This window comes from Methanobrevibacter thaueri (assembly GCF_003111625.1).
GTDB classification, from domain to species: domain Archaea; phylum Methanobacteriota; class Methanobacteria; order Methanobacteriales; family Methanobacteriaceae; genus Methanocatella; species Methanocatella thaueri.
On record NZ_MZGS01000026.1, the window covers coordinates 1 to 113,340 of the forward strand.

Consider the following 113,340-nt stretch of genomic DNA (forward strand, 5'->3'; position numbering starts at 1 on the left):
TCCCGGTCCTAAGGGTAGGTTATCCACGTGTTACTGAGCCGTACGCCACGAATCTAAATTCGTTCGACTTGCATGGCTTAATCGAATCCCAATAGCAGTAACATCTGCCAGGATCAAACAGAATTGATGCACATAACAGATACTTTTGAAGTATACTAAAAAAATATAGACGAGTAATTAATACATTTAAAATTTGATACGAAAGTTTCTATAATCAAATTTCACCACATCTACAAAACTTACATCATACCTAAAAAACTTAGGTACTCACAAAGCACATTCATGATATTAATAATTTAATTAATACAATAAACATGATAATTTATAGCTACATGCGGAAAAGCAACCATCATTGTAAAGATTGTATTAAACAATAATACTTAGGTCATCGCCATAAAACACATAGCACATCTTATAGAGACAGAACTTCCATTAACAAAGTCAATTGAAAAACATTGCAATTACTACTAAAAAATAATATAAGTAAATTTAAAATCTTAAATTTAAACACTACAATTAATTAAAAGTTTATTATTAAAAATAAATCATAAAAATAGAAAATAAAAATAACTTTTTTTCAAAAATAATTTGAGATGATAAAAACTATTTCAGTATTACAAAAAATAATTTTTTTAATACCTATCATTTTATCACGCTTGCGGAGATCCAAAAACATAGATTATATTTAAAACTTTCTATCTAATTCAAATAATAATTGCTTTATATATAAGATAACAAAAGATATTATTGGTGATAAAATATGAAGTTCGGTATAGAATTCGTACCACAAATACCATTAAATGAGTTAGTAGACTTAGTAAAATTAGCAGAAGACGTTGGTTTTGAATACGCATGGATCACAGACCACTACAACAATAAAAACGTATACGAAACCTTAGCATTAATTGCATCTGCAACTGAAACCATTAAAATGGGTCCTGGTGTAACCAACCCATACGTAAGAAGCCCAGCAATTTCAGCTTCCGCTATTGCAACCATTGACGAAATTTCAGAAGGAAGAGCAACCTTCGGTATCGGTCCTGGTGACAAAGCAACTTTCGACGCTTTAGGAATCGCATGGGAAAAACCTGTATCCACTATTAAAGCAGCAATCGCTGACATTAACACCTTATTATCAGGTGGAAAAACCGAAGGTGGAGCAGCATTAGGTGGAGCAAAAGCTGTTCAAGAACACATCCCTATTTACATGGGTGCTCAAGGACCTAAAATGTTAGAAACCGCTGGAGAAATCGCAGATGGTGTATTAATCAACGCTTCCAACCCTAAAGATTACGAAGCTGCTATGCCTATGATTAAAAAAGGTATCGAAGCAGCTGGTGGAGACAAAGCATTTGACGTAGGTGCATACACTGCAACTTCCATTGGTGCTGACTCTGACGCAGCTAAAAACGCAGCTAAAATTGTAGTTGCATTTATTGCAGCAGGTTCCCCACCTCCAGTTATCGAAAGACACGGATTACCTGAAGGATTCAACGAACAAATGGGTGCATTCTTAGCTAAAGGTGACTTCGGTGGAGCTATTGGTGCTGTAACCGATGAAGCTTTAGACGCATTCTCCGTATGTGGTACTCCTGATGAGTTCATTCCTAAGATTGAAGGCTTAGCTGAAATGGGTGTAACTCAATACGTAGCAGGATCCCCTGTCGGAAAAGACGTAGCAGAATCCATCAAATTATTAGGAGACGTAATCGCAAGTTTCTAAACTTGCTTACTTTTTCTTTTTTTATTTTTTTAGACCATTATACACAACTTAACAACATACTATTTTTAACATAATTTTTAATTATAACTTCCATATAATAATATTATAATGGAAATTGAAAAATTAACAAAGGAAATTAGACAAAGAGCTTTTGAGCGAAAAGAACCTAAAACCCCAGAACAGGTTGGGGCAAGTTGGTATAATGATGATTTAACTTATGATGGCGTTGCAAAAACACTGTTCATGATTCTGCCCACACCAGGCTGTGCTTGGGCTCTTGGAGACAGCGGCGGATGCACAATGTGCAGCTATGTGTCCGACTGTACCCTTGAACCAATCGACACCGATACCATCCTAAGGATATTTCATGACCACCTCTCAAGACACCCAATAGCTGAGGAGGATAAAATTTCCGTAAAACTATTCGCTTCCGGAAGTTTTTTAAACCCATATGAGCTTCCGAAAGAAGCCCGTGACGAAATATTGAAAACACTGATCGGTTTGGGTAACGTTACAGAAATCATAGTCGAGTCAAGACCGGAATATGTGAAGGAGGAATATCTTGATGAAATCTTTGAGATTATCGGAGACACACTGTTTGAAGTGAGCATAGGCCTTGAAACATCCAACGACTATACCCGTTTGAACAAGATCAACAAGGGTTTCACACGAGACGACTTTGAAAACGCCGTCAAGCTGATGCAGGACCTCAAGGAAAGCAAGGGTTATAACATAAAATCAAAGGCATACATATTCGTAAAGCCTATCCTTGTATCTGAAGACCAGGCAATAGAGGAAGCGATTGAAACCGCAAGATACTGCGATTCTATCGGAGTCAACAGGTTGTCATTCTGTCCTGCAACAATTCATAGCGGAACAGTCATTGAGAGATTCTGGAGAAAAGGAGCATATCAGCCGCCATGGATCTGGTCATGCATAGAAATCATAAACACCGTGCGTGATGAGCTTGACATACCTGCACTCCTAGACACTTCAGGTTTCGGTTCAAGGCGTGGTCCATACAACTGTAAAAAATGCAATAAGGACCTCAAGCACATGATCATAGCAAATAACCTGACACAAACAAAAATCGACTATGAATGTGAGTGCAAAAACGAATGGCTGGCCGAAGTGGAGAATTGTGATATGAACTCATCAACCGTTGAGATTAAACATATCCCATTATATTAATATACCTAATGACATTATATATTTAGTAGGAGGAAAATATGAAAAGTAAATTTATCAGTTTACTAGCCATACTTCTTGGGTTAATAATCATCGTGTTTCCGGTGATGGGAGTTGTTGGAATAGCTGACCTGATAAGCATGTCAGTATTATTGGTATCCATTTATTTGCTCGTAGTGGGCGTGGCTATAATAGATTACAATAAAACCGGAGCAATACTCGATTTGGTATTGGGTATAATCCTATTATTGTTGAGTATCTGCTTAATATTCGATCCGATATTGCTTGGATTTTTAACCGAAATCACATTATACCTTGCTGGAATAATGCTGATTGTTGTCGGGCTTGTTTCATTAATCAACAACCGCCAGTCCAGATACGGATTTTACATCGGAATCGCCGGTGTGGTGCTTGGTTTACTCTACATTATAATCGGAACATACGTTACAGACCCAATAATTCTCGGAACATTAATCGGAATATGGTTAGTAGTTAGTGGTGTTTTAAAATTGATGGATGGTTAAAGCAACTGTCCACTAAATTTCTTTTTTTGGTGTTTATTTTGATAGGAATTAGCGCAGATTTCGACCCTGTCCATAAGGGTCATGAAAAATTAATCGAGGAAGCCTGCAAGTTGGCTGACAGTGAAGGCAAAAAGGTTGTTGTCTACTTAAACAAGGGTTTCAGTGCAAATCACGCCCCTTTTTTCGTTGACTTTGATGCCCGCCGTGAGATGGCATTGGCGTTGGGTGCAGATGAGGTCAGGTCATTTGAAGGTCTCCATCATAGACTGGTGCTGTCCTACAGCGTTCCCATAAGGCTTAAGCAGATGATTGACGATGGAGTGACAGACTACATCACCTCCGCCAGCATTTCCCTGGATGAAATCAAGGCAAAGGCCCAGAAATTCATTGACGAGGGCAATTTTGTTGGAATGCCCAAAAGCTACACCAACCGTAACGAGATACGATGGTATGCAATAAATGAATTTTTAGGCTCAAAGCTCAATTATCATGTTGTGAAGGAATTCAACAAGGACAAGTATTCCGGCAGACTGATCAGGCAATCAATCATCGACAACGGAATGGTAATCGCCGACGAGGTTCGAAAGCTGCTTCCTGAATCAACAGTTGAAATTCTCCAGCGTGAAATCGACGCCGGAAGAACCCCCGGTGAGCGCAACTGGCAGGACATCTACAAGAGAATGAACACCTATTCAAGGGGAAACCTCGAAAAGATAGCTTATCTTAACGGAAATACAATAAATGAAATCATTAAAAGAAGGGTTTATCGTGACCCCGAGTCCATCTGGGCAGTGTTTAGAAGGTCCGATTACGGTCCAGTAATGACCAGGCTTGCCATCAGCGCTATTGAAATGGAAGTTAGCAAAAAAGAGGTCATGGACCTGATGAAGAGCTATGAGGCCGAAGGCGTGATTCCAGATAACCAAAAGGTGCAGCGTGTAATTGACAGGGCATGGTATGTTGCATGTGAAGGCGAGAAGGGCATTAGCGCACGTGATGCCAACAACAGGTTCAGAAGCGAGAACATTGAGGTGGAAAAACCTCCAATGACCATCGAAGCAGGGCTTAACCTGACCCGATTCGAGACAAAAATCACCAAGGAAGGCCTGGACACTGATTTATATGTCGACAAGAACGGTAAAATCTCCGTTCAGTTCAAAAGCGAGGGCAAAAAAATCAAAACAAACCTTAGGTTGCCTGCACGTGACGTGACCTATTTGCGCTACATAATGGATTCACATTTCATTCCGGTTAGCGGAAGCATAAAAAAAGCCAAAAAGGGATTCAAGGTTAAAGTGGTTATCGGTTGAGTTTTTCAAAGGCAGCCCTAACCATATCCAATTCATCATCATCAAAATATTCAAGGATTTCCTGCAATTCTTCAGATTTTCTTTTTTTGGAATTAATGGTGTTATTTATTCTTGAGGCGGATTTTTCACGGAAGTCATTCCCTTCAGTCAGTTCCAACACATCAAAGAATTCCTCTTCAAGGCCATGTTTTCTGGCAAGGCAGGATGACTCAATCAACACGGCAGACAATGTTTTTGTATATGTGCTTCTAAGCAGTTTCAAAAGGCTTGCATCGCCTATCCTGTCGCTGAGGATTTTGGTTTCTATGTAATCATTTAAGAATGCCAATTCATTTGCATCTTCACCAGAGAGATATAGTACAGGATTTTGCGAATCTATCTTTCCGATTATTGCTCCGTCAACAAGTTGGTTCACATGTTCATTGATTTGAAGTGTTGTGTCGGGAGAGACATTGTTCAAGTCAAGATAGACGCCCTTTGCATATTTTCCATATTCCTTTGCAACGCTCAAGGCGGTTTTAGGCGAATTTGCAGATATCAGAAGGTCGGATTTTCCAGCAACTTCCTTAAATGAATCCAGAACTTCAACGTTTGACCGCTCAATTCTTTCGATGGTTTTTTGGGATCTGTTTTCTTTTGAAGTCACAATGGCAATGTCGTCTGATTGGATTAATTTTGCCAGATTTTGTGAAACCTTTCCAAATCCTATAAATCCAATTATCACAGCATCACCAGTTATTTTTTAAATAAAAGCATGTCGTGCAGGTTTGCACCAATATGTCTTGATATTGTATTGCATTTTGCACATAACAGGAAATAAACCTCTTTTGATGACAGGTCTATTTCAGATAATCCCTCATAATTGCCCATTCCCTTGGATATGACGAATTCGTGGTCGTTGAAGATTTCTCTGAACTCATCTGAAATCTCGCTGTCAACATAGCCAACAGTTCCGCAGCCTATGTCCACGATTTCGCCGAACTCATCAAGTCCCGCATCAAGCGCTTCCTTTCTGGTCGCATCATTCAATATAGGCACTGATTTCACGGCAATTGTGATGTTTACGTCATATTCCTTGATCTTTTCAAGGAGCAGCTTGTCAAATACTATCTCTCCTGTATTGTCGACGAGATAGAGCACCTTGTCATGTTTTCTTAGGGACTCTTCAAACTCCTCTATGTCCTTGACAGTCAGTTCCTTCTTGAGGGATTCCTTGATAACGCTTTCAATGTCATCGTCCAGTGTGAACGCCCCAAAGTCCAATATGTTTCCTATGATGGCAATCTTGACATAGTTTTCAAGGCTGTCATCGTCATTCAGTATCCTCTTGACGTCGGGAATGTATTTCAGCGCTATCTCATTTCCTTCAATTTTTTCCTTATAATAAGGGTCCCTGCAGCCGGTCTTTTCTATAATCATCCTGTGCATTGCGGAACCTGTTCCGTTTGAGTTGGTGTCAACCTTGAAGTTGTTGCTGAGGAACTTGAATATATCCTCCATGACTTCCATCTTCAAAGTTTCGTCATCCGTTGACAAGTCCAGTGCCTCACGGGCTTGCCTTAAAAAGCAAGGGCCACATTCATAACTGATTTTCAAGATCAACCACCGTAAATAATTTGGACAAGCTGGATTTCATCATCTTCATTGATTACTGTGTCCTCTATGACCAGTTCCCCGTTTTGCTTTGACACTATTGTCTGCGGGGACAATTCCATTTCATTCAACAGATCCTTTATTGTATAATTTTCGTGAGGGATTTCGCGCTCCTCACTTAAGCTTTTATATTTTAATAAGAATGACATTTTATCACAATCCCAATTCCTCCAGGAATGAACATGCCTTGCACAAGTCATTTGCTGACGGCTCTCCGCATCTTGAACATCTTCCATGTGCATATTCCTTCTGCATCTCATCCTTGAGTATGTTTTTTATTTTATCGTATCCCCTGAGGGTTGAATACTTTATTGTAGGGTGCTTTTCGGCCAGTTGGTTTATTGCCTCTGAGACCTCACCCCTGAATGACTGCATTGCATACGGGCAGCTGTCGAAGTGGACTTCCAGTTCCTTTGCGACAACATACAATCCGATTTCACGTTCCGGAATTTCCCTAAGGGGCTTGATTTTAACTGTGAATTCCTTTGCCTGGGATTCCGTTTTGGCACCCAGTTTTGTAAGGTTATCTGTGTTTCCTTCAAGGTAATTCATCATTATCCCCTGAACCTCATCGTCAAGATTATGTCCTGTTGCTATCTTGGTCGCTCCCATCTCACGGGCTGCCTTGTTGATTATTGTCCTTCTGAAGACTCCGCAGTATGTGCATGAACCCCTGTGGTTTTCCCTTTGCATAATCTCATCGAGGGTTATGCCGTAATCTTCCTTGAGGGACACCACCTTATGCTCTATTCCCAATCTTTGGGCATGCCTTGTGGCGATGTCAACGCCTTCCTGGCGGTAGTTTGCAATTCCCTCATCGACGGTCACTGCACATAAGTCTATGATGTGCCTTTCCCTAAAGGAGTTTAAAACTTCAAGTGTGGTAACGCTGTCCTTTCCACCTGACAGTGCCACCAGAACCTTATCTCCCTTATCAAGTAATTTTTCCTTTTTGATTGTCTTTATTGCCTTTTTTTCAATTGATTGTATGAAACAATCCTTGCATAATAGCTGTCCGGATTGTTCCCTTTTATAAATTACTTTAGGATTACCACAGTTAGTGCATTGCATAAATATTACCTACATCTGTTCTACAAAGTGTGCTAATTGATTTAGAGTGTTTACCTCAAACACTTGCGCTCCAGCTTCCCTATACAGTGAAACGCAACTGTCAACTATATCCCATTTGTTCTTGTCTTCCGGATTAAGGATGATGACCTTCTTGGCATCCCTCACCATTTCCTCAACTATCTCAACACTTGCGGGAATTCCGTTCACCTTTGGCCCCGCCCAATCCCTGCAATCGGACAATATTATCACATAGGACTTGTTGTTGATGTTTGCCTTGTCCTGGAACTGCTTGAAGGCTGAGTACATGTCTGAGGTTCCATGAACCATCATGTGCTTGATTCGCATGTCCTTAACTTTCACAAAGGAATCTATCAGGTATTCCTCTTTTAAGGCCTTTGTTGTTTCTATGACCTTGTTGTCGAATTCAAAGGTACGTGACCTCTTGAAGGCTGTTTGCGCTGAAAACATAAGCATGAAAAACCAGCTGCTTATCCATTCGCATGACCCGCTGATGTCGTTTAAAAACAGGTGCTCGTTCTTATGAGGTCTTGGCTTTGCCTTCACAAGCTCCATCGGAACGCCACCGTACTTCAGGTTGGCTCTCATTGTTCTTCTCATGTCAATCTTATGGGAATGTGCCTGGACTTTTCTTCTTGAACGCTTGTTGGCTATTCTTTTACCTAACCTTTGACATATCTCAAGCATCCTTGGGTCGAACCTGTTCAGTTTTGTCAAGTCCTTGTTCATCAGCTCTCCGTCACGTTCAAGCCTTTTGGCCTCCTCAAGCAACGGTTGGCCTGAAAGCATCTTGAGCTTTTCGTTGTTGATTTTTTCCTTTCTGATCTTTTGGCCTATGGTGTTTTGCTTTTTGATGATATACTTGTTTGATTTGGGTCCCGCTCCACGGTATGCCTTACCTTTATTCGGGTCTTCAACCTTCTTCTTTTCAGGCTCCGGAAGGGCGAAAACCTTTTCAAAAACCTTTAGGAATTTAGGAATGTCATATCTGTCCTTGACATATACGGCCATCAGGGCTGTCTTTAGGAGGTCCCTGTCCAAATCTCCCAGGTTTTGATAAATCTCCATAGCTGACTGGGTACTTCTGATACTTACCGGCAGGCCTTCCTTTCTCAAGTCAGCTGAAAGATTTGCAATTTTATTAATCATCTTATCCTTTGTTGAAAATGTCCTTTACAACTCTTTTTCTATCTGATTCTGTTTTGATGGCCACACCGATGGTGTCTTCCATGGTTTGGTCTATATTTTTGGTTCCGAGATTGGAAACTGACTTGACCCAGTCCACAGTACCTCTTACGGACGGTTTTTTCATCAGGTTCAAATCACGTATCCTGTGCACGAGTTTAACGACGTGTGAAACTGTGTCGTCATCCACTCCAGGTATTTTGGACTTGACGATTTCTATTTCCCTTTCAACGGTAGGATATGGGATGTATAAGAAAAGGCACCTGTCCTTTGTCTCGTCAAGAAGGGACCTTTGGGAGTTGGATGTCAATATAACAATCAAATCGTTATTCAATTGGAATGTTCCCAAATCGTTGATTGTGATTTCCTGTTCGCCCAATGCCTGAAGCAGGAAACTTTCGACTTCCTCATCGGCCTTGTCTATCTCATCTATTAACAGGACAGAGTCATTGTCATTTAAAAATGCGTTGAGCAATGACCTTCTTATGAAAAATTCATCGTCAAAAATCTCATCGACATTGTTGGAATCGTTTTTGGCAGCCTCCAAATGCAATAGCTGCTTTTGATAATTCCATTCACCGACAATCTGTTCAAAAGTAATTCCCTCATAGCACTGTATCCTGAAAAAGTCCCTGTCAAAGGATTTTGCAATCACCTTTGCAAGCTCTGTTTTTCCAACGCCCGGAGGGCCTTCAATAAGCATTGGTTTTCCAAGTAAAAAAGACAGGTATAATGTTGTTGAAATCTCATTGTTTGAAACATAATCGGATTCCAAAAGCATCTTGTCAATGTCTTTAATAGAGATATCTTCAATTTGCAACTTTGTAACCTTCATTAAATTTTTGTTATTAAAATAAATATAAATATGAATTTATTTAAAGTTTATGTATACATGAATTTAGGAGGTAAAATATGGATTCTGGAAATGCAATAATCATTGCATTGATTGCAATTATCATAGTTGTGGCAGGAGTGCTTTTCTTCATGAATGGGCATGGAATTGTTTCCAATGACCAAAATCAGATTGGAAATTCCACAGTCCAGACAAACGGCAGTGCAGTATCAAATGATGCTTCATCCGGCAACGCTCCAAGTCATAGCAGTGGCTCCGCATCAACTCCAACAGATACTGTTAGCTCAGACAATAATCCAAGTGCATCCAGCAATGTCGCAACAAGTGATGCCGCCAGCTCAGCTGATAGTGAAGCAAGTTCTTCCGAGTCAACCCCTCAAGCGGGACAGGCTGAAGGAACCTATGACCCGGCAGACTTCGATTAGAACTAATTTTTAAATTGATCAGGATTTTTGAACAATTCAAAATCCTGCACATATTCTTTTCCGGTAATCATGGCTATTTCTGCCTTTTGGAGCTCTGAACCCAAATAAGCGGCATGCTCCATTCTGGTTACCAATTCTTTTGAGATGATTTCCTCATAAACTTCTTTTGCGGATTGTCCGACAATCACCAAATCCGCCTTGTTTTTCTTAAAATGAGTTGCAGTTATTCTGCTTTCCTTGACGGTTGTTCCATAATCGACATTGATTTTAAAGCTTCCTGCCTTATCCCTTATGAACTTCATTGGCTTTTCCTGCCTGACCTGTTCGATGCCGTCCAATTCATTCAGGATAATGTCGTTTCTCTTATGCTTGTCCTTGAATGCAACAAGATTGATTCCAAGGTCTTTCGGAATGGACTTACGGTGCTTTGCAAGAAACATCATCTTGGAGGCTGTGGACAATTCATAAACGCTTCCGCGTGTCTTTCCACTTTCCTCAGGTGTGAAGAGTATGCTCACTCCCAATTCCATACCGATTCCTGCAAGAAGAACATTTACACCTCCTGAGTCCGCATCCATCAGTTCTGTAACATTCCCAACACCGAAAAACATAGGTGCAGGGTTGGTCTTGTGAAAGTCGTTGCATGCGATTATTGACTCGACAATGCTTGAGCTGTTTACCGGATCCAGAATCAAGTCCGCAACATACCTTATGCCTTCAGTGTCCTTAATCAATTGATGCATTGACTCGACCCTTTCGGCAGGGGATTTTGGTGACTTTCCCTGTGAAAAGTTGGTCGGAAGCAGCACTGCAGGAATATCCTTTTCTATTAGCAGGTCCTTTATTTCAGAGTTGTTTCCCAAATCAAGGCTCAGGACAAAATCGATGCCATTTTCTGCGGCGACCCTGATTTCATCAGGATTCAGTGTGTCTATGCTCAGTGGCCTGTCGCCCACAATTGGCCTCAGGGTTTGAATGATTTCAGGAATCTTGTCTGAGAAATCCTCGCCCGCAGCCATACCTATGTCTATCATATCGGCTCCGGAATCAACGAAATACTGGCACTTGTTGATCAGCGCCTCCTTTGACAGGAATGGGGCATTTGCAATTTCGGACAGAACCCTCATCGGGAAATCCTCACCGACCGGAAGGTTTCTAATCAGGATATTGTTCGGCTTTTCAAGGAGTCTCCTGATGTTTTCCTCATCGTTTTCAAACTCTTCTATGAACTTGAAGGCCTCCTTACGCTTTTCCTCTTCAATCAGCTTATCAGCAGGCTTGTCTTCGGACAAATCAATGCTTCCAATAAGATTTAAAACCATTGCAAGGTCCGCTCCATCGGTGGATCCCTTGAATGTTGGAATTCCAAGTTCCTTTGTGATTTCCTTTGTTCCCTTCTTAATCAGTCCAGGAACAAGAATCATGTCAATCTCATCCAATTGGTCTGAAAAGCATTTTTTAACTTCGTTGATGATTAAACGGGGAGTCAGAAACGCTGCCACTTGAGTATTGTCTACAATATGGACTATTATTTCCTCTTTTGAATCTGAAACTACCTCTTTTATCAAAGGATATGCCAACTCTCCGGTAACTATTAAAACTTTCATGCTTTTCCCCAATCAGAATTTTTTTAATAATATATATTATTATTAATACAATATATTAAATTTTCTTAAAAAATCGCTATTTTATTATAAAAGATGTTAAATTTGTATAAAATATAATGGGAAAAACTAAAGGGTTTATTAAGAAAATAAGCAAAAAACAAAAGAATAAAACAATAAAGTTTAAACAAAATTATTCAAAATTTTAATTTTAACATAAAATTTATATATTTTGTAATTTATAATGATTATACATGATAAATATATGGAGGAGAATTAATGATTGAAATTCGTTTTCATGGTAGAGGTGGACAAGGTTCCGTAACTGCTGCTGAGATTTTGGCAAAAGCAGCATTCAAAGACGGCAAGTATGTTCAAGCTTTCCCATTCTTTGGAGTAGAACGTAGGGGAGCTCCAGTTATGGCTTTTACTAGAATTGATGACAAACCAATTGAAATGAGATATCAAATCTATAATCCAGACTATGTATTAGTGTTAGATGATGGATTGTTAAATGTGGTAGATGTATTTTCCGGAATTAAAGATAATACTGAAGTTATTATCAACACTACCGAATTTGAAGGCAGTGGAGAACACAAGGTACACGATATTGACGCAACTGGAATTGCGCTTGATATGTTAGGACGTAACATTGTAAACACAATTATCTTAGGATATTTTGCTAAAAAGACCCAAGTTGTAAGTATTGAATCACTCGTGGAAGTGATTAAGGAAACCTTCCCTGGAAAAATAGGAGAGTTAAATGCGGAAGCTACTCAAAAAGCTTACGAAATGGGATAAAAAGGTGAGACAATGGTAAATATAGGATGCGTTATTAAAACACCTGGAAATACTAAAAATAATAAAACCGGAAGCTGGAGAACTTTCAAACCTATTCTAGACAAAGAATCATGTATTGATTGTGACAATTGTATTTTATTCTGTCCAGATTCCTGTATAAACAAACAACATGATATTGATTACGATTACTGTAAAGGATGTGGAATTTGCGCACACGAATGTCCTTCAGATTCAATCGAGATGATAAAAGAATAAAGAGAGTGATTAGATGGTAAAAGAAGTAATGACCTCAAACAAAGCAGTTGCAGAAGCTGTAAGATTAGCAAAACCAAAAGTTATTCCTGTTTATCCAATTACTCCACAAACTACAATTTCAGAATACTTAGCTCAATATGTAGCTGACGAAAAAATTGACGCTAAATATGTTAAAGTAGAATCAGAACACAGTGCAATAAGTGCTGCAGTGGGAGCAAGCGGTGCTGGAGTAAGAGTATTTACAGCAACATCCTCACAAGGATTAATGTTAATGCACGAAATTTTATATGCAGCAGCAGGTATGAGAACACCTTTCGTTCTGGCTGATGCAAACAGGGCAATTTCCGCACCATTAAACATTTGGAACGATCAGCAAGACTCCATTGCACAAAGAGACGCAGGATGGTTACAAATTTATGTTGAAAATGCACAAGAAGCATTGGACACTACCTTAATGGCTTATAAAGTTTCAGAAAACCCTGATGTATTATTACCTTCAATGGTATGTTTAGATGGATTTATCTTAACCCACACAGTTGAACCTGTTGAAATTCCTGAAGAGGAAGATGTAGACAAGTTCCTACCTCCATATGTACCGGACCATGCTTTCCTTGATCCAAAACAACCAATGTCAATTGGTAACTTTGCAGATCCGGAATACTACATGGAAGCAAGACATGATATGGAAGTTGCAATGGACAACTCCGTTGAAATCATTCAAAAGACATGCGATGAATTTGCTGAAATCTTCGGAAGACAATATGGCCTTGTTGAACCATACAAAACCGATGACGCAGAAATCATATATGTTGCAATGGGTTCCATCTGCAGTAGTATCAGAGTTATCGTAGACCAATTAAGAGAAAAAGGAGAAAAAGTTGGTTTACTTAAAATCAGAGCATACAGACCGTTCCCAACAGAAGCAATCAATGAAGTCATCAAAGACTGCGAAAAAATTGCAGTTGTTGACAAAAACTTCTCATTCGGAATCGGCGGAGCGCTCTATGCAGACATGAAAGTTAAATTTGACAAAGAGATTTACGGATTCATTACTGGTTTAGGTGGAAGGGACATCACTCCAGAAGCACTAACCGAGATTTATGAAAAAACCAAAAATGGTCCTGAAAAAGCAGTCACATGGATTGGACTTAAGGAGGAATAAAAATGGTGGACATTCCTGATAAAAATTTATTAGCACCAGGACACAGAGGATGTGCTGGTTGTGGAGCATCTATTGCTGTTAAACTAGCTTTAAACGCATTAGGTGAAAATACCGTAGCTGTTTCTGCTACAGGTTGTCTTGAAGTTATGACTACACCATACCCAGAAACCGCATGGGAAATTCCATTCATTCACGTAGCATTCGAAAACTCCGGTGCAGTTGCATCCGGTGTTGAAAGTGCACTTAGAATTCAAGGAAAAGACGACGTTAATGTAGTTGCTTTCGGTGGTGACGGAGGAACTGTAGATATCGGTCTGCAATCCTTATCCGGAGCTATGGAAAGAGGACACAACATGACATACATCTGTTATGACAACGAAGCATACATGAACACAGGTATTCAAAGAAGTGGGGCTACCCCATATGGTGCAAGCACTACTACTTCACCAAGCGGTGTAGCAAGTTTCGGTGAAGACAAACCTAAGAAAAACATGCCTATGATTATGGCTGCACACGGAATACCATACGTTGCAACCGCTTCAATCGCATATCCTGAAGATTATGTCAACAAAGTCAAAAAGGCTGCAGAAACCAAAGGTCCTGCATACATCCACTTGCAACAACCATGTACAACCGGTTGGGGATTCCCTTCAGAAAAGACAATCGAAATGGGTAGATTGGCTGTAGAAACTGGATCCTGGATTTTATATGAAATTGTGGACGGCAAATTCGAAATCACATACAGGCCTGAAGAAAGAAAACCTGTTAAAGAATACTTGGCTCCACAAAAAAGATTCAGACACTTGAACGATGAAATCGTTGAAAAAATCCAAAAATATGTTGACGCAGAGTGTAAAGAACTAGGCTTATAAGGTGATACGATGGAAAGTATTGTTGTAAACAGCAATTTATGTGACGGATGCCTCAACTGTTCAAATATGTGTGCATCAATCCATAGTGCTAGCAGAATAAAAATTATAGAATATGATTCTTCCTTTTATTCCATTGTATGCCAACATTGTGAAAGCGCACCATGTATAAAAATCTGTCCGACCGAAGCAATAACCGACGAAGGCGTCGATACGGAAAAATGTATCGGCTGCGGATTATGTGTAATGGTCTGTCCATTCGGTGCAATGACTTTCCAATCAAAAGTTGCTGAAAAATGTGACCTCTGTGCTGACAGAGAAGAAGGACCTGCATGTATCAAAGCATGTACCAAAAGGGCTATTACTGTTGCTGATCCTGAAAAGGTCAAAGCCAAAAACCAAGAGAAATACTTGGCCAAGATGGCAGGATTATACGAACCTGATAGCTCAAAAGGCGGCTTTGTCCATGTGATAACAAGTCAAGCAAGAGCAAGACTTGTTTTGGATGAATAGTAAAATTATGTTTAAATCAGGAAACTGTACTGAATGTACAACCTGTGGAAGTTGTCAACAAACACCAAATGTTGACACTCCAACCTTATTTTGTATGAATTGCCAACCATCGGAAGCACCATGCCTATTGGCCTGTAAGGAGAATGCCATTGAGGTATTGGGCGGAGCCATCACAATCAACGGTGAAAAGTGCACCAGGTGTGGGGACTGCGTTGAAGTATGTCCAATTGGTGTAATAAAAATTTAAATATTTTTAAAACCAAAAATAACATTAATTGATTTTACAAGGTTTTTAATTTGATTACTAAAGATGTTATTAAGGATACCGTTTATGAACTTTACAAACAGGCCGTTATCGTCCTTGGTGATGATGTGAAAAAATCACTTGAAGATGCGCTTAAAATTGAGGAACATGACCTTGCAAGGCTGAATATTGAAGCTATCTTGAAAAATATCGAACTTGCAGAAGAAAAGGGAATTCCGATGTGTCAGGATACAGGTTTGCCTGTTGTTTTTGTCAAGTTGGGTAATGTTGAAGTTGAAAATTTACGTGAAGGAATCGAAGAGGGAATCAAAAAGGCCACAAAGGAAATCCCAATCAGGCCAAACATAGTCGATCCGCTGACACGTGAAAACACAAACGTCAATGTTGGAGACTACATCCCTCCGATTGACATTGAACTGATTGATGAGGATTATCTGGAAATTACAATTCTTCCAAAGGGATTCGGTTCAGAAAACAACAACGCATTGAAAATGGCATTGCCTGCCGAAGGAATTGAAGGCATCAAGGAATTTGTAGTCGAATCAGTTCTCAAGGCCAAAGGAAAACCATGCCCTCCAACCGTAGTGGGAGTTGGAATTGGCGGAACCTCCGATTTATGCTTAAAACTGGGCAAAAAGGCATTGCTTGGAAAGGTTGGTGAAAGAAATCCTGACCCTGAAATAGCCAAACTGGAACAGGAAATACTTGATGAAATCAACGCATCTGGAATTGGTCCGATGGGTCTTGGCGGAAAAACAACAACATTGGATGTGAAAATCCTGAAGGCACACACCCATACCGCAGGATTGCCGATTGGCGTTTGCATACAATGCTGGGCCGATAGGCATGCAACAACAAAAATATATGATGATTAGTTTTAAAACTAATCCAATTTTCTCTTTTTTTATCTGAAAGACCTTGGAGTTGTAGGTCGTGGAATGTTATCATGGAATTCGACAGCAACATCCATCATCTCAACGGAAATGTCACCTATTCTTTTGAACGCCTTGATAACCCTGAACAAGTAAATGAAATAGTTTGAACGTTCCTTTTCATCGAAAGAGCTTTCTGCCATCTGGGTTGCAATCAAGTTAATGGCCTTGGACTGCATGATATGGATTGTCTCCTCAAGTTCTGTCAAGTCATCCTTAAGCTCGGTTTTCCCTTCGATGAACGCTTTCATTGCCAGACGAATCATGGCTTGGGCTGTCTTATACATTTTCTTCAATTTTTTCAAGATGTTTTCGTCGACCTCATAAACGTCGTTGATGACGAATTTGGCGATGTGGCCGCAATAGTCCCCGATACGCTCCAAATCATAGGCGATTTCATTGTAAAGAAGTGATTTTGAGATTTCTGAATTGTAATTGATGCTGACAATTGTCTCCACTGAGGTCCTTATCTTTTCAACCATGTTGTTTGTGGCGTAATCCATTTCCAACGCCTTGCTGGCCATATCCTTGTCATATTCAACAATTGCCTCAAATGAAGTTTCAAGCTGTGAGTGAACATGCTTTGCCATGTTTGCCAACATGTCGTTTATCAATACGTTTCCGGTGGTGTTTCTGGTGTTTGAGTAATCCCCAACGGACTCAACGATTTCCTCATAGTTTTTCAAATCTATCATGTAGGCTCTTTTGATGGTGCCGTCCTTAACAAGGGGCTGTAAAAGCTGAGTAACATATCTTCGGGTGATTCCCAACCTTTCGGCAATCTCATCCTGTGTTGAAGGGTTCTCATATAAAATAAGGTCCAAAATCTCCTTCAATGTCTTGTCTCTTTTACTCATAAGCATCCCTACTTCTTGTAGTCATCCAACAAATCATTGGATTCGAATTGAATATTATCGAAAGATTCATTTATGCCCGGATTATTTTTATTCATGTCAATGTCCTTTTTGAACTGGACATCTGCTTCGTATTTCTCCATATTGGCTTTTTCATGACTTTTAGTGTGGACATATTCTCGTTTTTTGTTATACTCAAAGTCTTCATGCTTTTTGGAATGATGTTTCTTGCCTGCATTCTCCTTTGAGAAGTTTTCCTCATTGATTTTATGCTTTGTAATCCTGAATTCCTTTTCAGACCCTCTTGCTGACAATAGGATTTTAACAATCACATATACAATCAACACCAATGCGATAATTGCTATTGGCAAATCAAAGTAAGTAAAAACAACATCATAGAGGTTTGTAATTCTATTCTCAAGGTCTACGAAACCCCTGGCAAGGAATATGATTCCTACAAATGCTATGATAACGCCATGACCTTTCTTTATGATATCCGGCTTTAGCACCAATGGATAAACACTGATGATAAGCATTGCAACTCCCAAAATCCTATACAGGTTGTTGTTTGCCAGATTCTGAAGTGACAGGAATACACTAAGGAATGTATGTGGCAAAATTCCAGCCTCAGACAATAAAGCAAAGATCAGCAACAGTTGAATCAATGCAATCACTGCAAGAGGGAATACGTATGCAACCTCCCATTCGAACTTGTGGCTGAATGTGGCTTGCTCAACAGGCTGTTCCAACATCTCTGAAAGTGTATTATATAGAACAGATGAAATAACGGACCCGATTACAGTACCTGCAACTCCTAAAACAGAAGTTAAAATAGCAACAAATGCTGAAATGCATCCCACCAATATGATTTTCTTATAGTTCATCAGTTCCACCTTGAGAGTTTAATTCAAAATTAATAATATATTATTTTATTTTATAATAATTTAAAGTTTAAGGTATATGCCAAAAAAACCTTACTTCAAAACAACCCGAAAACGCCTATCTTTTAATTTTAAACATTGAAAGGACTTGAAATTGTTAAAATTATTAAAAAAAATAGTTCGAAAGCCTTAGGGGGGATTCGAACCCCCGACTTCTACCTTACCAAGGTAGCGCTCTACCAGCTGAGCCACTAAGGCAAAATAAAACGGGAAAAATATAAATAGTGCATGGGAAGGGATTCGAACCCTCGAAGGCCTATGCCAAAGGATCTTAAGTCCTTCCCCTTTGGCCGCTCGGGCACCCATGCATACAATAGTAATATTTATTTACATAGTATTTAAATGTTACCCTATTTCAACATTTTAAAGAAAAAAATTTAAAAACTATAATGTAATATTGTTTGACCAACTATTTAAATATTAAGATAATCAAATATTGATACAATAATCAAAAAATGGTGTATTAATTGAAAGTAGATATGGAAGAATGTGGAGTTTGTGAAGATTGCATTGATGTGTGTATGGAAGAGGCTATTGAAAGAAGAGCATACACCATTATTATTGACGCGTCAAAATGCGATAACTGTGGAGAATGTGTGGACGTTTGTCCAGTGGGCGCAATTTACGAAGATTAGGTTTGAACATGAAGAAATTTACCATTATAGACTATCTCATCATAATACTAGTGATATGTGCCGTGATTTTTGCCTTTATACATATCACCAACGATGACTCATCAGATCTGCAGAAGACAGCATTTGACGAATCCACAGTGAACAAGATACCTGACACTTATCTTAAATATTATAAGGAAGGTTATATTGTAAACGCAACCGTTGAAGGTTTAAATGCCACAAACAATGAGTCCGTAACCCTTAGCGGCACCGTCATTTGGGAAGACGACAACGGCGGTGGAGATGTGATATTGCTAATCGAATCAGAAGGCAAGACCTACACCGCAGGATTATACAGATACAATCCGAATGCGGACATCTACATTGACAACATCATTCTTGAAAGCAACGGCGAGAAATATAAAAACCTTACTGAAATCAAGGTCAAACCAGAAGAAATCAGCAGCTTGAACGATTTGATTTCCGGCATATCTAACGATACCAATTATGAGATTTCAACAAAAGTGGCCGTTGACTCAATCAGTCCTACCCAAATTCAAAAGATGACAAACAAGCTATCCGAAGACGGTCGCATGTCCATAAAATCAGATAACGGCAAAATGGATAGCAGAATAATAATTACAAGAGCCACAAAAGAAAATATAAATGATGTTAATTCTATTTTAGGAAACATTAATGGAATTAGTGATGAAATTACAATCAGAATTTATGACAGCACAGATGATCAGATCAACGCCATCAAGGACAAATATGACGTCATAAATATCAGAACGTTTTAAGTTGTGTATTCCATGAGCTTGATTTATTCCGGTTTAACCTCAATATTCAATAAAATCAGTGATGAACTTCGCAAATCATTCTTATTTACAACAATCTTTTCCATATTGGAATTCATTGAAGACCAGTGGGTCAACAGTTATTTCAAAAGGTTTTATCCGGATGAAAACTTCCTAAACTTCCTGAACAAAAACATCATCCTGAAGGAACACATATTCAATCCGTTGATTGTGCTTTTTTTGTTTGCGATATTCCTGATACTGTCACTCAATCCGCCGTCCACCAGTTTGGTCATCACGCTGATTATCGCATTCGTCGGATTTTTTATCGGATCTGCAATAATTCCAAGGCACGTCCCCATTAGAGAAGTCGTTCATTTCAATAGAAAGGACATATATTCCATTGGATTCTGCTTGATGTTAATAAGTATCGTATTTTTCTTCATAAGCGTCGCTTCCGTTGGAGGAATTCCGCTTTTAAAGCCTTCAATCAGATATCTCCTGAAACCTGCATTTACCATGCCGGTATTTTTAATCATTCCCGGCACATGCCTGATGGCCGGTGCCTACCTGAAGGATTATCAGGACAATGAGATTACCCGTTCACAGGCAAGATTCAGATTCATTTTTCTGCTGGTTATTGACTGTGCATTTTTATTGCTTTTAGGTTATAGGACACCACTACTTGCAGCATTTCTCATCATAATTATCATGGGTTTCTATGGAAATATCGTTTCATTATGGGAAGTTGTGGTTGGCGCGTTGATTGGTATAGGTGCAATAATCGGAATTGGTTATTTTCGTTCACTTGGGGAGATGACAATAACCTCATCAACAAGTCCGTTTTACACACTTCAGTCAAGGGCAGATTTCACGCTGCACGTTTTGAACCTCCTAGACTTCATCGGAGGCAACTTCGGCCTGACACACGGACACCTCCTGGCAAGCTCCATTCCAGGCAGCGATCTGGGACCTAGGATGATGGTCGGAAAGCTCATCGCATGGAGAACTGAGGTCACAGTAACACCAACACTCATCGGCCAGATGGTGGTTGACTTTGGAAAGGTTGGAGTGTTCGTTGAAATGTGCCTTCTCGGATTCGTTTTGGGAATCGGATTTAAAATAATGCAAAAGACAAGAGACTTTTTCTACATTGGAATCTACTCACTTATTTTAACCTACTCAATTTTAGGAATTGAAACAGGAATTTTAGACATTCAAGTCCTGATTTACTTTATCATAGCCGTTTTCATCTACTTAACTTGCGTCAAACGCTCTTTTTATAATTAGTAATACTGAACTTCAAAATAATCATGCAAAAGTATTAATTTTGTATTACTATTTTTTAAAAATAATACTAAAAAGTATTACTTTAATAACATTTATATATCTTTATTTTTTTTAATATAAAATGTCAAGGATTAAAAAGGGATTAATACCATTTAAACATGATAAAATCCGAAATTAACTTGATATTACTAAAAAGAATAAAATATATTACCTTTAAGTAATACTTTATTTATAAGCAAAGGTGAAAAAGTATTACCAAAACATAAATGGAGGAATGAATTTGCACATACCTGACGGATTTATACCTATAGCACAATGTCTAGTATACTATGTAATCTTGATTGTTGCATTGTACTTCTCAGTGAAATGGGCAAGATCCAACTTAGATGAAAAACGTATACCTCTTTTAGCAGTTCTCGCAGCAGGTATCTTTGCAATCATGTCCATGAACATGCCAATTCCATTTGGTACAAGTGGTCACATGGTTGGGGGCGCATTAGTTGCTATCGTATTCTTAGCACCTGAAGCTGCCGTATTAGTATTCACTGTTGTTTTACTCATCCAAGCATTAATCTTTGGTGACGGAGGTATTACAGCTTTAGGAGCAAACGTATTGAACATGGCAATCGTTGGAGGTTTTGTCGGTTTATACACCTTCAAAGGATTGCAAGGAGCAATTGGAAAATACCCAGCAGCAGGAATTGCAGCATGGTTGGCAACTGTAATCGCAGCACTTGCATGCGCAATCGAAATGGGTATTGCAGGAACATTCCCAATGAATATCGGTATCCCATCAATGGTTTTATATCACTTCTTCATTGGTATAATCGAAGCAGTATTGACTGTGATTGTTCTTGCAGCATTAGACAAATTTAGACCAGACTTATTGGCATGGAACCAAGGAGATGCATAATATGGAGAAAAAAGATATGACTTTAATTGGAGTTGCACTCTTAATATGTGTTATAATCTGTGTTCTTTCACCATACATAGCATCCGGTGACCCTGACGGATTAGAAAAATCCGCTGAAGATTCCGGAGTTGCTGAAGACTTTTCAGTAGAAGAAATCAATGGAATCCCTGATGCAATATTCCCAGATTATGCATTTGCAAATGACCCTGATAACCAAGTATTACAAATTGTTGCACTGGTTATCGGTGCGATCGTTACCCTAGCATTAGGTTATGCGGTTGCTGAAGTTGTAAGAAGTAGAAATTAAATATTTAATTTCTATTTTTTCCCTTTTTTTAAAAGTAATTGAAATTTACTAAAATGTAATAAAGCAAATAATAATATATCATAATTTTTTAATATTTAATCAGTGAATAATTATGGCAGATATAACACAGATTATCAGATTTGATGACTTGGCATCACAGAATAGCCCCATCCACAATTTAGAGGGTCGGATCAAATTAATATCTACTGTTTTTATCATATTGGTCTGTGTTATCAGCAAAGAGATATTCATACCTATTATTTTGGAAATCCTGTTGTTGGTTATACTGAAAATAGCCAACCTATCATATGCAGATTCCTTTAAAAGATTACTGATGCTGCTTCCTTTTGGAGGAGCAATAATAATATTTCAGCCGTTCATACAGCCTGGAAATATTCTTTGGAGTTATTCATGGCTACATGTTACCGATGTTGGGCTTAATTGGGCAATATTGCTTCTGGTGAGAATGATTGTGACATTGACAGCAATCATCATCTATTCCTCAACAACACCGCTTCAGGAAATGGCCAGCTCATTTAGAAAACTGAAAATGCCAAGAGACCTGGCAATGATACTGTCAATCATGGTCAGATTCCTATTCCTGTTTGTGGACGAGCTTGCAGCAATCAGAAAAAGCCAAAAGTCAAGGAATTTCAGCATACATTCCAAAAACACCCCTTATAAATGGAGGGTCAAACAGGTCGGATATACAATAGGAATGATGTTCTTGAAGGCATATGAACAGGGAGAGCGGGTCCACAAGAGTATGGTCAGCCGTGGCTTTTCGGATGCTTCCGAAATGTTTGATGAAAAGAGATCCCCTGAAAAGAGCGATTACCTCTACCTTCTAACAATAATCGCCATAGTTATTGTGCTTGAAATAATCATATTCAAATACTCCGGACAATTAGGTTACTTTGGACAAAATTTAGCAATTAATTAGGTGAAAAAATGGAACAGATACATTTAGAGACAAAAAACTTATCTTTTACTTATCCTGACGGAACACAAGCTTTGAAGAATGTCAACATTCAAATCAAGAAAGGTGAAAAGATTGCTATCATGGGACCTAACGGTGCGGGCAAATCAACATTGTTCTCCCATTTTAACGGTTTGACAGAACCTACATCCGGCCACGTTGAGATAGACGGAGAAAAAATTGTTTTTGAACGTGATGAGCTGCTTAAGGTTAGGCAGAAAGTTGGAATTGTGTTCCAGGATCCAAATGACCAGCTGTTTGCACCTACCGTCAAGGAGGATGTTGCATTCGGACCCATGAATTTGGGCCTTGAGTATGATGAAGTTAAAAGAAGAATCTCCGAATCCCTTGAGATGGTGGGCATGAGCGGCTTTGAGGACAAGACCCCTCATCATTTAAGTGGAGGCCAACAGAAAAGGGTTGCCATTGCAGGAATTGTTGCAATGAGACCTGAAATAATGATTCTTGATGAGCCGACTGCAGGGCTTGACCCTGAAGGTGTGGACAAGGTACTGGACATCCTGAACAATTTGAATAAGGAAGGAATAAGCATTGTAATCTCATCACACGACATCGAGATGGTCAATCACTTTGCGGACAAGATTTACGTATTGTATGACGGACAAATCATAGCCTCAGGAGACAAGCACCAAATATTTTCTGATAAGGAATTGCTGAAAAAGGCTCATTTAAAGGCACCTGTGACAACTGAAATACTGTATAAACTAAAAGAAAAAGGATTTGATGTCGATACTGAGAAGATAAGTATCGATGAGACAGTTGAAGAGATAATTAAAAGTAAAAAAAATTAATTTGTTGATTTTCTGTTTCTGAGCTTGTCCTTAATTTTTGTGATAAACTCAAATTCCTGATCAAGTTCTGGGGAATTTGCAAATCCGCAGTTAGGGCAATGGTAACTGTTGCAGTTATGCTTGCCGCAACTTGAACATCCTCTGTTTTCCAATTGGGTTTCATCAAACTCGAAACCGCACATTCTGCATTTCATTATATAACACCGTTAATAAAATTAGATTAAAAAAATAAATGAAAAGATTGAAGTTTATTCGACTTCAATATTTTCAGCTTCTTCTTTACGAAGACAAACGTCATATCCTTTAACACTCATTTCGATTGGATTTCCGAAGGTAGCTACTTTTTTAACAGTGATTTTTGCACCTTTAACAAAACCCATACCTAATAAGTGTCTTCTTAAATCAACATCGCCGGATTCATGGTATTTTACCAAAGTAACTGTTTCTCCCGGCTTAACTTCCTTTAAAGTTCTCATTTTATCACCAAAATTATAATAATTTGCAATAAATTTTTAGGTATACTTAACTTTGTAGCAAGTAATATATAAATATTTAGTTATGACTAAAAATTTAAAAAATGGATGATTTTAAAAATCATCCCTTTTATCCAAATCCTGCTAACAAACCAACATTGTAAATCAGGAAGGAAACGATATATGCTGTTACCAATGTAATGGCACACATGGTTGCTGCCCATTTATAACTGTTGGTTTCTTGTTTGATAGCACCAATAGCTGCGAAACATGGAGTGTATAGTAAAGTAAATGCCATAAATGCGTATGCAGACAACGGAGTGAAAGTATCATGTACCAATTGGGTGATACCCTCTTCGTCATCCTCTTCCATACCAGCTAAAGTACCGAAGGTTGCAACTACCACTTCTTTAGCAGCCAAACCTGCAATAATAGCTACTCCAGCTTGCCAGGTTCCAAATCCTAATGGTGCGAAAATTGGAGCGATTGCACCACCGATCATACCTAACACACTGTCAGCTGATCCGAATTCAACACCTAATGGGAATATGCTTAAAGCCCATAGCACGATGGAACAGGCAAGGATAATAGTACCTGCTTTTCTTAAGAATCCTTTTACTTTTTCCCATGTGTGTAAGAGCACACCTTTAACGGATGGAACTTTGTAGGTTGGAAGTTCCATTACAAATGGAGTGGAGAGACCTTTAAACATTGTCCTTTTGAGGATTGCTGCCACGATAAGTGCCACAACAATACCTAACACATATATTGACAATAAGATTGCACCGTGGTTGGCCTCAAAGAATGCGGCAATAAAGATTGCATAGATAGGCAATCTTGCGGTACAGGACATGAATGGAACAAGCATCATTGCTAGCATACGGTCCCCTTCGTTTTCCATTGTTCTGGTTGCCATAATAGCTGGCACACCACAACCGAATCCTAAAATCATAGGGATGAAAGCCTTACCGTGAAGGCCCACTAATTTGTGCATGAATATGTCCAAAGTGAATGCAGCCCTTGCGAGGTATCCGCAGTCTTCCAGAATACTCAAGAACAGGAACATCAGGATAATGATAGGCAAGAAAGTGAGAACTCCACCTACTCCTCCGATGATACCGTCACAGATGAATGATGCGAGGTATTCATTGGCAATGAAGCTTCCAACCCATTCGGCCAACATTCCGAATGCCTGGTCAATCATGTCCTGGAACGGAGCGCCCAGGGTGTATGTGAACTGGAACATTGCATACATGATTACGAGGAAAATAGGAATCGCTAAAATCCTGTTGGTGACAATCTTATCTATCTTATCTGTAGTGGTTTCCTTTTCTACGGCAGGTTTTTTAACGGCTTCTGCCATTAAACCACCGATAAATGCATATCTTGCGTTTGCTACAACCTCTTCAGCTCCTTCGTTGAAAATAGTGTGAAGGTGTCCTGCTACCTTATCGGTTTCTGTCATGATAGCGGACTTTTGAGAGGATCCTTGTACTTTTTCTATTACAATTGGGTCTTTTTCTAATAATTTGATTGCAGTCCATACTGATGGAACATCAAGTAAATTACTGTCCTTTTCGATTAAAGCCTGCATATCGCCCAAATGCTCTTTCAATTCATTTCCGTATGATAGTTTTGCACTTGTGTCAATTGGGTTTGCGGCCTGCTTTTCAACGGTTGACAACAATTCATCGAAACCGTCACCGGTTTTTGCGTTGATTTCAACAACCGGAAATCCTAGCAATTCACTCATTAATTTTACATCAATGATATGATCTTTTTTCTTTGCAAAATCGTTCATGTTAAGAGCCATTACAAGGTTGGCCCCTAATTCCATCATTTGAACTGTTAAATATAAGTTACGTTCTAGATTAGCAGCATCCACAACGTTTATAATAACATCAGAGCCGTCATCTACAATGAAATCTCTTGATACGATTTCTTCCATAGAATGAGCACTTAATGCATAATTACCTGGCAAATCAATGACATCATAGTCATAGCTTCCATGTTTGAAATGACCTTCTGCCCTTTCGACAGTCTTTCCGGGCCAGTTACCAACATGTTGGCGCATACCAGTTAATCCATTAAAAACAGTAGTCTTACCCACATTCGGGTTTCCTGCTAATCCTACTATTAATTTTGTCATTAACCATTCTCCCGTGTATTAACTTGATGAATAATACCTTTCTTGAAAAATATTATTCATTACTAAAAAAATTTTTTAGTTTAAGTCCTAATAAAATAAAAATTAGGTTTGCCTAAACAATTATTATATTATGATTTTTTGATATATAAATATTTAGGTATGCCAAAGTTTTTCCTTTAGTGATGAAGTTGGTGTCAATTATATTAAACGAAATCATTATTAAAAAAAAAGAAATGTATTATCTGTTTGGAGGGATTTTAGACTATCCGAATCCTAAAAACAGTCCAACATTGTAAATCAGGAACGAAACGATGTAAGCGGTCACAATTGTTATTGCACACATGGTCAACGCCCATTTATAGCCATTGGTTTCATGCCTAATGGCACCTATTGTACCTATACATGGCACATATAGCAATGTGAATGCCATGAATGCATACGCTGATAGGGGAGTGAAAAGGTCATGGAGCACATGATTCATTCTGCCGGTGTTCTCATCCCCTTCCATGCCTGAAATGGTACCGAAGGTTGCAACCACAACTTCCTTGGCCGCAAGCCCTGAAATTATTGCCACAGTGGCCTGCCAGGTTCCAAATCCTAACGGAGCGAAAATCGGAGCGATGAAGTTACCAATCATGCCCAGGTAACTTTCTGCGGACGCATACTTAACGCCTAATGGGAACATGCTTAAAGCCCACAATACCATGGAACAGACCAGAATAACTGTACCTGCCTTTCTTAAGAATCCTTTTACCTTTTCCCAAGTGTGCAGCAATACACCTTTAATGGAAGGAACCTTATATGATGGAAGTTCCATTACAAACGGAGTGGACAGTCCTTTAAACATTGTCCTTTTAAGAATTGCCGCAACAATGAGGGCCACAAGAATTCCCAACACATACATTGACAAGAGGATTAGTCCATTGTGTTCGGTGAAGAATGCTGCAATGAACACCGCATAAATCGGCAATCTGGCTGTACAGGACATGAATGGCACAAGCATCATTGCAAGCCTCCTGTCGTCCTCATTTTCTAATGTCCTTGTCGCCATGATGGCCGGCACGCCACAACCGAATCCCAAAATCATTGGAATGAAGGCCTTTCCGTGAAGTCCGACCAGCTTATGCATGATAATGTCCAATGTGAATGCAGCCCTTGCAAGATAGCCGCAGTCCTCCAGGACACTCAAGAATAAGAATATGATTATGATAATCGGCAAGAATGTGAGAACGCCTCCAACACCTCCAATCACAGCATCACAGATGAATGATTCAAGATATGGATTTGATATGAAACCTGCCGCAAAATTAGCAAGAATTGTAAAAAACTGAGCAATCAAGTTCTCAAATGGTTCTCCTAAAGTGTATGTGACCTCAAACATTAAAAACATGAGTATGAAAAAAATCGGAATCGCCAGGATCCTGTTTGTGACTATATTGTCAATCCTATCGCTGATTGTTTCAGTTTCAACGGCAGGCCTTTCAACGGCTTCGGCCATCAAACCGTCAATGAATGCATACCTTGCATTGGCAACTACCTCTTCGGGACTTTCCTTAAAGACATCGTAAAGGTGCTTTGACACCTTATCTGATTCTATGAAAATTTCAGAAGAGTATTTGGATTTTTGAACCTTTTCAATTACAATGCTGTCCTTTTCAAGCAGTTTGACTGCTGTCCAGATTGAAGGCACATCCATCAGGGAATCATCCTTTTCTATTACCTCTTGAATTTCCCTTAAATGGCCTTTTATCTCATTACCGTAGGATAGCTTTACACTGGAATCTATTGGATTTGCAGCCTGTTTTTCAACGGTTGTCAACAGCTCATCGATGCCTTCGCCTGTCTTGGCATTGATTTCGATGATTGGAAAACCTAATAATTCACTCATCAGGTCTATATCGATGATATGTTTCTTTTTCTTTGCAAAATCATTCATGTTAAGGGCCAATACGAGATTTGCCCCCAATTCCATCATTTGAACTGTCAAATACAAATTGCGTTCCAGATTGGCGGCGTCGACCACATTGATGATTACATCTGAGTCATCGTCCACAATGAAGTCTCTTGAAACGATTTCTTCGATAGAATGAGCGCTCAATGCATAATTTCCCGGCAAATCAATAAGATTATATTCATATTCGCCATGCTTGAAATGGCCCTCTGCCCTTTCGACAGTCTTTCCAGGCCAGTTACCAACATGCTGGCGCATACCGGTCAATCTATTGAAAACCGTAGTTTTTCCGACGTTAGGATTTCCAGCCAATCCCACAATTAACTCTGACACCAATAATTCCTCAATTTAAATTCAATAGCTCAGCTCAATAGCATATTATTATATTCAATTTATTTTATTTAAAATAGTAATACTAATGATGATTTCATTTTATAAATAGTAATAATGTAAGAAAATTTAGGTATACCTAAAAAATAGAAAGCTTTATATACTATGGCAACCAACTTTAATACAAGTGACATAAATTTAGGTATACCTAAATTTCACTTAAACACATACAGTCAATAAATACAATCTCTAAAAAAAATTAAATTAGTTTTCCACAATTTTCTAATTTAATTAAAAGGAAAATCAATCTGCCAGATTTTCCGAAAATTCTTCAATTGGTGTTTTGACTCTCCTCCAAATTGTAAAACACCAATTATTATCTATTTTTCTAATATCCCTCACCGTCATAGGTGTAAGGATCATCGTAAATTTCCTCATCCCAATAGTTATACTCAATATAGTCATCGATTTCCTGGTTCAGTCCCCAATTATGGTCATCGTAATATGTATAAGGATCAAAATCGTTTTTTACATTGACATTTTTGGTCTTTTTGGCTTTTTTGTAATGGGAATCACCAAAGAACTTGACCTTGACATTGTATTTGCCCACATCATACTTCACGCGGATTCCATGGCCATATTGCTTGTAAACCCATTTATAGTTGCCGTGCTTATCGGTGATTGTGAAGTTTACCATTCCATTGGAATTGATTTCATGGCCCCTCTTATCGACTATCTTGATTGTGATGTAACCCTTATTGTCAAATACACAGTCATCAGTGGATACTTTAATTTTAACCTTTTCCTTTGCAAAAACCGGACTTGCAAGTAAAATGAACACCGCAAGGATTGCAAAAATGATGATGATTTTTTTATCCATAATAATCACTGTGCTTAATTTGTTACAAATACTATTTAAGTATTGATATTTAATATATTAACAAGTGATTTTATGATAGAATATGACGATATAATAAATGATTCTCCATTCATTGTTAACCATTTGATTTCATTAAGTAAGACACATGATTTTTACATAAACAAGTACATTAAAAGCGAAACGGAAATCCTGCCAAGCCAATACTACATGTTACTATTTTTATATTATGAAATGGGAGAAACCCAGTCCGATATTGCCAAGGCCTGCCTCATGGACAGAAGCGGGATTTCAAGGGCATTCAAGGATTTTGAAGAAAAAGGACTGATTACTCGGGAAGTTGATGAGAACAATAAGAGAGCATACAAAATCAATTTAACAAAAAAAGGAATAGAAACAGCCGAATTCATCATCCAAAAGGAAAAGGAATGGGATGAGATGATTTGTGAAGAGTTTGACATATCCCACGATGAATTGCTTAAGATATTGTCAAAGGTCTCACTAAAATCACTTGAATTCAACCGAGAACACTTCTAGTCATATCCTTCAGACTCAAGATAATCGTCAATGTCATAATTGTCCCCATACTCATAATGATCATAATAAGCTCCAGGGTCAGTTCTGGATAAAGTGTCCCTATCGGGAATGACCGTGTGATAGTGATTTGAACCACCTGTTGAATAGCTGCTGCTTGTTTGCTGATATGTCGGCGGGAAATCAGACTGGTTCAATCCGAGTATGCTGTAAAGCAATACTGATTCCGGACAAGCTATCTCATCAGTATTTATGATTATTCCATACACCGCATTCTCTTCTGGAAAATGTACCAAGAAACACTCACCTTTCATCGAATCAAGGCTATCGGAAATATATCTAATTACAGAATCGTCTGAAATGCTTGGATAATTATCGGGAGCATCTTTCCAGACAATCATATACCCATGATTTCCATAGGCATCCACGTAAGATATGTTTCTGGCATTTCGCCATGACAGTTCCTGGCCCAGATGAGTTTTAAAATCCCCATCGGAAATGGCTTTTTCTTCCAGTTTCAAGCAATCGTCCAATGTGGCAATCAAGACACCATCCTTTCCGATATCCTCCACAATCTCATCACCGAAACTCGCTTGGGAGGGCGGAACAATCATGTTAATCACAGAGCCGACGACGAAGCTGACGACGATTGTCGCTATCAGCAACGCCAATAAGAAAACTGCGATTTTTTTAGGGTTGGACATAATATTATATTAATATGTTACCCACATTTAAATATATTCACAATATTTCAAATTCAAAGCAATATTGTCCTATCGCTTAAACAAGCTTTAAATAAGACGTTATGTAATTAATGAGTATGATTGAATTGGTTATTGCCTGTTTCATAGGCATATTGATTGGCACAACAACCGGAATGATTCCTGGAATTCATGTCAATACAGCCGGTGCAATACTTTTTGCATCCTCATCGTTCCTATTGACGTTCCTATCGCCGGAATTCCTCTGCGTTCTGATGGTGTCCATGTCGATAGCTCATGCGCTGATAGAGTTCATCCCATCGATGCTATTGGGGGTTCCTCAGGAGGGAACAGCAACATCAATCCTTCCGGGACACCGAATGGTCTTGCAGGGCAGGTCAAAAGAAGTAATTAGGGTGGTGTCCGTCGGAGGATTTGGCGGGATAATGGTGACAATCCTGATGCTTCCCCTGTTTACAATAGCCCTGCCGACACTGCATGAGGCGACAAAACCGTTCACATGGATTATACTGCTGACAGCATCGATTTATTTGACGTATCGGCTCACCGCAAATTACCGGGACTTCATATGGTCCCTGCTATTGTTTATTCTGTCGGGAATACTTGGCTGGATCCTTTTCCAAACGCCGATATCCTCCGGAATCACTTTGATGTGCACATTTTCAGGACTTTTTGGAATAAGCACCATACTCTTCAGCCTAAACGATTCCTCAACAATACCTCACCAGAACCCCTTTTACGAACTCGACATTGATTACAACAAGTTCAAAAGCATATTCGCAGGCGGAATAACCGGTGCGATACTTGGATTCCTGCCTGGTTTCGGACCTGCACAGGGAACGGTGATAGCCCAGGCCGCAAGCGGTGCAAGTGACAATGATGATGACGATACTGTGAATTTTCTTTTGGCCACTTCAGGATTGAACGTTTCCGACTGCCTGTTTTCACTTATTGCAATCTATATTATAGGAAACCCACGAAGCGGAATAGCAGTCTACATGTCCTACCTGATTTTTGAGATGAGCGTCAATCACCTGGCAATATTCATCTTCGCATCACTTATTGCAGTGTCCGTTTCGCTGGTGCTGTCGCTGAAATTGGGCGATTCCTTCTCGAGACTTATGGGTGGCGTTGATTATAGGAAGCTCTCGATAGGAGTGATATTGCTTCAGGTCATAATCCTATACGTTTTCATTTTCTATTACAAGGCACCGGTTTTTTATATGACCTTGGCACTGGTGACTTCAATTGCGATGGGAATGCTGCCCCATTACATTGGAATCGGAAAATCCCATCTGATGGGCGTTTTAATCATTCCTGCAATTGTTATCTATTTCCAGATGTTCATCTAAATTATGACAACGTTATCGGCCATTTTTTCTGCCTTTTGCTTGATTTCCTCAATATCCATTCCAGGAAATGCATCTATTACGCATAAATCGACATTGCCACTTTCAAATTCCTCAAATGGCTGGTTGAATATCTCATAACCCTCTGTAATGTCATTTATCTTAAGATTGTTTTCAAGGGCATTTATCATTTCAGGGTTTATATCATTGAATAAAACTTTTTCAAATCCGTATTTGAGCAGGTAGATTCCCAATGCACCCAGTCCACACATTCCGTCAATGGCTGTGCCCTTTTTAATCTTGTTATTAACGAGATAATTATGTAGCCTAACCAACTTTTCCTCTGTGGTGGTTGCAACCTCAATGTGATGTTTTGACTGGCTCTTGACAATAACAAGCTTTTCATGAAGCAGGGTCCTCATGACGTTCATCTGTGTGTCATCACCCTCAAGTATTTCGAAGTGATTGATTTGGGAATCCCTGTCGGCCTGTCCGACTATGCTCTGAGGACTTCCCTTAAGGACACATTCAACTTCAGGAACCTCATCAATCAGCCTTGCGGCAACATCCTTTGTGAAATCCGGATGGAGCAGAATCAATGTCTTTTCTCCAATGAACTGCGGGTTCAAGCTGCTGTAGTAGAAATTTGATAGCGGAACCGGAGAGTTTCTTCTCAGTGTGGCCTTTTCCGGCACAATTTCTGATTCGATCATTATTTTCAGGATATGGCTCATCACGATATCCAATGGTCTTTTTCCACATTCGCATTTCATGCATTCACCGTCAAGTGTGCTGAAATCTATCAATTCTTTTAATGGGGTGAATTTTTTAATCTGAATGTCAGTGCAGTTTTCGCAGGGTTCCAGTGCTTTTATTTTGTCGTTTATGTCAATGATAGAATCACCTCAAAATTTCTCCATTAATTTACTATTGTTTTCGATTGGTAATAATGTTTTCAAAAGTAATAAAAACTTTATTAATCAGTATTACGAATTACTATTTACTAACTAAGAAATCGCCATTGGTGAAAATATGAACAATGAAGAGATTATACCGCAATATGACATAGTCAGACAAAATTACACTCCTGAGGAAAAAGTTCTTTTGGGAGAAATACGTGAAAACCTTGTTGATTTAGCTATATCTTCCGGCGAAAACTTTCAGGCAAATGAAGAAGGTCTGTTAAATGATATCCGCAACTTCATATTCCTGAGGTTGAAGGGAGAAAATCAAGATAATTACGTGTCAAATGAATATTTGGACAGGTTATCCCGAAAGTTCCTCAGGGACATCAACGGATATGGGGAAATCGACCCCCTGATCCAGGACGATGAGCTGGAGGAAATCATGATAATCGGGACCGGAAAGCCAATATTCGTCTACCATAGGAAATACGGAATGATGAAAACAAACATCCAATTCAAGGATGAGCAGGAAATCAGGGATTTAATTGACATCATCGCAAGGCAAATCAACAGAAGAATCGACCAGGAATCCCCAATACTTGACGGCCGCCTGGTGGACGGGTCAAGAATAAACGCCACAATACCTCCTGTGTCCGCAGACGGCCCTTCACTCACGATAAGAAAGTTCAAGCGTGACCCATTGACAATAATCGACCTGATAAATTCAAAAACAATGTCGATTGAATTGGCTGCATTTTTCTGGCTGTGCATAGATGGGCTTGGCGTGAAATCTGCAAATGCAATAATATCCGGAGGAACAAGCTCCGGCAAGACAACAACCTTAAATGCTCTTTCAGCCTTCATCAACCCCAAAGAAAGAATCATCACAATTGAGGATACCTTGGAACTGCAGATTCCCCATGAACACGTAATCCGAATGGAGACAAGGCCTGCAAATATCGAGAACCGGGGAGAATTGACCATGAATGATCTTGTCAAGAACTCCCTTAGGCAGCGCCCAGACAGGATAATCGTCGGAGAGGTTAGGGCAGACGAGGCGATCACCCTCTTCACCGCACTCAATACGGGCCATTCGGGATTTGGAACACTTCATTCAAATGATGCTAGAGAAACAATAACAAGACTGACCAATCCCCCAATGTCCGTTCCCGAAATAATGATACAGGCAATTGATTTTATCATAATGCAGAACAGGATATACACTCCATCAGGAGTTTCATTTAGAAGAATAAGTGAGGTTGCCGAAGTTGTTGGAATGGAGGAGGGAACTGTCCAATTGAATAAGATCTTCCAATGGAATCCCGAACGGGACCTGATTGAAAATGTTGGCATAACAAGCCATACATTAGCACAGATTGCCAATTTAAGCGGATATGGAATCAACGACCTATACAATGAAATAGACAACAGGAAACTTGTCTTAAGGCATATGATAAATCATAATATCCGCTCGGTTAAGGAGGTCAACGGCGTTCTGGAACAATATTACAAAAATCCTCAAAAAGTCTTAAACAGAATCATTCTGAACAGGTGAATGAAATGTTTGCAGACTTTTTCATATTGATTGGCAGCATTGCCCTATCTATTGTCGATTTCCTCAAGAATCTGTCCTTTGACAAAGTCAGAATCGAAAAGAATGAAAGCGGATACATTGACACCGAAATCTTTTCCAAACTGAACATATACGTCGAGCCCCAAACATTGAGTAAAAGTGAAACCGGATTCGATCACATTCGTGATGAACTGCTCAAATATATGGTGGATAGGCGAATAATGGCTCTGCTTATCCTACTTGGAGTAATTTTGATGATTTTCTGCAGTTTCGAACTGGTGGGAATGTATTTTGTAATCACAATAATGGCCTACATTTTCATTTTGTCATATCCCAAAATAAAGGAGCAGAGAGGCTACTCCGACCTGAATCAGGGACTGCCCTATGCATTAAGGCATATGGGAATTGAATTGAAATCCGGCAAGGGACTGCATGATGCACTGATTACAATCAAGAACGCCGACTACGGTTCTCTTTCAAAAGAGTTGAACAGGGTTCTTGAGGAAGTCAAATTCGGCAAGTCCACAGAGGATTCCCTTCTTGAGATGGCGCATAGGGTGAATTCGGAAGGATTGACCCGTGCAACCTATCAAATCATCAGTACATTAAGGGTTGGCGGCAACCTGGCCAACAGTCTGGAAATCATTGCGCAGGACATTTCATTTGACATGCAAATCAGGCTAAAGGAATATTCCCAAAAGCTGAATTCATTTATCTTGATTTATACTTTCATTGCCATTTTAGCCCCTGTAATCAGTTTGATTATGCTTATGGCCGGTTCAACCGTCATGGGCGACATCATATCCTCAGAACTGTTATTTGTAATATATACAATATTCTTCCCATTAATCGTGGTGTTCATGGGACTGTTCATAAAAAAATTAGAGCCTAAAATTTGAAAGGGTTTGTTTAGAAAAATGATTCAAACCCTTTTGAAGCCAGCAATTCAACAAATGCTCCTTGCTGATCCATTATAATATTTCCTTTTGAGTATTGGTCAAGTGCGGCATTAATCATTGCTGATTTAGTTGCCGGATTACTGGAAGCTGCTGTTGCTGCCGCCTTAACGACATCTATTACTGCATCTCCACGGGAAACTCCATTTCCCCAATCCTCTTCACGGATGATGTCGATACCGCTGGCATTTGTGAGCTGCCCATCAATTTCCAGTTGTCCCGCTGCGGAGAGTATTGCATCCAATGCCTCACTGTTAATGGCTACAACTGAATTGATTGAATTGTTTGTTTGATATTCAACGATTTCCTTTGCAAGCTGCATTCCTTGTTCATTATCCGCATCCCAAAATGCGTCATGCAATAGCAATGAGGATCCTGCACCTTGCTCTTGAGCCTCCATTGGTTCTGCAGCTGTCGGATGTGTCAATCCTCCAGGATATATAGGAGTGTAATTCCTAATGGTTCCATCCTTCAAATGGATGATGAATGCCATGTCACAGGCTCCCATACCTGGCCTGTCTTCCCCTTCATCAATGGCACATACCAAAATGTTCTTTTCTCCCTTTACCAGGTCAGTATCGTGCCCAATGAATAGCGCACCTGCAATTATTGCAATTAATCCAATAATAAGGACAATCAATATTGCAACAATGAGTCTTTTTGTTCTATTCATAATAATTACCTACGTCAATTAATTATTTTTAAAGCAAGTAAATATTTTGAAGTCATTGTATAAATATTTTTAAAAAAAGAAATTTAATAGGTGAAATTAAATATGATGAACATATTTAATTTCGTGAGAGTAGTTATATGCTTTTTATTAAATTAGAAAAGAGAGTTAAACTAATTTAATAAATAATCGGAGTGTAGTGACATGGTTTTCGAAAAACCATGCAAGCAATTAAAAATTAGATTTTTAGGTAGACCTAATTTTTATCACTTAATATTAATGTTATCCGACATAGTATATAAAGGTTTCTAAATTTTTAGGTATGCCTAAATTTAATGTTTTGAATTAAAAATGTTGATCATGAAAAAATTGAAAAAATAGATAATATTGGTGTTTAGTTTGAGGAGAGTTAAACACCAACTAGTTTTCGGAAAATTTGGCAGATAATTTTCCTGGTATTAAATTAGAAAATTGTGGAAACTAATTTAATACATATTATATTTTGGAGATTGTATTATTATTGACTAATAATATGTTTTGTTTAAGTGAAATTTAGGCATGCCTAAATTTTAGCTCACTTGTATAAAAGTAGTTTTTCATAGTATATAAAGGTTTCGAATTTTTAGGTGAACCTAAATTTTTACCATGAATTTTTCAAGTTAACACGTGTTATATAATAGTAATATGACATAGTATTTAAATGTTTTGAGCAAAACTAGAAAATGTCAATGACATCCAAATTTTCCGGCTCTTTCTTGCCGTTAAACACATCACGATCCAATTCATTATTTCTAAATGAAACAATTATGGTACAAATAGCGTCACCTGTTACATTAACGGCAGTACGGATCATGTCTAAAATGTGATCTATTCCCATGATAATCGCAATCGCATCAACCGGCAATCCTACGGATGAAAATACCATATTCAATGTGACCAATCCCACTGAAGGAACGCCAGCGGTACCTACGGATGCCATGACCGCTGTGAAAACAACAGTGATAAGAGCTGAAATGCCCAAATCCATACCATAAGCCTGAGCGGCGAACATAACCGCACATCCCTGCATGATTGAAGTTCCATCCATGTTGATTGTAGCTCCCAAAGGAATTGTGAAAGAGGATACGTCACGGGAAACCCCCATCTCTGACAATTTCTCCATGTTCAATGGAATTGTCGCATTTGAAGTGGAAGATGAAAATGCGAAAAGCATGACTGAAAAGAATCTCCTGAAGAACTTGATTGGATTCAGCCTGGTGAAAACGACAAGCAACATCGGATAAACGACAAAAGCCTGCACCACCAAAGCCACAATAACACACATCACATATTTTCCAAGAGGAATAATTCCCTCAAAGCCTAATCCGGCAAATGTCCTGGCCATAAGACAGAAAACACCGATAGGTGCGAATTTCATAACTATTGAAGTCATTTCCATCATGATCAAATTGCCTTGGGAAAACATGTCGTTGACCAGTTGTGTCTCTTCCCTCAGTTTGGCAAGAATGATTCCCAGCAACACTCCGAATATAATAACCGGCAACATGTCCCCAGTGGCCAATGAGGCGATAGGATTGTCCGGAATCATATTCAGGATTGCATCAGGCACTGTCTGGTTAACCGTTACGTTGGCCGAAGTTGCAACGCCAGCCAAATTCAAGCCGACACCAGGTTTTATTGCCATGGCTATTAAAAGAGCTATTGTAACTGCTACTGCTGTTGTAATGAGATAAAAAATAATTGTTGTCCCACCAATGGAACCTATTTTTCTTACATCAGATATTGATGCCACTCCAACGACAATGGAGCAGAAAACAAGAGGAACGACAAGCATCTTCATCAGCTTAATGAAACAGTCCCCGCCCAAATAGAAAATGTTGTCAATGAATATGATTTGCTTGATGAAAGAATCTGAAACATAGAAGTTTAAAAATAAACCAAACAGGCAACCTAGAATCATTCCAATTAAAATCCAGTTACCCAAACTAATTTTTCTAAGTCTTTCGATCATAGCAATACATCGCAAATTTTTATAATAGAATATTTAATGAAAAATGTATATAAAAATATCGAAAAGCCCAAAAGTTTTAAAAATGCATTAAAAATAATAAAAAAAGATAAAAAAAAGTTGGAAAAATTTACATTAATCTTCCAACGCCAGTAATTTCGAAACTGGCAACGCCTTCAATACCTGAAACCATTTCTTCAACAGGTTCAGATCCGCCTTCACCGTCGTCGGTGATGAATTGTAAGATAATAGCTACTAAACCAAAAGCGATTGGTTCTTCGCTCATTTCATGAAGTTTAGCTCCTTCAGGCATTGAACTTTCAATGGTTGCTTTGATTGCTTCTAAGTCCACATCAGGACTGTCAGGCATGATTTTCATAGTTGTTAATACTTCACCCATTCTAATTCCTCCATTTAATCTTATGGTCCTTCAAAACCACATTCACATTTGTAACCGTGACCGAAAGTACGGCATTTTTCACATCTTGCAATTTTTGCTCCACAAATTGGGCATTCGAATTCTACGAATGGTCCAGTTAATGGAATTTCTTGTTTACATGAAATACATTCTACTTCTTTCATTTTATTCACCTATTATTTGTGTGTAATCGAAGTTATAATCATTTATATTATCGTCTATTAAAGACATAACCCTTTCTGGGAACTTCCCATTCACAACATAACAATCAGACCCGAACTCTAATAGAAGGGACGGTAACATTACATCAATCGATGACTCTTGAAAAGTTAGTAATGTTGTTGCATCGATTTTACCTATGAATGTTGAACCAGGCTCCCTTGGTTCTTGGGTATATATACCATTTACATTTGTTACTATTAAAAGCTTTGCATTTATGAGGTGTGCAATGTATGCCGCAATGGAATCTGAAGTCACATCCCAGCTGCATTCAAAAGGGTCTTCGGCCCTTAAAAATTCGGAAACTACAAATATTGGAGTAAAACCCTCATCTGAGATTTTCATAGCCTCATCAATAGTGTAGGCCAATCTTGTGGATTCCACCTTATCATTGACAAGTTTTGCTATGATGTCCATGCAATCAATGGCAGTCCAATGGTTTGTCTCTTCACTGAAATCCATTTCATCATTGTATTTGCGAATCAGGTTTGCAAATTCCCCTCCGCCAAGTATGATGAGTGAACCGGTGTTCTCCAACCTGTCGGCAAGATCAATTGCATATTTTGGAAAGAGACTTCCCCCGATTTTTACAACCTGTTTTATGATAATAATCACACCCACGTTTAATTAAAAATAGCTTTGATTAAAATAACACTTTGACTATAAGAGCTTCAAATCCCCAGTCACTTCATCAATAATATCGTCTTCATCAGGTCCGAGCGCCAAAACCGTAACGCTTGATGTAGGTATCTGGGTCCTTCCGGCATCAACTACAAGATAATTCGCAATGCCCTTTTCATCGGCCACTTTCTTTAAGGCAGTGAGCTCCTCCAAGGTCTGGACCTTCAGGATTACTTTGGCATATGCCTCGTTTTCCCACTTCCTGACCTTATCCGCCGGAGATTTCTTGTACGCTCCAATAGATCCATGACAGCATTGTGCTGCGATTTTTCCCTTGCGCATCTTCAAATCTGTCCTTACTATCATTACCTGCTTCATGCTATCACTAATTAGATATCTAATCATGTATTAAAAAGCTTTTGCATAATCTAAAAAAAATAAAAATAAAATAAAAAGGAAGCTATAGCAACCAAATCCATCTTTAAGATTTGAAGTCAACGCTTAGCATCCCATACTTGCTTTATTTAACAAACAAATTATCTACATTTTGAAATACACTACAATAATAGCTATAGTTACAATGATTGCTGCAACAATTAGCATTATAAGGTATGCGTTTTGGCCTATGCTAAATCCTTGATCATGAACTGCAGAAACATTGGTATTGTTGGTAGTGGTATTTGTTACGTTAGTTGTCTGATTTGTAACGTTTAAGCCATCTGTTGAATCCGCATCGCTTGAAGAGTCATAGCTGTATGTTTGTGTAGGTTGAGAATAGCTGCTGTACCTGTAACCTGAACTGCCTGAAGAACGTCCTGAAGAACTGGAACTAGATGAACTAGAAGAACTGGAACTTGACTCAGAACTACTTCCAGAATCGGAGCTGGAACCGGAATCAGAGCTACTTCCAGAATCAGAACTTCCACTGTCACCAGAATCCGAACTGCCTCCATCACCGGAATCAGAGCTGCCGCCTCCGTCACCAGAATCGGAACTTCCAGCATCGCTAGTTTCGGCAAAAGCCATTCCGCTAGCGGAAATTACAACAAACAATACCAAAAGTATAGCCATAATTTTACTTATTTTCATTTAATCACCCCAATTGTTGAATTTTAATTGCTTCAAATTCAAAATTGACAATTGTGTATTTAACAATTTATAGTTAATATTTAAAATAGTTACTGTTTATTTGGCAAAAAAAACAACCTAAAAAATTTTTTCAATTGGAAGTTTTACAACAAAAATTAATTAATAGTTAAAACAAACTCATTAATGATTATATTTTTAAGGAGATAATAATGACACGTATTTCAATTTTAGACAAAGACAGATGTCAACCGAAGAAATGTGATTATCTTTGCATTCACTACTGTCCCGGCGTTAGAATGGAAGAGGACACCATAGTGATTGATGAGGACACTAAAAAACCGTTGATATCAGAGGAATTGTGTGAAGGGTGCGGAATATGTACTAACCGATGCCCATTTGATGCTATTTCAATTATAAACTTGCCTGAAGCGGCAGGCGAACCTATCCACAGGTTCGGCCAAAACCAATTTGAACTTTTCGGACTTCCCCACCTTGAGGAGGGAACCGTCCTTGGGCTTTTAGGGCCGAACGGTATAGGTAAGTCCACAATAATGAACATCCTTTCAGGAAGCCTTATTCCAAACTTCGGAGACTTCGAGAACCAGCCTGAAAACTGGGATGCAGTTATCGACTTCTATAAGGGATCATCACTTCAGAAATACTTCGAGGACCTGTCTGAAGGCAACATCAAGACCATATTAAAACCACAGATGGTCGACAAACTTCCGAAAGTCGTCAAGGGAAAGGTCAAAGACCTTCTCGGCAATGTAAACGAAAGGGACAAGCTTGACTACGTGACCAAAGAGCTTCAGCTGGAAAACGTTTTGGACCGTAAGATGGAAAACCTGAGTGGAGGAGAGCTCCAGAGGGTTGCAATAGCCGCAACCGTCCTGAGGGAAGGGGACTTCTACTACTTCGACGAGCCGACATCATGGCTGGACGTGTCCCAAAGGCTGAATGCCGTTAAGGTAATCAGGTCCCTTGCCGAAGAGGGCAAAAGCGTACTTGTCATCGAGCACGACCTCGCTACATTAGATGCATTGTCCGACAACATCCACATCCTATACGGACAGCCTGGAGGATATGGTGTAGTGTCCGGAAGAAAAGGAGTTCGTTTAGGAATCAACGCTTACATCAACGGATTCTTGGCTGAGGAAAATGTCAGAATCAGAAGAAATCCTATTGAATTCACAATAAGACCGCCGACTCCTGAAGATGAAGGAGATGCGATTGCATCATATTCTGATTTAAGCAAGGAATATGACGGATTCAGCCTTAGCGCTGATGCAGGTGAAATATTCTACGATGAAATCGTCACAGCATTCGGATCAAACGGTATTGGAAAAACAACCTTCGCAAAAATGCTTGCAGGAGTTGAGGAGCCAACATCAGGCGAAGTTGATGAGGAAGTTACAATAGCATACAAGCCACAATATATCGTTTCCAACTTTGAAGGAAGCGTCAGTGACTTCTTATACATGAACGCCCCAAGTTTCGGATCAAAGATCTTTGAAAGCGAAATTATGAAACCATTGACACTTGATGAGATGCTGGATAAGCCGGTCAAGGGTTTGAGTGGTGGTGAGCTTCAAAGATTGGCGATAGCCGCAACATTATCCAAAGAAGCCGAAATATATCTTTTCGACGAGCCTACAGCATTCCTGGATGTTGAGCAAAGGCTGATAGCCGCCAGGGTCATCCGTAAAATGATTGAAAGCAGAAACGCCGCATCACTTATCGTTGACCACGATATCGTATTTATCGATTATATCTCCGATAGGGCAATGGTGTTCAATGGTACTCCTGGTTTGAACGGTCATGCTTCAAAGCCTACCGATTTAAGGAATGCAATGAACGAGTTTTTAGGAAACTTAAACATTACATTCAGAAGAGACAAGGAAACCAAAAGGCCAAGGGTCAACAAGCTTGACAGTTACAAAGACCGTGAGCAAAAGGAAAAAGGAGAATATTATTACCTGTCTGATTAGACATATTGCCCATCACCATTAATTAAAAAAAAGAGTTATTAAAGCAGAGGAGAGAAGCTTTAATAACGATCAAATTTTAAATAATTCATCCTCAAAACAAAAAACAAATTATTTAAAGATACAAATGACTTTCCAAGATAATTAAAAAGATGTTTTAACTATCTTTGTAAGATCACTGCTTGCACAATAATCTTACAAAGACAATTAAGATAGAGTGTAAATAGCCGTGACAGCTATTTACATTTATATATGTCTAATTTAAATTGAGGTATGGACATATTAATTATCAAACGAGGTAATTTGATAATCTATACTATACTAACTAGTAATAACCATATAAATGTTATTAAAGTATTACTCATTGGATTAACCCTTAAATTAAAAATTAATAAATTAAAATCATTTAAATGAATTAAAAATAAACCAGAACTTCAATCATGTTAAAATAACCTTTTTTCATCCCTTACTCGAAAAAAATAATAAACACGAAAATTATGAAAACTGAGTTATACCGGAAAATAAATGATAAAAATATCTAAATTAATGAAATATACCACCATAAAAATTATTTAGCAAAATTAATTGATTTTCGCTAATTAAACAGATATAAATTTGTCAAAATAATGAAATAAAAAAAGTATTACTTTTTATAAAAATAATACTACAATACATAATATTTTTTTATAAAAAAGTATTATTGACAGAAGAGATATTTAAAAAAAATAGCTATTAAAGACAGGAGGAGAGATTGCTTTAATAGCTATTGTAGACAGTGAAAGAAACCTATATATGTTTATATAAATCTCCTTTTTGTTATTAATTATCCTACATTGATGGAGAAAATAAGCAATACCGGTTGGTTATGCCAACAACCAATATTGCTCGGCTAATGATGAATTTATCAACATAAAGATAATTAATTGAAAAACAGTCGAAATATTCTCTATTTTAACTATTTTTCTAACATTAGTGATCATCCCACTAATCTTAGAAAAACAACTAATAGGTGAAAGTAAATAGCTGAAATAGCTATTTACAATCATAAATATGGCTCGACTATTTTTTTTAACTCTATTTTAGCTCTAATGGCCCCAATTTTAAGAGAGTTTTATGAAATTCTTCCATTGTTCTTTGGAATTTCTCACCTTCAGACGCTGAAATCCATTCATGACGGAACCTTTCCTTTTCAATTCCAAACTCTTCAAGAATATCCTCAACAATCTTTGATCTTCTAGACCATTTGTAGTTTCCCGCATCATAATGGCAGTCACCAATATGGCATCCGCCTACAAATACTCCATCAGCACCTTCCTGAAATGCTTTGAAAACCATTGAAGGATTGATTCTTCCAGAGCACATTACACGAATGATTCTGATGTTTGGTGAATATTGCATACGAGCAGTTCCTGCAGTATCCGCACCACCATAACAACACCAATTACATAATAAACCTACAATTTTTAAATCATCAGACATCGAATCACCTCATAATTCTGTTTTTTCTGGACTGTATAATGGAGGTTTGATGTCATCTGAAACTCCAGCTACATAACCAGTTCTAGCAAAGTATTTCTTCTGCAATTTATCGAAAATTAATGAAACAGGAATGTCCATCGGACATACGTCATCACATTGGCCACAGTCCACACAGCTGAAACTCATATGGGACAATCTGACACCCTGAAAAGCGATTGGGACCGGTGGAATGTTGGATTCATCCTTGAAGTAAGGCTTGTTCAACTCACAGTTTTCAAAGCACCAACATATAGGGCAAACATCGCGACATGCATAACAGCTGATGCAACGGCTCCACTCGTCCATTTCACTAACTAATGGATAATTAGCGTCCTGATTCTTTTTAGCCATCTTAATCATGATGTTTTCAACCTTTGACCTTCCCTCAACAGCCGCATCAGAAGGTGATTTGGTGTCAAGGATTCCTGCTTTTTTAGCACCATCTATGAGTTCCTGGCCCTTTTCATCATTGATTTCTATGAATGTCCAACCGTCTTCGGCACCCCAATTTCCACAGGCGATATTAGCCTTTCTAGGGATTTTCACGTCACATCTTTGGCAGTTGTTACGGCGTCCGTAACCCTTCTCTTCAAGGTCATGGATTTTCACTGATTCTTCTGATCCGTCAGCAAGCTCGATGATGAATTGACCCTTGTCAATCTCTTCGCTTACGACATCATCAGGGTCGGCTTCGTAGAACAGGTCAATCATTTCCCTACCGCTGACCGGTGATACAGTACCTCCACAGTTCAAACCAATCATGTAAATGTTGTCCTTATCAATCTTATGCCTTGTGATAAGCTCCTCAACAGCCCTCATGTCACATGGCTTGACTGTGAAAGCAACCTTTTTACCGGTGAAATATTTTTGAACAAGGTCCCCTATCATTGTTGGAGCACAGTGGTAAGACCCTGCAGTTTTCAATAAATCATCTGAAGCAGTGATGAAAACTGGAAAAGCGTCATAAACATCATCCTGAGGACTTAATGCCAAAACACCATCAACCAATTCCTCATCAAGCAAATATTTAAGGATGCTGGTTACAGCCCCTCCACATTCGCCCGCTTCAAGAATTTCATTATTTTGAGATTTCGCTAAAACATGACTCATATTATCCCCTCTATTTGTTTAACTCCTCGATAACTTCGACAATGCCAAGATTATCAGATTCGACAACTGAATTGAAATTTTGCACTTCACCCATTGCATTGACAAAAGATCCGCCTTGCTCTAACCATGATTTAACAGGGACGACAATATCTGCAATTTTTGTTGTCTCATTTTCGCAGCAGGCAAAACTTATGATTTTAGAGATTTTGGTAAAATCATAATCAAACTCTTCAACTACATCTTCATTAAATACCAATAGCAATTTGCTTTCATCAAACAGTTCCTCCATTTCCTCACTGGATTTTGGATCGATGATATTCAATGCGCCTTTTGTATTTGGTTTACTGAAAACAGGCAAGACTTTAGAATTCAAGGATTCCAGTTTATCCAAATCCTCAGCTGCATCAACATAATTGAACACGACAACTGAAGAGTCATCAATTTCATCGATGAATGCATCTAAAAATTCCTGAACTGATGAATTTGAGGTTTCGTCAGCAATATTGAATGTGACTGCATTCTCATTTTTACTCAAAGCGTATATTTTTGCTCCATTTTGCTTTGCATGAACAATTCTTCTTCCAATCAATGGATTTTCATACAACAAATCACCAATTGCAAACACTTTGTCTGCGCCGGCAATCTCATCATAGGAAGCAACATCCTCAAAATTTTTCAAGTCATCTGCATAAAATCCAATCTTAAATCCATTAGATTCTGCAAACTCTTTAATCGCTTCAATCTCCTCAACATTATCATTTCCAGAACAGATTACAGATACGTCTGATGCATTAATGGATTTAATTTCATTTGAAGCATCTGCAATTGCTTTATCCAAATCAACATCTTCAAATTTGCTTTTATGATTGTCTATTGAATTTCTTCCATTCAAACAGTTTTTCCCAGCGTTAACAGGATGTCTCTTATATGGAAATGTCCCAACAATTTCTTCACCATCTAAAATCACATTTATGCCGCAACCAACACTGCATGAAGGGCATAATGTGTGTTTAATTTCAAACATAATTCATCACCAAATTTTCTAAAAAGCAGCATTAAGATTTACTGCAGAATTAACCTCATCTTTAAATAGCTCATAACTTGATTGCCTGGTTAATGAAATCATATTCATCAACATGGTGCATGCATGATGGAAAACAATTTGGGAACACTCCTCCTGGAGGAACTCTTCAAAAACGTCCAACCTGATCAATCCTTCAACCTTAAAATTTAAATTTAGATATTCCGCAGACCTTAAAACAATATTATAGTTTACATCCCTCTGATCAGTGCTTGTATATTCGACTGACCAATCAATATCCAAATTTAAATTCGTATTTTTAGGATTGTAATCCTCTCTAATCATTGCTATTTTTTCTACAGTAATCTCCACACTACTCTCTCCAATTATTATTAAAATAATCTCCAAATTATTCAAATTAATAAATTAATTAAAATAATCTATGTAGTAGTGAGTAGTAATAACCATATAAATATTATTAAAGTATTACTCTGTAAATTGGAAGTTTTTAAGGTAATTAAGAAAATACAATTACTTAATAAATAAATAAACAATAACGACAAGTTTATTCAATGAAAAACATATTTTAAGCAAGTTTACAGGAAAAAATAATAATTTGGAAAATCCCCCAAATCCCATAAAAATCAAAAAAAATGAATAATATAACTATTCAAATAAAATAAAGAAAAAATTAAAACTAATTTTTGAAAATAATCGTTTAAATTAAATTTAAGATGAAAAATATAATTAAAAGTATAAAGATAAAAATAGTAATACTTTTTATAAAAATAATACTACTCTAAAACATACTTTTTTATAAAAAATTATTATCTAAACGATAGTCAATGCATTAGGCACCTTTTTCAAAATGCTTTCCTTAACAGGAATCATTGTTGATGACGCTATTGAAAAGTCCGCCCCATCGGCCGCAACTTTGTCGTCCTTTTCAGCGATGATTGTGGCATCTAAAGCACTTTGAAGATTATCCACAGTATTTTTCAACACCCAATCGTCAACATCAGAGATTATGATTTCATCAACGTGACTATCCAATTCATTTGCAATTACCCATGAAATAAACCTTCCACCATGCAGGGCTATGGTATTTCCGTCCGCCAATTCGACAATATCTGCCAAAGTATGTTTCAGTTGGATATTCTGATACATTCTTGAATTGACCAGTGTTGCCCAATGGGCATCACCAACATGGTATGAACCGATTTTTCTTGGATAGACATAATCCGGTCCGGCAATCTTAACAGCAGTTGCCAAGGACAACAAATCATGTTTCTGAACAGGGAGCCCCCTGTTGGGGAATTCCTCATTAATGATTTGGATGATTCTTGGAAGTCCGAATTTGCCTCTCCTGGCAGTTCCAGGTTCATATCCGCACATGTATCCATGGTGATTTTTTGGAAATCCTGTAATCACCATGTTCAAGCCTGTCCTTAAGCCTGCCCGGACCTCATGTTCATATGCTCCGTTGGTTGCCACAACCTTACCTGGAGACAATATTCTTGCGGCGGCAATGGTTTTTGCAAACGCTTCGGTGGTGTTTTCACATCTGTTAAATGGACCTCCTTCAACCACAATAACATCTGCACCTATTTCAATGGACTTTTCAAAGCCTGTTATGACCTCATCATAACCGTCTCCGACAAACATGATGGATTCCAGACCCCTGCCATATTTCTTGGCCAGCTGAGCAATGTCTTCGGCTTCCCTTAACGGCGCAGCATGCCCATCACCGGTCTGTTCGCATGTAACGTTAACTGCAACGGATGATGATAACTTGACCCATTCCTCCTTATCATCCTTTTGCTCCAATTCCTTGTCAATTAGGCGCTCATGAATCCTTCCTCTAGGGCATTCAGTGAATGCCGGACCCTTATTATAACATTCACCACCACAGCCACTAATATTTTTTGGAAGCCTCATTGCACCATTCTCACCGAAGTGATCCAAATCAAGAGGAACGTCAACAATCTCATGGACCTTCTGCATCACTTCAAGGCCAGTCATTCCGAACTTTTCACCAATATCTGAAAACGCATAAGCGCAGATGTGAATTGGAGCACCAATCATATCAGATAAACGGCAATTGCCCAACAAATCCATTATCTCCAAATCAGATGCACATGTTCCCGCAACCACTTCAGTCAGATCACAGCCTAATGGGAATCTTTTAAATTGCATACCCAATTTCATTGTTTCATCTAATGAGAGTTCTGAAATTGCATCGACAACTGATGTCACATCCTTGCCCATTTTTGAAATTTGAATTGCAGCTTCATCGTCATGAACCGCTTTTTTTATTAAGTCATACATGAAATTTTCTCCAAAAATTAGTTTTTCTAATATATTTTCAGTGAAATCTTCAATAAATAAGTTTCGATTTAGGCAAACCTAAAACACTTTGAAAATGATTTTATTATAAAATAAAAAGTATTACTAATTTTAATTAAAATAAACTAATAGTAATAACAGTATTACTAAAAATAAAAAAACATAGCAAAAAATAATACTAAAAAAAGAGTAATAACAAGTTTTAAATAGTACTATCTTTTAAATATAATTTATTACTGCATGGAATAAAACTACCATAATTTTTAATACTCAATGAGTTCTGCTCTTTGAGTCTCCATGCAGTAAAACTTTTTAAATAGTTTCGGCTATTAATAAAAGTTCATTAAAATAAGGAGACAAAAAAATGGTACTTTCTAAATTAAAAGAAAGATTTGGAAACCATGATAAGAAAGGAGACAAAAAAATGAAAGTAGCAATTTTAGGAGCAGGATGTTACAGAACACACGCTGCAAGTGGAATTACCAACTTCTCAAGAGCTTGTGAAGTTGCAGAAGCAACCGGAAAAGAAAACATTTCTATGACCCACTCAACAATCGAAATGGGTGCAGAATTATTAGAATTAGCTGGCGTAGATGAAGTAGTCGTATCCGACCCAATTTTTGACGGAGACTTTGTAGTAGTAGATGACTTCGATTACGCAGAAGTAATTGCAGCACACAAAGCAGGAAATCCAGAAGAAGTAATGCCTGCTATCAGAGCAAAAGTAAACGAATTAGCTGAAACCGTACCAAAACCAGCTAAAGGTGCTATTCACTTTACTCACCCTGAAGACTTAGGTATGAAATGTATTAACGATGATTCAGAAGCAGTAGCAGACGCTGACTGGGTAATGACTTGGTTACCAGAAGGAGGTATGCAACCTGACATCATCAAAAACTTCGCTGATGACATTAAAGACGGTGCAATCGTAACCCACGCATGTACCATTCCAACTCCGGGATTAAACAAAATCTTCGAAGACTTAGGTAAAAACGTAAACGTAGCTTCCTACCACCCAGGTGCTGTACCTGAAATGAAAGGACAAGTATACATTGCTGAAGGTTTCGCTGACCAAGCTGCAATTGACACTTTAGTAGACTTAGGTCAAAAAGCAAGAGGATCCGCTTTTACCTTACCTGCAAACATGGTTGGTCCAGTATGTGACATGTGTTCAGCAGTTACCGCTATTACCTACGCAGGTCTTTTAGCATACAGAGACACAGTTACTCAAATTTTAGGTGCTCCTGCTGGATTTGCACAAATGATGGCAAACGAAGCTTTAACTAATGTAACCGCATTAATGCAAAATGAAGGTATCGACAAAATGGACGATGCTTTAAACCCAGCTGCATTATTAGGTACCGCTGACTCAATGAACTTCGGTTCCTTAGCAGAAATCGTACCTACCATACTCGATTACTTAGGCAAAGACGAATAAACACAATAAGTTGATTGTTGGTTTAACACCAACAATTTTTAACTTATTTTTTAATTGTTGAGAAATTAGCCATTAAAAAATAAGTTGAAACCATTCAATAAAAAAAATTGAGAGTTAGATGTTATATGATTGATAAAATTTTAAATAAAGCAAGAGAAGGAAAAGAATTAAGCGATGATGAATTTTTAGAATTGTTGAATATCGATGATGATGAAGATTTGGAAAAATTATTCAAAGTAGCTTGCGATATAAGGGACAGTCAATCAAAAGTAATCAAATTAACATCTACAGTCCATCTTACAAATAAATGTCAAATTCAACCTAGATGCGAATATTGTGGATTTGCAGAAGAAACCTCCGAAAAAGGATATTATAATGCCTTTTACAAATCAAATGACGAAATATTAATGGCTGTTAAATCTATCGAAGAGGCACATATCCCCCGCGTAAGCTGTTCCGGAGGATATGGATATAAAGGAAAACAGGCAGTCAATGCATGTAAAATCGTTAAAGGAAACTCCAATCTGGAAATTCTTGTTAATGTTGGCGGAGACCTGACAGAAAAATCAGTGCAAGATTTAGCGGATTTGGGTGCGGACACAATTTGCTGCAACCTTGAAACAATAAATGAGGATGTCTTCTATCAAAGAAAACCCGGTGATTCACTGGACCAAAGAATACTGACCTGCAAAAGAGTGAGTGAAGCCGGAGTTGGCCTGTCTTCAGGATTGCTTTTGGGACTTGGCGAAAGCAAGGAAGACAGAATCAGACATTTACGATACCTATCTAACTTCAGTACATTGGAGGAAATTCCAATAATGGGCTTCAATCCATATGAAGGAACCCCTATGGCAGACTGGCCACCATTTCCACTAAAAGAACAGCTGAAAATGGTTGCAGTTACACGCATAATGTATCCTTCAATCACAATCACCATGCCTACCCCAACAGTCGGCCCTGAAAATGTGGAATTTTCACTCAGGGCAGGAGCAAACAACTTGGCAACAGTCATAGCCGACAATTACCCTCATGAGGTTAAGGGAGTGGGATCTCCAAATTACGGCAATTACTCAGAAGTTGTTAACGTTATTGAAAAATTAGATTTGATACCTCAAACTATTTAATCCTTATTTCTAAGATATGATAACATGGCATTTGAAAGAATGATTAAAAATGCATTTGAAGAATCCAGAAACAACTGCAGATTCGGAGATACACTTGAAGAAATAAGAGAAATTCAGGATTATATCAAAAATGCGAAAAGGATTTGTATCCCAAACAAGAATGGAATCAAGGTGGAAGTGCTGAATAAAGTTTTAAGCGAATATGACTTGCCATCAGCAGAAATACTTCATATTAATACCAATACTGCAGACACAAGCAGAATTCCTGCCCTTGCAAAAGCATATATGGCGCTTGACCAAAGCGATGCGGATTTGATAATAGCCAGAGGTCGCTTGGGGATTCCGGGCTCAGGATCACTTCTTATTTTCATTGACAATAAAGGAAGAATATTGACCGCCGGAACTTCACCTTCACATGTAATTCATAAAAAATCAATAGAACAGGCCGTTTATGAGGAGGCATGTGAAGCCCTTGAAAAAATTGGTTTTGAGAAGGTTGAAAAATGAATGTTGACACCGGAATAACCTCAGAAGTACTGACAATTAAATCCGAAACCAAACTGATTGATATTTTCAACAGAATTATAGATAAAAAATCCAAAGCCGTTTTTGACTACATTGAAGGCTTGAATTTTGATGAAAACAAAAAGATAATTGTCATCGGGACTTATTTCACTGGAGTTGGAATCGTTAAAAGGTTGAGTGAAAAATACAAAAACATATTGTTGATTGACATTTATCCTCATCTAGAAGAGCTGCTTCATACCGATTTGGGAGGCAAACCTATAACTAATGCTGATTTTTCATCCGATTTGGATTTAATCTATTCAGGAGATTTTGTAATAGACACAACCGGATTTGGAGGAATCAATGTTGAGCAATCTTCCAAATTTGATGTTGACACGTTCATAATAGAAGATCCTGTAGCTGAAGACAATGACGAGCTTTTGGCTGAAAAAAATAACATTCATGAACGATTAGATGCCGTTAAGGCTAAAAACAAAGCAATTATAAAAACCAAAGGCATTGATACAAAAACCTCAGGAACCATGACATTGACGATTGGCGTTTTGACCAATCTGATGAACAAGTTTCTTGAAAAGGAGGGCGTTCTTTATTGTGCCTGTGAGATGGGATTTTTTGAGGAGGTCATTTTCAAGCAAAAGGACATCAGCAAATTCATTGAACTGACAAATGTAAATGCAATCAAAGTCTCAACAATAAATCCCTTTGATTTAGACGAACTGATTGGCGAAGAGATAAGCAAAATTACATCAGAAATGATTTAAATGAAACTTAATGATATAATTGAATTTATAGATGAGAAAATCCCTCCATCATTGGCATTGGACCATGATGAAGTCGGATTTAAAGGAGATTATGATCTAAACGAGGAGATAAATTCAATTAGAGTTTATATGGACATATTGCCTGAAGATGATTTGGATTATGAAAATACCTTAATAGTAACTCATCATCCTCCGTTATTTGTGCCCAAAACACCAACATACACAATACATTCAAATTGGGACATAATCGATGGCGGAGCCAATGATGCACTGGCAAAAGCACTGAAACTGGAAGTTTCGGATTGTTTTGATGATGAAACCGGTATCGGAAGGATTTGCAGAACAAATCAGAAGTTCATTGAATTGAAAAGACAAATTTTAGATAACTTTAGCAACGTTAGAATTGTAAATAGCATAGACAATGATAAGTTAATCAAAAATATTGGAATAATTTCAGGTTTTGGACTAAAAAATCCCAAATATATTTTATTGGCTAAAAATAAGAATGTTGACATATTAATATCAGGAGACCTGATACAGGAAACCGCCATTCTGGCGAGGAATTTGGGAATTACTTTAATCGACTTGAATCACCACGAAAGTGAAATTCCAGGGCTATATGCACTTGGAGATATTTTAAAGGAACTCAAGATAAACGTAGGAATTGTTGACAGAAAACCGATAGAAGTGATAAAATGACAGACGAAATTAAAAAAATGGAAGACAGGCAGGTTCCTAAAGGAAGAATCGATTTGGTTGGCTGCGGAAGATTAGGTTTGAGAATTGCTATAAACCTGATGCAGGTTCACAGAGGAGGTCCAAAGACAATAGCTGCATTTGACGGCCAAAAGATTGATGGAGGAGATGTGATCTTCACACTTCTTGGAGCAGAGATTGGACAAAACAAACCTGATTTCATAAAACAGCTCTGTACCCATAAGGAAGAATTCAGAAATATCCTAAGCTATCCCGAATACATTGATGAGGATAATCTTGATTTAGTCAAAGGGGATGTCGTTATTATTGTCATTGCCGGAGGAAACACCATCCCAACAGCGGCCAAAATAATAAAGCATGCACACAAAAAAGGCGCCAAGACAATTGGAACCGCAGGAATATTCGGTTTTGGCGATGAGAATATTGAAATAAAAGACATTTCAGAGTATGACGAATCAAATCCTGCCGTTGAAGAGTTAAGAAAGCAAGGCATAACAGAAAACCATTTGATTTTAACCACCAACAAGCTGATTAGGGACAATGAACCTGTGACTCCATATACTTTAGATGAAGTGGCAAAAGTCATTACAATCAATGCATTGAAACTGTTGAGAGACCAAAATGATTAAGATAGCAACCGCCGAATGTTTTACCCAGGGAAAAATCGGAAGGGAACTCCATGCAATAGCTCAAGGTTATACTGGAGATTTTGGAAGGGAATATGTGAAAGATCTTGAAAGTTATGGTGATTTTGATTATAATGAGCTTAGCGTGACATGCAGTTTATTCATTCCAACAATAGAAGCCGTTGTGAAGATTTTAAATGTTAAAAATCCTCCAAAACCGGATAAACTAATAAAGGGCATTAAAGTTTATGATGAAAAAGGAGACCTTCAGGTTAGCAAAATCATGGCCCATGCCATTAAAGATCTGACTGATTGCGATATTGCCATTGGAACAACAGCAGGTATTGGACATGGTGGAATCTGCATAATTACTGACGAATATGAAATTTCCACTACGACCGACGTTTACGCGGACTTATGTGAAAACAACAGTGAAGGCCTGTTTCAAAGGTCACAGAATGGAATTAGGAAAACATTGGAAATACTTTTACTGCTTTTAAACAATAGAGTTGATGAAATCGAATCTTTGGAAAATATCGAATTAAATATTTTCTAATTCCCTTAAAATATATTTTTTTAATATTTCTACCGCCTTTTCACCATCCTCATCCAATCTGACTGCATCCAATGGATTTAAATCGTAAGCCTTGACAACCGCATCAGCGGCGATGTTTTTGACAACGCCAACATCCTTATCATTCAGGATTACGGAAGCGCAATCGTCTCCACAGCCAGTTATTGTGACAATCTTTGCATCATCCAAAATTGGTGAGCAATTGTTTGGCTGTGCAGAATACTCAGTAATGCATGCTGCCACAATGTTATCATTTTCAAGTGCCAATTCGACGCTGGCCGCCCTTACAACAAGTCCTAAAGGACTTAATCCACTACATGAAACCAATGCTATTTTATCACTCATTTTTTCATCCTCAAATATCTTTGTTTTACCTTTTCATAACCTCTTTTGTAAAATGGACAATAGTTAATGCATACACTGCATCCTTCACGATGGGCAGTGCACAATTTCCTTAAAAACCTTCCATCCTCATCAAATGCCTTTTCAGGACACATTTCAATGCAAACTCCACAGTTTAAACATTGGTCCCGAACCCATTCCAGATCATTTTCAGATTTGAACGGCAGGTTTTCGATTGAAGTCTCAATCATGAAAAATCCGAGGTTCAAGCCTTCCTTGAAAAGACACATGTTGCTTCTTGTGATTACCGCATCATTTGACTGAAGCGCAATGGCCCTCAGGCTTACCCGATCATCCAAAGGGTTTATCAGATCCGCCCTGAAGTCGTTTTCCCTCAAAATATCTGCAAGAGCAAAGGTTTTTGCCCCTACCTCCTGGAATTCCTCATCCATCAACTTGCATTTCTCTTTTGAAGGCTCCATCTTCAGGATTTCATCAGACATTGCATATTTCAATATTATGATGTTGTCCCAGTCGATATCCCACTCTCTTTTAAACTCATCGTCCAGTTTGGCATAGCTCAACCCCGCAAACCTTGATGCGATGGCAATGTCCCTAAACTCATTTAGAAAATCGTCGGAGATGGCGGTTTTTGGATGGTGAGGGTTTTCAATTTGATAAAAATTAGGAATAGGTTGATGATATCTGAATCTCATACGAACCTATTTTGTCCTTAAAGCCTCGACGGCTTTAGGGAATTCTTCACAAAAGACTTTGATTTCCTCTGTTGGAATTGAGAAACTTATACGCAGGTATCTGTCTCCAAAGTCCTCAGAAGTGTATTCCCCTTCTCTTGTGAACAGTTTTTTCTCAACCAGATAATTTGACATGACCTTCGGATCGATTCCCGCACCTGACAGGTCAATGACCATCATGTTTGCCTGTGAAGGGTAAACCGGCAGGAACACACCCTCAATCGGGTCAATCATTTCCTTAATTAGCCTTTGATTTTCGAAGCATGTTTCTCTCATGCTGTCAAACCATTTAGGCTTTGACTTGAGACCTGCAATAGCACCGTATTGTGAGATGATATTCACACCCAAATCGTTGACCACAGCGTTCTTTATGGAATCTATGATTGGTTTTGAGGAAATCACTCCTCCTATTCTCAATCCTGCCATTCCAAATATTTTTGAAAAGCTGTAAATTGTCAAGGTTTGGCCTGGAGCATAGTCCTCCATGTTGAAGTGCTCTTGGGCAAAGTCCTTATAGGTTACGTCATGCAATAAGTATAAATCATTTTCCTTTGCGATTTCAGCGAATTCCTTCAATTCGTCTTCATTGTATCCTGAACCTAATGGGTTTAACGGGTCAATCAATATTACCATACGGGTGTTCTCATCCATGTTCTGCCTTAACAGTTCAGGAGTCAATTTGTAATCGTTTTCCTCATAATAGATTGGAACGTATCTTGCTTCATCTGCAAAACGGCTAGCGAAGTCCCCTATGATGAAGTATCCTGGGTCGGACAATATCACATTGTCTTCAGGCTCCAGGAGAGCTTGCATAACCAGATATAATGATTCTGTTGCGCCTGATGTCAATAACACTTCCAAATCCTTTAATCCTAAATCATCTAAAATCAATTGTTTAAGTTCGCTGAATCCTTCTGGGGCAGGATATTTACAATAATTCTTTTCCTTTATGGCTTCTATCATGGCATCGGCTATTGTGTCGTCGTGCAGATGGTTGGTGTTTTGTCCCATCCATATCATGTCTTCATCCATGTACATATCTTCAAAAAAGTCGTTAGCGCACTCATATCCTTCTGGAGGTACTCTTTCGGTTTTTTGAAATTTCTTTCTTGGGTTTTTAATATCGAAATCCTTTTCCCTCATATTATCAGCTCAAACAATTCCAAAATAAATATATATAATTAATTGTTAATAAAATTATCTTATTCAATACCATTTGAAGTGATTGAAAAAGTGATTCTCCTGCCTTCAGGCAAGCTTCTGTGTCTTTTTAATGTAGCAATCCTTTGATTTGTCTCATCACCACGTTCCAATTGGATTATCACCTTGCTAATGTATTCTATTATGTCTCCACCCACTGCCTTAACCTCACTGTTTCCTTCAGCATCAAATTGATTATATATTTGATTTGTAATTACAACAGCAATATCGTATTTGCGCGCTATGGATGCCAGTAACTGAATCTGTTTTCTCAATTCTTTACTTAACTTATAGGATTTCATGTCATCAACACGGTAAAGCGCAACGGCAGAGTCCAATATGATTAGATCCACTTCTTCATGGTGTTTTCTAAGCCACACGTCAATTGACCTTAGGTTTTCACTTTGTTGAATAAAATCAGTAGGTTCGAAAACCATTATGTTGTTGGCCACATTTGAAAAATAATGTCCTGAAATCTGTTTGATTCTATCAATTGAGATTCCTCCCTCAGTGTCCATGTAGATTACTTTTTTACCTGTTTTTGCAACATTTACAGCGAGTGTTAATGCCACATTACTCTTACCTGAACTTGGGGAACCATATATCTGTGTTATACAGCCTTTTTCAAATCCTCCCTCAAGCAGTTCATCAAGTGAGGAGTTTGATGGAATCTTATGATTGTCTTCAAAATTGGCCAATACTTTCATAATATCATATTGACTGTTATACATTATAAAAATTTTTAATTTAAAAAATAGTTTTGTTGGGGCCCACACCGAAACCCGCATAATTTCGTTTTTTATATTACAATAAGTTTTCCCTGAAACTTATTTTCAGTTCGTCTTTAAGCTTGTCTGAGTAGTTTCCGCTTTCAACAGTTAACATGGCAATCTCATACAACACTTTGTTCAATGATTTGCCCTTATCAGTTAATTTATATCTTATGTCACGTTTATCGAATTTATCCACAACCCTGTGGATTAGACCATTGTCTTCCATGTCTTTTAAACAGTTACTTAAAACCTTATTTGAAAGTTCAGGTTTTCCTTCTTTGAATTCATTGAATCTTGTCTTTCCATAGAAGAGATCACGAATGATGTGAATAACCCATTTCTTTCTGAATAAGTCCACAACTAATTCAATAGGACATGTTTTAATATGCTTGGTGATTTTCATAATAGTTTCCTCCTAAAAATTAGTCGGTTATAATGACTTGTTTTTAAAGCATATAAATCTTTCTATTTTTTTGAAGGTGACCAAATGGTTACAAAAAGCTTTTATATATCCTTTAAGCTAAGATTGAATTGAAAGTCATAATTTATGGCTTTCAACTTTTAGAAGATGGCAAAAAACAATAGAATAAACATTGGAAATGAAGATGAAGAGTTTTCCTCTGAAATAGATACTATGAAAATAAGTTATTGGCAATGCATCAAAACATAAAAAATCAGTCAGCCATACAAAGATATTCATTGGATTTTCCAAAAAGGAATTTTTTGAGAGGGCATTGGACACTTGCCCAAAACCGATTCCAACCTCTAAAATAAAATATGGATCCCCCAAGACAGTTCAAATCAAAAAATTCCGCCATCTACCCCAAATCCAACATTACCATAAGGTTACCTAAGCTTTATATACTGCCTTTCGACAATGCAATAATACAAACTCAAATAGAGGTGAAAATATTGAAAAAAGCATTTATCATGATTTTAATAATAATCTTATCGGTGACATCGAGCATTAATTTCGTAACCGCTCAGAATGAAACCGAAATATCCATAGCCAATACCAAAGATGAGAATATTGGCAGAAATAGTGAAAAGGTTGAATGCCTTGAAAGCGGATGCATAAACATTAGCTTTGAAGACGGATACCGTGGGTACTGCATCAATTACGGAAAGCATGAAGCCGAAATCGGCGACTCGTTCAGCCCAGAAAACACATCATATGCAACAAACAGGAATACCGGCGAAGATGTTGGAAATTGCCTTAAGACATTCTTTGTGGAGTATTATGACCATGCGATGAAAGATGAAATCGTAACCCAGCACACAATCTGGCATTTCACAGATGATTTCAATGGCTGGAGACTGGATTATGACCTGATCGATAACATCCGGAGTGCATCCTCAACAAAAGAGATTCCCGATTTCGGAGCAGTCAAGAAGATTAACAATACAACCGAGGCGGTCTTTGACTTTAAAGTGTTGAAATCCGGTGAAACCGACAATCAGAATTTCTTCATATACAAAATCATCTACAGGAACATAATCCCAGAAATATTAAAAAGCAATACAACAAATGACACCATGATTGAACAAATGGAAAATTCAACATCACAAAATGCCACCCCCCACCATGAAAACATTACCCATGAAAAAGAGTCACACAACAAAGCTGGCGAGACCATACCATGCACAGAAAATGAACAAAAAAAGAATGGAATAATGAATCTATCAAAGCATGTGACCGGCAGGAACCATTCAATTGGAATTATAATGCTGATGATACTGTTATTCATCGTGGCAATCAAATACATTAGATATTACGATTAATATCTACTTTCTTATTATTTTTGGGCGAAAGCCGGTCAAGTCAATGATTGATGATGCGTGAGAGGAGTTTAAATCGCCGACATCAATAACCAAATCAACCTCACAGTCCAATTGATCCAGAATTTCATCCGGATTTGCCAGCATTTCATCATCAGACAAATTTGCACTGGTTGTAGTTATTGGAAATATGCCTGCCAGCCTGCAGGCGAGTTCGCAATCGGGGACCCTGACGCCAACATCGCTCAAGCCGCTTGTTATGACTCGAGGGACGATCTTGCGCTTGTTTAGAATGAATGTGTATGGCCCCGGAAGATATTTGTTCAAGGTTTGCTTTTGGCTTAATGACACCTTAGCAACCAAATCGATGCTTTCAACATCACGGACAAGTATTGAAAGGGGTTTTAAAAAACTTCTTTGCTTTATGTCAAAAACTTTTTTGACAGCGTTTTTATCAAAAATATTGGCTCCCAACCCATAAACCGTATCGGTTGGATATAATATGACTCCTCCCTCGGACAAAACGCTTATGGCTTCAAAAATAATATCCTCATCAATTTTATCAATACTTGTTTTTAAGACTTTCATTCAACTTTATATTAGATAAAATCTTTATATATAATTATGCTTCAAAGTTTAAGACCATTATTGACAAAGATATTGAATCCACTCGCTAGAAATCTGAACATAAATCCCAACATTGTAACAGTGATCTCCCCATTCGTTGCGGTTCTTGCAGCCTATGGATTTGCAAATCATAACCTGATTTTGGGCTGTATTGCAATACTGTTTTCAGGATTTCTGGATGTTGTTGACGGAGCCGTTGCAAGATACCATGACAGGGCGTCCCCATTCGGCGCATTCCTTGACTCAACAATGGATCGGTTCGCTGATGCGATAATCTATATCGGAATCATATTCGGAGGATACTGCGACTGGTTTGTAGGTGTTTTGGCAATACACTCTGCGATAACCGTCAGTTACGTTCGTGCAAGGGCGGAATCCCAAGGGGCAGAGTGCAACATCGGAATTGCCGAAAGGGCAGTCCGTATGATAATCCTGATGGTCGGAGCAATAATCGGTTACTTTGCAGGCGACATCTACTTTACATACGTTATTTACTTACTAGTAATCCTATCATACTTTACCGTTGGACAAAGAATCGTACATGTTTGGAGGCAATTGAAATGACTGAACTGGAAAGCCCGGAAAAGATAGCAAAGGACATTGCAAAACTGGAAAGGAACCTTAATCAGGTGGCTCACATTGAGTTTGTTGGAAAGGAAAAGGAAGTCTATGACAGGGCAATTGACTACTGGAACGATTCAAAATACTATCTTGAAAAAGAGGACATGAGGACTGCATTCGGATGTATAGAATACAGTCACGGCTTGCTTGATGCCTTAAGGATGATTCACGGAATCATCTAACTATTTTTTTTTGAATTTGAATTAACTTATTTTAAACATGTTAACTAAATTATCAAATCCTAATTAAATCTTCTTATTTTAAGTCCATTAAATTAATTTCATCAAATAGCTTAAATTCCTCATCAAAACTTGCAACATAATCTAAATTATAATATTCATATATTACAACTTCTGAACAGTCTATAAATCCTAATTTGAATTTGTTTTTATTGTATTTTTCAAAGATTGCAAAAACATTGTCACTGTACATGTTAATGTCTGATTCATTGATGATTGTGAAATTATCTTTCATATAGTTATATACTAGTCTAACTAATGCAATATCCTTTGTTTTTTGGCCAAGTATTGTTATTACTTCAGATACTATCCCATTTGAAATATAGCAATCATTATCTAAAATTTCCTTGTTTTCTATTGCTCTTTGATGTAGAGGGTCATTTTTTCTAAATATTGCAATGATAAACGATGAGTCCAATAAAATTTTCATTTGTATAAACTCCTTTTTAGTTCGACAGCATCTCTAGAATCATCATCTTCAATTATGCCTAAAACATCATCCAGACTTACTTTTTTTCTTGGTTTGATTACAATTTCATCATTTTCATTAATAGACCAATCAATGACTGTATCATCAATAGTTAAATCTGTTAGTTTATTACGCACAGCCTTAGGGATAGCTAACTGATAATTTTTATATAAAGTGGTTGTTGCAATTATATTATCCATAATATTCAGACTCCATTAACTTTATTCAATTAATATTATATTTTCAGATAATATAAAGTTATCTGAAAAATAATAAAGTCACTAATTAAAAGTTTTTAAATAACAACGTGAATGATGAAAAAATATTTTGGAGCAGCATATATACAATATCCGCTATTGACAACATAGATTATGAAAATCAATACAACCATCAGCTATCCAAACTACTTCTCCACCATTTAAATGAATATTGCCCCCATTAACTACATTAAACTTAAATATTTTTAAAAATAATATATTATCATGACTTTCATGAATAAAAGTGCCAATATAAAACAGTTTCAACTGATTAAATTCATTAATGAGAATTGCGATGACGACCATTTGATATCAAAGATTTCAATCGTGCTACGCCGGGACAAGATAGAGGCGCCTTATTACATGGACACCAAGATCAGACTGTCCACCTGCATTGACAGGCAAGAAAACGGACTTATTCATGCGATGAACCTGTTAAACCACAATAGGATGCACAACTTAACTGAAGACACATATAATGAAATCGAATCATTAATCCTTGATGCATTTGATGGTCAAGATGAGTCAGACCAGATGAAAATCTTTAGAGATGAAAAAAGGCTTAAGATAGTCCTAACATCCAAAAATGATGAGGAAATCAGAACTCTCTTTGAAAACTGTCATGAACTTTTTGACAAGATAGACAATCTTGTCGACTAAAATAAAAAAAGGATGATGGATATAAATTCCATCTACACATCAATTTTACTATTTATCAGGGAATCATCACCGGCAGATATTATCTCACCATCCAAAACTTCGATAACTCTGTCTGCAAGTTTGGCAACATCCATATCGTGAGTTACAATTATCAGTGTCACGTTCTTGTCTTCGTGCAAATCGATTAGTTGCTTAAGGATTTTGCTACTTGTCTTTGAATCCAGTGATCCTGTTGGTTCATCCGCCAATATAATTGATGGGTTGTTGGCAAGTGCACGGGCGATTGCCACCCTTTGACGTTCACCGCCGGACAGCTTGTTCGGCTTTATGTCCGCCTTGTCCCCGAGACCGACATCATCGAGCAGCTTCAATGCCCTTGATCTCATCTCCTTGGAGGACAGCTTTTGTGTGAACATCGGAATTTCAATGTTTTCCACAACGGAAATGTTTGGAATCAGGTTGTGCAGCTGGAAAATGAATCCTATGCTTTCTGCCCGAAACTCATTGAGCTTTTTGGATGAGTTCAGGTCCTGGCCTGCAACGTTGATGGATCCTGAATCCGGAACATCCAATGCTCCGAGCATGTTCAACAATGTTGACTTTCCGGAACCTGAAGGACCTATGATTGACACGAATTCTCCGTCCCCAATTGTGAGGTTTATGCCGTTCAATGCCTTGATTTTACCGCCTTCATAGCTTTTATACAAATCTTTAATTTCTACCGCATTCATTTTTCCACCTCACTCATACCTCAATGCCTCTGTTGGAGGAAGCTTGACCGCTTTTATCGCCGGATAAATTCCACCTATGATTCCAACCACAATAGCTATTGAAAACGCCTGGATAAATATCTTTGGAGTGAACAGCGGGTCTATTCCCATTTGAGGAGCCAAAAGAGTGCATGCCCCAAATCCTATTAGGGAACCTATAATTGCGGATACGATTGTGATTACCAATGACTCGCCCACAATCATACCAAGAATTCTCTTATCCGACCATCCGACAGCCTTCAGAACGCCAATTTCTCTTGTCCTTTCAAATACTGACATGAGCATTGTGTTGATGATTCCTAGTCCCCCTACAATGATTGCAAGAAGTGAAATCGCCCATGTTGATGCCTGAAGCATATTGAGCATGTCCGCCATTTGGGTCATCTCCATGACTGATGTGATAGTTGTTATGTTGTCACCGTATTTGGCGTCAATTCTGTCAGCCACTTCCTGAGCGTCCACACCCTTTTCGACCTTGACGTAGATGTTTGAGATTGAATCCTCATCATCCATCAGCTCTCCGACCTTGGAGATTGATGTGAACACTCCGCCGGCCATGTTTGAGTCTCCGGTTTCATAGATTCCGACAACCTCAAATTCCTCGCCGTCCACTTCAATGGTGTCTCCAACCTTGTAATCATTATCCTCAGCATATATCTCACCGAGGATTACTTCATTGGCATCGTCTTCAAATATCCTACCATCCTTCATTGAGATGTCTGCCAATGTTGTGCCTGCAGGGTCGATTCCGATCAGAGTATTCATGTAATCGTCACCGACTGATGTCAAAACGACATAAATCGGATAGGCCTCATCCACACCTTCAACGGCTGCAATCTTGTCTGTCCATGAGGCGTCTATGGTGTTTGTCCCATAGGCCGAATCCCCAGTTTCCTTTCCTGAAATCGAAAAGTCGGCACCCCCTGCATGGATTGTATCCTCAAAGGTATTTACCAAACCGTCTGTGATTCCACCAAGAGCCACAATGACAATGATGCCTATTGCGATGCCCACAATGGCAAGTATTGCACTGTTCTTTCTCCTGAATGGATTTTTAAGAATAAATTTTAAAAATGACATAATACTAAATAGTAGTGTAATATATAAATAACTAATCACGGCATTGATTAAGATGCAAAAATGAGGTATTGAAATGCACAAGAAAGTACTTTTAGAAAACGTTGAAAAAATCCACACAACAGAAATGGGCATTGGAAGGATTCAGAAGAATCTGGGAATTGATGAGGAGCCCGTAAGCTACTGCATTTCAAAATTAAAACAGGACAATTCAATTGTCAACAAAGAAGGTAAAAATTACTACGTTGATGTTGACGACTGCATAATAACAATTAATTCAAGCAGCTTTACAATAATCACAGCCCATAAAAAATAGGTTTCAATTATTCTTCTTAATCAATTCTTCTAACTTTTCAAGGTTATCGTTAACCTCATCGAATTTGTTATTCAAATCCTCAAATCTGTCATCATAATCTTTAAGTTTGCCTTTAAATTGCCTCTTTAGAATGGCTGCAGTCAATGTTGCGGTACCTGCACCTGAAATGATAAAACCCATCCAAGCCAATACCATACTGTTTACTTTTCCAACTTCAGAATGTCCCAGCACTGCATAACCGTTACTGGTAAATGCATTGGAAACCATAACGATTGCATCTAAAGGAGTTTTCGTTTCTACAATTGATGTGATGATGAAACTGAAAAAGACTATTGCATACAATAAGATGACACCTATTCCCAAGGTATGCAATTCAGTGTATTCATCAAATTTATCAAAATAATATTTCATGAAGTATAGGAAGACAGGAATATGAATCAAATCTATAAAACCTACCAGTGGAGTGCCGAATAACAGATAATGCAAAGCTCCATAAGGAACCAACAACAGTAAAATCAGTTTATGTACGGTTGTGCTTTTATCGATTGTTGCTGCAATATAAAGTGAAAGAGTGACATCCAATATTGCAAAATAAAAGGTGTCCATATTCACATATATTAATGTATACATCACATTAATGAAACATGCAGTCATCAGTGCCAAATAAGCTACCTGACGCAATGTGTGAACTTCCTCCTCCGGAAGATACTCATTCAAATTAAAATATTTATTTTTAGTTATGGGTCTTTTTTTAACAATGAATGCTCCAACCGCCGTTAAAATTAAAAATAATATGATTTCAATAAGTATGCGCACCACGGTTGTTGACATAAACCAGTTTTCCAATTCAATTCACCTTATATTATTTATGAAAGTCATTATTAAAAATTTTTTTGATGCCTCGAAATTGGTGTGAAGATTTTGTTTTTGAATGATGATTAGTCAATTCTTGTGGGTTCGTTTAAAGAGTTCTCAGAATAGTTCAAAAAAGTCTTAAATGTTAAAAAAAGTAAAAAAAAAGAAGAGATTATAAATCTCTTTTAAATTTATTCATCCATGTCTTCAAATCTGGATTCTAATTTTTCCATTACACCAGGAAGTGAAGTGTATTCCATTTCTTCAGCAGGTAATCTGTGAGGTTCGAATGGACCGTGTCTTCTGATGTAAGTTGCGATTTTAGCAGCTTGTTCACGGGTTGGGTCGAATGCAGGGTCGTCAAATAAGTCGACTGGTCCGATCAATTCACCGTTAGCTACTTGGAAACCTAATCCTACTACTCTAGGTGGTCCGTCGAATCTGATTGGGTTTGCTTCCATTTCAGATACCGGCATCATTGGACCGTTGTGGGATCCTCTCATCCATCCACTTACCATGTGTGGGAATGCAAATGGATCTACACATTCACCGTTAGCAGGGAAACCAGATTGTGCTCTTACGATACATACTGGGTCGTCTTTACCAACGTATTCTCCAGCCATTAAGTTTAACCTTTCAGTACTTATTGCAGCTGCGATTTCACCGTTTTTCTTCCATACTCTTTTGATTACGTATCTTCCGGTGGAACCAATTAATGCAAGCAAGTCGTACATTTCTTCAGGACAGTTAAGGATAACTTTTCTGTGTTCGATTACATCGAATACTTCAAATTTGAATCCATCATGTAATGATGGGTCAATAACTAATCCTGCAGTGTTGAATGGGTCTGCGAACATTCTGAATACTGGTAAGTTGAATGCACCAGGTTCGGTTTTGTCACAGCAGAATACTAAAACAGGGTCGGATGGCCTTTCTTCGAATTCCATTTCAGCGACACCAGGTCCCATACCTTTGATGTTTCCAGAGAAGGTATCGGATAACAAGTCTTGACCTGCACCGTATAATTTTAATTCACGTGCCCTTTCGGTAGCTTTCATGAATGCGTCATATGCGGTTTTGTGTACTTCTTCGTTTTCTACCCCTTTGTCGTGGGTCATGATTAAGTCTATGTCGTCTCCGCAACGGGAAACATAGTAATCTTTTATGATACCTGCTTCTAATGCGTCAGCTAAAACTTCGTCACAAATTTCCATTAAATCAGGGTGTGCGACACAGTGTCCGGACACACTTCCGATATCAGCTTTAATTACACTAACAGTAGTTTTCATTTTAAATACCTCGAATTAGTAAATTATTATTTACTAGACATTTATTATTTTTGATTTGGATAGTATTTAATTATTATGATTAGAATTATGTAATTTAAAAAAAAAGTGAAAGAAAAGAATATTAATCTAATTTTCTAATATTCTCAAAGGCCTTTTCTATTTCAACATCCTGGTTCATGGCCTCGCAAGCCTCCTTAACGCGCTCTAAATCCGCACGGGTTTCAGGATATTTTGGAACTGCACTGCACCCTCCATCATCTATTTTGGAGATTTCGAACGTTCCGATTTCCTTAGCAATGGCAGTGATTTCCTCCTTGTCAAGCCCTATCAACGGTGACAATATCGGCATTTCAACGCCGTATCTTGTTGCAAGGATGTTTGACAGTGTCTGTGATGCGACCTGGCCAACGCTGCTTCCGTCAACTATTGCATCTGCACCTAGCTTTTGTGCCAATTTCTCCGCTATGTGATACATTCCGGACTTGCACAAAACACAGGTCATCTTTTCAGGGGCGTTGTCCTTGGCGGCCTGCAGATACTCACCGTAATCGATTACTCGCTTTTTGATTGGAGTTCCCTTGGCGTAAATGTTTAGTTGGTCAACGAGTTGGTTGAAAAGCTCTGTGACCTTCGGACCTGCGAAAGGATCGTTGTTGCAGTGAAGCGCAACAACCTCACATCCCCTTTTCATCATAAGATATGCAGCTACAGGAGAGTCTATTCCGCTTGATAAAAGCACAACGACTTTTCCCTGTGTTCCCAAAGGCAATCCGCCAGGGCCTTTAATCTTTTCATGGAAAATGAAAGTCCTCTCTTCACGGACTTCAACGAATATTGTCAAATCAGGATTTGTCAAGTCAACCGGTGCCAGAACCACATCCCTTACGACACCACCGCAATGGGCAGCCATTTCCTGGGAGGTGAAATCATGTTTACCCACGCGACGGCACTTGATTGCGAATTTTGTGTTCTCGTCAATCAGATTCTCACTGACCAAATCCTCCACATACTCTGTCAATGTTTTATCAATGTCTTCATAACTTGTATGTGTTGAAGTTGCGGGAGAGTATGACACGACACCGAACACCCGGTTCAGCTTTTCCACACCGTCTTCAAAATCATCAGGACAAATATAGATTCTTCCCTGGTTTCTTTCTACATCGCATTCAAAAGTAGCTTTGATATTCTTAACTAGCTTTCTTTCAAAACGTGACCTTATTTTAGGACTTTTAAGTCCTATTTCACCATATCTAGCAATTATTAAATCATAATTCATTCAAACAACTCTTAAAGTTTAGTACACGCTGAAAAAAACAGTAATCCCTTCTATACTAGTTTTAAATATAACAGCAAGTATAATCTTTCAAAATCAATGTTAATAAAATTTTTGTAGTGGCAGAACCGTAATGTAAAATTATTTTTATGTAGATTCATAAAATGTAATATATCCAATACATTTAAGGTGACAGAATGAAAATGAAGAATTTAATAGGAATCATGGCAATAGCCATTCTGACATTGCTATGCATCGGAGGGGTTTGCGCCACAGAGGATGGCGATAATCTGAGCATTGACAATAATGATTCTCAAATAAAGTATAGCGATGACTTTAATGAGATAAATGGAAATTCGAGTGGAGAAACCGGTTTTGCAGATGGCAATGCATCAACCACAACTGACCAAAACACCACACAACAGAATGCTCCCAAAAGCGAGAAAATCAATCCAACTGTCTTTTGCAGCCAGGAATTCATACACAAAAAAAGCAAAACATTCAAAGTGAAAGTGTACAGCTACAATGATGATTCCAAACTTGTATACCATAAAAACCTCAAACTAACGGTTAAGGTCAAAATCGGCAAAAAGACCAAAACTTACCATGTCAAAACCAACAATAAAGGGGAAGCAAAGATATTGAACGTCAAAAACCTGAAAGTCGGAACATACAAGGTTACCGTGACCACCCCCGACAAGAGGTTCAAGATAAAGGAAACAGGACACATATTTATTTACGGCAAAGCCAAAAAGAAAACCACAATCAAGATGAAGAAAAACAAATATGGAATTGAAGCAACCAAGAAACTAAACAAAAGGGATGTTCTCTGGACATTCTACGAACCTAGGGATGCTCAATTCAAAAAAGGCGTGTACGCAAAAACTTATGATGTCAAAAATCCTCTTGACGGATTCCCTCATTCCATGATTTACAAGGCAAAATTCTACTTTAAAAACAAAAAGACTGGAAAAATCATTTCAAAGACAGCAAAATTAAAAGCGGACAAATTCTATGGTTGGAAAGACATAAAAGTAAAACCTATTAAAGGCTACAAACCAATCGAAACAAAAGTTTGGTATTTAACCAGATAAGAGATTAACACTCTCTTATTTTATCTTTTTAAAAAAAAATAAGGAAGGATAAAAGGATTATCCTTGAATTAAATCAACTGCAGTTTGGATGGCCTCATCCATTTTGTCTGCATTTTTACCTGCACCCTGTGCCAAGGTCAAACGGCCACCGCCGCCACCACCTAAAACGCCTGCTGCAGTCTTGATGATCTCATTGATTTTGACTCCACTGTCGATTGCACTTTGTGAAGCCGCACCAACGATTTTACCGTCGCTGTTTCCCATGATGACAACATCGGCCTTGCCGTTGTCAGTGAAGTCGGTTGCCATTTTCTGAAGCTCCTTGAAGTCAGCCTCAATCAGCTGGTGAACAACCTTCAAGCCGTTGATTTCATCGTATTCGTCTGCCAATGAGTTCATCTTTAAGCTTGCAATCTCTGATTTCAGACGGTCAATCTCATTTTTCTGTGCTTTCCATTCGGAGAAGAACCTGTCACAGGTTTTTGGCAACTGGTCGTTTTCAACCTTGAAGATTCCTGAACTTTCACGCAGGATTTCACCGTCATGCTGCATTGAATCGATTGCCGCAAGCCCTGCTGAAAAGTCAATCCTCTCAACACCGTCCTGAACCCTTTCGGTCTTGTTGATCTTAATCGGCCCGACCACACCTGTCCTCAGTACGTGTGTACCTGCACATGCCTGAACGTCGACTCCAGGAACTTTGACCACACGAATCATTTTTCCAGGAACGATACCCCCCTGGTATAGTACGAATCCGTATAATTCCTGTGCCTCGTCCCTTGTGTGGAACTGGATGTCCAAGTCGATGTTGTCCATTACGTATTCATTGGCCAATTTCTCGATTTCATTCAGCTCTTCCTGTGTGATACGTTTATAATGTGAAAGGTCGATACGTGCACGGGTTAGGCCGTTTTGTGACCCTGCCTGCCAGATGTGCTGACCAAGCACTTTTCTTGCCGCTGCAATGACCAGGTGTGTTCCTGTGTGGTGGCGTGCAAGGGTTATCCTTCTTGTCCAGTCAAGTTTGCCTGTGACTTTTTTGCCAACCATGTCATCAGTCACGTCACCATCTACATGGTGCAATACGACATTGTCAATCTTTTCAGCATGATTCATTTTAAAGACATTTCCGTCTATGGAAACCTCACCTATGTCTGAAGGTTGGCCTCCTCCTTCAGGGTAGAATACTGTTTTATCGAAGATTAAACATTTGTCCCCATCTTTTTCAACTAATCCTAAAACTTCCGCTTCGAACTCTTCTTGGTAGAAATCTTTATAGAACAATAAATCGGTTTCAGGGAAGTCTACTTTAAATGTGGATTTCTTGTTTGTTGTGTCCTTCTCGTGAGCTCCTGCAACCTGTGTGAAGAAATTATCCGGAACATTTACGGTAAATCCGTCACCTGCCATCTCAACGACTGTTTCAGGAGGAATTCCATGGGCATCATACAAATCAATCAGCATGTCAAGAGGCATTTCTGATTTGCCCTCTTTCTTAAGTCTTTTGATGGACCTTTTGACTATGCTTCTTCCTTTTTTGACTGTTGCTGCGTATCTTTCCTCTTCAAGAGTGATGATGTTCATGATGTGCTCCTCGGAGTCGCGAATCTCAGGATAGAACTTGGACAGGAAATCAAGCTGTATTGCCATGACATCAGCCAGGGATTCCTTCATGTCCAATTCCTTCATGAACCTGATGGTTCTTCTTAAAACCAGTCTTGCCAGGTATCCCTCTTTCACGTTTGAAGGAATGATTCCGTCTGCAATCATGAATGCAAGGCATCTTGTGTGGTCGGCAATGATGTAGATTGCCTCCATAGGTTCTGCCGCCTTCAGGTACTCTTCCAATGACAAGTCGAGGCTGTCAGCCACTTGCTGCCTGAGTTCCTTCAGGTCCCCAATATCCTCGATATCCATCATTCCGGCGATTTGCGCATTTCTTCCTTGAATGTCCTCGTTGATCTCAACTCCGGTCAACTCTTTTAGCTTGTCAACAACAGGAGCGAAGCATGCGTCATAGGCTGTTGGAGTTCCCTGTGAAATCCATGCGATTCTCTCAAGACCGTAACCGGTGTCCACAACCTTGATTGGGATTTCCTTCTTGGATCCATCCTCAAGAGTTTCGTATTGGATGAATACCAAAGTGGCAAGTTCCACACCACGGCAGCAAACCTCATAACAAGGTCCCTCATTACCTCCGCCTGCCCACCAGGACTTGATGAAGGTAATCTCCTCAGTGTTGATTCCAATGTGTTCGAAGAATTTGTGGCACAATTCGATTGTGCGGTCTTCCCAGTAAATGAAATCGTCTTCCTTGTTGATGACTGTGTGGGTTCCCATTGTGAAGCAGGTCATGTGACGGCCTGTCCTACCGACGTTGTCCACATCGTTCAGTCTGATTGAAGGTTGGGCCATTTCAATAGGATTTGCCGGAGGCTTGACAAGGCCGGAGGTAATCCAAGGCTGGAAACAGAAGATTGATGCTCCAACTAAAAATACGTCATCTCTCCATCTTTTAGCCAAAACGGGATATCTTGGGACATGTGTGTGTCCTTCACTTTCTAAAAATTCTCTAAAAACTTTCTGGATCTCATATAAATTGTATGGCTTGTCGGTTGCAGGATTTGCAATAAACTCATACTCATCACATGGAGCGTCCCCGCAAGTGTCTCTATCCACCTGTGAGTAAAACTCCTGTCCGCAAGTTTTACATGTTTGTTTTTTATAACCAAGTTCGTCAAAAATTTCTACCATATTAATCATTAATAACTATATTTTTTAATTAATAAATAATTAATGAAAAATCGGTTAGAAAAAACAGTAAAAATAAAGTTTCGTAAAAAAAGTATCAAAAATAGTCAAATTTTATACAAAAAAATAAAAAAAAGAAAGGTGATAGATTTAAAAAATCTATCCGAAGAGAGCACCTAATCCAGCTGCTGCAGCTTCTTCAGAAGCTTCTTCTTCCTCTTCTTCTTCTTCCTCTTCTTCTTCAACAGCTTCAGCTGCTGCTGCAGGTGCAGCTGCAGGTGCTGCTGCTGCCATAGCAGTAGTTTCCATAGCTTCGTCGATGTCTACATCTTCTAAAGCTGCGATTAAAGCTTTGATTCTTGCGTCATCAGCTTCAATTCCTGCTGCTTCAATAATACTTTTAACATTTTCTTCGTTAATATCTTTTTCTGCACTGTGCAAAATCATTGCCGCATATATATATTCCATGTTATCACCATTAGTTTGTTTTAAAGTGTTAGTTTTTTATAATATTAAAAATTTTAAATTTAACCAAACAGAGCTCCTAACCCAGCTGCTGCTGTTTCTTCACTATTTTCTTCTTCTTCCTCTTCTTCCTCTTCTTCTTCAACAACTTCCTCTTCTGCTGCTGGAGCTGCTGCAACAGCAACATTGGAAAGTTTTTCAGCTAATTCGTCATCAATAGCACCAGGTGCGTCTGCAACTTCGGATGCTAAAGCTAACATTTTAGCTTGTGCTAAACCAATGATTGGTTCTGAAGTTTCTGAAGTCATTATAGCTGCTTCTACACCGACATTAATTGCTCTGGTGTATGCAAGAGTAATGATAGTGGAAATAGTTTCGTCAGTAGGGATCGCTGCATTAACAGATAAGTTAAATGCATTTCTAAATGCGTTCTGTATGTCAGCTAATGTTTGTTCCTCATCGATTGCGAGTAAATCAGAAGTATAAACTGAACCTTCCTCATATACTGCTTTTAAATCAATTCCTACTTCCATTGGATTAATATCCATTCTTGATAAAGTTGCTGCAACTTGTTTGGATACTGTTTCGCCTGCTGCGACTACAACAGTTTCTTTTTGAACGCAGATTTTACCTTTATCAATTTTTGCAGGAATACCTACTTGTTGTAATTCACCTAAAAATGGACCTGGTTCGAATCCTGTGTCTCCTTCAGGCACAATAATATCTTCTTCAGCAACAGCGCCCGGTTTTGCAGGAGCTGAGGTTTTGCTGTCTTCCAATATTTTGTACAATTTGAAAGGATTCATTTCGGTTGCGATAAGTGCAACTTGACCATCCATATGTTCGGACAAATCAACAATGTTGGTTTTATCAGCATTACAATCTTCGAAAGCTAAATCAATAAGGTTTTTCTTAGACATTCTGATAACAGCTTTTCCTTTGAGAGATTTTCTCATTTCTTGGAGCTGTTTTGCAGGAATGTTGACTAAGTCGACGATACCGATAACATCGTATTCGCCAATAATACCTTTTAGCTCTTTAACTTCTTCCTTTTTCCATTCAGCAACATGAGCCATTAGATCACCCTCACTACTGGTCCCATAGTTGTTTTAATAAACATGGACTTTATTTGACTTCTTCCTTTTTCTAAATTGCGGTCTAAGACTGTAAGAACAGTTTCCACATTTTCAGCTATGTCCTCGTCTGACATGTCTTGGCTTCCAACAACAATCTGAATAGAAGCTTGTTGTTTTACACCAACTTTGACAGTGCTTTGTAATCTTTCTAAAAGAGGATCCAATTTGATACTTGCAGGCACTGGTTTTGGCATTTTTCCACGTGGACCAAGAACTGGACCAAGGAATCTACCTACCAATGGCATCATATCAGCTTGAGCTATTAAGAAATCAACAGAGTTAGCCATTTTTTTAGCGGATTTTCTGTCTTTTCCAAACTCTTCTAGATCCTGTTTGTTGATTACAACGTCAAGACCAGCATCTTTAGCTTGAACAATGAGTTCCCCGTCAGCGATGACTCCGATTTTTACCTCTTTGCCACGGCCGTTAGGAAGAGTAACTTCCTCATTAAACCTGTTTTCTGGTTTTTTGACATCTAAGTCACGGATATTAATAATAATATCTACGGACTCAGTGAAGTTTCTCGGCTTTGATTGTTCTTTTGCCTCCTTCACCGCGTTAATTACATCTTGTGTCATTATTCAACCCCCATGAACATTTGAATGTTCATTGGATTCATTTTGGTTTCATGAGTATCGATTACAAGAAAAAAATTCTTCAACGATTGCATGAATTAAAAACAGTATATCAATTATAACCGTAATTATAACATCATATACACTGTATTATTAACTTAATTTTAAATTTCAACTAGACAATATCTATTCTGATAAGATATCATCGTATACTCCAGCATCAACATCTTTTTGTGCTTCTCTTGGGTCTTTACCGTCAACAGATAATCCCATACTTACACAGGTTCCCATAACTTCTTTGATACCTGCTTTGTAATCATTAGATAATAATGAATCAAATTTCATTCTAGTGATTTTTAAAGCAGCTTCAATAGGCAAGTCATTGACAATGTCTAAACCTGGTTCGTGAGAAGCTTTTTCGATGCCTAATTCTTCCATGATGAGAGCAGTAGTTGGCGGAGTACCGATTTCAATTTCGAAATCTTTGGTGTCTCTGTCTACGCTAATGATAACAGGCACTTTCATTCCTGCAAAGTCAGCGCTTTTCTTATTAATTTCTTCTACAACTTGCATCATGTTAATACCGAGAGGTCCTAAAGCAGGGCCTAATGGTGGTCCAGGAGTAGCGGTTCCACCTTCGATAAGAACTTCGACTGTATCTTTAGCCATCAGTCAGCCTCCTTTTGAATTATTCTAATTTGATCAGCTTTAACAGTAACCGGAATCGGTACTGCAGCTTCTATTAACTCAAGAACGACTTCTTCACGTGATTCATCAATACGAACCACTTTTGCTCTTTCTCCTTTGAAAGGACCAGAAATGAGTTCCACAATACTTCCTTTTTGAATAGAGGAAATAATAGGTTCTGGTTTTAAGAATCTTTTAACTTCATCAAAGGTAATACCAACACTACCTTCAACAACACCTCTTAAATGTTGTACTTTCAAATCAGGATTCCTAAGATCTATTTTTGTTGAAGATTCAACTAAAATATACCCCTTTAAAGATTCAGGGACAAGAATTGAAGAAATACCTATGCCATCAATGGTTCTAGCCTTACGGGCTAAGAGCCTGGCAACATTTCTCTCTTGACCTGCGGAGGTTTTTAGAGCATATATGGTACTGTTAGTATCTTCCATGAAAAATTCACCTATTTTTAAAGTTTTTATTTGTTAATAAAATCATACATTAAGTTAAAAATATTATAGAAGCCATTGTTTTTAAGAATGAAAATTCTATAAAAATAAGATTTCTATAATAGTAATATCTATGTAAAATAGTAGTATTTAAAACTTTTCCAAAAATCGAAAAATCTTAAGAAAAAAGCATTACAAAAATTTTATTATAATTGATGGATCAAAAAATAAATGAATGGTATTAGATACCAATTACGTGACCTAAACAGACAATGATATATCCGATACCGCCGATGATAACAACACCAATTGCTGAAATCTTAGCTAATTCGAGGTATTCTTTTCCATCAGGTTTTCTTGATACTTTTAATACTCTTTTGCTGTCTTTAATAAACTTATTGAAACTTTCTTGTACATTCATTTAAATAACCCAAAATAAAATTAAATTATAATAAAATAATAGTAATAAGATAATTTTTAACTTAAACATTAATAAATGTTTGCATTAGACAAAAAAAATTAAAAGATAGAATTAGAAAATTCCATCAATAAAATCATCTAATTCATCGCTAGCAGGTTCAGATTGTTCTTTTTCTTCAGCATATTCGATATCTGAAGTTTTACCTGCATTGTAATTAGGTTCAATGCCTGAAACAACCACTGTGGTTCTAACAGTATTTTGGAGACTTTCATCAATTTGAGTACCCCAAATAATGTTTGCTTCAGGATCCAATTTATCGGCAACAACCTGAACAATTTTTTCAGCTTCATGTAATGTTAAGTCAGAACTACCAGATATGTTGACCAATGCACCGGTTGCATTTGAAATGTCGATATCTAATAATGGGCTGCTTAATGCTTCATGTACTGATTCTAAAGCTCTGTCGCCAGTATCGGATTCACCCATACCAATCATAGCCATTCCAGAACCACTCATAATGCTTCTAATGTCAGCAAAGTCTAAACTTACAAGACCTTTCTTAGTGATTAGTTCAGTGATTCCCTTAACAGCTCTTCCTAAGATTTCGTCAGAAACCATGAATGCTTTGTTTAATGGTAAGTTTGGTGCGACTTCTAATAATTTATCATTTGGTATAATAATTACGGTATCAGCAGCATCTTGGAGTTTTTCTAAACCTTGTTCTGCGTTTTCTCTTCTTTTGATACCTTCAGCAGAAAATGGCATAGTAGCAACAGCAACGGTTAATGCTCCTAATTTTTTAGCAATTTTAGCAATGATTGGAGCTGAACCTGTACCTGTTCCACCACCAAGACCACAGGTAACGAATACCATGTCTGATCCTTCTAATTCATCTCTGATTTCATCTTCACTTTCTTCAGCGCATTCCTCACCGACAGATGGGTCTCCACCTGCACCTAATCCTTTAGAGGTTTGTCTACCTAAAAGAACTTTTTTAGCGGATTGGCTGTAAAATAAATCTTGAGCATCAGTATTTACTGCAATAGTTGTTGCGCCTTCGATACCCATTTCGTTTAATCTTGAAATAGTGTTGTTTCCTGCTCCACCAGCACCAACAACAAATATATTAGTTTTAACACCTTTCATAATCTCTGTAAGCTCATCATCGATGTCTGAAGAGAGCTTATTTGGTGTATTCTCTTCCATTCTTTGTTCTGATTCTTTGATTGCATCATCTATAAATTTCACAAATTAACCCCACTTACTCTGCTATATAATAAATATTATGAATATTTCTATTGTAACTAATATTTAAATTAAACTCATATATAAATTTTTAAGAAACATATCTTGACAAATGAATATAATTTAGTCTCTTGGCATTGCAATAATTTCGTGGAATTGTAGCTTGAACAGGTCCTTAGCATTGACAGGAGTTAAAATAACTGCTGTGTCGACACCATGGCCCCTTCCGCCGATAGCTATAATCTCTTCACCGACAGGAATCAGACCCGCATCTGCGGCCATTATTGAAATTTCAGCTGCAACCTTAACACCATGTGAAAACATTCTTAATGTGTCTGCAACAACATCCAATGGGGAGTATCCTCCATATTTGTTGGTAACTCCTCTTGCAGCGCCACTGAATGCATGGCTTCCGAGATATGTCTTGATTCCAACCTTTTCAAGTTTAGCGACCATGTCCTCGGAGATGTCTGACTCGTTCGGTCCGCTGAATCCCATATGGTGGGTCACGTTGATTATTTCAATGTCTCCATCAATGGCTTCATATAGCTTCAATGCTGATGCTCCTGAAGAAGAAGCGATTAAAATTCTTTTTATGCCTGGAGATGCATCCAACTTGTCTTTAACAGCCATTATCAATTCATCAGTGTAGTCCTCACCCTCTTTGTCGAAATATGTAATAAACTTTCTTGCCATGTAATCATCCCTAATAGATAAATATATTAAAAATCTACTATGTTATATTATATATTAAATTATTTTTATTAAAGATTTTTATGAAAACCGACGAAGTTAAAAATATCAAGCATGTGATAAATGGGAATCATATTGTAATTCCCATTGAAACAGGATACATCAAGCCAAATGATAATTTGAACTCCATCATTGATCCGGCAAAGGAAATAATGGAAGATGGAGATTATCTGGTAATCGCCGAGACCCCAATTTCCGTTTCACAGGGAAGGCTGATTGATGAGGCCGAATACACCCCCTCATTAACCGCGAAATTCCTGACAACAGTTTGGAGCAAGTACCTGTGGGGCTACGTTTTTGGACCTGCCCTGAAAATCAAGGAAAGGACCATCAAGAACCTGAGAAGACTTCCCAAAGAAACCGAAGCCCACAAGGAAGTGGTTCTTCAGCTATATGGCCTTAAACATGCATTGAAACCTGCTTCGGAAGCGGGAATTGACTTGAGCAACGCCCCTGGAACCTGCGTTTCCCTTCTTCCCGAAAATCCTGAGAAGGTTGCAAAGGATATCAAAAGGGAAATCGGAAAGGATGTCTGCGTGATGATCATTGACACCGATGCGACCTACATGAAAAACGGAAAGTACTTCACAGGCCTTCCGATAGCCATCGAAGGCATTGACGCCGACAATGGATTTTTCGGATATGTCAAGGGCCAGCTGTCCGAAAACATGGGCTCAACACCATTGGGATGCAGTGAAAAGATGGACGTTGAAACCGCACTGAAAATAGCCAACATCGCAGAGGACTATCAGAAATTACTTTCAACCGAGATGAAAACAATACATAGTGTCAAGGCCGTTTTAGGCTCTGAAATTGATGAAGTGACAATTGAAGACCTTGATTCAATCACCCATACTCCTGCAGTTATTATTAGGGAAATTTAAGGAAGCGCAATTGCCCAATATTGTAAAATAATAATCATTTGAAAGGCATTGCGGCCATTTGAAAGAAAGTTTTATATTCAATAGTTTACATAAAAATATTTGCTTATAACTTAGAATTTATAAGATATTTTTTATATAAAGAATAAGACGGATTGATTGTTGTGAGAGTAGACAGTATTGCTAAATATAGGAATTATTTATTGCCCTTAGCAGATGCCATATCCATTGTTTTAGGGTATTATCTTGTATCAGTACTTATTACAGACTCCTTTTTCATGGAACCGACCAGCGTTGTGACAAGAAATGAGCTTTTGATAAGTATTGTTCTGGCCATAATCGTTTTTCAAATTATATTTAGATTATCAAAAAGGTATTCCAACATCATCCGTTATGAAAACAATCAAGATTATATTTTATACATCGTACTCTCCGTGATATCATCATTAATCGTTTCCCTGATAGAGGAAGTGATTTTGAAGATGGTAAACCCTTCAATCAAGCTTAACCTGATGGTAGGTATAGTCATTGGGGCAATAATGGTTGCATATCGTTTAATCATCAGATATGTCCTCCTGAACGATGTCGTCAACAAGGGAATCATGCCAACCTCAAAGAACAAGAAAAGATTGCTTATTATTGGAGGAGGATATTCCGCCAATGACATCATCAAGACATTGAACCACTCATTGAAAGGAAAATATGAGATAATTGGAATCATTGACGACAATAGGAAACGCATAGGATATTCTGTTGCAGGAGTTAAAATCATCGGTGACAGAAATGACATCATTCCCGTTTGTGAAAACGAAAACATTGACGAGATATTCTTCACAATCGTAAACATTGACAACAAAAACAAGAAGGAAATACTTGAATTATGTAACAAGACCGATGCGAAAGTCAAGGTCCTGCCTAGCCTGAAGGAAATAATCACAAAGGAAAACCTGTTCAGCAGCCTAAGGGACGTTGAAATTGAGGACCTGCTTGGAAGAGACCCTATAGAACTTGACAACCAAAACATCAAGAACCTGATTAATGGAAAGGTTGTTCTGGTTACAGGAGCGGGAGGATCAATCGGTTCCGAGCTGTGCAGACAGATAATGCTCCATAACCCAAAACAAATTGTTTTACTGGACAATTATGAAAACAGCCTTTATGACATTGAATTGGAACTGAAAACATTGCATCCAAACAATGACATACGCGCAATCGTTGCAAACATCAGGGAAAATGAAAGGCTGGAGACCATATTTGAAAGATACTCCCCTGAAATAGTTTTCCATGCAGCGGCACACAAGCATGTTCCATTAATGGAGAACAACCCAACAGAAGCCATTAAAAATAATGTGTTTGGAACATACAATCTTGTAAACTGCTCAGACAAATACGGCGTCAAACGTTTCATACTGATTTCAACAGACAAGGCGGTTAACCCGACCAACATCATGGGCGCAAGCAAAAGGCTGTGTGAAATGGTCATTCAGGCAAAGGATAAGGAAAGCTCAACCGAATATGTTGCCGTCCGTTTCGGAAACGTACTTGGAAGTAACGGATCTGTTGTGCCATTATTCAAAAGACAGATTGCACACGGAGGACCTGTTACAGTAACCCACAAGGAGATTACAAGATTCTTCATGACAATACCTGAGGCCGTGGCCCTTGTTCTTCAGGCAATCACCTACGCCGAAGGTGGGGAAATCTTTGTTCTTGATATGGGAGAGCCTGTTAAAATCTATGATTTGGCAAAAAGCCTTATCGAATTGTCAGGATATACCCTTGGAGAGGATATGGAAATCGAAATCACAGGTATGAGACCTGGAGAAAAGTTATATGAAGAACTCTTGATGAATGAAGAGAACCTTCAAAAGACAAATCACGATAAAATATTCATTACAGAATCCATGGACTTTACCATGGATGACATTGAAGCAAAACTGGACATGTTCAGGGAGCTCTTGAAGGATGAGGGCACAACCAAGGAGCATGTCAAGGAAACAATGAAAGCATGCGTTCCAACATACAAGGAACCTGAAGAAGTTAACGGAGAATAAAACATGAACATTCCATTTTCACCGCCAGACATAAGCGAAGAAGAAATTGAAGAGGTAATCAGCGCTTTGAAATCAGGCTGGATTACTACAGGACCGAAAACCAAAGAATTCGAAAAAAGAATTACCGAATACTGCGGCAGCGACAGGACAGTCTGCCTAAGTGCCGCCACAACCGCTTTGGAAATGACCCTGCGGGTATTGGGCATCGGTGAAGGTGACGAGGTCATTGTTCCTGCATACACTTACACCGCATCATGCAGCGTGATTTACCATGTTGGAGCAACCCCTGTGATGGTTGACAGTCAAATCGACAGACAGGAAATGGATTACTCCAAATTAGATGATGCAATTACCGAAAAGACCAAGGCAATAATCCCCGTTGACCTTGCAGGAATACTGTGCGATTACGATAAGATTTATGATATTATCGAATCCAAGAAGGATTTGTTCAAACCAAACAATGACTTGCAGGAAGCATTCAACAGAATCATTGTTGTTGCCGACTCAGCCCATGGTTTTGGTGCCGTTAGAAACGATAGGAAATCCGGCAGCATTGCCGATTTCACATGTTTTTCATTCCATGCTGTCAAAAACCTGACTACAGCAGAAGGGGGTGCCGTGACCTGGAGAGATCATGATGGCATAGACAGCGAGAAGCTCTATAAGGAATACCAAATCTACTCCCTGCACGGACAAACCAAGGACGCCCTTGAAAAGACCCAGAAAGGATCATGGGAATATGACATTCTAATCCCTGCATACAAGTGCAACATGACAGACATCCAGGCCGGAATCGGGCTTGCGCAACTATCAAGATATGATTCAATGCTTAAAAGAAGGCACGAGATTGTCAGAAGGTATGATGAAGGGTTCAAGGACAGCAAAGTCATTACACCAGTTCATTTCACTGAAAATTCAGCATCTTCGGCTCATTTATACCTGACAAGATTGAACGGCCTCAGTTTAGAGGAAAGAAATGAGATTATCGTGAAGATGGAAGAAGCGGGAATAAGCACAAATGTCCATTACAAGCCACTGCCATTACTGACCGCATATAAAAATTTAGGATTTGACATTGAGGATTATCCGAATGCTTATCACCTGTTCGAGAATGAATTGAGCCTGCCTATATATTCTACCCTAACTGATGAAGAGGTAGATTATATTATCGAAAATCTATTGGATATCTTAAAAGAATATTAAAAATAGTTAGTTATTTATAATACTAAATAAATAACTAATATCAATTTTATTAATTTTATTTTAGGGGAAATTAAATGATTAATAATCCATTAGTTAAAAAATCACTATCACAAATTGTTGAAAAAGAACATGAAGATAATCTTAAAAAAAGATACCGAGAGTATTATGGTGGAGAAACCCCCGAAGGAATTGACAATCTTATTAGGGCATTGGAACTGCCTCAGGAAGACATCCAGTTCATTGCCGACAACATTAGAGAAACCGTAGAAGAGACCATCATCCCAATCATCAACGCATTGGATGAGGGGATTGAAACTGATGAGGAGATAGCCGAGAAAACCGGAATAAAACTCAACATTGTCAGAAAAATATTATATAAACTTTATGACTTAAAAATCGCAAACTACAAAAGAAGCAAAGATCCTGAAACTCAATGGTTCACTTATTCCTGGAAATTCGATAAGGAAGAACTGATCAATCAAATCAACAAGGAATCCGAAAGTGAATTGAAAGCCCTCAACGATCGACTGGCTTATGAGGAAAACAACATGTTTTTCATCTGTCCCGAAGGCCATGTGAGATATAACTTTGATGAAGCTTCCGATGAAGAGTTCTTATGTGTTTGCGGCGAGGAATTGCAATTTCAAGATAATTCAGACATGATTGACCAGCTTAAGGAAAATATTAAAATGGTCGAGAGTGATTTGGACTCATTTAACAAGAGCATCGAATAGATAAAATGGAAATCGAATTGCTTGAAAAGGAGCATACTCCAGAAAATGTTATAGACCACTGCAAGGCAGTTTATAAAAAGGCTATGAAGATAGCTGCTAATTTTAATGATGTGGACGAGGACCTTATACGAAAGGGCGCATTGCTGCATGATATCGGAAGGTCAAGGACACATGGAATAACCCATGCCGTTGAAGGAGTCAAGATTGCCGAGAGATATGGCTATGACGATGATGTCTTGAATATCATTGAAAGGCATATTGGTGCTGGGATTACCGAAAGCGAAGCTGAAAAACTTGGACTTCCAAAGAAATCGTACGTGCCCCAGACACTTGAGGAGAAAATTGTTGCCCATGCCGACAATCTTGTAAGCGGCAGCAGGGAAGTTGATATTGATTTTGTAATAGAAAAATGGAAGAGAACCATTGAAGATAGTGATGACAACATTGAAAGATTGATCAAACTGGATAACGAACTTATAAAAGCTTTTGAGGAGAAACAATGAAGGTAATATGTTCAAGTGAGGAATCCCTATACCGTCCGGAAGCGGTTAGGTGGAGACAAAGAATGGAAATTATGAAACCCCTAGGCGACACTGTCGTTCTGTTGCCATGCAGTATGAAAAAACCTTATTCCAATTCCAAATCCCATCAAAAGTTTAGAAAACTGACAAGGTCCTTCCAGGAGCTTATCGTTACCTCCCCTTTTGGCATTTGCCCTAGGGAACTTGAAAACACCTACCCGATACAGTCATATGACGTCAGCACTACCGGCTCATGGTCAAGCGACGAGATTGAAGAGACCGGAAGACTGGTAGCCAAGTATTGTGAAGGAAAGAATGTTGTTGCAAACCTCGCAGGAGGATATCTTGAATCATGTGAAGCATATATGGATGATTTTGTTAACGTCTGCGTTAATGAGCGTCCGACCTCTCCAGATTCACTTTACAACTTGAGGATGGAGTTGAAAAATCATCAGAGAGTCAACAGGCGTGAAAAAACCTTGCATGAGCTCAAGTCAATTGCCAAATATCAGTTTGGCGAAGGGGGTGAGGAATTCATTCCCGACAATGTCAAGACAAAAGGAATGTACCATAAAAGAATATTGTCGAACGGTACTCAATTGGCATTGTTAAATAAGGATTATGGTTTATTCAGACTTAATTTGCCTGGTGGTGAAATTTTAAAGGATTTGGGAATCCATATTGTCAATATTGATTTCAATCTCCAGACCAATACTGTTTTTGCACCGGGAGTGGAAAATGCAGACCATAACATTATTCCAAACGATGAGGTTGTTATTGTTCATGACGACACCGTTGTAGGTGTCGGCAAGGCTGTGATGACAGGCCGTGAGATGGAAGAATGTGACAATGGCATAGCGGTTAAGTTGAAACACCGTTTAAAAAAATAACAACATATATAAACATCGTTGAGTAATAATATAAAAACATAGATTATAGGAGACTTATTATGTCAGAAGATTTAGTAAATGATATTAAAGATGCAATTGCTCCAATTAATGACCCTCACATGGGAATAAGTATTGTAGAAATGGGCATCGTACAAAATATTGCTGTTGATGGCGATCAAGCTGAAATTACCCTTAAACCAACCAACCCTGGTTGTATGAGTATCACACGTATTGCTGCTGATACAAAAATCAGAGCTGAAGCCGTTGAAGGCATCGACAATGTAAAAATCATCGTTGAAGGACACGCTATGGCTGACTCCATTAACGAAATGATTAATAGATAAATTTTTAATTTTTTATTGAAAAACTATATATTTACCGAAAGAGTTATATATAGTTATCAACATAAGTATAAGTGTTGACAGTTAACTGTCACACAAATATTTATAGGCTAGTGGCACAGCTTGGTTAGCGCGCTCGGCTGATAACCGGGAGGTCATGGGTTCGAATCCCATCTAGCCTACTTCCAAACTATTTTTATGATTTTTTCACTTACATGACAACTTTTTCTAAAAATTTTCCCTAACAAATATATATTACATTCAACAAATATTAACTTAAATGTACAAAAAGTTGGAATGGTGATACAAATGTGGGAAAAGATTAATGAAAAATTCAAGAAATACCCCGCAAGGATAAGAGTTGCGGAAAAAATGATTGAATTGGGACTGTCCCTAAACGAGGACGGCAAGATCTACTGTGGAAACCTCAAAATCAGTGACAAGGCACTGGCAACAGCTGCAGATGTTGACAGACGTGCTATAAAATCAACAATTGAAGTAATCCGTGAAGATGAGGAACTCTACAACCTCTTCAGCAACATCATTCCTGCCGGAACACTGCTTAAAAACATTGCCAAAAGCATTGATTTAGGAGTAATCGAAATAGAAGTCGGATCCGAAAGTGAAGGAATCCTATCCAAAACAACAAATCTGATATCAAAAAAAGGAATTGGCATAAGACAGGCTTATGCTGAGGATACTGAACTTCAGAAAAGTCCAATATTAACAATAATAACCGAGGAGCCCGTTAAAGGCGACCTTATAAATGAATTCTTAAAAATAAAAGGAGTAACAAGAGTTTCAATCTACTGATTGAAATGTTCACTTCTTGCTTTTTCCATTTCCATGTCTTCTTCTTCGAGAATGTCTAAAAGTTCTTCCCAAGCTTCTAAAGATTCTTTAGCAGCTTCTTCAGTTAACTTTTCAATTGCGTAACCAGCATGGATTAAAACATAATCACCAACTTCTACTTCAGGTAGAAGGTCTAATTTTGCTTGTTGTCTTGCTCCACCAAAGTCAGCAACTAACCAATTATCTTCCCTGTTAATCTCAATAACGTGAGCAGGTGCCGCAATACACATAATTATCCATCTCCAAAATTTAATATATAATTAATATTAAAAGTTAGTATTATATAAAACTATCTAAGCGGGAGATATTTGAATGAAAAATGTTGTTATCGGATCAGGTCCTGCGGGAAGATTAGGGTCTCTTGAACTTGGAAAACTAGGGGAAGAAGTTACTGTAATCGAAAAAAATCATATAGCAGGAACCTGTTTAAATGAAGGATGCATGGTTGTTTGTGCATTAACTGATATTACAAAATTTATTGATGAAAATAATAGGTTTAACAAACACGGATTTTTGAAAAGCCAACTTGACATATCATATGACAAGATAGTCGAAAAGATTAAAGAAACACAGGTCATGCTCAGAAAGCTTAACCAGATGGAAAACGAGAGCGTCGGCAACAACGTAATATACGGTGAGGCCAGCATTGACGGGGACTGTGTCAAGGTGGACAATGAGAGCTTCGAATATGACAACCTCCTGATTGCAACAGGAGCGCGCCCATTTATCCCAGACATTCCGGGAAATGAATACGGATTGACCAATAAGGATATCTTAAAGCTTGACGACGTTCCTGAAAAGCTGAACATCATTGGAGGAGGAATAATCTCCTGTGAAATAGCCAACATATACTCCACACTCGGCAGCGAGGTGAACATCATTGCCCGCAGCACATTCCTGAAGGAACTCAATGAGAATACAAAAAGATACGTTCTAGAAAAGATCATGCCGAATGTCAATATCCTGGAGAACACCAACGTTAAAGAAGCCTTTGAAGACAAGGTACTGACCGAGGACGGAGATGAACTGGAGGGAATTCCATTTTTCGCAACAGGCAGAACCCCAAACAGTGAAATCGCAGAGGGTTTCGTTGAGTTGAATGCCGATAAAACCATCAAGGTCAATGAAATGATGCAAACCAATGTCTCCAATGTATATGCTGCAGGTGACGTTACCGGAGGATACCAACTGACCCCAGTAGCTAGAATGGAGGGCATCACAGCTGCAAGAAACATGGCCGGCTATTCAAATAAGGTGGGCTACGACTGCATTCCTCAAACATTGAGCCTGAACACTGAAGTGAGTTTTGTTGAAAATGAAAAGAGCAACCTCAGCGACGATGACAAGGCGACAATAAGCTTCCCTGGAATCGGAGGTCCTGGCGCATTCTGGAAAATACTCAATGGAGAAACAGGCTACACCGAAATCGAATTTGATAAAGCCAAAAACAAGATAAACAAGATAAATCACATTTCCCCATCATCCGTTAGCGATGTGGCTTACCTATCCTACCTGATGAGAATGGATTATGATTTGGACGATTACGGTGAATTCCTTGAGATTCATCCGTCAACCGATACTAACTATAAAATAATAAAAAACATGTGGTTATGACTTTAACCACTACTCTAATTTTTTTAACATCCTGTCAACCAGATAATCACCGGCTTCCATACATTGCTTACCATAAATCAGGGCATTTTCCTGAAGGGAATCATAGTTTTCGAAAGCCTCATCAATGCTTTTGCAAACATCACTGACTTCAGACTCTATCATGGCTCCCTTAAACACTCCTGCCATGTTCTGGTATCTTCCCCATTTCACGCGGGTCAATGCAACGATAGGCTTTCCACAGGTGAACGCCTCCTCAAGTGAAACTCCGTCGTCTGTAAGCACTGTCAAATCTGAAAACTTGAACAGGTGATTAATCCAGTCAATGTATCCGACATAGATTATCTTATCCTCATCAATCAGGTCGTAATACTCGTCATGCAAAGGTATTCCCACCAAAACCAGATTGTATTCGTCGGTTTTGTCGGCCACAAGGTGGATTGCATCGAGTGTTCCCTTGAAGATGGATGAACCTGATGAGAATACGATGGTCTTCTTGCTTTCATCAAAGTTAGGATATTCCTTCAATTTTTCAAGAGCAATTTTCTCATCGCCCTGACCCACATTGTCGGCTAACGGATAGAATGCCTTGTCCATATTAGCAGGGAGTTTTTCCCATCTGAACATGTCCAGTTCAGGCAGAATGTAACATTGATTGAATTTAGGGCAGACCTTAGAGTCTAGAGGTGTTGATATTAATGAGAAGCAAGGTTTTCTTGCAAATTTGGCACCTAAAGATCCTACAATGGCGCCTCCACCTAAAATTCCAATTACAAAATCAGCTTTAGATTTTTTTATAGCTTTTCTTGCCTTGAAAGTTGCGGTAATCAGTTTTAAAGCGCCTTTTAAGGCAGACAATTTTGTGGCAGAATGACCTCCTGCCTGAGGGATTGATATCTTATGCCAAGAGTAGCCGTTCTTTTCAAACAAAACTCCTGGAGCGGTTTTATCAAGAGCAATTTCGCATTCAATTCCTCTTTTTTCCAATACTTTTATTACATTCAGAGCGACCATGGCATCTCCACCAAGTCCTCTGCCTGTAACTATCACCAATACCTTCATGAATTTATTCTCCTTTACCTAAACGAGGAATATGGTTTTTTGGAACATAACTCCTATGATATGATGCATATGGGTTGTACAATAGCCTTCTAAAACCGAGTGAAATCAGAATCGGATTTTTCACGTCATACTGCTTATCTGACAGGAACCATTTCCTAAGCAAATCACCCAATCCTCCACCAGTAAGCACATCCATGAAATAATCTCCAAATGTCGGGTCAAGAATCCTTAATTTCTGTCTGAAAAATACTCTTAGGTTGTGTCTTCTAACGAATGCAATCAGTGCTGTGGTCAGGAATCCGAATACAAGTACTCCCAATAATCCTCCAAGCACAAAGTAAGCCAATCCAAGTGCAACTCCAAATGTGTGGTTTCCAACCTCTCCCAACATGATTTTTCCGGAAAAGTCAAGCGGTGAGTAACCGAGACATACAACCAGTATCAGAAGCGGAGTGTAAACGGCAGGAAGCTCAGCATATGGCACTGAACCGATTATTAGCATTGCAAGGATTGTTAGAACTGACATTATGATTGTCACGATACAGGCTGATCCAGGCTGCATGTCTGAAATGTTCAATGGCTGAACCATCAAAGCAACGAAAATTGCAGACACACCCAAACCTTCAAGGATGCCTACAATCATAACCAAGAATATGCCTATTCCTCTTGAAAGTTGACCCCATTCTATTCCAAACGGAGATTTCTTACGTCCTAAAACGTCGTCGATCAATGCAGAAATACCAATAATCAAAATAAGATTGTTGAATCCAGGCAGCATATAAAAGGACAGTATTATGAAAGGAATGATACCCACTGCCCTTGGAATTCCTCCACGGACATTTGGGAATAGATTTCCCATGTATCCCCTTTTTCCTAAAAACCTAAAAATAATGTCTATTACTGCTGTACCTATTGCAGATAAAACAAAAACGTATATTAATGCAAAAAGTATCGACGCATACATCATAAAAATCACTATTATCAAAAATTATATATAATATTAATACCTTCTTTCTATATAAATTTTAAGCAATTTCGTACCTTAAAATTGCCGCCATGCCTCCAAGGCTTTCCAATTGTTTTCCGCCCTCATGTTCACTGCTGATTACCATGACCTCACCCTTCATGTTTTCGACCATGTCCATCGCATCTCCCATGTTTTCCTCAGCAACCTTTGTGTCTATAATCAATAGCCTATCCACTGCACCAAGATTTATTGCGTTTTGAGTTTCCTTTAAACCGTAGGCTACCTTTGATGAGTTTTTGGCAATTTGAGTGAGCAGGTCATCAATGGCTCCCATTTCCAGCGCCACACGATTCTCGGAAGTGAGCTTTTCCACAGTTCCTTTCTTTAGAACTTCAGATATTCCGTTCCTTCCACCTGAACCTGTGGATTCTATGATTGAAATCTTGGCCAGGTCTGCATGCTTGTCCTTCAGGTAATCATAAAAGTCGTTCTTGACAAATCCCGGACCTGCAATAATGATGTTCTGGATAGAATCGAATTTTACAATCGAATCGATTACCTTCTCATAAAACTGGATGATGTTCTTCTGGCGGTTCTTGTCAATTATCCTTTTTCCGGACACATTCCCCTTGATCGGCCCATAATACTCAATTCCGAATTGTCTCATGAGACCCAGGGTTGCGGTGTCATCCTCCAGAACCACTATGATTGCAGACAGCTTCTTGGATGCCTCAATCGCCTGGTTGATTCTGTTTATCGCCCATTTAGGCCATCTTGATTTCACTATCTTGATTGGAGTGTTGAGCTTGACCTCAAGGGTGTGGTGTGAACCCAAAGGAATCAGATCCTCAGGACCTCGTGTAATGACTCCTGTCAGTCTTAATTTGCCTGTGAACAATTGAAATGAAATTTTTTCTATATCCAATCCAAGATAGAATGTCTTGATAACTCCCCGGTCATTTCTGGACCTGTCTCCTGATGTATCCTGGATACGCCTTGTGGTTTTGGAGGAAGCATTGTCCCCAACCTCTATTATGTGTGAGAGATGCCACAGGTCATCCAAAGTTTCGGGAAAGACCTCAACAATTCCATCCTTTTCGCTTTCGTTTATAATTTTCATAATTCACAATAATTTTTCTTGTTAATAATTTATATAGTTATGAACTACAAAAATAATTTAGTGATTAAAATGAATGTTGGAATTATAGGTGGAAGTGACGGTTTGGGAAAAACCCTGATTTATTATTTCCGAGATGAGTTTGAGGTTTATATTTCCGCAAGGGACCATAAGAAGGGAAGGAAGGTCGCAAGTGACTTGAACGTGAATTACATCGAATCAAACGAAGGCCTTGCGAACATCAGCGACATCCTAGTTATATCCGTCCCTATCGAGAGCACCTGTGACGTCATTCGTGAAGTCGCACCGTTCATGAAAGCCGGGTCACTTATGGTTGACGTTACCTCCGTTAAGGAAGGCCCTTCCAGAACCATGGCGGAAGCGCTTCCGGATTCCGTCGAGTACATTCCGACACACCCCGTCTTCGGTCCAAGAACCACAAGACTTGACAATCAGGTGATTGTGCTGACCGCCGATAAGAAGGGCAAGTGGTATCCGAAGGTCTATGATTACCTTGCAGGCAAAAACATGAGAATCATCGAAGCCAGTGCCGAAAAGCATGATTTCATGATGAGCATAGTTCAGGTCCTCACCCACTTCTCATTTATCTCAACGGCGTCTGCAATCGAGAAGCTTAAGGTCAACATATCCGAAACCGAGGACTATGAAAGTCCAATATATAACCTGATGATCGATATGATCGCCCGTATCGTATCCCAAAATCCGTATTTGACATATAACATCCAGTCAATGAACGAGAACGGTGAAACTGTCAGAAATACCTTCGCCGAAGCAGTCAATGAGCTGAAGGATGTCATAAACAATAATGATGAGGACGAGTTCGTCAAAATAGCCATAAGGGCAACCAAAAACATGGGCGACATCACAAACGCTTTGGGTAGAAGTGACAAGGCAATCGGCGCCTTGAGCTACGAGTACACCTACCTCAACAATTCCATTGGCCAGGAAGTTGGCTTGAAGCACATCTACTCAGGAACCATTCATGTGGGCATTCTTGAGGATATAGACGGCAAGACAGCCATTTTAAGGAACGGTACCAAAATCAAGAAACTCCGCATAGCCAACATCAGGATTCTGCTTCCTGAGGAGCTTCACCAGTGGAAAATTGAAAACTGGAATACCGTAACCCGGTCCATCAGTTGCGTATTTCCGAAAAATGTCAATGTCGAAATCATCCAGAAGACAGTGCTGATGCACGACAATCTGCTGGACATCAGATTGACTGACGCATACAACGGCCCCCAAATCGATGACAGGTCCATCAGCCTGACATTTGAGGTTACCGCCTTGACCAAGGAGGACATAGAGAGAGTCAAGGAACTTTTCACCGCTTTTGGCGGAGTCATCAGATAACTGTTTTATTGATAACGAACAAATATTAAAGTGTCTAAAAGTAATTAAATTTTAAAATTTAATATACCGCTTTAATAATTACTTTTTTTATGAAAATATAATTTTAAATTATTTTTAGAGTTATAAAAAATATTTGCCATTAAATTAAGACAAATAAGAACTGTTTAATGCTTTCTTAAAAATCATCAAAATCGAAACCTTTATATAGTAAGACATACACAGATTACTTTGTCAATAAAGTTACAAAAAGTAACAAAAAGATTTTGACACATTACATTTACACACATTACAGCCAATACGGAGATGATAAAAATGGCAGAAAATGAAATCACATTAAAAGTTGCAGAAGCAATTTCACAAAAGGATGTAGGACAAGGCCTCGCAAGACTTGATCCAAACGTCATGGATGATTTAGGAATCCATGAAAGGGACCTGATTGAAATTGTCGGCGAAAGAAGAACTGCAGCTATCGCTCTTCCTTCTCAAACTGACATTGGCCTTGGAGTAATAAGAATCGACGGATTAGTTCGTAAAAATTCAGGAGCAACCATAGGTGGAGAAGTTACAATCAGAAAAGCCAAAGCTACAGAGGCTAAAAAAGTTGTTCTTGCACCAACCGAAGACAATATCCGCGTAAGAGGGGATGTCCGTGGACTATTCGCAGGAAAAGTAATGGTTCAGGGAGACATCATCGGATCACAAATCCGCGCGCCAAGACCAAGCATGAACATGGGCTTCGGCAGCATATTCGATGAGCTTATGGACTTCACCCCTGCAATGAAGGAAATTAAATTTGCAGTGGTCTCAACAAATCCAAAGGACATTGTCATCGTAGGCCCAAACACCGAAGTTCAATTACATGAATCCCCAGTTGACGTTTCAAAAATCGAAGGTGTCGGAAACCTCGTCGATGTCAGCTACGAAGACATCGGAGGTCTTAAAGAGGAAGTTAAAAAAGTAAGGGAAATGATTGAAATCCCACTTAAAAGACCTGAGCTCTTCGAGAAATTAGGAATCGCACCACCAAAAGGAGTATTGATGCACGGTCCTCCTGGAACCGGTAAGACCTTACTGGCAAAAGCGGTTGCAAGCGAAAGTGACGCCCACTTCATTGCAATCAACGGGCCTGAAATCATGAGCAAATACGTTGGCGGATCCGAGGAAAACCTCAGGGAATACTTCGAAGAAGCTGAAGAAAACTCACCTTCAATCATATTTATTGATGAACTCGACGCAATTGCACCAAAAAGAGAAGAAACCAATGGAGAAGTTGAAAGAAGAACCGTTGCTCAGCTTCTTACATTGATGGATGGCCTCAAATCACGTGGCCAAGTAGTTGTAATCGGTGCAACAAACCGTCCTGATTCCCTCGACCCGGCTTTAAGAAGACCTGGAAGATTCGACAGGGAAATTGAAATCGGAGTGCCAGACTCTGAAGAGAGAAAAGAAGTTCTTGAAATCCACACAAGAAACATGCCTCTTGCAGATGACGTCGATTTGGAAAAAATCGCAAATACCACTCACGGATTTGTGGGAGCTGACCTCGAGTCATTATGTAAGGAAGCTGCAATGAGAGTAGTTAGAAGAATCCTTCCTGAAATCCAAAACGACGAGGAAATTCCAAAAGAGGTAATGGAAAAGATTGTGGTAACCGGCGATGACTTCAAAACCGCACAAAAAGAGATCCAACCTTCCGCATTAAGGGAAGTGCTCGTGCAAATCCCAGACATCAAATGGGATGACGTGGGCGGTCTTGAAGACGTTAAACAGGAACTTAAGGAAGCAGTCGAATGGCCATTAAAACATCCTGAGACATTCCAACGCTTAGGAATAAGGCCACCTAAAGGAACCCTTCTTTACGGAATTCCTGGAACCGGTAAGACCTTGCTTGCAAAAGCTGTCGCAAGTGAAAGTGAAGCTAACTTCATCTCAGTAAAAGGTCCTGAGCTCCTATCCAAATGGGTGGGTGAATCCGAAAAAGGAGTACGTGAAGTATTCAGAAAAGCTAAACAGGCTTCCCCAACAGTGATCTTTTTCGATGAGATTGACGCAATAGCCAGCGCCCGTAGCGGAAACGACACTGACAGCGGCGTGACAAAAAGGGTCGTGAACCAATTATTAACTGAAATGGACGGTCTGGAAGAGCTTGAAGATGTGGCAATCATTGCCGCAACCAACAGGCCTGACATTTTGGACACAGGTTTAATGAGACCTGGAAGATTCGACAGGCACATCGAGGTCGGTGAGCCTGATGAGGAAGCAAGAAAATCAATCTTCAAGGTTCACACCAAAAACATGCCTCTTGCAGATGATGTTGATCTTAAAAAATTAGCTAAAAACACTGAAGGATATGTTGGAGCAGACATTGAGGCCGTATGCAGAGAGGCTGCAATGCTGGCGCTTAGAGATGATCTTGAAGCCAGTGAGATTCCATACAAATACTTCAAAGATGCAATAGACAAGGTGAAACCTGGAAACACACAACTGAAAGACGAACAGTTAGTTCAATACATGTAGGGACTGCATTCCCTACATTTTCCTCCTTAAAATTATTATCTAACCATATTTTAACCTCGGGGAAAGATTAAGGAAAATCTTTCCCACAACCTCCATAATGTTTACATAGATTTCTCTACCGATTGGGAAGATATGGAATCTTCCCAACATCTCTCTTAACACTTATTTTCTTGGTAAAATATCATTAGGTCCGACCATGCATCGATTGAAACGTTGCGGCTTGTACTTGATGAATGGGAATCTTCCCTCAACGCCATATTTAGGGTTGTATCCAAAAACGTTAAGGTATTCAGCTAAATCATCACGTTCATCCTTCATTGCCTGAGTAACATCATACAACGCTTTTGTATCATCGATTGCCCTGTGAAAATTAACCTTTTCAATGCCATAATGTTCAACGGCATTTTCCAGCCTATGAGGATACTCCTTGCGGTCCTTTAAAACGGTGACTGTATCAATCCAATCCAGGCTTTCAACAATCTCATCAGCCTCCATTGGAAGATGTCTTTTAAGCAGGTGATAGACAAATTGCAGATCAAACTGGCAGTTGTGGGCAATCATCACTGTTCCGGGAGTCAGCCTGACTTTCAAATCCTCGGCAACATCCCTTTCGGTTTTTCCACCTTCAAGCATCTGGTCTGTTATGCCCGTAATGTCAGTAATCCTTGGGGGCAGGGGTCCGTCCACCCTTATGAATCTGTCATATCTCTCCTCAATTTCCCCATCAATTACAGTTAGCATTGCCAACTCGATAATCTGGCAGCGCCTACAGTCCAATCCTGTTGTTTCAGTATCAAAATATATCACTTTCATGGTAACACTTAAATCAGTTTATGCGGAATGTCATCCTTGTTTCTAGGGTAATCATTGGTTGTTAATGGCTTTCCTATTTTTTCAAGCCTGTTGTCCAACATTTCACGACCAGCTTCACTTGCACAGAATATCGGAACTTTCAGTCCATAGTAATATGGCTTATGCTCATCGGTATAATCTGAAATGGCCTTTGAGGCGCATGCTGTTACAATGTCCGCATTTTCAAAGAGCATTTCGGCCTCCTCAGGTGTTGATCCGGTAGTATGTGCAACAAAGATATAGACGTTCACGTCATCATCGACAGAATAATTCCTGATTTCCTCAACCATCGGTGAAGGAAGTATTGTGATGGCAATGTTCTTGTATCCCATATCCAGGGCCAGCTTCAAACCTTCAAGCTGGTCCAATTCTGCGGTCTCGGGGTTCAGCACTGTGCTCCCCCTGGCCTCAAGGTTCTCGATTACCTCAGGTATTGGAGTTGTGCTTACAAGGCCTGACACCCTTGCGCCCACTCCCTGAACAACACGGGAATTGGTCATGAGCACTGTTCCGGAACCTTCGCAGGCCCCGACGACACAGTCGATGTTTCCCATTTCCATATTGGTCTTGAGGATTTCGGATATTCCGACAGTCACCACGTCATCCATCTCGATTATCCTTTCAGGTGTGCACATTCCAAAGTCCTTGATTCTGAAATTGATGTTTTTTCTTATGAATTCCTCGTTCAGCTCCTCAACCCCATGCATCGCATGAAACATTGGGCAGTATTTGACATCGGAAGAGCCGACTTCTGTTATTTCGCCGTTTTCGATTACTACTCGAACTTTACCGAGTGCTTCAATTACATGTCTATCTTCAACCATATAATCACCATCTGATTAATACTTTTCAACATGCTCATATAAAAAATTTTAAAAATAAATTAATCTATATAGTAAGAAAAACAAAATTATTACTGATTAGTCAATATGTGAGGGATAAATTTGACTCAAAAAAGCGAAGCTCAAAAAGGCAACATAACCCCCGAAATGGAGTTCGTTGCAGAATATGAAAATATAGACGTGAATAAATTAGCTAGATTAATTGATAAGGGATTGGTTGTAATCCCTAAAAACATTAACGGCCATTCCAAACCCTGCGGTATTGGAGAAGGTCTGAAAACAAAGGTCAATGCAAACATAGGTTCATCATCCAAGATTGATGATATCGATTTGGAAATCGACAAGGCAAGGCTGGCCCAGGAATATGGCGCCGACGCACTGATGGACCTCTCAACCGGCTCCGACCTGAAGCTGTTCAGAAAAAAGATTATGGAAGCCGTTGACTTATGTATCGGTACCGTGCCTATTTATGAGGCAGGAGTTGTCACATTGGACAAGAACAGGGAAATCATCGACATGGACCCTGACGACATCTTCAAGGCCATTGAAAACCAGGCCAAGGAAGGGGTCGACTTCATGACACTCCACTGCGGAATCACCAGGGATCTGGTCCAAAAGCTGAAAGACGCAAATCGTATGATGGGAATCGTCAGCCGTGGAGGAACATTCCTTGCCTCCTGGATAAACCACAACGAAATGGAAAACCCGTTATATGAGAATTACGATTATCTGTTGGAATTATCATATGAATACGACATCACACTGTCATTAGGTGACGGCCTAAGACCTGGCTGCCTGTCAGATGCAAGCGACATCCCTCAAATACAAGAGCTTGTGAATCTCGGAGGCCTTGTCAAAAGGGCCCAGGACGCCAATGTCCAGGTGATGGTTGAAGGGCCGGGACACATGCCTCTCAACCAGATTCAGGCAAACATGGAAATCCAGAAAACAATCTGCCACGGAGCGCCATTCTACGTGTTGGGGCCTCTCGTGACCGACATTGCACCGGGATATGACCACATCACAGGAGCCATCGGAGGAGCGATTGCCGCAACAGCGGGTGCGAGCTTCTTATGTTATGTGACTCCTGCAGAACACCTGTCACTGCCTAGCCTTGAAGACGTCAAGGAGGGGGTTGTGGCATCCAAGATTGCTGCCGAGGCGGCTGATGTTGCAAAAGGACTTCCGCAGGCATGGGAACGTGAACGCGCAATGGCCCGTGCCCGTAAGGAATTCGACTGGGAAGCGCAATTCGACCTTGCACTGGACAAGTCAAAGCCTAGAAGATACCGTGACAAGTGTGAACTTGACGATGACGAGATGTGCGCCATGTGCGGAGAGTACTGCGCCGTAAAAATAGCCAAGGGAGATTTCTAAATGAAATACCAGGAACTTGTTGACGTGTATTCCCGCCTGGAGGCAACAACAAAGAGGCTGGAAAAGACTGAAATCATATCCGATTACCTGAAAACCCTGGACTCAGACACCATTGAAAAGGTAGGGCTGCTCATTTTGGGAACAGTTTTTCCCGCATGGAGTTCAGAGGAAATTGGAATTGGAGGAAAGCTGGTTGAAAGGGCCGTAGCTGAAGCTGTCGGAACAACACAGGCCGCCGTTGAGGATGCCGTTCGTGACGAAGGGGACATAGGCCTTGCCTGCATCAAGCTATACGCCAAAAAGTCCCAGGTCACATTTTTCTCACAGCCTCTGACAATCGATTTCGTTTTCAACAGCCTGCGCAAGCTGTCACAGATTTCAGGTTCCAGGTCAACAAACCGCAAGATTGCAGTTCTTCTTGAGCTTCTGTCCCAGGCAAGCGCCACAGAGGCGAAATACCTGACACGTACAATCACCGAAGAGCTGAGAATCGGTGTTGGAGATGGAATTGTCCGTGACGCAATAGCTGACGCATTCGACATTGACAAGGCGATTGTCGAGAGAGCCCAAATGCTCACCAATGACTTTTCTGTCGTTGCAAGAACCGCCAAGGAACAGGGAAGCGCAGGTTTGGAGAAGCTTAACCTGACACCTGGAACCCCTGTAAAGCCTATGCTTGCACAGCTGGCGCCGCCACTTGATGAAATCATTCCGGAGATGGGATGTGCACTCTGTGACACCAAATATGATGGAATAAGGCTGCAGGTGCATCGAAGCGGCGATGAAATCAACATGTTCACACGTAGGCTTGAAAACATCACACATGCGCTGCCTGAAATCGTTGAGCTCTTTGACGAACACATGCCCCATGAGGACTATATCGTTGAGGGAGAGGTAATCGCAACCCGTGACGGCAAGCCGTTGCCCTTCCAGAATGTCCTGCACAGGGTCAGAAGAAAGCACAATGTGGAAGAGGCCATGGAAAATGTTCCCCTAAAGGTATACCTCTTTGATGTGATGTATTACAAGCAGCCACTGATTGATGAGCCTTTGAAGAACAGGAGAAATGTCCTGGAAAGCATTGTCGACACATCCGTTGATGAGATGAACCTGAGCACACTGAAAGTTGCGAATGCCGACAACATCCCAGAGATTCAGAAACTCTTTGAATGGTCAATAAACGAGGGCCATGAGGGCATAATGATCAAGGACTGCAGTTCACCATACATTCCAGGACTCAGAGGCAAAAAAATGCTTAAGTACAAGGCCGAGCCGGAAACATTGGACATGGTGGTCACTGGAGGAATATACGGCATCGGAAAACGAGGAGACTTTGTCGGATCTTACCTTGTTGCACTCAGGGATGAAAACGATGATTTCAAGAGCGTGGCATTGGTCGGAACCGGCCTTGACGATGCAACCCTTGAATACCTCACCGGCAAAATGAAGGAGCTTGAAATCTCAACCAAAGGACGTGAAATCAAGGTTGAACCGAAAATCGTTCTGGAGATTGCATTTTCAGAAATCGTTGAATCACCTGAATACGAAACAGGCTATTCATTGAGATTCCCTGTTGTCAAGAACATAAGAAAGGACAAAAGCCCAATGGATGCCGACACAGTTGAGAGGCTGCTTTCAATGTACCGCACAGGCAACTGAGCAACGCCGAATAACTGTTTATCTATTTACTTATTTTTTTCTTTTTTAATTCATTCCAATTTTGCAACCGCCCCATCACATCTATTTAAGCTATGAAAATCCATTATTACACATGGAAATCACAGACGACAAACTATTGAGGATAGCGCTGGTGACCTCGCTGATTGGAATAATAGGCCTGATAATCTTCACCCCGACGATTGAGGTCAAGGAAGTGGGCATCGGGGACATTAACAGGGGGATGATTGATGAGGAGGTCAAGGTCACGGGAGTGATTACCGATGTGGCCCAGTCAAGCTCAAAAACAAGCTACTTTCTGACAATAAACGACGGTGAAGCGCAGATTCCCCTTATCATTTTTGAAAGCCAGGTTAGCGAAATCCAGTCAAGGAACCTTGACATTGAGGACTTTAAAGACCGGAAGGTTCAGGTTGTCGGGACAATTACCGAGTACAATTCCGATTTGGAACTTATCCTATCGAATGGGGACAGCCTAAGAATAATCAATTAACAATACTTATTTATTGATTGATGACAAAAAATAACTTATATAAACTTAAAAGGAAATTAAAACATGTCAAATAAAAAAAGATTATTTGGGACTTTTGGAGTTAGAAGAACCGCCAATGATGTTTTAACACCTGAATTCGCAACAAGGCTTGCAGCCTGTTACGGCACACAGATTCAGGGCACAGTTGCTGTTGGTGGAGATACACGTACTTCAACTCCTATGCTAATGGAAGCCGTGAAAGCTGGGCTTTTATCTTCAGGATGTGATGTGGTGGATTTGGGAATCCTACCTACCCCTGGTGTCCAGTATGCGGTTCGCAAGTATTACGATGGAGGAGTGATGATTACCGCTTCACACAACCCTCCGAAATATAACGGCATCAAATTCTTGGATGCTGACGGGATTGGAATACCTGACGATATGGAACTGGAAATTGAAAGATTATACTTCGATGCCGAACCTAAAAGGGCAGATTTCTCTGAAATCGGCGAAGTTTACATTAATGACAAGATTATCGATGAATACGTTGATGAGGCAATCTCAAAAGTCGATGCCGAAGCAATCAGGAACGCCAATTTGAAGGTTGTTGTGGATTGCGGATCCGGTGCCGGCTGCTACACTGCCCCATACCTAATCCGCAAGCTCGGCTGTGATGTAACCAGTCTAAATTCACAACCTGACGGATTTTTCCCTGGACGTGACCCTGAACCTATTGAAGAGAACCTTCAGGAATTGATCAGCGTCGTCAAGGAGCTTGGCGCCGATATCGGCCTTGCACATGACGGGGATGCCGACAGGACAATCTGCATCGACGAGAAGGGCAATTTCGTTTTGGGCGACAAGACATTCACACTCGTTGAAAAGCAGATGCTTAAGGAAAACAACGGCGGAACCATTGTCACCACTGTTGCAACATCACAGGCAATATATGACGTTGCCGAAGAGTTCAACGGTGAAGTTATAGCCACAGCGGTTGGAGACCTGCTTGTTGCACGTAAGCTAAAAGACACTGACGGATTGTTCGGTGGAGAGGAAAACGGAGGTTTGATTTTCCCTGATTTCGTTTACGGAAGGGATGCTGTAATGACCGTTGCCAAAATCCTTGAAATCGTGGCCAAGGAGTCAAAACCTTTATCCGAACTGGTGGCTGAATTGCCGGTTTACTACGCAAGCAAGATGAAAATCGAATGTCCTGACGATGAGAAGGAATTTGTCATGACCAGCATTGCCGATGAAATCAAGACAACAACCGATTTCGAATTGGACTTGACTGACGGTGTTAAAATCTTGAAGGATGACGGTTGGGTCATCATCAGACCCTCAGGTACAGAGCCAATCTTCAGATGCTTTGCGGAGTCCGATTCACAGGACAAGGCTGATGAAATGACTGATTGGGGAATCAGCCTAATCAACAAATACAAGAAATAATCGAATCGATACCCATCACCAATTTTTCTTTTATTTTAATTGAAAAAACAAGCAATTAAATTATAAATCAAGGTCGCAAGCACCCATTTAATGACATCACCATCAAAAATAATGTCATCATAAAATAAAAAACAAGAACTTCAATGCAACAATCTACATTAGAAGTTATCTAAACATTCTTCTTTTAGGAAAAACGCATCCTCATTGTCAGGGTTCCTAAGCAGAACCTTATTGAAACTGTCGACAGCCTCTTCAAACTTGCCCAGTTCCATTAGAACCACTCCTTTATTAAGCAGGAAGTCAATATTATTTTTTTCAAGGTTTATAGCTTGATTGAAGCATTCCAATGCCTCATCAAATTTACCCAAATCAATATACGCATTTCCCATACGATTTATAGCGGATGCATCCATTTCAGAATCATCCAAACAAACCTCAACGGCCTTGTCGAATGACTCAATGGCCTCCTCCAGCATTCCCATGTCGGTCAACAGGTTTCCGCGGGAGTTCCACACCTCAGGATTTTCACCGTCAAGAACAATCAGCTTGTCATAAACCCTCAGCGCATCATCATATCTGCCAAGCATCTCCAGGATGAAACCTCTCCAATACAGGACAATAGGGCTGCTTGGACGATAGTTATAAGCGATGTTGCTCACCTTCAAAGCCTCATTGATGTTTCCAGAGTTCAAAAGCGCAATAGCCTTGTTATTCAGAATGTAAATGTTATCTGGCTCATACTCCAATGCCTTGTCATAACACTCAATGGCTTCAATGAACTTGCCCAGCCTTGACAGGTTATCTCCCTGCTTATTCAGCAGGTAAACGTCATGAGGATCCAATCTCAAGGCGGCATCATAGCACATTGTGGACTTGTCGAACTTACCGCTGTCAAAAAGAATGTCTGCCCTTTTTGTAATCATGGCCTTCTCATCGATCTTGTCACCTTTCCAGTCATCGATGTGTATTTTTTCAAAATATATTATCTGGAATTCGTCATTGGGGTCAATGCGACCGCCGTACATCTTCTTGAATTCCCTCAGCATATCCTTGGAGTCTTCAAAACCTTCCTGGCGAGCCAATTCATCATTGTCCTTGATTTCGGAAAATGGAATATTCTCAATGCCGGTTACGAACGCCTCAAAAATCTTCATCTTTTCCTTAGAAACAAGATTCCAGTAGCAATATAACCTGTCACCAACCTTAAGAGGAGTCTTCCACGCCTTGCGTATTGTTCTGGTCTTCTTACCGGTAATGACATCTATATCATTGCTTGAAAATGATAAAATTGGTATTGTAAACACTCTCCTTAAATAACCTGCTCTCCAAACTCTCCTGACTTGACCTTGACGACACCGTCGAAGTAAGGCTTTATCTCCTCTGCCAGTTTTGCCAAATCATGAGGATTTGGAACTTCAACCTTCTCTAAAGCCGGGTCCAATACATTCTTGTTTCTGAATTGCTGAATGGTGTAGATGTCTGCATTGATTTCATCAACCAGGTTGATAATGTCTTTTTTTGTATGTAATGTTGGAACATATGTTGTTCTGATTTCAAGATGAACACCAGCATCATTTATATAATCCATTGATTTCTTAACCTGGAAGCCCACATTAGCTCCGGTAATCTTTCGGTACTTTGAAAATGTGGTCTTGACATCCAGTGAAACATAATCAAGCAAATCCAAATCCAGAATCTTCTTGATCTTGTCCGGATAAATTCCGCTTGTATCCAGCTTGGTCTTGAGACCGATTTGACGAACGTACTTGAGTATCTCAATCACATCATCGGTTTGGACCAGCGGCTCTCCTCCGGATATTACAATAGCGTCCAGAAAATCGGCTGAGGAATCGATTTCCTCCTTGATTTCCTCAAGTGACCTTTCGGTGTTGTCCTCCAGCAGCTCGACATTGTGGCAATATCTGCATGCCAAAGGGCATTTGGACATAAAAATGACTAATGACATGTTTCCATGAAATTCAACAGATGATATTACTGTTCCACCAACGTACATTAGTTTAAAACCTCTTTTAAAATTTCAATGAATCTCTTATCCTCTTCCAATGTGCATATGCTTATCCTGATCCAATACTCATCCAGACCCTTGAATGAAGTGCAATCACGAACTATGATTCCTTTCTTCATCAGTTCCAAGGCGAGCTCGGATGCTGTGAATCCTGTTTGCTTAACATTTATCAGCATGAAATTTGATTTTGAAGGGAAGACGTTCAAGCCGTCAATCTTTGAAACCTCATCATATAGGTATTGCCTTGATTCTATTCCCTTTTCGATGGATTGCTTGATGTATTCCGTATCCCTGAAAGTGTTGAGCGCAGCCACGAATGACAGCCTTGTAAGTGAAAACACCGGTTTAATCCTGTGCATGTATTCGATTATCTCATCACATGCAAGGCCGTATCCGATTCTCATTCCCGCAAGCCCCAAAACCTTTGACATTGTGCGGATTATGAATATGTTGTCGAATTCATTAATCAAATCCTTGTTTGTCACCTCTGAATACTCGAAGTAGGCCTCGTCAATGACGATTAGGACCTCAGGGTTTTTGCCTGCAATGTCCATTAAAACTTCCTTGTCAATCAAGGTTCCTGTAGGGTTGTTAGGACTGCAGAGGAAAATCATTTTTGTCTTAGGGGATATGGAATCGAAAATTGAGTCGACGTCCAGTTCATTTGCCTCCAAGTCCCATCTTGCATAAACCGGCTTTGCGCCGTATTGCTTTAATAAGTATTCGTAGTACATGTAGGACGGCAACGGGACTATGAACTCATCGCCCTCGTCGATGAATGTCTTTGCAAGCACGTCGATTATTTCGTCCGCACCGTCTCCACCGATGATGACCTGTGAAGGCTCCACATCGGAATATCTGGCCACTTCACAGACCAGTTCATGTAATTGTGATTCGGGGTACCTGTTGATTGACCTGATTTCATCCTCAATGGCCTTCATCGCCTTTGGGGAAGGACCCCATGGATTTTCATTTGAACCCAGCTTGATGATGTCCTCCTTTTTAAGGTTGAAATCGCTTGCAATCTCGTCCTGAGATCTTCCGGGAACATATGAATCCATTTCTTCTACAATTTGTCTAGCTTTCATAATCTAATCATCCTTATATTGTTTGGAGAGTCTCACATAATTGTCCGCATTGTTCTGAATCATCTGAACCTGTTCAGGGGATAATTCCTTAATCAGTTTTGCCGGAACCCCAAGAATAAGGCTGTTTTCAGGGAATTCCTTTCCTTCGCTGACAACCGCTCCGGCACCTACAATTGAGTTCTTTCCGATGTGTGCTCCGTTTAGAACGGTCGCATTCATTCCTATCAGAACATTGTCCTCCAGGGTGCAGCCGTGAACGACAGCCCCATGACCTACAGACACGTTATCTCCAATTTTGACTGGAAATCCTTTTGTACAATGGACAACACAATTATCTTGGACGTTTGAATTGTTTCCAATGGTTATTGAATCTGTATCTCCTCTTAAGACGGCTCCGTGCCATATTGATACGTCCTCTCCCAATTCAACCTTACCAATTACCTGTGCGCCTGGGCATATTACAATAGAGTCTTTTTTATTTTCCATAATATCGCCTATTTTTTGTTTTTCTTGTCTTGGATAATATGATTCTGTTTTACCAATACGCGAGTGTTGGAGGGTACATCATCATACAACAAAACCCCTGAACCGATAGTGGAATTGTGTCCTACCTTCACACCTGGTGAGAAGCTTGAGTTGATTCCTGTCTTGACGGAATCCCCAATGATTGAACCGAACTTACGCCTTCCACTATCAATCATCTGATTCTTGATTTTGGTCTTGACTGACCTGTTGTCGAAACGCAAGTTCGCAATGTTGGTCCCTGCAGCTATGTTGCAGTTGGATCCGATGACTGAATCCCCGACATAACTCAAGTGACTGACATTGGTATTTTCCATAATGATGGAGTTCTTGATTTCAACGGCGTTTCCCACATGGACGTTGTCCCCAAAGTAGGAATTGCCACGAATGTAAGAGTTAGGACCTATGTCACAGTTCTTGCCTATGTATACGTTTCCTTCAATGTATACTCCTGCACGGATGATGCTGCCTTCGTCAAGGAAGATTTCCCCATGGATATGTGCTCCATCCTCAACATGACCCTTGATATCTGTTTTGAGTTGGCTAATCAATTCCTCATTCACTTCAATTAGCTCCCATGGCCTACCGACATCAATCCAATCCTTGCTGGTTTTATGACCAATGACTGTTTTTCCATCAGCAATTTGCAATGACACTGAATCTGTGATTTCGTACTCTCCCCTTTCTGAGAGTTCTGTTTTCTTGATTTTTTCAAAGATGTCCTTGTTGAATACGTATATTCCCGCATTGACTAGGTTGCTTGGAGCTTCCTCTTTTTTAGGCTTTTCAACAATGCTTTTGATGTTTCCGTTCTCGATTTCAACTACACCGAATGCGGATGGGTCCTCGACTTCTGTTAAAAGCATCAGTGTGTCAGGTTTCATGTAATTGTATTTCTTAATGATTTCGTTGATGATCTCATTGTCCAGAATGATGTCCCCGTTGAGAACAATCAGGCTGTCTTTGATAAAGTCTTCACCATAGCTTATAGCATTAGCAGTTCCTAAAAAGTCTTTCTGTGTTTTGTATGAAATGTTAACGCCAAAATCATGACCATCACCAAAGTAATCACGAACCATTTCTTCCTTATATCTGACAATCAATAATATATCCTTAATACCATTGTCTCTTAATGATTCGATGTTATATTGGATGATTGGTTTTCCAGCAACCGGCAACATGGTTTTAGGCTTTGTAAGTGTTAGTGGCCTCATTCTTGAACCTTCGCCGGCACTTAAAATAATCGCTTTCACTTTAATTATCCCCTATAAAATCTAATAATATTATATGTTTAACTCCTTACTTATTAATTAATTTAACTAAATCAAATGACTAATTTTAAATAATAGTTTTTATAAACTCAAATTATATTAGCTATGCTAATAGCAAAAATTTAAAGGAGATTATAAAATGACCGTATATGTTTGTTTACACTGCGAATACAGATTTGACACAGAAAAAGGTGACCCTGCATACAACATCCCTGCTGGAGCAACTCCTGCAGACATGCCAGACGATTGGGTTTGCCCAGAATGTGCTGCTTTAGGTATTGAAGCATTCATCGCTGAAGAAGAATAAAAAAATCTTCTTCAACTTTTTATTTTTAAAAACTATTTTTTCCATAAAAATCTTATAATTCTTAAAAATATTTATATAATTTAATTTTTAAATCTAATATTGTAATTTTATTTACTAACATAGTTTAATTAATTAAGCGTGGGAAATAAAATGAAAAGGAAGAAAAAACTGATTATAGCTATTCTTTTAGTTATCCTTGTAGGACTATTGGCTTCAATCTACGGGGCATTAAATAGTGGTCCTGACCTTTCACAGGAAGATAAGGACATATTATTATTAACTGCTGACAAATACGAACAGTCCAACGGTGGAGTGGACATGGCGTTCATGATCCACTTGAGAAATGGAAGTTTCGACAATTACACTCCAATTTATCCTGGAGGCATGACACACCCAACACAACCCGCATCCAGTGCAATTGGAGGAGGAAAGATGTTCCTTCACGACAGTCTGTATGATGGAATCGAGGAGGGTATGCAATACGCAAAAGAAATCGTGGAGTATAACACTAACATGACTCCTGATGCAGTAGTTCTTGTTTATGACGAAGGAGTAGACAATATTATTGATTCAGTCCGGCCATTGAAAGTAGACGGTGAGGAGACAAATCTTAGTGCAACAGACATTATCTGTGAAAACGACGCATATAACGGATACGCCGGTAACGAGGGAGTTTCCGGAACAATGTCCAGGTCAGATGCAGTTATGGTACTGGTTAAAGCATTAGCTCAAGCTGCTGCAAACCCTGATAAAAAAGCCACTATGATTCAAGCCGCCTTAAATGAATACTCTAAAGGAAACATTGTAATGCAACCTGAAGGTTCATTTACAAAACTGCTGGCTACAAAAGGAATTGAATCGTTGAGTTAATATTTGAATAATCTTTAAAGAATCTTTATTCTTTAAAGAACTTTTTTTATTTTAAAAAAAATAGTAATAAGAAGATATGGTTATCTTCTATAAGTTTTCATTGATTATTTTTACACATGCATCCCTGATCTCTTCAGCCCTTTCTTCGCTTCGAGATTCAAGGGTGATTCTGACATAGTCCTCTGTACCTGACGGCCTTACAAGCACCCAACTGTCGTCGGCAAATGTCAATCTGACGCCGTCAACTGAATTTACCTCAACGATGTCATCAAAGGCATCAGTCAACAGGTCCTCCATATTCTCCATTACCTTGATTTTGGCCTCTTTTGAACATGTTATCTTTTCACGGACATTTGGATATGAAGGTATCTCATCAAGCAGTTCGGATAGCTTTCCCTTGTTGGAAACAAGTTCGGCCATTCTCAATCCGGACAGTATTCCGTCAGGACACATGCAGAAGTCAGGGTGCAGCCATGTTCCTGAAGGCTCTCCGCCAAAACTTGCATTCTTCTCGATTATGACTTCAGCAACGTTAACATCACCGACAGGAGTTCTGAATACCTTTCCCTTTACGGACTCGTCCATGCACAAGCCAGCGTCAACGGTTGTGACAATGTCTCCGTCGAACTCTTTTGATATCAAAGCCAGTAATGAGTCAAATGGTGAAACATTTCCCTTCTCGTCAACTGTAATCATTCTGTCGGCATCACCGTCATGGGCAATACCCAAGTCCGCGCCAATGGCTACAACTGTTTTCATCAGTGTCTGGAGGTTTTCAGCATTCGGTTCCGGGTTGCGGCCTGGGAAAAATCCGTCCGGCTGGGAGTTTAGGGTTGTCACTTCACAGCCTGCTTTTCTAAATACTAAAGGTGATATTTCGCTTCCGGCGCCTGATGCGCAGTCGATTACGACCTTGAAACCTTCCTTGATGTCAACCATGTTAACCAAATCGTCAACGTATTGGCCCTTGATTTCTTCATTGACGCTTAACCTTCCCACTTTATCCCATGTTGCTGAGGTGTAGGACTTGTTGAAGTATATTTCCTCAATTTCATTTTCCTGTGCGGAGGTGTATGCCATTGCATTCTTGTTCCATAACTTTATCCCGTTATATGGAGACGGGTTGTGTGATGCTGTCAACATTATTCCGGCATCCGCATCAAGCTTTTCAGTAGCATAACCCACCAGCGGTGTTGGAACCATTCCTATTTTGATTACGTCGACTCCGCTTTCAAGCAATCCTGCTGTAATGGCTTGATCAAGCATCTGGTTTGTGGTTCTTGTATCATATCCTATAACGACACGGCCCTCATTTCCAAGGTAATGCGCCAAGGACTTTCCCACATTCAATGCCAATTCACAAGTCACTTCAGAGCCTATCTTTCCTCTTATTCCTGAGGTTCCGAAAAGTTTTTCCGCAGCCATCGAATTCACTCCTATGCTCCGAACTTGTGGGCGTAATTCATTAAGTCCATCATGATGTTCATTACGTCTGATCCTCTGATCCTGTTTAGTCCTCCTTTTGCGCATGCCCTTTCGGAGAATTCGCAAACGTCATCCACTCTCACTTCAGGACCTCTTATAAGAACAGGCACTGGGTCTCCTGAGTGGTTCATGATGGAAATAGGTGTTGAGTGATCAGCTGTAAGGTAAATGTAAACGTCTTCGAGCTTGATAAGTTCGCTCATGACAACTCTATCAACCTTTTCGATGAATTCCTTTTTCTCCATTGTCTGACCGTCGTGGCCAGCCTCATCCGCTCCGTCGATGTTGATTAGGAAGAAGTCATGGTCTGAGTTTTTGACCTGGTCGATTATGGTGTCACGGATATTGTCAAGGTTTGTGTCGATTCCACCGGTCACATCCTCCATTTCTATGATGTCCATTCCGGCGAATCTTCCTATACCCATGATTAAACCTGTTTCTGCAATACATGCTGAGTTGACCTCATACTTTTCGTTTAATGATTCGACAACAGGCACCTCACCGGCTCCACGAGGAATGACAATATTTGCAGGAGGTTTTCCTTCCTCTATTCTTTTCAGGTTTACCGGATGGTCCTTAACCATCTCATAGGTTTTCACGACCAGTTTGTTTAGGATGTCTGCGGTCTTTGCAGCTTCCGGTGTGTCGTCAAGTGCCTTTACCTCTTTTGGCTTGTTTCCTTCGACTTTTGGGTCTGCGTCGCTGACCTTATCGGACAGGCCTTCTCCCCTGAGAACCAAAACTGCCCTGTGACCGGTTGATTCCTTGAATATGATTTTGATGTCAGGATAGTCCTCAAGAACCATCTTGTTCAGTTCGGCAACAATCTCATCGGTTCCTTCCTTGATTCTTCCGGCACGTCTGTCTGTGACTATAAGGTCCTCATCTGCAGTTGAGAAGTTGCATCTGAATGCGATGTCACCTGGCAGAACTTCGACTCCAACACCATTCGCCTCGAATGGTCCCCTGCCAGTGTATACCTCATATGGATTGTATCCCAATATTGATAAGTGTGCTGTGTCACTTCCAGGAATTATTCCGGGTGCGATTGAATCCATAATACCAGTAATTCCTTCTTCAGCCATCTTATCCATATTTGGAGTGTTGGCAGCTTCCAAAGGAGTTTTATTTCCTAATTCTTTAATTGGACGGTCACCCATTCCATCCATGATTAAAATAAGACCTTTCATATTATCACCTTTAATAAATTATACTATTATAGATTTTATTTTTAATAGTTAAAATAATTTATTTAAAAAAAAATCATGCAGGGCATCAACGAAAAACTGGAAAGAATTTTGATGCAATATCCTTAAAGGAACAGATGATTAAATTAATGGTTGATATCAAATTATGAAAAATTAATTATTCTGTATTCAAGCATATTAAACATGTATGGTGAAAAAAAGTAATCTCGATTAAGGCATATAGATGAATCGCTGAAAAAATATAAATTTATGAAAAATATGATTCAATCAGTCTAACCTAAGAGTCGAAAAATGCCCCAAAATCAGATAAGCAGGATTCCAACTATTGCCCCGACAATTGTTGCTACTAGATTCACATGCTCATTTGTTATAATATGGCGATTTTCAAACAACGCACCAAGGATACTGTCCATAAAGCAACCGACGGTTCCGGATATTACTGAAACGAAAATTGCTGACAATGGATTTGCAACAATTCCCAAAAAGAATGCCGCAATACCTATGATTGCCGCACCGACGATACCTACAGCTGTTCCGAGTGTTGAAACTGCACCATTGGTTCCCGGATCCACATTCTGGAATGTTGTTATAAGTCTAGGGTGGGGATCCAATACACCAATTTCAGATGCCAATGTGTCGGCTGTCGCTGTTGCGATGGCTCCTATGAACCCTCCGACAAACGGCAGGTAATATCCTCCGAATGCAGCCATGAAACATGCCACAACACCATTTGAGATAACGTTTTTGGAGGTTCTCCTTCCTTCAAACTCTCCAAGGGACATCTTATATTTTTTAGAGTATTTGGTTGCAAGAAGAGACATTACTAAAAAGAGTATGATTAACACTAACCAATTTGCCCCTGCGGAAAAAATGATAACAATTCCCATAATCACCATTATCGCTGAACCGAGAAAATCAAGGGATTTTCTTCTATAGGTGATTACTCCTAAAATAAACAAGATTATTACATATATCCAGTTAATCATCAATGCTTGCATTTTAACCACAACACTCCCTATAGTATATGTTTTGGTTAAGATGATATAAAAGATTAACTAAACAACGAAAAAAAAGAAAAGTTTAATGTTGTTTTGAAACAACATTAATTAAATCCAACTATTTTGTGACTTTCACTTTGCCTTTAACTGTGTTAGAGATATAGGTAGCAGAGTATTTGTATTTTTTACCGGCCTTGAGTTTTTTGGTAACTTTAGCCTTGATAGTCACTTTAGCAAGACCTTTGGAATTGGTTTTTGCAGAGTATTTTTTGCCTTTGAATTTAAAGACAATCTTTTTGCCAGATATCGCTTTACCATTAGACCATTTGAGGGTTGCTTTAAGTGTTAATTTCTTACCTTTTTTAACTTTCACAGTCTTTTTGACCAGTTTGAGAGTTTGTTTTACAACAAGCTTGTTAGAGACTTTGTAAGACTTGTATTCTGCAGTAATTGTGTAGGTTTTTGGATTTAAGTTGATTTTAAGTCTTGCATAACCGTCCTCATCTGTTCTGCATGAGTAGTGAATAGTGTTCACAAAGATATCAACAAACTCATCCTTGCCTACAGGTTTGCCGTCGTCACCGATAGCCCTTACGACATAGTATGTTCCATCAACAAAGTCCATTGTGATGTCTTTGTTTTCAATCAGACGTTTTACAATGTTTGTTGTAGCGTTTACAGTCTCACCAGTGACAGGGTTAATGATTGTCACATCATATTTGCCAATAGCCAAATTGGAAGTATTTAAATAAGCAATACCTTGATCATTTGTTTTGACGGTGTATGTTTTTCCGTCTATGACAAATTGCACATCAGTATTGGCAAGCACATGGCCATCTTTGTCCAGGAACTCTGCTTGATAGTCATATGGACTGTTCCAACCTCTTGTAAGGTTTTCAGCAATGATTGACTTGAATACTGTCACTTTAGTATTTACTGTTTGTGGGTTATATTTATTATCACCGCTGTAGATTACCTCTACATCGTGTGTACCTTCACCTATGTCAGGAACTGCAATGGTGGTTTCTCCACCTGTCACGTTTACCACTTTGGTTGTATTTCCTATTTTAACTGTCACATTACCTTTTGCATCGTCAGGAAGTGTTACTTTAACAATCACATCATTGCCCGCAACAGTGTTGTCAACTTCAACATACATATCAGTGGAGGATTTCTCTGCCTTGAATGATGTTGATGAGGAGTTGGACAGGTATTTGTCATCACCTAAGTAGGTTGCAACAACATCATAGTCTCCTGCGACAGGAACTGAAATTGTAACTGAATTGGTTTTGGTAATGTTAATACCATATTCAGTGCCGTTTACGCTAATAATCACATATCCTGTTGCATCGGTTGGCAAGTCAGATACTGTGATTGTTATTTCAGCGCCGTTCACTGCAGCTGAAACAGACATTGGAGCATCATTCTTGAATACTTCAAATTGGACAGTAGTGGAATTGAATTCATAGTGGTCATCACCGGCATATGTTGCAACAATTGTTTTGTTTCCGGCAGTCAAGTTTTCAACATTGAATGTGGCTTTTCCGCCTTCGACTTTGGCAGTGTAGTTTACGCCGTTTATTTCTATTGTCACGTTGCCTGTAACGTTTCCAGCATTCACAACAACCTTGACGACATCTCCAACATTAGCATCTTTAACTTCAATGGACATTGGAGTTGGATATTTTGGAATGTGCACTAATTTGGTAGTTGTTGCATTCAAGCCATCCTCATTGGTGTAAATTACAGTAGCATTGTAGGTTCCAGGAACTTCATCAGCCAAATCAACAGTTGCGGTACCGTTAACAACAGTAGCATTGTATGTGTTGTTTCCAATCTTGATTGTTACATTTCCACTAGCATTGCCAGGAACATGGACTACTACAGTTCCGTTTCCTAAATCATCAATATCGATTCCTTCTTCAGGAGGTTTAGGAGCCACGGTAATCTTATCGGTAGCGTTATCAGGAGCGTATTTGTCATCACCGTTGTATGTTACGGTCACGTTGTGTTCACCTTTTGGAACATCCAATATGATGATCTCGTTTTCGCCGCCAGATACAGGAACTGTCTTAGTGATATTGCCTATTGTGACTGTCACATTACCTGTAGCGTCTTCAGGAACAGTTACTTTAACTATTGCAGGTTCGCCTTCAGTAATGTTTTCAACAGTTACATTGATGTTAGCGGTATCGACTTTGGTAACAATTACTTTAGCAGTGTCATTAGTGCTTTCTAAGTATTTGTCGTTTTCAATGTAAGTTACTTTAACATCATAAGTGCCTTCTTTTAATCCAGTGACATTAAGTTGGCCTACGCCGTTTGTAATCAGTACGTAGTAATCTACTCCATCGATATTTACATAAGCTGCACCATTGTAGTTAGGAGCCTCGATGTTGATTGTAGCGTTTTCTCCTACTTTAATTTCATCACCGGTTACATTTATGCTTGAAGCGTGTTTTACAACTTCAAATACTGTACTGTTGAATCCTGCGTAATAGTCATCAGTTTCAACAGATCTTGCAACAATAGTGTAGTTGCCAACAGCATCAGCATCAAAGGTGTAGTTACCGTTTGCGTCAGGAGTGTAGACCACACCATTAATAGTAACAACAACAGGAGTTGAATTAGTTACATTGAATACGAGTTTGCCATCAACTTCAACAACATCAGCAGCATTGATAATAATAGTAGCATTCTGTTTAGCAACAACATTGAATGCTGTAGCATTAGCTAAATCAGTAGCATTATACTTATCATCACCAAGATAATATGCATGAGCTGTGTACTCACCTTCTGGTAAGCCAACAACCAATACAGCTACACCATTATTGATGTCAACAGTGTAGTTGTGTCCTCCAACTTCAACAATCACTTTACCACTAGTTACATTACCCATAGTCACAGTAACGGTCACATTCTGACCAACAGTAATATTCACAACAGGAACAACAACACTATCAATCACAGCAGCGTGCTTGAAGATAGTGAATGTTTTTGTAGTGCTGTTAGCATAATACTTGCCGGATTCGTAAACTGTAGCAGTGACAGTGTAGTTACCAGCAGCCAAAGCAGTAGTGTCAATCACAACTTTACCGTCAACAACAGGGTATTCAACACCATTAATAGTTACATTGACAACAGTATTGTTCTCAATTCCAATAGTGAAGTCAGATTCGATTTCATATTTATCATTTACAGTAATATTCACACTGGAAGCATGTTTGATAACTTCAAATACAGTGCTGTTGAATGCAGCATAGAACTCATCAGTTTCGGCAGATCTTGCAATAATAGTGTAATTACCAACAACATCCGCATCAAAGGTGTAATTACCATTTGCATCAGGAGTGTAGACCACACCATTAATAGTAACAACAACAGGAGTGGAGTTGGTTACATTGAATACAAGTTTGCCATCAACCACAACAACTTCAGGTGCAT

119 protein-coding genes, 3 tRNA genes and 1 rRNA gene are annotated in these 113,340 nt (G+C 39.1%); 55 read left to right on the forward strand and 68 right to left on the reverse strand.

The genetic code is table 11. The annotated features are described in order from the left end of the window. Window positions 1-124: ribosomal RNA gene (locus MBBTH_RS07750) — 16S ribosomal RNA — on the reverse strand; the annotation flags it as partial. A 636-nt stretch (window positions 125-760) separates the two neighbouring features. On the opposite strand from MBBTH_RS07750, the gene mer reads away from it, so the two are divergent. The 4 genes from mer (at window position 761) to MBBTH_RS07770 (ending at window position 4,745) form a co-directional block, all read left to right on the forward strand. Beyond that, a complete protein-coding gene (gene mer / locus MBBTH_RS07755; RefSeq protein WP_116592484.1) occupies window positions 761-1,723 on the forward strand; it encodes a 5,10-methylenetetrahydromethanopterin reductase in 963 nt (320 codons plus the stop codon). A 108-nt stretch (window positions 1,724-1,831) separates the two neighbouring features. Continuing rightward, on the forward strand, window positions 1,832-2,914 hold the full coding sequence (locus tag MBBTH_RS07760; protein ID WP_116592485.1) for an archaeosine biosynthesis radical SAM protein RaSEA: 1,083 nt from the start codon (window positions 1,832-1,834) through the stop codon (window positions 2,912-2,914). Between the two features lie 38 nt (window positions 2,915-2,952). Further along, complete coding sequence (locus MBBTH_RS07765) at window positions 2,953-3,435, forward strand: DUF308 domain-containing protein (protein WP_116592486.1); 483 nt, start codon at window positions 2,953-2,955, stop codon at window positions 3,433-3,435. A 29-nt stretch (window positions 3,436-3,464) separates the two neighbouring features. After that, complete coding sequence (locus tag MBBTH_RS07770) at window positions 3,465-4,745, forward strand: adenylyltransferase/cytidyltransferase family protein (protein ID WP_116592487.1); 1,281 nt, start codon at window positions 3,465-3,467, stop codon at window positions 4,743-4,745. Here the strand turns inward: MBBTH_RS07770 and MBBTH_RS07775 are convergent. From MBBTH_RS07775 to MBBTH_RS07800, 6 genes are read right to left on the reverse strand one after another with little or no spacing between them, the layout of a single operon-like run. Then, complete coding sequence (locus MBBTH_RS07775; protein ID WP_116592488.1) at window positions 4,735-5,469, reverse strand: NAD(P)-binding domain-containing protein; 735 nt, start codon at window positions 5,467-5,469, stop codon at window positions 4,735-4,737. The genes MBBTH_RS07770 and MBBTH_RS07775 overlap by 11 nt on opposite strands. 11 nt (window positions 5,470-5,480) lie before the next feature. Further along, complete coding sequence (locus MBBTH_RS07780; protein WP_116592489.1) at window positions 5,481-6,341, reverse strand: damage-control phosphatase ARMT1 family protein; 861 nt, start codon at window positions 6,339-6,341, stop codon at window positions 5,481-5,483. A 2-nt stretch (window positions 6,342-6,343) separates the two neighbouring features. Next, complete coding sequence (locus MBBTH_RS07785; RefSeq protein ID WP_116592490.1) at window positions 6,344-6,547, reverse strand: MoaD/ThiS family protein; 204 nt, start codon at window positions 6,545-6,547, stop codon at window positions 6,344-6,346. A gap of 4 nt (window positions 6,548-6,551) precedes the next feature. Further along, a complete protein-coding gene (locus MBBTH_RS07790; RefSeq protein WP_116592491.1) occupies window positions 6,552-7,469 on the reverse strand; it encodes a TIGR00269 family protein in 918 nt (305 codons plus the stop codon). Window positions 7,470-7,478: 9 nt separating this feature from the next. Beyond that, window positions 7,479-8,636, reverse strand: coding sequence for a vWA domain-containing protein (locus MBBTH_RS07795; protein WP_116592492.1), 1,158 nt, complete (start codon window positions 8,634-8,636; stop codon window positions 7,479-7,481). Between the two features lies 1 nt (window position 8,637). Next, complete coding sequence (locus MBBTH_RS07800) at window positions 8,638-9,492, reverse strand: AAA family ATPase (RefSeq protein ID WP_116592493.1); 855 nt, start codon at window positions 9,490-9,492, stop codon at window positions 8,638-8,640. 92 nt (window positions 9,493-9,584) lie between these two features. Between MBBTH_RS07800 and MBBTH_RS07805 the strand changes: the two genes are divergently transcribed. Then, on the forward strand, window positions 9,585-9,950 hold the full coding sequence (locus tag MBBTH_RS07805; RefSeq protein WP_116592494.1) for a hypothetical protein: 366 nt from the start codon (window positions 9,585-9,587) through the stop codon (window positions 9,948-9,950). 2 nt (window positions 9,951-9,952) lie between these two features. Here the strand turns inward: MBBTH_RS07805 and MBBTH_RS07810 are convergent, their stop codons facing one another. Further along, window positions 9,953-11,557, reverse strand: coding sequence for a dihydropteroate synthase-like protein (locus MBBTH_RS07810; protein ID WP_116592495.1), 1,605 nt, complete (start codon window positions 11,555-11,557; stop codon window positions 9,953-9,955). Window positions 11,558-11,833: 276 nt separating this feature from the next. Between MBBTH_RS07810 and porC the strand changes: the two genes are divergently transcribed. Genes porC through MBBTH_RS07845 form a run of 7 tightly spaced genes read left to right on the forward strand, consistent with a single transcriptional unit; the run spans window position 11,834 to window position 16,294 of the window. Further along, on the forward strand, window positions 11,834-12,355 hold the full coding sequence (gene porC / locus MBBTH_RS07815) for a pyruvate synthase subunit PorC (RefSeq protein ID WP_116592496.1): 522 nt from the start codon (window positions 11,834-11,836) through the stop codon (window positions 12,353-12,355). 12 nt (window positions 12,356-12,367) lie between these two features. Then, the gene (gene porD, locus MBBTH_RS07820; RefSeq protein ID WP_116592497.1) at window positions 12,368-12,610 is read left to right on the forward strand and encodes a pyruvate synthase subunit PorD; all 243 of its coding nucleotides are present in this window, start codon (window positions 12,368-12,370) and stop codon (window positions 12,608-12,610) included. Window positions 12,611-12,623: 13 nt separating this feature from the next. Then, window positions 12,624-13,772, forward strand: coding sequence for a pyruvate synthase subunit PorA (gene porA / locus MBBTH_RS07825; protein ID WP_116592498.1), 1,149 nt, complete (start codon window positions 12,624-12,626; stop codon window positions 13,770-13,772). A 2-nt stretch (window positions 13,773-13,774) separates the two neighbouring features. Continuing rightward, complete coding sequence (porB, locus tag MBBTH_RS07830) at window positions 13,775-14,644, forward strand: pyruvate synthase subunit PorB (protein WP_394340200.1); 870 nt, start codon at window positions 13,775-13,777, stop codon at window positions 14,642-14,644. A 9-nt stretch (window positions 14,645-14,653) separates the two neighbouring features. Further along, window positions 14,654-15,154, forward strand: coding sequence for a 4Fe-4S dicluster domain-containing protein (locus MBBTH_RS07835; protein WP_116592499.1), 501 nt, complete (start codon window positions 14,654-14,656; stop codon window positions 15,152-15,154). Next, complete coding sequence (locus MBBTH_RS07840; RefSeq protein WP_243409768.1) at window positions 15,147-15,401, forward strand: 4Fe-4S binding protein; 255 nt, start codon at window positions 15,147-15,149, stop codon at window positions 15,399-15,401. The genes MBBTH_RS07835 and MBBTH_RS07840 overlap by 8 nt, the downstream gene beginning before the upstream one ends. 50 nt (window positions 15,402-15,451) lie before the next feature. Continuing rightward, window positions 15,452-16,294: a fumarate hydratase gene (locus tag MBBTH_RS07845; protein ID WP_116592500.1), complete on the forward strand. Its 843-nt coding sequence runs from the start codon at window positions 15,452-15,454 to the stop codon at window positions 16,292-16,294. 29 nt (window positions 16,295-16,323) lie between these two features. Here MBBTH_RS07845 and MBBTH_RS07850 read toward each other — a convergent pair whose 3' ends face one another. The 4 genes from MBBTH_RS07850 to MBBTH_RS07865 form a co-directional block, all read right to left on the reverse strand. Further along, complete coding sequence (locus tag MBBTH_RS07850) at window positions 16,324-17,208, reverse strand: PhoU domain-containing protein (RefSeq protein WP_116592501.1); 885 nt, start codon at window positions 17,206-17,208, stop codon at window positions 16,324-16,326. A gap of 8 nt (window positions 17,209-17,216) precedes the next feature. Beyond that, on the reverse strand, window positions 17,217-18,089 hold the full coding sequence (locus tag MBBTH_RS07855; protein ID WP_116592502.1) for a hypothetical protein: 873 nt from the start codon (window positions 18,087-18,089) through the stop codon (window positions 17,217-17,219). A 182-nt stretch (window positions 18,090-18,271) separates the two neighbouring features. Continuing rightward, window positions 18,272-18,344 (reverse strand) — tRNA-Thr (locus tag MBBTH_RS07860). 27 nt (window positions 18,345-18,371) lie between these two features. Next, window positions 18,372-18,454 (reverse strand) — tRNA-Leu (locus MBBTH_RS07865). A 159-nt stretch (window positions 18,455-18,613) separates the two neighbouring features. On the opposite strand from MBBTH_RS07865, the gene MBBTH_RS07870 reads away from it, so the two are divergent. From MBBTH_RS07870 to MBBTH_RS07900, 7 genes are all read left to right on the forward strand, one after another. After that, window positions 18,614-18,781: a 4Fe-4S binding protein gene (locus MBBTH_RS07870; RefSeq protein ID WP_116592503.1), complete on the forward strand. Its 168-nt coding sequence runs from the start codon at window positions 18,614-18,616 to the stop codon at window positions 18,779-18,781. Window positions 18,782-18,789: 8 nt separating this feature from the next. Continuing rightward, window positions 18,790-19,560 carry an adhesin gene (locus MBBTH_RS07875; protein WP_243409769.1) on the forward strand — a complete coding sequence of 257 codons (771 nt, stop codon included), beginning with the start codon at window positions 18,790-18,792 and terminating at the stop codon, window positions 19,558-19,560. 12 nt (window positions 19,561-19,572) lie between these two features. Then, complete coding sequence (locus MBBTH_RS07880) at window positions 19,573-20,847, forward strand: oligosaccharide repeat unit polymerase family protein (RefSeq protein ID WP_116592505.1); 1,275 nt, start codon at window positions 19,573-19,575, stop codon at window positions 20,845-20,847. Between the two features lie 280 nt (window positions 20,848-21,127). Next, window positions 21,128-21,760, forward strand: coding sequence for a cobalt transporter CbiM (gene cbiM / locus MBBTH_RS07885; RefSeq protein WP_116592593.1), 633 nt, complete (start codon window positions 21,128-21,130; stop codon window positions 21,758-21,760). 16 nt (window positions 21,761-21,776) lie between these two features. After that, window positions 21,777-22,067: a PDGLE domain-containing protein gene (locus tag MBBTH_RS07890; RefSeq protein WP_243409770.1), complete on the forward strand. Its 291-nt coding sequence runs from the start codon at window positions 21,777-21,779 to the stop codon at window positions 22,065-22,067. A 112-nt stretch (window positions 22,068-22,179) separates the two neighbouring features. After that, the gene (gene cbiQ / locus MBBTH_RS07895; RefSeq protein ID WP_116592507.1) at window positions 22,180-23,010 is read left to right on the forward strand and encodes a cobalt ECF transporter T component CbiQ; all 831 of its coding nucleotides are present in this window, start codon (window positions 22,180-22,182) and stop codon (window positions 23,008-23,010) included. An 8-nt stretch (window positions 23,011-23,018) separates the two neighbouring features. Then, window positions 23,019-23,858: an energy-coupling factor ABC transporter ATP-binding protein gene (locus MBBTH_RS07900; protein ID WP_116592508.1), complete on the forward strand. Its 840-nt coding sequence runs from the start codon at window positions 23,019-23,021 to the stop codon at window positions 23,856-23,858. Here MBBTH_RS07900 and MBBTH_RS07905 read toward each other — a convergent pair. The 5 genes from MBBTH_RS07905 to MBBTH_RS07925 form a co-directional block, all read right to left on the reverse strand. Further along, on the reverse strand, window positions 23,855-24,052 hold the full coding sequence (locus MBBTH_RS07905) for a hypothetical protein (RefSeq protein WP_116592509.1): 198 nt from the start codon (window positions 24,050-24,052) through the stop codon (window positions 23,855-23,857). The two genes, MBBTH_RS07900 and MBBTH_RS07905, sit on opposite strands and share 4 nt — an antisense overlap. Window positions 24,053-24,106: 54 nt before the next feature. Continuing rightward, window positions 24,107-24,334 (reverse strand): FeoA family protein, encoded by a 228-nt coding sequence (locus MBBTH_RS07910; protein WP_116592510.1) that lies wholly within the window; start codon window positions 24,332-24,334, stop codon window positions 24,107-24,109. 127 nt (window positions 24,335-24,461) lie between these two features. Then, window positions 24,462-26,480 (reverse strand): ferrous iron transport protein B, encoded by a 2,019-nt coding sequence (feoB, locus tag MBBTH_RS07915; protein WP_116592511.1) that lies wholly within the window; start codon window positions 26,478-26,480, stop codon window positions 24,462-24,464. Between the two features lie 262 nt (window positions 26,481-26,742). Beyond that, the gene (gene feoB / locus MBBTH_RS07920) at window positions 26,743-28,764 is read right to left on the reverse strand and encodes a ferrous iron transport protein B (RefSeq protein WP_116592594.1); all 2,022 of its coding nucleotides are present in this window, start codon (window positions 28,762-28,764) and stop codon (window positions 26,743-26,745) included. Between the two features lie 385 nt (window positions 28,765-29,149). Beyond that, window positions 29,150-29,641 carry a hypothetical protein gene (locus MBBTH_RS07925; protein ID WP_116592512.1) on the reverse strand — a complete coding sequence of 164 codons (492 nt, stop codon included), beginning with the start codon at window positions 29,639-29,641 and terminating at the stop codon, window positions 29,150-29,152. A 72-nt stretch (window positions 29,642-29,713) separates the two neighbouring features. Here MBBTH_RS07925 and MBBTH_RS07930 point away from each other — a divergent pair, with 72 nt between their 5' ends. Beyond that, entirely contained in the window at window positions 29,714-30,175 is a 462-nt protein-coding gene (locus MBBTH_RS07930) for a MarR family winged helix-turn-helix transcriptional regulator (RefSeq protein WP_116592513.1), read from the forward strand. Here MBBTH_RS07930 and MBBTH_RS07935 read toward each other — a convergent pair. Next, window positions 30,172-30,876 (reverse strand): hypothetical protein, encoded by a 705-nt coding sequence (locus MBBTH_RS07935; protein WP_116592514.1) that lies wholly within the window; start codon window positions 30,874-30,876, stop codon window positions 30,172-30,174. The two genes, MBBTH_RS07930 and MBBTH_RS07935, sit on opposite strands and share 4 nt — an antisense overlap. A 116-nt stretch (window positions 30,877-30,992) precedes the next feature. Here MBBTH_RS07935 and MBBTH_RS07940 point away from each other — a divergent pair, with 116 nt between their 5' ends. Then, complete coding sequence (locus tag MBBTH_RS07940) at window positions 30,993-32,246, forward strand: tripartite tricarboxylate transporter permease (protein WP_116592515.1); 1,254 nt, start codon at window positions 30,993-30,995, stop codon at window positions 32,244-32,246. Here MBBTH_RS07940 and MBBTH_RS07945 read toward each other — a convergent pair. Then, entirely contained in the window at window positions 32,243-33,016 is a 774-nt protein-coding gene (locus MBBTH_RS07945; RefSeq protein WP_243409771.1) for an SAM-dependent methyltransferase, read from the reverse strand. The genes MBBTH_RS07940 and MBBTH_RS07945 overlap by 4 nt on opposite strands. A 259-nt stretch (window positions 33,017-33,275) precedes the next feature. Between MBBTH_RS07945 and MBBTH_RS07950 the strand changes: the two genes are divergently transcribed. Together MBBTH_RS07950 and MBBTH_RS07955 are read left to right on the forward strand one after the other, a co-directional pair. Then, window positions 33,276-34,703 carry a CpaF family protein gene (locus MBBTH_RS07950; RefSeq protein WP_116592517.1) on the forward strand — a complete coding sequence of 476 codons (1,428 nt, stop codon included), beginning with the start codon at window positions 33,276-33,278 and terminating at the stop codon, window positions 34,701-34,703. A 5-nt stretch (window positions 34,704-34,708) separates the two neighbouring features. Continuing rightward, the gene (locus MBBTH_RS07955; protein WP_116592518.1) at window positions 34,709-35,620 is read left to right on the forward strand and encodes a type II secretion system F family protein; all 912 of its coding nucleotides are present in this window, start codon (window positions 34,709-34,711) and stop codon (window positions 35,618-35,620) included. 10 nt (window positions 35,621-35,630) lie between these two features. On the opposite strand, the gene MBBTH_RS07960 is transcribed toward MBBTH_RS07955, so the two are convergent. The 7 genes from MBBTH_RS07960 to MBBTH_RS11015 form a co-directional block, all read right to left on the reverse strand. Further along, on the reverse strand, window positions 35,631-36,350 hold the full coding sequence (locus MBBTH_RS07960; protein ID WP_116592519.1) for a DUF4012 domain-containing protein: 720 nt from the start codon (window positions 36,348-36,350) through the stop codon (window positions 35,631-35,633). A gap of 712 nt (window positions 36,351-37,062) precedes the next feature. Continuing rightward, window positions 37,063-38,358: a dicarboxylate/amino acid:cation symporter gene (locus tag MBBTH_RS07965; protein WP_207773355.1), complete on the reverse strand. Its 1,296-nt coding sequence runs from the start codon at window positions 38,356-38,358 to the stop codon at window positions 37,063-37,065. Between the two features lie 127 nt (window positions 38,359-38,485). Further along, window positions 38,486-38,755 carry an elongation factor 1-beta gene (locus tag MBBTH_RS07970; RefSeq protein WP_116592520.1) on the reverse strand — a complete coding sequence of 90 codons (270 nt, stop codon included), beginning with the start codon at window positions 38,753-38,755 and terminating at the stop codon, window positions 38,486-38,488. 20 nt (window positions 38,756-38,775) lie between these two features. Continuing rightward, the gene (locus MBBTH_RS07975; RefSeq protein ID WP_116592521.1) at window positions 38,776-38,937 is read right to left on the reverse strand and encodes a zinc finger domain-containing protein; all 162 of its coding nucleotides are present in this window, start codon (window positions 38,935-38,937) and stop codon (window positions 38,776-38,778) included. Between the two features lies 1 nt (window position 38,938). Then, window positions 38,939-39,607 (reverse strand): amino acid kinase family protein, encoded by a 669-nt coding sequence (locus MBBTH_RS07980; protein WP_243409772.1) that lies wholly within the window; start codon window positions 39,605-39,607, stop codon window positions 38,939-38,941. Between the two features lie 45 nt (window positions 39,608-39,652). After that, window positions 39,653-39,991, reverse strand: a complete 339-nt coding sequence (pth2, locus tag MBBTH_RS07985) for an aminoacyl-tRNA hydrolase (protein ID WP_116592522.1) — start codon at window positions 39,989-39,991, stop codon at window positions 39,653-39,655. Between the two features lie 162 nt (window positions 39,992-40,153). Beyond that, window positions 40,154-40,702 carry a hypothetical protein gene (locus MBBTH_RS11015; protein WP_207773356.1) on the reverse strand — a complete coding sequence of 183 codons (549 nt, stop codon included), beginning with the start codon at window positions 40,700-40,702 and terminating at the stop codon, window positions 40,154-40,156. 209 nt (window positions 40,703-40,911) lie between these two features. On the opposite strand from MBBTH_RS11015, the gene MBBTH_RS07995 reads away from it, so the two are divergent. After that, window positions 40,912-42,690 (forward strand): ribosome biogenesis/translation initiation ATPase RLI, encoded by a 1,779-nt coding sequence (locus MBBTH_RS07995; RefSeq protein ID WP_116592523.1) that lies wholly within the window; start codon window positions 40,912-40,914, stop codon window positions 42,688-42,690. A 1,071-nt stretch (window positions 42,691-43,761) separates the two neighbouring features. Here MBBTH_RS07995 and MBBTH_RS08000 read toward each other — a convergent pair. The 5 genes from MBBTH_RS08000 to hmdC form a co-directional block, all read right to left on the reverse strand. After that, the gene (locus tag MBBTH_RS08000; RefSeq protein WP_116592524.1) at window positions 43,762-44,166 is read right to left on the reverse strand and encodes a hydrogenase iron-sulfur subunit; all 405 of its coding nucleotides are present in this window, start codon (window positions 44,164-44,166) and stop codon (window positions 43,762-43,764) included. Window positions 44,167-44,175: 9 nt separating this feature from the next. Next, the gene (locus MBBTH_RS08005) at window positions 44,176-45,315 is read right to left on the reverse strand and encodes a Coenzyme F420 hydrogenase/dehydrogenase, beta subunit C-terminal domain (protein ID WP_116592525.1); all 1,140 of its coding nucleotides are present in this window, start codon (window positions 45,313-45,315) and stop codon (window positions 44,176-44,178) included. Between the two features lie 10 nt (window positions 45,316-45,325). After that, entirely contained in the window at window positions 45,326-46,339 is a 1,014-nt protein-coding gene (locus MBBTH_RS08010; protein WP_116592526.1) for a molybdopterin-dependent oxidoreductase, read from the reverse strand. 18 nt (window positions 46,340-46,357) lie between these two features. Next, on the reverse strand, window positions 46,358-46,708 hold the full coding sequence (locus MBBTH_RS08015) for a pilus assembly protein (RefSeq protein WP_116592527.1): 351 nt from the start codon (window positions 46,706-46,708) through the stop codon (window positions 46,358-46,360). Between the two features lie 459 nt (window positions 46,709-47,167). Continuing rightward, window positions 47,168-48,664, reverse strand: a complete 1,497-nt coding sequence (gene hmdC, locus MBBTH_RS08020; RefSeq protein WP_116592528.1) for a 5,10-methenyltetrahydromethanopterin hydrogenase cofactor biosynthesis protein HmdC — start codon at window positions 48,662-48,664, stop codon at window positions 47,168-47,170. A 442-nt stretch (window positions 48,665-49,106) separates the two neighbouring features. Between hmdC and hmd the strand changes: the two genes are divergently transcribed. From hmd to MBBTH_RS08055, 7 genes are all read left to right on the forward strand, one after another. Beyond that, window positions 49,107-50,120: a 5,10-methenyltetrahydromethanopterin hydrogenase gene (hmd, locus tag MBBTH_RS08025; RefSeq protein WP_116592597.1), complete on the forward strand. Its 1,014-nt coding sequence runs from the start codon at window positions 49,107-49,109 to the stop codon at window positions 50,118-50,120. A gap of 125 nt (window positions 50,121-50,245) precedes the next feature. Beyond that, entirely contained in the window at window positions 50,246-51,244 is a 999-nt protein-coding gene (hmdB, locus tag MBBTH_RS08030) for a 5,10-methenyltetrahydromethanopterin hydrogenase cofactor biosynthesis protein HmdB (RefSeq protein ID WP_116592529.1), read from the forward strand. Window positions 51,245-51,268: 24 nt separating this feature from the next. After that, window positions 51,269-51,751, forward strand: coding sequence for a DUF3236 domain-containing protein (locus tag MBBTH_RS08035; protein WP_116592530.1), 483 nt, complete (start codon window positions 51,269-51,271; stop codon window positions 51,749-51,751). Continuing rightward, window positions 51,748-52,533, forward strand: coding sequence for an SAM-dependent methyltransferase HcgC family protein (locus MBBTH_RS08040; RefSeq protein ID WP_116592531.1), 786 nt, complete (start codon window positions 51,748-51,750; stop codon window positions 52,531-52,533). Before MBBTH_RS08035 ends, MBBTH_RS08040 begins: the two co-directional genes overlap by 4 nt. Further along, window positions 52,534-53,232, forward strand: a complete 699-nt coding sequence (locus tag MBBTH_RS08045; protein ID WP_116592532.1) for a Nif3-like dinuclear metal center hexameric protein — start codon at window positions 52,534-52,536, stop codon at window positions 53,230-53,232. Continuing rightward, on the forward strand, window positions 53,229-53,879 hold the full coding sequence (locus MBBTH_RS08050) for a hypothetical protein (protein WP_116592533.1): 651 nt from the start codon (window positions 53,229-53,231) through the stop codon (window positions 53,877-53,879). Before MBBTH_RS08045 ends, MBBTH_RS08050 begins: the two co-directional genes overlap by 4 nt. Beyond that, window positions 53,872-54,432 carry a FeGP cofactor biosynthesis protein HcgF family protein gene (locus MBBTH_RS08055; protein WP_116592534.1) on the forward strand — a complete coding sequence of 187 codons (561 nt, stop codon included), beginning with the start codon at window positions 53,872-53,874 and terminating at the stop codon, window positions 54,430-54,432. Before MBBTH_RS08050 ends, MBBTH_RS08055 begins: the two co-directional genes overlap by 8 nt. Here the strand turns inward: MBBTH_RS08055 and MBBTH_RS08060 are convergent. From MBBTH_RS08060 to MBBTH_RS08080, 5 genes are all read right to left on the reverse strand, one after another. Further along, window positions 54,418-54,795 (reverse strand): putative zinc-binding protein, encoded by a 378-nt coding sequence (locus MBBTH_RS08060; RefSeq protein WP_116592535.1) that lies wholly within the window; start codon window positions 54,793-54,795, stop codon window positions 54,418-54,420. The genes MBBTH_RS08055 and MBBTH_RS08060 overlap by 15 nt on opposite strands. Further along, entirely contained in the window at window positions 54,792-55,508 is a 717-nt protein-coding gene (locus MBBTH_RS08065; RefSeq protein ID WP_116592536.1) for a 4Fe-4S binding protein, read from the reverse strand. Before MBBTH_RS08065 ends, MBBTH_RS08060 begins: the two co-directional genes overlap by 4 nt. Window positions 55,509-55,514: 6 nt before the next feature. Further along, the gene (locus tag MBBTH_RS08070; protein WP_116592537.1) at window positions 55,515-56,690 is read right to left on the reverse strand and encodes a pyridoxal phosphate-dependent aminotransferase; all 1,176 of its coding nucleotides are present in this window, start codon (window positions 56,688-56,690) and stop codon (window positions 55,515-55,517) included. 59 nt (window positions 56,691-56,749) lie between these two features. Further along, the gene (gene radB, locus MBBTH_RS08075; protein ID WP_116592538.1) at window positions 56,750-57,454 is read right to left on the reverse strand and encodes a DNA repair and recombination protein RadB; all 705 of its coding nucleotides are present in this window, start codon (window positions 57,452-57,454) and stop codon (window positions 56,750-56,752) included. A 97-nt stretch (window positions 57,455-57,551) separates the two neighbouring features. Further along, window positions 57,552-57,923: a winged helix-turn-helix transcriptional regulator gene (locus MBBTH_RS08080; protein ID WP_116592539.1), complete on the reverse strand. Its 372-nt coding sequence runs from the start codon at window positions 57,921-57,923 to the stop codon at window positions 57,552-57,554. Between the two features lie 509 nt (window positions 57,924-58,432). On the opposite strand from MBBTH_RS08080, the gene MBBTH_RS08085 reads away from it, so the two are divergent. After that, a complete protein-coding gene (locus tag MBBTH_RS08085) occupies window positions 58,433-59,302 on the forward strand; it encodes a thioester domain-containing protein (RefSeq protein WP_116592540.1) in 870 nt (289 codons plus the stop codon). 3 nt (window positions 59,303-59,305) lie between these two features. Here the strand turns inward: MBBTH_RS08085 and MBBTH_RS08090 are convergent, their stop codons facing one another. Beyond that, complete coding sequence (locus MBBTH_RS08090) at window positions 59,306-59,887, reverse strand: L-threonylcarbamoyladenylate synthase (protein WP_116592541.1); 582 nt, start codon at window positions 59,885-59,887, stop codon at window positions 59,306-59,308. A gap of 36 nt (window positions 59,888-59,923) precedes the next feature. Between MBBTH_RS08090 and pgsA the strand changes: the two genes are divergently transcribed. After that, entirely contained in the window at window positions 59,924-60,490 is a 567-nt protein-coding gene (gene pgsA / locus MBBTH_RS08095; protein ID WP_116592542.1) for an archaetidylinositol phosphate synthase, read from the forward strand. Continuing rightward, window positions 60,487-60,729, forward strand: a complete 243-nt coding sequence (locus MBBTH_RS08100; protein WP_116592543.1) for a DUF357 domain-containing protein — start codon at window positions 60,487-60,489, stop codon at window positions 60,727-60,729. Before pgsA ends, MBBTH_RS08100 begins: the two co-directional genes overlap by 4 nt. A gap of 73 nt (window positions 60,730-60,802) precedes the next feature. On the opposite strand, the gene MBBTH_RS08105 is transcribed toward MBBTH_RS08100, so the two are convergent. Both MBBTH_RS08105 and MBBTH_RS08110 read right to left on the reverse strand, forming a co-directional pair. Continuing rightward, complete coding sequence (locus tag MBBTH_RS08105) at window positions 60,803-61,216, reverse strand: PIN domain-containing protein (RefSeq protein ID WP_116592544.1); 414 nt, start codon at window positions 61,214-61,216, stop codon at window positions 60,803-60,805. Continuing rightward, complete coding sequence (locus MBBTH_RS08110; RefSeq protein ID WP_116592545.1) at window positions 61,213-61,455, reverse strand: hypothetical protein; 243 nt, start codon at window positions 61,453-61,455, stop codon at window positions 61,213-61,215. The genes MBBTH_RS08105 and MBBTH_RS08110 overlap by 4 nt, the downstream gene beginning before the upstream one ends. 291 nt (window positions 61,456-61,746) lie before the next feature. Here MBBTH_RS08110 and MBBTH_RS08120 point away from each other — a divergent pair, with 291 nt between their 5' ends. After that, a complete protein-coding gene (locus MBBTH_RS08120; protein ID WP_165814049.1) occupies window positions 61,747-62,172 on the forward strand; it encodes a hypothetical protein in 426 nt (141 codons plus the stop codon). A gap of 32 nt (window positions 62,173-62,204) precedes the next feature. On the opposite strand, the gene MBBTH_RS08125 is transcribed toward MBBTH_RS08120, so the two are convergent. Both MBBTH_RS08125 and MBBTH_RS08130 read right to left on the reverse strand, forming a co-directional pair. After that, the gene (locus MBBTH_RS08125; RefSeq protein WP_116592548.1) at window positions 62,205-62,903 is read right to left on the reverse strand and encodes an ABC transporter ATP-binding protein; all 699 of its coding nucleotides are present in this window, start codon (window positions 62,901-62,903) and stop codon (window positions 62,205-62,207) included. A gap of 9 nt (window positions 62,904-62,912) precedes the next feature. Next, window positions 62,913-64,022 carry an ABC transporter permease gene (locus tag MBBTH_RS08130; protein ID WP_116592549.1) on the reverse strand — a complete coding sequence of 370 codons (1,110 nt, stop codon included), beginning with the start codon at window positions 64,020-64,022 and terminating at the stop codon, window positions 62,913-62,915. Between the two features lie 73 nt (window positions 64,023-64,095). Here MBBTH_RS08130 and MBBTH_RS08135 point away from each other — a divergent pair, with 73 nt between their 5' ends. After that, complete coding sequence (locus tag MBBTH_RS08135) at window positions 64,096-64,335, forward strand: DUF3781 domain-containing protein (protein WP_116592550.1); 240 nt, start codon at window positions 64,096-64,098, stop codon at window positions 64,333-64,335. Between the two features lie 3 nt (window positions 64,336-64,338). Here the strand turns inward: MBBTH_RS08135 and MBBTH_RS08140 are convergent, their stop codons facing one another. The 3 genes from MBBTH_RS08140 to thiI form a co-directional block, all read right to left on the reverse strand. Then, window positions 64,339-65,181 (reverse strand): hypothetical protein, encoded by an 843-nt coding sequence (locus MBBTH_RS08140; RefSeq protein ID WP_116592551.1) that lies wholly within the window; start codon window positions 65,179-65,181, stop codon window positions 64,339-64,341. 200 nt (window positions 65,182-65,381) lie between these two features. Continuing rightward, window positions 65,382-66,479 (reverse strand): fructose-1,6-bisphosphate aldolase/phosphatase, encoded by a 1,098-nt coding sequence (gene fbp, locus MBBTH_RS08145; protein ID WP_116592552.1) that lies wholly within the window; start codon window positions 66,477-66,479, stop codon window positions 65,382-65,384. 121 nt (window positions 66,480-66,600) lie between these two features. Beyond that, window positions 66,601-67,755: a tRNA uracil 4-sulfurtransferase ThiI gene (gene thiI / locus MBBTH_RS08150; protein WP_116592553.1), complete on the reverse strand. Its 1,155-nt coding sequence runs from the start codon at window positions 67,753-67,755 to the stop codon at window positions 66,601-66,603. A gap of 194 nt (window positions 67,756-67,949) precedes the next feature. Between thiI and MBBTH_RS08155 the strand changes: the two genes are divergently transcribed. Then, complete coding sequence (locus MBBTH_RS08155; RefSeq protein ID WP_116592554.1) at window positions 67,950-68,846, forward strand: hypothetical protein; 897 nt, start codon at window positions 67,950-67,952, stop codon at window positions 68,844-68,846. A 57-nt stretch (window positions 68,847-68,903) separates the two neighbouring features. Here MBBTH_RS08155 and alaS read toward each other — a convergent pair whose 3' ends face one another. From alaS to MBBTH_RS08200, 9 genes are all read right to left on the reverse strand, one after another. Next, window positions 68,904-71,609: an alanine--tRNA ligase gene (alaS, locus tag MBBTH_RS08160; protein ID WP_116592555.1), complete on the reverse strand. Its 2,706-nt coding sequence runs from the start codon at window positions 71,607-71,609 to the stop codon at window positions 68,904-68,906. A gap of 147 nt (window positions 71,610-71,756) precedes the next feature. Next, the gene (gene rpl12p / locus MBBTH_RS08165) at window positions 71,757-72,065 is read right to left on the reverse strand and encodes a 50S ribosomal protein P1 (RefSeq protein ID WP_116592556.1); all 309 of its coding nucleotides are present in this window, start codon (window positions 72,063-72,065) and stop codon (window positions 71,757-71,759) included. Between the two features lie 59 nt (window positions 72,066-72,124). Beyond that, the gene (locus MBBTH_RS08170) at window positions 72,125-73,138 is read right to left on the reverse strand and encodes a 50S ribosomal protein L10 (protein WP_116592557.1); all 1,014 of its coding nucleotides are present in this window, start codon (window positions 73,136-73,138) and stop codon (window positions 72,125-72,127) included. After that, on the reverse strand, window positions 73,138-73,776 hold the full coding sequence (locus MBBTH_RS08175; RefSeq protein ID WP_116592558.1) for a 50S ribosomal protein L1: 639 nt from the start codon (window positions 73,774-73,776) through the stop codon (window positions 73,138-73,140). Before MBBTH_RS08175 ends, MBBTH_RS08170 begins: the two co-directional genes overlap by 1 nt. Before the next feature lie 183 nt (window positions 73,777-73,959). Further along, a complete protein-coding gene (locus MBBTH_RS08180) occupies window positions 73,960-74,442 on the reverse strand; it encodes a 50S ribosomal protein L11 (protein WP_116592559.1) in 483 nt (160 codons plus the stop codon). Continuing rightward, a complete protein-coding gene (locus MBBTH_RS08185) occupies window positions 74,442-74,912 on the reverse strand; it encodes a transcription elongation factor Spt5 (RefSeq protein WP_116592560.1) in 471 nt (156 codons plus the stop codon). Before MBBTH_RS08185 ends, MBBTH_RS08180 begins: the two co-directional genes overlap by 1 nt. Window positions 74,913-75,150: 238 nt before the next feature. Continuing rightward, window positions 75,151-75,330 carry a protein translocase SEC61 complex subunit gamma gene (locus MBBTH_RS08190; protein ID WP_116592561.1) on the reverse strand — a complete coding sequence of 60 codons (180 nt, stop codon included), beginning with the start codon at window positions 75,328-75,330 and terminating at the stop codon, window positions 75,151-75,153. Between the two features lie 111 nt (window positions 75,331-75,441). Continuing rightward, window positions 75,442-76,578 carry a cell division protein FtsZ gene (gene ftsZ, locus MBBTH_RS08195; protein WP_116592562.1) on the reverse strand — a complete coding sequence of 379 codons (1,137 nt, stop codon included), beginning with the start codon at window positions 76,576-76,578 and terminating at the stop codon, window positions 75,442-75,444. Between the two features lie 120 nt (window positions 76,579-76,698). After that, a complete protein-coding gene (locus MBBTH_RS08200; protein WP_116592563.1) occupies window positions 76,699-77,271 on the reverse strand; it encodes a pyruvate kinase alpha/beta domain-containing protein in 573 nt (190 codons plus the stop codon). An 80-nt stretch (window positions 77,272-77,351) separates the two neighbouring features. On the opposite strand from MBBTH_RS08200, the gene MBBTH_RS08205 reads away from it, so the two are divergent. The 9 genes from MBBTH_RS08205 to MBBTH_RS08245 all read left to right on the forward strand — a co-directional run bounded on the left by MBBTH_RS08205 (window position 77,352) and on the right by MBBTH_RS08245 (window position 84,765). After that, complete coding sequence (locus MBBTH_RS08205) at window positions 77,352-78,212, forward strand: coenzyme F420-0:L-glutamate ligase (RefSeq protein WP_116592564.1); 861 nt, start codon at window positions 77,352-77,354, stop codon at window positions 78,210-78,212. Between the two features lie 161 nt (window positions 78,213-78,373). Beyond that, on the forward strand, window positions 78,374-80,263 hold the full coding sequence (locus MBBTH_RS08210) for a polysaccharide biosynthesis protein (RefSeq protein WP_207773357.1): 1,890 nt from the start codon (window positions 78,374-78,376) through the stop codon (window positions 80,261-80,263). Between the two features lie 3 nt (window positions 80,264-80,266). Beyond that, window positions 80,267-81,466 (forward strand): DegT/DnrJ/EryC1/StrS family aminotransferase, encoded by a 1,200-nt coding sequence (locus MBBTH_RS08215; RefSeq protein ID WP_116592565.1) that lies wholly within the window; start codon window positions 80,267-80,269, stop codon window positions 81,464-81,466. Window positions 81,467-81,717: 251 nt separating this feature from the next. Beyond that, window positions 81,718-82,200 (forward strand): transcription factor E, encoded by a 483-nt coding sequence (gene tfe, locus MBBTH_RS08220; protein ID WP_394340201.1) that lies wholly within the window; start codon window positions 81,718-81,720, stop codon window positions 82,198-82,200. Window positions 82,201-82,205: 5 nt separating this feature from the next. Continuing rightward, window positions 82,206-82,703: a TIGR00295 family protein gene (locus MBBTH_RS08225; RefSeq protein WP_116592567.1), complete on the forward strand. Its 498-nt coding sequence runs from the start codon at window positions 82,206-82,208 to the stop codon at window positions 82,701-82,703. Beyond that, the gene (locus tag MBBTH_RS08230) at window positions 82,700-83,611 is read left to right on the forward strand and encodes a DUF5591 domain-containing protein (protein ID WP_116592568.1); all 912 of its coding nucleotides are present in this window, start codon (window positions 82,700-82,702) and stop codon (window positions 83,609-83,611) included. The genes MBBTH_RS08225 and MBBTH_RS08230 overlap by 4 nt, the downstream gene beginning before the upstream one ends. Before the next feature lie 59 nt (window positions 83,612-83,670). Next, the gene (locus MBBTH_RS08235) at window positions 83,671-83,955 is read left to right on the forward strand and encodes a metal-sulfur cluster assembly factor (protein ID WP_116592569.1); all 285 of its coding nucleotides are present in this window, start codon (window positions 83,671-83,673) and stop codon (window positions 83,953-83,955) included. A gap of 104 nt (window positions 83,956-84,059) precedes the next feature. After that, a tRNA-Ile gene (locus MBBTH_RS08240) sits at window positions 84,060-84,134 on the forward strand. Window positions 84,135-84,249: 115 nt separating this feature from the next. Continuing rightward, complete coding sequence (locus tag MBBTH_RS08245) at window positions 84,250-84,765, forward strand: amino acid-binding protein (protein ID WP_116592570.1); 516 nt, start codon at window positions 84,250-84,252, stop codon at window positions 84,763-84,765. Here MBBTH_RS08245 and MBBTH_RS08250 read toward each other — a convergent pair. Then, window positions 84,759-85,034: a HypC/HybG/HupF family hydrogenase formation chaperone gene (locus MBBTH_RS08250; protein WP_116592571.1), complete on the reverse strand. Its 276-nt coding sequence runs from the start codon at window positions 85,032-85,034 to the stop codon at window positions 84,759-84,761. The two genes, MBBTH_RS08245 and MBBTH_RS08250, sit on opposite strands and share 7 nt — an antisense overlap. Window positions 85,035-85,116: 82 nt before the next feature. On the opposite strand from MBBTH_RS08250, the gene MBBTH_RS08255 reads away from it, so the two are divergent. Further along, window positions 85,117-86,418, forward strand: coding sequence for an FAD-dependent oxidoreductase (locus MBBTH_RS08255; protein ID WP_116592572.1), 1,302 nt, complete (start codon window positions 85,117-85,119; stop codon window positions 86,416-86,418). 9 nt (window positions 86,419-86,427) lie between these two features. Here MBBTH_RS08255 and MBBTH_RS08260 read toward each other — a convergent pair whose 3' ends face one another. The 3 genes from MBBTH_RS08260 to MBBTH_RS08270 are packed head-to-tail and all read right to left on the reverse strand — an operon-like array spanning window position 86,428 to window position 89,564. Next, a complete protein-coding gene (locus tag MBBTH_RS08260) occupies window positions 86,428-87,477 on the reverse strand; it encodes a glycosyltransferase (protein ID WP_116592573.1) in 1,050 nt (349 codons plus the stop codon). Between the two features lie 4 nt (window positions 87,478-87,481). Next, window positions 87,482-88,444, reverse strand: a complete 963-nt coding sequence (locus MBBTH_RS08265) for a cell wall biosynthesis protein (RefSeq protein ID WP_116592574.1) — start codon at window positions 88,442-88,444, stop codon at window positions 87,482-87,484. A 58-nt stretch (window positions 88,445-88,502) separates the two neighbouring features. Continuing rightward, window positions 88,503-89,564 (reverse strand): mRNA surveillance protein pelota, encoded by a 1,062-nt coding sequence (locus MBBTH_RS08270; RefSeq protein ID WP_116592575.1) that lies wholly within the window; start codon window positions 89,562-89,564, stop codon window positions 88,503-88,505. Between the two features lie 60 nt (window positions 89,565-89,624). Between MBBTH_RS08270 and MBBTH_RS08275 the strand changes: the two genes are divergently transcribed. Both MBBTH_RS08275 and MBBTH_RS08280 read left to right on the forward strand, forming a co-directional pair. Continuing rightward, window positions 89,625-90,935 (forward strand): prephenate dehydrogenase, encoded by a 1,311-nt coding sequence (locus MBBTH_RS08275; RefSeq protein ID WP_116592599.1) that lies wholly within the window; start codon window positions 89,625-89,627, stop codon window positions 90,933-90,935. A 312-nt stretch (window positions 90,936-91,247) separates the two neighbouring features. Next, the gene (locus tag MBBTH_RS08280; protein ID WP_116592576.1) at window positions 91,248-93,452 is read left to right on the forward strand and encodes a CDC48 family AAA ATPase; all 2,205 of its coding nucleotides are present in this window, start codon (window positions 91,248-91,250) and stop codon (window positions 93,450-93,452) included. A 162-nt stretch (window positions 93,453-93,614) separates the two neighbouring features. Here MBBTH_RS08280 and MBBTH_RS08285 read toward each other — a convergent pair whose 3' ends face one another. Together MBBTH_RS08285 and MBBTH_RS08290 are read right to left on the reverse strand one after the other, a co-directional pair. After that, window positions 93,615-94,265 carry a 3'-5' exonuclease gene (locus MBBTH_RS08285; RefSeq protein WP_116592577.1) on the reverse strand — a complete coding sequence of 217 codons (651 nt, stop codon included), beginning with the start codon at window positions 94,263-94,265 and terminating at the stop codon, window positions 93,615-93,617. 8 nt (window positions 94,266-94,273) lie between these two features. Beyond that, complete coding sequence (locus MBBTH_RS08290) at window positions 94,274-95,128, reverse strand: methanogenesis marker 8 protein (RefSeq protein WP_116592578.1); 855 nt, start codon at window positions 95,126-95,128, stop codon at window positions 94,274-94,276. Window positions 95,129-95,248: 120 nt separating this feature from the next. Here MBBTH_RS08290 and thiC point away from each other — a divergent pair, with 120 nt between their 5' ends. The 4 genes from thiC (at window position 95,249) to glmM (MBBTH_RS08310) (ending at window position 100,121) form a co-directional block, all read left to right on the forward strand. Next, entirely contained in the window at window positions 95,249-96,523 is a 1,275-nt protein-coding gene (gene thiC, locus MBBTH_RS08295) for a phosphomethylpyrimidine synthase (protein ID WP_116592579.1), read from the forward strand. Further along, on the forward strand, window positions 96,524-98,182 hold the full coding sequence (locus tag MBBTH_RS08300; RefSeq protein ID WP_116592580.1) for an ATP-dependent DNA ligase: 1,659 nt from the start codon (window positions 96,524-96,526) through the stop codon (window positions 98,180-98,182). 61 nt (window positions 98,183-98,243) lie between these two features. Next, the gene (locus MBBTH_RS08305; RefSeq protein WP_243409775.1) at window positions 98,244-98,693 is read left to right on the forward strand and encodes an exodeoxyribonuclease VII large subunit; all 450 of its coding nucleotides are present in this window, start codon (window positions 98,244-98,246) and stop codon (window positions 98,691-98,693) included. Between the two features lie 63 nt (window positions 98,694-98,756). Then, entirely contained in the window at window positions 98,757-100,121 is a 1,365-nt protein-coding gene (gene glmM / locus MBBTH_RS08310; protein WP_116592582.1) for a phosphoglucosamine mutase, read from the forward strand. Between the two features lie 158 nt (window positions 100,122-100,279). Here the strand turns inward: glmM (MBBTH_RS08310) and MBBTH_RS08315 are convergent, their stop codons facing one another. Genes MBBTH_RS08315 through glmU form a run of 5 tightly spaced genes read right to left on the reverse strand, consistent with a single transcriptional unit; the run spans window position 100,280 to window position 105,016 of the window. Next, on the reverse strand, window positions 100,280-101,416 hold the full coding sequence (locus tag MBBTH_RS08315) for a tetratricopeptide repeat protein (RefSeq protein WP_116592600.1): 1,137 nt from the start codon (window positions 101,414-101,416) through the stop codon (window positions 100,280-100,282). Between the two features lie 14 nt (window positions 101,417-101,430). Next, window positions 101,431-102,135, reverse strand: coding sequence for an anaerobic ribonucleoside-triphosphate reductase activating protein (locus MBBTH_RS08320; protein ID WP_116592583.1), 705 nt, complete (start codon window positions 102,133-102,135; stop codon window positions 101,431-101,433). Then, a complete protein-coding gene (hisC, locus tag MBBTH_RS08325) occupies window positions 102,135-103,235 on the reverse strand; it encodes a histidinol-phosphate transaminase (RefSeq protein WP_116592584.1) in 1,101 nt (366 codons plus the stop codon). Before hisC ends, MBBTH_RS08320 begins: the two co-directional genes overlap by 1 nt. Window positions 103,236-103,238: 3 nt before the next feature. Further along, window positions 103,239-103,721 carry a gamma carbonic anhydrase family protein gene (locus tag MBBTH_RS08330; protein WP_116592585.1) on the reverse strand — a complete coding sequence of 161 codons (483 nt, stop codon included), beginning with the start codon at window positions 103,719-103,721 and terminating at the stop codon, window positions 103,239-103,241. Between the two features lie 8 nt (window positions 103,722-103,729). Beyond that, the gene (glmU, locus tag MBBTH_RS08335) at window positions 103,730-105,016 is read right to left on the reverse strand and encodes a bifunctional sugar-1-phosphate nucleotidylyltransferase/acetyltransferase (protein WP_116592586.1); all 1,287 of its coding nucleotides are present in this window, start codon (window positions 105,014-105,016) and stop codon (window positions 103,730-103,732) included. Window positions 105,017-105,167: 151 nt separating this feature from the next. On the opposite strand from glmU, the gene MBBTH_RS08340 reads away from it, so the two are divergent. Next, on the forward strand, window positions 105,168-105,335 hold the full coding sequence (locus tag MBBTH_RS08340; protein ID WP_116592587.1) for a rubredoxin: 168 nt from the start codon (window positions 105,168-105,170) through the stop codon (window positions 105,333-105,335). Between the two features lie 150 nt (window positions 105,336-105,485). Beyond that, window positions 105,486-106,205 (forward strand): DUF4012 domain-containing protein, encoded by a 720-nt coding sequence (locus tag MBBTH_RS08345; protein ID WP_116592588.1) that lies wholly within the window; start codon window positions 105,486-105,488, stop codon window positions 106,203-106,205. A gap of 87 nt (window positions 106,206-106,292) precedes the next feature. On the opposite strand, the gene glmM (MBBTH_RS08350) is transcribed toward MBBTH_RS08345, so the two are convergent. From glmM (MBBTH_RS08350) to MBBTH_RS08365, 4 genes are all read right to left on the reverse strand, one after another. Then, window positions 106,293-107,630: a phosphoglucosamine mutase gene (glmM, locus tag MBBTH_RS08350; RefSeq protein WP_116592589.1), complete on the reverse strand. Its 1,338-nt coding sequence runs from the start codon at window positions 107,628-107,630 to the stop codon at window positions 106,293-106,295. An 11-nt stretch (window positions 107,631-107,641) separates the two neighbouring features. Further along, window positions 107,642-108,880, reverse strand: coding sequence for a 2,3-bisphosphoglycerate-independent phosphoglycerate mutase (locus MBBTH_RS08355; RefSeq protein WP_116592590.1), 1,239 nt, complete (start codon window positions 108,878-108,880; stop codon window positions 107,642-107,644). A gap of 320 nt (window positions 108,881-109,200) precedes the next feature. Next, window positions 109,201-109,896 carry a TIGR00297 family protein gene (locus MBBTH_RS08360; protein WP_243409776.1) on the reverse strand — a complete coding sequence of 232 codons (696 nt, stop codon included), beginning with the start codon at window positions 109,894-109,896 and terminating at the stop codon, window positions 109,201-109,203. Window positions 109,897-110,014: 118 nt separating this feature from the next. Beyond that, the coding region (locus tag MBBTH_RS08365; protein WP_207773358.1) for an Ig-like domain-containing protein at window positions 110,015-113,340 on the reverse strand (3,326 nt) is incomplete at its 5' end.

Bases quoted from the DNA above. Each gene is read 5' to 3' on its own strand.
- MBBTH_RS07965 (WP_207773355.1), bottom strand. From the start codon at position 38,358: ATGATCGAAAGACTTAGAAAAATTAGTTTGGGTAACTGGATTTTAATT.
- MBBTH_RS08055 (WP_116592534.1), top strand. From the start codon at position 53,872: ATGATTAAGATAGCAACCGCCGAATGTTTTACCCAGGGAAAAATCGGA.
- radB (WP_116592538.1), bottom strand. From the start codon at position 57,454: ATGAAAGTATTGGCCAATTTTGAAGACAATCATAAGATTCCATCAAAC.
- MBBTH_RS08270 (WP_116592575.1), bottom strand. From the start codon at position 89,564: ATGAAAATTATAAACGAAAGCGAAAAGGATGGAATTGTTGAGGTCTTT.
- MBBTH_RS08070 (WP_116592537.1), bottom strand. From the start codon at position 56,690: ATGAGGGAAAAGGATTTCGATATTAAAAACCCAAGAAAGAAATTTCAA.
- MBBTH_RS08280 (WP_116592576.1), top strand. From the start codon at position 91,248: ATGGCAGAAAATGAAATCACATTAAAAGTTGCAGAAGCAATTTCACAA.
- pgsA (WP_116592542.1), top strand. From the start codon at position 59,924: ATGCTTCAAAGTTTAAGACCATTATTGACAAAGATATTGAATCCACTC.
- MBBTH_RS08265 (WP_116592574.1), bottom strand. From the start codon at position 88,444: ATGATGTATGCGTCGATACTTTTTGCATTAATATACGTTTTTGTTTTA.
- MBBTH_RS07875 (WP_243409769.1), top strand. From the start codon at position 18,790: ATGAAGAAATTTACCATTATAGACTATCTCATCATAATACTAGTGATA.
- MBBTH_RS07840 (WP_243409768.1), top strand. From the start codon at position 15,147: ATGAATAGTAAAATTATGTTTAAATCAGGAAACTGTACTGAATGTACA.
- MBBTH_RS07785 (WP_116592490.1), bottom strand. From the start codon at position 6,547: ATGTCATTCTTATTAAAATATAAAAGCTTAAGTGAGGAGCGCGAAATC.
- MBBTH_RS07760 (WP_116592485.1), top strand. From the start codon at position 1,832: ATGGAAATTGAAAAATTAACAAAGGAAATTAGACAAAGAGCTTTTGAG.
- MBBTH_RS08110 (WP_116592545.1), bottom strand. From the start codon at position 61,455: ATGGATAATATAATTGCAACAACCACTTTATATAAAAATTATCAGTTA.
- MBBTH_RS07805 (WP_116592494.1), top strand. From the start codon at position 9,585: ATGGATTCTGGAAATGCAATAATCATTGCATTGATTGCAATTATCATA.
- hmdC (WP_116592528.1), bottom strand. From the start codon at position 48,664: ATGTATGACTTAATAAAAAAAGCGGTTCATGACGATGAAGCTGCAATT.
- MBBTH_RS08320 (WP_116592583.1), bottom strand. From the start codon at position 102,135: ATGTACGTTGGTGGAACAGTAATATCATCTGTTGAATTTCATGGAAAC.
- MBBTH_RS07810 (WP_116592495.1), bottom strand. From the start codon at position 11,557: ATGAAAGTTTTAATAGTTACCGGAGAGTTGGCATATCCTTTGATAAAA.
- alaS (WP_116592555.1), bottom strand. From the start codon at position 71,609: ATGATTAATATGGTAGAAATTTTTGACGAACTTGGTTATAAAAAACAA.
- mer (WP_116592484.1), top strand. From the start codon at position 761: ATGAAGTTCGGTATAGAATTCGTACCACAAATACCATTAAATGAGTTA.
- porB (WP_394340200.1), top strand. From the start codon at position 13,775: ATGGTGGACATTCCTGATAAAAATTTATTAGCACCAGGACACAGAGGA.
- MBBTH_RS08060 (WP_116592535.1), bottom strand. From the start codon at position 54,795: ATGAGTGATAAAATAGCATTGGTTTCATGTAGTGGATTAAGTCCTTTA.
- MBBTH_RS08190 (WP_116592561.1), bottom strand. From the start codon at position 75,330: ATGAATGTACAAGAAAGTTTCAATAAGTTTATTAAAGACAGCAAAAGA.
- MBBTH_RS07975 (WP_116592521.1), bottom strand. From the start codon at position 38,937: ATGAAAGAAGTAGAATGTATTTCATGTAAACAAGAAATTCCATTAACT.
- hmdB (WP_116592529.1), top strand. From the start codon at position 50,246: ATGATTGATAAAATTTTAAATAAAGCAAGAGAAGGAAAAGAATTAAGC.
- MBBTH_RS08045 (WP_116592532.1), top strand. From the start codon at position 52,534: ATGAAACTTAATGATATAATTGAATTTATAGATGAGAAAATCCCTCCA.
- hmd (WP_116592597.1), top strand. From the start codon at position 49,107: ATGAAAGTAGCAATTTTAGGAGCAGGATGTTACAGAACACACGCTGCA.
- MBBTH_RS08125 (WP_116592548.1), bottom strand. From the start codon at position 62,903: ATGAATGCGGTAGAAATTAAAGATTTGTATAAAAGCTATGAAGGCGGT.
- MBBTH_RS08290 (WP_116592578.1), bottom strand. From the start codon at position 95,128: ATGGTTGAAGATAGACATGTAATTGAAGCACTCGGTAAAGTTCGAGTA.
- porA (WP_116592498.1), top strand. From the start codon at position 12,624: ATGGTAAAAGAAGTAATGACCTCAAACAAAGCAGTTGCAGAAGCTGTA.
- glmM (WP_116592582.1), top strand. From the start codon at position 98,757: ATGTCAAATAAAAAAAGATTATTTGGGACTTTTGGAGTTAGAAGAACC.
- MBBTH_RS07955 (WP_116592518.1), top strand. From the start codon at position 34,709: ATGTTTGCAGACTTTTTCATATTGATTGGCAGCATTGCCCTATCTATT.
- MBBTH_RS08050 (WP_116592533.1), top strand. From the start codon at position 53,229: ATGACAGACGAAATTAAAAAAATGGAAGACAGGCAGGTTCCTAAAGGA.
- MBBTH_RS07765 (WP_116592486.1), top strand. From the start codon at position 2,953: ATGAAAAGTAAATTTATCAGTTTACTAGCCATACTTCTTGGGTTAATA.
- rpl12p (WP_116592556.1), bottom strand. From the start codon at position 72,065: ATGGAATATATATATGCGGCAATGATTTTGCACAGTGCAGAAAAAGAT.
- MBBTH_RS08330 (WP_116592585.1), bottom strand. From the start codon at position 103,721: ATGGAAAATAAAAAAGACTCTATTGTAATATGCCCAGGCGCACAGGTA.
- MBBTH_RS08135 (WP_116592550.1), top strand. From the start codon at position 64,096: ATGCACAAGAAAGTACTTTTAGAAAACGTTGAAAAAATCCACACAACA.
- MBBTH_RS07905 (WP_116592509.1), bottom strand. From the start codon at position 24,052: ATGAAATGCAGAATGTGCGGTTTCGAGTTTGATGAAACCCAATTGGAA.
- MBBTH_RS07835 (WP_116592499.1), top strand. From the start codon at position 14,654: ATGGAAAGTATTGTTGTAAACAGCAATTTATGTGACGGATGCCTCAAC.
- MBBTH_RS08040 (WP_116592531.1), top strand. From the start codon at position 51,748: ATGAATGTTGACACCGGAATAACCTCAGAAGTACTGACAATTAAATCC.
- MBBTH_RS08300 (WP_116592580.1), top strand. From the start codon at position 96,524: ATGAAATACCAGGAACTTGTTGACGTGTATTCCCGCCTGGAGGCAACA.
- MBBTH_RS08185 (WP_116592560.1), bottom strand. From the start codon at position 74,912: ATGGAAGATACTAACAGTACCATATATGCTCTAAAAACCTCCGCAGGT.
- MBBTH_RS08090 (WP_116592541.1), bottom strand. From the start codon at position 59,887: ATGAAAGTCTTAAAAACAAGTATTGATAAAATTGATGAGGATATTATT.
- MBBTH_RS08105 (WP_116592544.1), bottom strand. From the start codon at position 61,216: ATGAAAATTTTATTGGACTCATCGTTTATCATTGCAATATTTAGAAAA.
- MBBTH_RS07995 (WP_116592523.1), top strand. From the start codon at position 40,912: ATGACACGTATTTCAATTTTAGACAAAGACAGATGTCAACCGAAGAAA.
- MBBTH_RS08235 (WP_116592569.1), top strand. From the start codon at position 83,671: ATGTCAGAAGATTTAGTAAATGATATTAAAGATGCAATTGCTCCAATT.
- MBBTH_RS07890 (WP_243409770.1), top strand. From the start codon at position 21,777: ATGACTTTAATTGGAGTTGCACTCTTAATATGTGTTATAATCTGTGTT.
- MBBTH_RS08080 (WP_116592539.1), bottom strand. From the start codon at position 57,923: ATGAAAATCACCAAGCATATTAAAACATGTCCTATTGAATTAGTTGTG.
- MBBTH_RS07855 (WP_116592502.1), bottom strand. From the start codon at position 18,089: ATGAACTATAAGAAAATCATATTGGTGGGATGCATTTCAGCATTTGTT.
- MBBTH_RS08255 (WP_116592572.1), top strand. From the start codon at position 85,117: ATGAAAAATGTTGTTATCGGATCAGGTCCTGCGGGAAGATTAGGGTCT.
- MBBTH_RS08225 (WP_116592567.1), top strand. From the start codon at position 82,206: ATGGAAATCGAATTGCTTGAAAAGGAGCATACTCCAGAAAATGTTATA.
- MBBTH_RS07795 (WP_116592492.1), bottom strand. From the start codon at position 8,636: ATGATTAATAAAATTGCAAATCTTTCAGCTGACTTGAGAAAGGAAGGC.
- MBBTH_RS08345 (WP_116592588.1), top strand. From the start codon at position 105,486: ATGAAAAGGAAGAAAAAACTGATTATAGCTATTCTTTTAGTTATCCTT.
- MBBTH_RS08230 (WP_116592568.1), top strand. From the start codon at position 82,700: ATGAAGGTAATATGTTCAAGTGAGGAATCCCTATACCGTCCGGAAGCG.
- glmM (WP_116592589.1), bottom strand. From the start codon at position 107,630: ATGGCTGCGGAAAAACTTTTCGGAACCTCAGGAATAAGAGGAAAGATA.
- MBBTH_RS07880 (WP_116592505.1), top strand. From the start codon at position 19,573: ATGAGCTTGATTTATTCCGGTTTAACCTCAATATTCAATAAAATCAGT.
- hisC (WP_116592584.1), bottom strand. From the start codon at position 103,235: ATGAAAGCTAGACAAATTGTAGAAGAAATGGATTCATATGTTCCCGGA.
- MBBTH_RS08285 (WP_116592577.1), bottom strand. From the start codon at position 94,265: ATGAAAGTGATATATTTTGATACTGAAACAACAGGATTGGACTGTAGG.
- feoB (WP_116592511.1), bottom strand. From the start codon at position 26,480: ATGACAAAATTAATAGTAGGATTAGCAGGAAACCCGAATGTGGGTAAG.
- MBBTH_RS08120 (WP_165814049.1), top strand. From the start codon at position 61,747: ATGAATAAAAGTGCCAATATAAAACAGTTTCAACTGATTAAATTCATT.
- MBBTH_RS08245 (WP_116592570.1), top strand. From the start codon at position 84,250: ATGGTGATACAAATGTGGGAAAAGATTAATGAAAAATTCAAGAAATAC.
- MBBTH_RS08215 (WP_116592565.1), top strand. From the start codon at position 80,267: ATGAACATTCCATTTTCACCGCCAGACATAAGCGAAGAAGAAATTGAA.
- MBBTH_RS08155 (WP_116592554.1), top strand. From the start codon at position 67,950: ATGAAAATGAAGAATTTAATAGGAATCATGGCAATAGCCATTCTGACA.
- cbiQ (WP_116592507.1), top strand. From the start codon at position 22,180: ATGGCAGATATAACACAGATTATCAGATTTGATGACTTGGCATCACAG.
- MBBTH_RS07925 (WP_116592512.1), bottom strand. From the start codon at position 29,641: ATGGATAAAAAAATCATCATCATTTTTGCAATCCTTGCGGTGTTCATT.
- MBBTH_RS08170 (WP_116592557.1), bottom strand. From the start codon at position 73,138: ATGGCTCATGTTGCTGAATGGAAAAAGGAAGAAGTTAAAGAGCTAAAA.
- MBBTH_RS07790 (WP_116592491.1), bottom strand. From the start codon at position 7,469: ATGCAATGCACTAACTGTGGTAATCCTAAAGTAATTTATAAAAGGGAA.
- MBBTH_RS08005 (WP_116592525.1), bottom strand. From the start codon at position 45,315: ATGAGTCATGTTTTAGCGAAATCTCAAAATAATGAAATTCTTGAAGCG.
- MBBTH_RS07960 (WP_116592519.1), bottom strand. From the start codon at position 36,350: ATGAATAGAACAAAAAGACTCATTGTTGCAATATTGATTGTCCTTATT.
- MBBTH_RS07850 (WP_116592501.1), bottom strand. From the start codon at position 17,208: ATGAGTAAAAGAGACAAGACATTGAAGGAGATTTTGGACCTTATTTTA.
- MBBTH_RS08130 (WP_116592549.1), bottom strand. From the start codon at position 64,022: ATGTCATTTTTAAAATTTATTCTTAAAAATCCATTCAGGAGAAAGAAC.
- MBBTH_RS08260 (WP_116592573.1), bottom strand. From the start codon at position 87,477: ATGAAGGTATTGGTGATAGTTACAGGCAGAGGACTTGGTGGAGATGCC.
- porD (WP_116592497.1), top strand. From the start codon at position 12,368: ATGGTAAATATAGGATGCGTTATTAAAACACCTGGAAATACTAAAAAT.
- MBBTH_RS08010 (WP_116592526.1), bottom strand. From the start codon at position 46,339: ATGTTTGAAATTAAACACACATTATGCCCTTCATGCAGTGTTGGTTGC.
- MBBTH_RS08360 (WP_243409776.1), bottom strand. From the start codon at position 109,896: ATGCAAGCATTGATGATTAACTGGATATATGTAATAATCTTGTTTATT.
- MBBTH_RS07910 (WP_116592510.1), bottom strand. From the start codon at position 24,334: ATGAGAACTTTAAAGGAAGTTAAGCCGGGAGAAACAGTTACTTTGGTA.
- MBBTH_RS08340 (WP_116592587.1), top strand. From the start codon at position 105,168: ATGACCGTATATGTTTGTTTACACTGCGAATACAGATTTGACACAGAA.
- MBBTH_RS08355 (WP_116592590.1), bottom strand. From the start codon at position 108,880: ATGAAAGGTCTTATTTTAATCATGGATGGAATGGGTGACCGTCCAATT.
- MBBTH_RS08000 (WP_116592524.1), bottom strand. From the start codon at position 44,166: ATGTCTGATGATTTAAAAATTGTAGGTTTATTATGTAATTGGTGTTGT.
- MBBTH_RS07940 (WP_116592515.1), top strand. From the start codon at position 30,993: ATGATTGAATTGGTTATTGCCTGTTTCATAGGCATATTGATTGGCACA.
- MBBTH_RS07945 (WP_243409771.1), bottom strand. From the start codon at position 33,016: ATGAAATGCGAATGTGGAAAAAGACCATTGGATATCGTGATGAGCCAT.
- porC (WP_116592496.1), top strand. From the start codon at position 11,834: ATGATTGAAATTCGTTTTCATGGTAGAGGTGGACAAGGTTCCGTAACT.
- fbp (WP_116592552.1), bottom strand. From the start codon at position 66,479: ATGAAAACTACTGTTAGTGTAATTAAAGCTGATATCGGAAGTGTGTCC.
- thiI (WP_116592553.1), bottom strand. From the start codon at position 67,755: ATGAATTATGATTTAATAATTGCTAGATATGGTGAAATAGGACTTAAA.
- MBBTH_RS07970 (WP_116592520.1), bottom strand. From the start codon at position 38,755: ATGGGTGAAGTATTAACAACTATGAAAATCATGCCTGACAGTCCTGAT.
- MBBTH_RS08205 (WP_116592564.1), top strand. From the start codon at position 77,352: ATGAAAACCGACGAAGTTAAAAATATCAAGCATGTGATAAATGGGAAT.
- MBBTH_RS08035 (WP_116592530.1), top strand. From the start codon at position 51,269: ATGGCATTTGAAAGAATGATTAAAAATGCATTTGAAGAATCCAGAAAC.
- MBBTH_RS11015 (WP_207773356.1), bottom strand. From the start codon at position 40,702: ATGAAAATAAGTAAAATTATGGCTATACTTTTGGTATTGTTTGTTGTA.
- MBBTH_RS08180 (WP_116592559.1), bottom strand. From the start codon at position 74,442: ATGGCTAAAGATACAGTCGAAGTTCTTATCGAAGGTGGAACCGCTACT.
- MBBTH_RS08200 (WP_116592563.1), bottom strand. From the start codon at position 77,271: ATGGCAAGAAAGTTTATTACATATTTCGACAAAGAGGGTGAGGACTAC.
- pth2 (WP_116592522.1), bottom strand. From the start codon at position 39,991: ATGAAGCAGGTAATGATAGTAAGGACAGATTTGAAGATGCGCAAGGGA.
- MBBTH_RS07900 (WP_116592508.1), top strand. From the start codon at position 23,019: ATGGAACAGATACATTTAGAGACAAAAAACTTATCTTTTACTTATCCT.
- MBBTH_RS08175 (WP_116592558.1), bottom strand. From the start codon at position 73,776: ATGACACAAGATGTAATTAACGCGGTGAAGGAGGCAAAAGAACAATCA.
- MBBTH_RS07930 (WP_116592513.1), top strand. From the start codon at position 29,714: ATGATAGAATATGACGATATAATAAATGATTCTCCATTCATTGTTAAC.
- MBBTH_RS08100 (WP_116592543.1), top strand. From the start codon at position 60,487: ATGACTGAACTGGAAAGCCCGGAAAAGATAGCAAAGGACATTGCAAAA.
- MBBTH_RS08065 (WP_116592536.1), bottom strand. From the start codon at position 55,508: ATGAGATTCAGATATCATCAACCTATTCCTAATTTTTATCAAATTGAA.
- MBBTH_RS07950 (WP_116592517.1), top strand. From the start codon at position 33,276: ATGAACAATGAAGAGATTATACCGCAATATGACATAGTCAGACAAAAT.
- MBBTH_RS07935 (WP_116592514.1), bottom strand. From the start codon at position 30,876: ATGTCCAACCCTAAAAAAATCGCAGTTTTCTTATTGGCGTTGCTGATA.
- MBBTH_RS08250 (WP_116592571.1), bottom strand. From the start codon at position 85,034: ATGTGTATTGCGGCACCTGCTCACGTTATTGAGATTAACAGGGAAGAT.